At 71.5% G+C, this 106,009-nt stretch carries 97 protein-coding genes, 1 other RNA gene and 1 riboswitch; of the genes, 55 read left to right on the top strand and 43 right to left on the bottom strand.

Features of this window, described 5'->3' with window-relative positions; all coding sequences use genetic code 11:
* Positions 1-192: 192 nt before the first annotated feature.
* The 5 genes from npdG to ADL29_RS19315 all read right to left on the bottom strand — a co-directional run bounded on the left by npdG (position 193) and on the right by ADL29_RS19315 (position 5,381).
* Positions 193-924 carry an NADPH-dependent F420 reductase gene (gene npdG, locus ADL29_RS19335; protein ID WP_053924898.1) on the bottom strand — a complete coding sequence of 244 codons (732 nt, stop codon included), beginning with the start codon at positions 922-924 and terminating at the stop codon, positions 193-195.
* Positions 925-1,002: 78 nt separating this feature from the next.
* The gene (locus ADL29_RS19330) at positions 1,003-1,851 is read right to left on the bottom strand and encodes a carbohydrate ABC transporter permease (protein WP_053924897.1); all 849 of its coding nucleotides are present in this window, start codon (positions 1,849-1,851) and stop codon (positions 1,003-1,005) included.
* Positions 1,848-2,828 (bottom strand): carbohydrate ABC transporter permease, encoded by a 981-nt coding sequence (locus ADL29_RS19325; RefSeq protein ID WP_053924896.1) that lies wholly within the window; start codon positions 2,826-2,828, stop codon positions 1,848-1,850. The genes ADL29_RS19330 and ADL29_RS19325 overlap by 4 nt, the downstream gene beginning before the upstream one ends.
* A 100-nt stretch (positions 2,829-2,928) precedes the next feature.
* Positions 2,929-4,263, bottom strand: coding sequence for an ABC transporter substrate-binding protein (locus tag ADL29_RS19320; protein ID WP_053924895.1), 1,335 nt, complete (start codon positions 4,261-4,263; stop codon positions 2,929-2,931).
* On the bottom strand, positions 4,260-5,381 hold the full coding sequence (locus ADL29_RS19315; protein WP_245689522.1) for a sialidase family protein: 1,122 nt from the start codon (positions 5,379-5,381) through the stop codon (positions 4,260-4,262). The genes ADL29_RS19320 and ADL29_RS19315 overlap by 4 nt, the downstream gene beginning before the upstream one ends.
* Before the next feature lie 544 nt (positions 5,382-5,925).
* Between ADL29_RS19315 and ADL29_RS19310 the strand changes: the two genes are divergently transcribed.
* The 3 genes from ADL29_RS19310 (at position 5,926) to ADL29_RS19300 (ending at position 9,093) form a co-directional block, all read left to right on the top strand.
* Positions 5,926-6,909 (top strand): dihydrodipicolinate synthase family protein, encoded by a 984-nt coding sequence (locus tag ADL29_RS19310; RefSeq protein ID WP_053924894.1) that lies wholly within the window; start codon positions 5,926-5,928, stop codon positions 6,907-6,909.
* Between the two features lie 42 nt (positions 6,910-6,951).
* Entirely contained in the window at positions 6,952-7,578 is a 627-nt protein-coding gene (locus ADL29_RS19305) for a hypothetical protein (RefSeq protein ID WP_053924893.1), read from the top strand.
* A gap of 183 nt (positions 7,579-7,761) precedes the next feature.
* Positions 7,762-9,093, top strand: a complete 1,332-nt coding sequence (locus ADL29_RS19300; RefSeq protein ID WP_078971128.1) for an MFS transporter — start codon at positions 7,762-7,764, stop codon at positions 9,091-9,093.
* On the opposite strand, the gene ADL29_RS19295 is transcribed toward ADL29_RS19300, so the two are convergent.
* Positions 9,090-9,332 carry a hypothetical protein gene (locus ADL29_RS19295; RefSeq protein WP_053924892.1) on the bottom strand — a complete coding sequence of 81 codons (243 nt, stop codon included), beginning with the start codon at positions 9,330-9,332 and terminating at the stop codon, positions 9,090-9,092. The two genes, ADL29_RS19300 and ADL29_RS19295, sit on opposite strands and share 4 nt — an antisense overlap.
* A 67-nt stretch (positions 9,333-9,399) precedes the next feature.
* On the opposite strand from ADL29_RS19295, the gene map reads away from it, so the two are divergent.
* Together map and ADL29_RS19285 are read left to right on the top strand one after the other, a co-directional pair.
* On the top strand, positions 9,400-10,257 hold the full coding sequence (map, locus tag ADL29_RS19290) for a type I methionyl aminopeptidase (protein WP_046928344.1): 858 nt from the start codon (positions 9,400-9,402) through the stop codon (positions 10,255-10,257).
* Between the two features lie 181 nt (positions 10,258-10,438).
* Entirely contained in the window at positions 10,439-11,113 is a 675-nt protein-coding gene (locus tag ADL29_RS19285) for a biliverdin-producing heme oxygenase (protein WP_053924891.1), read from the top strand.
* Between the two features lie 31 nt (positions 11,114-11,144).
* On the opposite strand, the gene ADL29_RS19280 is transcribed toward ADL29_RS19285, so the two are convergent.
* Positions 11,145-11,876, bottom strand: a complete 732-nt coding sequence (locus tag ADL29_RS19280; protein ID WP_053924890.1) for a PhzF family phenazine biosynthesis protein — start codon at positions 11,874-11,876, stop codon at positions 11,145-11,147.
* Between the two features lie 333 nt (positions 11,877-12,209).
* Here ADL29_RS19280 and efeO point away from each other — a divergent pair, with 333 nt between their 5' ends.
* The 4 genes from efeO (at position 12,210) to ADL29_RS19260 (ending at position 16,604) form a co-directional block, all read left to right on the top strand.
* Positions 12,210-13,364, top strand: coding sequence for an iron uptake system protein EfeO (gene efeO, locus ADL29_RS19275; RefSeq protein WP_053924889.1), 1,155 nt, complete (start codon positions 12,210-12,212; stop codon positions 13,362-13,364).
* Between the two features lie 32 nt (positions 13,365-13,396).
* Positions 13,397-14,686: an iron uptake transporter deferrochelatase/peroxidase subunit gene (gene efeB / locus ADL29_RS19270; protein ID WP_046928341.1), complete on the top strand. Its 1,290-nt coding sequence runs from the start codon at positions 13,397-13,399 to the stop codon at positions 14,684-14,686.
* Positions 14,687-14,749: 63 nt separating this feature from the next.
* Entirely contained in the window at positions 14,750-15,742 is a 993-nt protein-coding gene (gene efeU, locus ADL29_RS19265) for an iron uptake transporter permease EfeU (protein WP_046928340.1), read from the top strand.
* On the top strand, positions 15,693-16,604 hold the full coding sequence (locus tag ADL29_RS19260) for an SCO2278 family lipoprotein (protein WP_053924888.1): 912 nt from the start codon (positions 15,693-15,695) through the stop codon (positions 16,602-16,604). The genes efeU and ADL29_RS19260 overlap by 50 nt, the downstream gene beginning before the upstream one ends.
* 100 nt (positions 16,605-16,704) lie before the next feature.
* Here the strand turns inward: ADL29_RS19260 and ADL29_RS19255 are convergent, their stop codons facing one another.
* Together ADL29_RS19255 and ADL29_RS19250 are read right to left on the bottom strand one after the other, a co-directional pair.
* A complete protein-coding gene (locus ADL29_RS19255; RefSeq protein WP_046928338.1) occupies positions 16,705-17,448 on the bottom strand; it encodes a bifunctional DNA primase/polymerase in 744 nt (247 codons plus the stop codon).
* A 152-nt stretch (positions 17,449-17,600) separates the two neighbouring features.
* Positions 17,601-18,200: a TetR/AcrR family transcriptional regulator gene (locus tag ADL29_RS19250; RefSeq protein WP_053924887.1), complete on the bottom strand. Its 600-nt coding sequence runs from the start codon at positions 18,198-18,200 to the stop codon at positions 17,601-17,603.
* A 133-nt stretch (positions 18,201-18,333) separates the two neighbouring features.
* Here ADL29_RS19250 and ADL29_RS44155 point away from each other — a divergent pair, with 133 nt between their 5' ends.
* Positions 18,334-18,510 (top strand): DUF6243 family protein, encoded by a 177-nt coding sequence (locus tag ADL29_RS44155; protein WP_169795245.1) that lies wholly within the window; start codon positions 18,334-18,336, stop codon positions 18,508-18,510.
* Between the two features lie 119 nt (positions 18,511-18,629).
* On the opposite strand, the gene ADL29_RS19245 is transcribed toward ADL29_RS44155, so the two are convergent.
* The 4 genes from ADL29_RS19245 to ADL29_RS19230 all read right to left on the bottom strand — a co-directional run bounded on the left by ADL29_RS19245 (position 18,630) and on the right by ADL29_RS19230 (position 24,132).
* Positions 18,630-19,580 carry a small ribosomal subunit Rsm22 family protein gene (locus ADL29_RS19245; RefSeq protein WP_046928336.1) on the bottom strand — a complete coding sequence of 317 codons (951 nt, stop codon included), beginning with the start codon at positions 19,578-19,580 and terminating at the stop codon, positions 18,630-18,632.
* Between the two features lie 70 nt (positions 19,581-19,650).
* Positions 19,651-20,700 carry a serine hydrolase domain-containing protein gene (locus ADL29_RS19240; RefSeq protein WP_053924911.1) on the bottom strand — a complete coding sequence of 350 codons (1,050 nt, stop codon included), beginning with the start codon at positions 20,698-20,700 and terminating at the stop codon, positions 19,651-19,653.
* Positions 20,701-20,777: 77 nt separating this feature from the next.
* The gene (locus ADL29_RS19235) at positions 20,778-22,202 is read right to left on the bottom strand and encodes a multidrug effflux MFS transporter (RefSeq protein ID WP_078971126.1); all 1,425 of its coding nucleotides are present in this window, start codon (positions 22,200-22,202) and stop codon (positions 20,778-20,780) included.
* Positions 22,203-22,464: 262 nt separating this feature from the next.
* Positions 22,465-24,132 (bottom strand): alkaline phosphatase D family protein, encoded by a 1,668-nt coding sequence (locus ADL29_RS19230; RefSeq protein WP_078971125.1) that lies wholly within the window; start codon positions 24,130-24,132, stop codon positions 22,465-22,467.
* Between the two features lie 339 nt (positions 24,133-24,471).
* Between ADL29_RS19230 and ADL29_RS19225 the strand changes: the two genes are divergently transcribed.
* From ADL29_RS19225 to ADL29_RS19210, 4 genes are all read left to right on the top strand, one after another.
* Positions 24,472-25,389, top strand: coding sequence for a DUF4429 domain-containing protein (locus ADL29_RS19225; protein ID WP_053924885.1), 918 nt, complete (start codon positions 24,472-24,474; stop codon positions 25,387-25,389).
* Between the two features lie 57 nt (positions 25,390-25,446).
* Entirely contained in the window at positions 25,447-26,211 is a 765-nt protein-coding gene (locus ADL29_RS19220) for an SDR family oxidoreductase (RefSeq protein ID WP_078971124.1), read from the top strand.
* A gap of 94 nt (positions 26,212-26,305) precedes the next feature.
* Positions 26,306-27,190, top strand: coding sequence for a PhzF family phenazine biosynthesis protein (locus ADL29_RS19215; protein ID WP_053924884.1), 885 nt, complete (start codon positions 26,306-26,308; stop codon positions 27,188-27,190).
* 246 nt (positions 27,191-27,436) lie between these two features.
* Entirely contained in the window at positions 27,437-28,429 is a 993-nt protein-coding gene (locus tag ADL29_RS19210) for a trypsin-like serine peptidase (protein WP_053924908.1), read from the top strand.
* Between the two features lie 64 nt (positions 28,430-28,493).
* Here ADL29_RS19210 and ADL29_RS19205 read toward each other — a convergent pair whose 3' ends face one another.
* The 4 genes from ADL29_RS19205 to ADL29_RS19190 all read right to left on the bottom strand — a co-directional run bounded on the left by ADL29_RS19205 (position 28,494) and on the right by ADL29_RS19190 (position 31,445).
* The gene (locus ADL29_RS19205) at positions 28,494-28,736 is read right to left on the bottom strand and encodes a hypothetical protein (RefSeq protein ID WP_053924883.1); all 243 of its coding nucleotides are present in this window, start codon (positions 28,734-28,736) and stop codon (positions 28,494-28,496) included.
* Between the two features lie 168 nt (positions 28,737-28,904).
* Positions 28,905-29,567, bottom strand: a complete 663-nt coding sequence (locus ADL29_RS46330; RefSeq protein ID WP_342671174.1) for a hypothetical protein — start codon at positions 29,565-29,567, stop codon at positions 28,905-28,907.
* A gap of 218 nt (positions 29,568-29,785) precedes the next feature.
* Positions 29,786-30,502, bottom strand: a complete 717-nt coding sequence (locus tag ADL29_RS19195; protein ID WP_053924882.1) for a DUF4328 domain-containing protein — start codon at positions 30,500-30,502, stop codon at positions 29,786-29,788.
* A gap of 127 nt (positions 30,503-30,629) precedes the next feature.
* Complete coding sequence (locus ADL29_RS19190; RefSeq protein ID WP_078971130.1) at positions 30,630-31,445, bottom strand: class I SAM-dependent methyltransferase; 816 nt, start codon at positions 31,443-31,445, stop codon at positions 30,630-30,632.
* Between the two features lie 171 nt (positions 31,446-31,616).
* Here ADL29_RS19190 and ADL29_RS19185 point away from each other — a divergent pair, with 171 nt between their 5' ends.
* The 4 genes from ADL29_RS19185 to ADL29_RS19170 all read left to right on the top strand — a co-directional run bounded on the left by ADL29_RS19185 (position 31,617) and on the right by ADL29_RS19170 (position 35,394).
* A complete protein-coding gene (locus tag ADL29_RS19185; RefSeq protein WP_053924881.1) occupies positions 31,617-32,390 on the top strand; it encodes a class I SAM-dependent methyltransferase in 774 nt (257 codons plus the stop codon).
* Between the two features lie 209 nt (positions 32,391-32,599).
* Positions 32,600-33,364, top strand: coding sequence for an ankyrin repeat domain-containing protein (locus ADL29_RS40205; RefSeq protein WP_063788500.1), 765 nt, complete (start codon positions 32,600-32,602; stop codon positions 33,362-33,364).
* A 230-nt stretch (positions 33,365-33,594) separates the two neighbouring features.
* Positions 33,595-34,113 (top strand): hypothetical protein, encoded by a 519-nt coding sequence (locus ADL29_RS19175; protein WP_157878540.1) that lies wholly within the window; start codon positions 33,595-33,597, stop codon positions 34,111-34,113.
* Between the two features lie 171 nt (positions 34,114-34,284).
* Complete coding sequence (locus tag ADL29_RS19170) at positions 34,285-35,394, top strand: L-type lectin family protein (RefSeq protein ID WP_053924879.1); 1,110 nt, start codon at positions 34,285-34,287, stop codon at positions 35,392-35,394.
* A gap of 120 nt (positions 35,395-35,514) precedes the next feature.
* Here ADL29_RS19170 and ADL29_RS19165 read toward each other — a convergent pair whose 3' ends face one another.
* Together ADL29_RS19165 and ADL29_RS19160 are read right to left on the bottom strand one after the other, a co-directional pair.
* Complete coding sequence (locus ADL29_RS19165) at positions 35,515-36,045, bottom strand: EF-hand domain-containing protein (protein ID WP_053924878.1); 531 nt, start codon at positions 36,043-36,045, stop codon at positions 35,515-35,517.
* A gap of 209 nt (positions 36,046-36,254) precedes the next feature.
* Positions 36,255-37,754, bottom strand: coding sequence for a lipase/acyltransferase domain-containing protein (locus ADL29_RS19160; protein WP_342671173.1), 1,500 nt, complete (start codon positions 37,752-37,754; stop codon positions 36,255-36,257).
* A 96-nt stretch (positions 37,755-37,850) separates the two neighbouring features.
* Between ADL29_RS19160 and ADL29_RS19155 the strand changes: the two genes are divergently transcribed.
* From ADL29_RS19155 to ADL29_RS19130, 6 genes are all read left to right on the top strand, one after another.
* Positions 37,851-39,860 (top strand): ATP-binding protein, encoded by a 2,010-nt coding sequence (locus tag ADL29_RS19155; RefSeq protein ID WP_245689520.1) that lies wholly within the window; start codon positions 37,851-37,853, stop codon positions 39,858-39,860.
* The gene (locus ADL29_RS19150) at positions 39,857-42,181 is read left to right on the top strand and encodes a WD40 repeat domain-containing protein (protein WP_053924876.1); all 2,325 of its coding nucleotides are present in this window, start codon (positions 39,857-39,859) and stop codon (positions 42,179-42,181) included. The genes ADL29_RS19155 and ADL29_RS19150 overlap by 4 nt, the downstream gene beginning before the upstream one ends.
* 335 nt (positions 42,182-42,516) lie before the next feature.
* Positions 42,517-43,206: an RES domain-containing protein gene (locus ADL29_RS19145; RefSeq protein WP_053924875.1), complete on the top strand. Its 690-nt coding sequence runs from the start codon at positions 42,517-42,519 to the stop codon at positions 43,204-43,206.
* Positions 43,207-43,737: 531 nt separating this feature from the next.
* The gene (locus ADL29_RS19140; RefSeq protein WP_046928323.1) at positions 43,738-44,121 is read left to right on the top strand and encodes a hypothetical protein; all 384 of its coding nucleotides are present in this window, start codon (positions 43,738-43,740) and stop codon (positions 44,119-44,121) included.
* A gap of 233 nt (positions 44,122-44,354) precedes the next feature.
* Positions 44,355-44,747 (top strand): VOC family protein, encoded by a 393-nt coding sequence (locus ADL29_RS19135; protein WP_245689519.1) that lies wholly within the window; start codon positions 44,355-44,357, stop codon positions 44,745-44,747.
* A 60-nt stretch (positions 44,748-44,807) separates the two neighbouring features.
* Positions 44,808-46,271, top strand: a complete 1,464-nt coding sequence (locus ADL29_RS19130; RefSeq protein ID WP_053924874.1) for a hypothetical protein — start codon at positions 44,808-44,810, stop codon at positions 46,269-46,271.
* 47 nt (positions 46,272-46,318) lie between these two features.
* Here the strand turns inward: ADL29_RS19130 and ADL29_RS19125 are convergent, their stop codons facing one another.
* Positions 46,319-47,338, bottom strand: coding sequence for an isopenicillin N synthase family dioxygenase (locus ADL29_RS19125; protein ID WP_053924873.1), 1,020 nt, complete (start codon positions 47,336-47,338; stop codon positions 46,319-46,321).
* 920 nt (positions 47,339-48,258) lie between these two features.
* Between ADL29_RS19125 and ADL29_RS19115 the strand changes: the two genes are divergently transcribed.
* The 3 genes from ADL29_RS19115 to ADL29_RS19105 all read left to right on the top strand — a co-directional run bounded on the left by ADL29_RS19115 (position 48,259) and on the right by ADL29_RS19105 (position 50,097).
* Positions 48,259-48,876, top strand: a complete 618-nt coding sequence (locus ADL29_RS19115; protein ID WP_053924871.1) for a TetR/AcrR family transcriptional regulator — start codon at positions 48,259-48,261, stop codon at positions 48,874-48,876.
* 54 nt (positions 48,877-48,930) lie between these two features.
* Complete coding sequence (locus ADL29_RS19110) at positions 48,931-49,503, top strand: SRPBCC family protein (protein WP_063788499.1); 573 nt, start codon at positions 48,931-48,933, stop codon at positions 49,501-49,503.
* 96 nt (positions 49,504-49,599) lie between these two features.
* The gene (locus ADL29_RS19105) at positions 49,600-50,097 is read left to right on the top strand and encodes a glycine-rich domain-containing protein (RefSeq protein WP_053924870.1); all 498 of its coding nucleotides are present in this window, start codon (positions 49,600-49,602) and stop codon (positions 50,095-50,097) included.
* A gap of 146 nt (positions 50,098-50,243) precedes the next feature.
* Here the strand turns inward: ADL29_RS19105 and rnpB are convergent.
* An RNA gene (gene rnpB, locus ADL29_RS19340) (RNase P RNA component class A) lies at positions 50,244-50,655 on the bottom strand.
* Between the two features lie 77 nt (positions 50,656-50,732).
* Here rnpB and ADL29_RS19100 point away from each other — a divergent pair.
* Together ADL29_RS19100 and ADL29_RS19095 are read left to right on the top strand one after the other, a co-directional pair.
* Positions 50,733-51,545 carry a MerR family transcriptional regulator gene (locus ADL29_RS19100; protein WP_053924869.1) on the top strand — a complete coding sequence of 271 codons (813 nt, stop codon included), beginning with the start codon at positions 50,733-50,735 and terminating at the stop codon, positions 51,543-51,545.
* Positions 51,542-52,150 (top strand): hypothetical protein, encoded by a 609-nt coding sequence (locus ADL29_RS19095; protein ID WP_053924868.1) that lies wholly within the window; start codon positions 51,542-51,544, stop codon positions 52,148-52,150. The genes ADL29_RS19100 and ADL29_RS19095 overlap by 4 nt, the downstream gene beginning before the upstream one ends.
* On the opposite strand, the gene ADL29_RS19090 is transcribed toward ADL29_RS19095, so the two are convergent.
* Complete coding sequence (locus ADL29_RS19090) at positions 52,137-53,621, bottom strand: RNB domain-containing ribonuclease (RefSeq protein WP_053924867.1); 1,485 nt, start codon at positions 53,619-53,621, stop codon at positions 52,137-52,139. The genes ADL29_RS19095 and ADL29_RS19090 overlap by 14 nt on opposite strands.
* Before the next feature lie 281 nt (positions 53,622-53,902).
* On the opposite strand from ADL29_RS19090, the gene yaaA reads away from it, so the two are divergent.
* Positions 53,903-54,700, top strand: a complete 798-nt coding sequence (yaaA, locus tag ADL29_RS19085) for a peroxide stress protein YaaA (protein WP_053924866.1) — start codon at positions 53,903-53,905, stop codon at positions 54,698-54,700.
* Positions 54,701-54,963: 263 nt separating this feature from the next.
* Positions 54,964-55,629 carry a bifunctional 4-hydroxy-2-oxoglutarate aldolase/2-dehydro-3-deoxy-phosphogluconate aldolase gene (eda, locus tag ADL29_RS19080; RefSeq protein ID WP_053924865.1) on the top strand — a complete coding sequence of 222 codons (666 nt, stop codon included), beginning with the start codon at positions 54,964-54,966 and terminating at the stop codon, positions 55,627-55,629.
* Between the two features lie 82 nt (positions 55,630-55,711).
* On the opposite strand, the gene ADL29_RS19075 is transcribed toward eda, so the two are convergent.
* From ADL29_RS19075 to ADL29_RS41225, 3 genes are read right to left on the bottom strand one after another with little or no spacing between them, the layout of a single operon-like run.
* Positions 55,712-56,902, bottom strand: a complete 1,191-nt coding sequence (locus ADL29_RS19075) for a bifunctional RNase H/acid phosphatase (protein ID WP_046928275.1) — start codon at positions 56,900-56,902, stop codon at positions 55,712-55,714.
* A 3-nt stretch (positions 56,903-56,905) separates the two neighbouring features.
* Entirely contained in the window at positions 56,906-57,649 is a 744-nt protein-coding gene (locus ADL29_RS19070) for a zinc ribbon domain-containing protein (RefSeq protein WP_211274352.1), read from the bottom strand.
* The gene (locus ADL29_RS41225; RefSeq protein ID WP_053924864.1) at positions 57,646-58,512 is read right to left on the bottom strand and encodes a Nif3-like dinuclear metal center hexameric protein; all 867 of its coding nucleotides are present in this window, start codon (positions 58,510-58,512) and stop codon (positions 57,646-57,648) included. The genes ADL29_RS19070 and ADL29_RS41225 overlap by 4 nt, the downstream gene beginning before the upstream one ends.
* Positions 58,513-58,731: 219 nt before the next feature.
* On the opposite strand from ADL29_RS41225, the gene ADL29_RS19060 reads away from it, so the two are divergent.
* On the top strand, positions 58,732-60,177 hold the full coding sequence (locus ADL29_RS19060) for a hypothetical protein (protein WP_053924863.1): 1,446 nt from the start codon (positions 58,732-58,734) through the stop codon (positions 60,175-60,177).
* Between the two features lie 8 nt (positions 60,178-60,185).
* Entirely contained in the window at positions 60,186-60,353 is a 168-nt protein-coding gene (locus ADL29_RS44150) for a hypothetical protein (protein ID WP_169795244.1), read from the top strand.
* A 124-nt stretch (positions 60,354-60,477) separates the two neighbouring features.
* On the opposite strand, the gene ADL29_RS19055 is transcribed toward ADL29_RS44150, so the two are convergent.
* The 3 genes from ADL29_RS19055 to ADL29_RS19045 all read right to left on the bottom strand — a co-directional run bounded on the left by ADL29_RS19055 (position 60,478) and on the right by ADL29_RS19045 (position 63,579).
* A complete protein-coding gene (locus ADL29_RS19055; RefSeq protein ID WP_053924862.1) occupies positions 60,478-61,440 on the bottom strand; it encodes a 3-oxoacyl-ACP reductase in 963 nt (320 codons plus the stop codon).
* 97 nt (positions 61,441-61,537) lie between these two features.
* Positions 61,538-62,635 carry a Zn-dependent alcohol dehydrogenase gene (locus ADL29_RS19050; protein ID WP_053924861.1) on the bottom strand — a complete coding sequence of 366 codons (1,098 nt, stop codon included), beginning with the start codon at positions 62,633-62,635 and terminating at the stop codon, positions 61,538-61,540.
* A 68-nt stretch (positions 62,636-62,703) separates the two neighbouring features.
* Positions 62,704-63,579: a MaoC/PaaZ C-terminal domain-containing protein gene (locus ADL29_RS19045; protein WP_053924860.1), complete on the bottom strand. Its 876-nt coding sequence runs from the start codon at positions 63,577-63,579 to the stop codon at positions 62,704-62,706.
* A 659-nt stretch (positions 63,580-64,238) separates the two neighbouring features.
* On the opposite strand from ADL29_RS19045, the gene ADL29_RS19040 reads away from it, so the two are divergent.
* From ADL29_RS19040 to ADL29_RS19015, 7 genes are all read left to right on the top strand, one after another.
* A complete protein-coding gene (locus tag ADL29_RS19040; RefSeq protein WP_107095025.1) occupies positions 64,239-65,168 on the top strand; it encodes an ABC transporter ATP-binding protein in 930 nt (309 codons plus the stop codon).
* Positions 65,168-65,896 carry an ABC transporter permease gene (locus tag ADL29_RS19035; RefSeq protein ID WP_046928269.1) on the top strand — a complete coding sequence of 243 codons (729 nt, stop codon included), beginning with the start codon at positions 65,168-65,170 and terminating at the stop codon, positions 65,894-65,896. The genes ADL29_RS19040 and ADL29_RS19035 overlap by 1 nt, the downstream gene beginning before the upstream one ends.
* Before the next feature lie 6 nt (positions 65,897-65,902).
* Positions 65,903-67,261, top strand: coding sequence for a sensor histidine kinase (locus ADL29_RS19030; RefSeq protein ID WP_053924859.1), 1,359 nt, complete (start codon positions 65,903-65,905; stop codon positions 67,259-67,261).
* Between the two features lie 127 nt (positions 67,262-67,388).
* Positions 67,389-68,984, top strand: coding sequence for a recombinase family protein (locus ADL29_RS41220; RefSeq protein WP_053924858.1), 1,596 nt, complete (start codon positions 67,389-67,391; stop codon positions 68,982-68,984).
* A gap of 537 nt (positions 68,985-69,521) precedes the next feature.
* Positions 69,522-69,773, top strand: coding sequence for a hypothetical protein (locus ADL29_RS19020; RefSeq protein ID WP_053924857.1), 252 nt, complete (start codon positions 69,522-69,524; stop codon positions 69,771-69,773).
* On the top strand, positions 69,760-70,236 hold the full coding sequence (locus ADL29_RS43550; protein WP_157878539.1) for an FtsB/FtsL family cell division protein: 477 nt from the start codon (positions 69,760-69,762) through the stop codon (positions 70,234-70,236). The genes ADL29_RS19020 and ADL29_RS43550 overlap by 14 nt, the downstream gene beginning before the upstream one ends.
* Positions 70,237-70,272: 36 nt before the next feature.
* Positions 70,273-71,106 carry a phage major capsid protein gene (locus ADL29_RS19015; protein ID WP_053924856.1) on the top strand — a complete coding sequence of 278 codons (834 nt, stop codon included), beginning with the start codon at positions 70,273-70,275 and terminating at the stop codon, positions 71,104-71,106.
* A gap of 129 nt (positions 71,107-71,235) precedes the next feature.
* On the opposite strand, the gene ADL29_RS19010 is transcribed toward ADL29_RS19015, so the two are convergent.
* On the bottom strand, positions 71,236-71,595 hold the full coding sequence (locus tag ADL29_RS19010; protein ID WP_157878538.1) for a hypothetical protein: 360 nt from the start codon (positions 71,593-71,595) through the stop codon (positions 71,236-71,238).
* Between the two features lie 443 nt (positions 71,596-72,038).
* On the opposite strand from ADL29_RS19010, the gene ADL29_RS19005 reads away from it, so the two are divergent.
* From ADL29_RS19005 to ADL29_RS18990, 3 genes are all read left to right on the top strand, one after another.
* Positions 72,039-73,280 carry a helix-turn-helix domain-containing protein gene (locus ADL29_RS19005; RefSeq protein ID WP_053924854.1) on the top strand — a complete coding sequence of 414 codons (1,242 nt, stop codon included), beginning with the start codon at positions 72,039-72,041 and terminating at the stop codon, positions 73,278-73,280.
* Positions 73,281-74,284: 1,004 nt separating this feature from the next.
* Positions 74,285-74,494, top strand: a complete 210-nt coding sequence (locus ADL29_RS18995; protein WP_053924852.1) for a DUF397 domain-containing protein — start codon at positions 74,285-74,287, stop codon at positions 74,492-74,494.
* Positions 74,495-74,757: 263 nt separating this feature from the next.
* The gene (locus tag ADL29_RS18990) at positions 74,758-75,396 is read left to right on the top strand and encodes a response regulator transcription factor (RefSeq protein ID WP_053924851.1); all 639 of its coding nucleotides are present in this window, start codon (positions 74,758-74,760) and stop codon (positions 75,394-75,396) included.
* A gap of 33 nt (positions 75,397-75,429) precedes the next feature.
* On the opposite strand, the gene ADL29_RS18985 is transcribed toward ADL29_RS18990, so the two are convergent.
* The 3 genes from ADL29_RS18985 to ADL29_RS18975 form a co-directional block, all read right to left on the bottom strand.
* Complete coding sequence (locus ADL29_RS18985; protein ID WP_053924850.1) at positions 75,430-76,875, bottom strand: MFS transporter; 1,446 nt, start codon at positions 76,873-76,875, stop codon at positions 75,430-75,432.
* A gap of 325 nt (positions 76,876-77,200) precedes the next feature.
* On the bottom strand, positions 77,201-78,394 hold the full coding sequence (locus ADL29_RS18980) for a lipid-transfer protein (protein WP_053924849.1): 1,194 nt from the start codon (positions 78,392-78,394) through the stop codon (positions 77,201-77,203).
* A 29-nt stretch (positions 78,395-78,423) separates the two neighbouring features.
* Complete coding sequence (locus ADL29_RS18975; RefSeq protein ID WP_053924848.1) at positions 78,424-80,625, bottom strand: acyl-CoA dehydrogenase family protein; 2,202 nt, start codon at positions 80,623-80,625, stop codon at positions 78,424-78,426.
* Between the two features lie 623 nt (positions 80,626-81,248).
* On the opposite strand from ADL29_RS18975, the gene ADL29_RS18970 reads away from it, so the two are divergent.
* From ADL29_RS18970 to ADL29_RS18955, 4 genes are all read left to right on the top strand, one after another.
* Positions 81,249-81,908 carry a class I SAM-dependent methyltransferase gene (locus ADL29_RS18970; RefSeq protein WP_053924847.1) on the top strand — a complete coding sequence of 220 codons (660 nt, stop codon included), beginning with the start codon at positions 81,249-81,251 and terminating at the stop codon, positions 81,906-81,908.
* Between the two features lie 67 nt (positions 81,909-81,975).
* Positions 81,976-82,911, top strand: a complete 936-nt coding sequence (locus tag ADL29_RS18965; RefSeq protein ID WP_053924846.1) for an N-acetylmuramoyl-L-alanine amidase — start codon at positions 81,976-81,978, stop codon at positions 82,909-82,911.
* Between the two features lie 209 nt (positions 82,912-83,120).
* Positions 83,121-84,041 (top strand): hypothetical protein, encoded by a 921-nt coding sequence (locus ADL29_RS18960; RefSeq protein WP_053924845.1) that lies wholly within the window; start codon positions 83,121-83,123, stop codon positions 84,039-84,041.
* Between the two features lie 165 nt (positions 84,042-84,206).
* Positions 84,207-85,217 carry an LLM class F420-dependent oxidoreductase gene (locus ADL29_RS18955; RefSeq protein ID WP_053924844.1) on the top strand — a complete coding sequence of 337 codons (1,011 nt, stop codon included), beginning with the start codon at positions 84,207-84,209 and terminating at the stop codon, positions 85,215-85,217.
* Between the two features lie 17 nt (positions 85,218-85,234).
* On the opposite strand, the gene ADL29_RS18950 is transcribed toward ADL29_RS18955, so the two are convergent.
* The 5 genes from ADL29_RS18950 to ADL29_RS18930 form a co-directional block, all read right to left on the bottom strand.
* A complete protein-coding gene (locus tag ADL29_RS18950; protein WP_053924843.1) occupies positions 85,235-86,032 on the bottom strand; it encodes a maleylpyruvate isomerase N-terminal domain-containing protein in 798 nt (265 codons plus the stop codon).
* Positions 86,033-86,061: 29 nt separating this feature from the next.
* Positions 86,062-86,640 (bottom strand): hypothetical protein, encoded by a 579-nt coding sequence (locus tag ADL29_RS18945; protein WP_053924842.1) that lies wholly within the window; start codon positions 86,638-86,640, stop codon positions 86,062-86,064.
* A gap of 115 nt (positions 86,641-86,755) precedes the next feature.
* Positions 86,756-87,826, bottom strand: a complete 1,071-nt coding sequence (locus tag ADL29_RS18940; protein WP_046928258.1) for a prenyltransferase/squalene oxidase repeat-containing protein — start codon at positions 87,824-87,826, stop codon at positions 86,756-86,758.
* On the bottom strand, positions 87,823-88,710 hold the full coding sequence (locus ADL29_RS18935; RefSeq protein WP_053924841.1) for a class I SAM-dependent methyltransferase: 888 nt from the start codon (positions 88,708-88,710) through the stop codon (positions 87,823-87,825). The genes ADL29_RS18940 and ADL29_RS18935 overlap by 4 nt, the downstream gene beginning before the upstream one ends.
* Before the next feature lie 49 nt (positions 88,711-88,759).
* A complete protein-coding gene (locus ADL29_RS18930; RefSeq protein WP_053924840.1) occupies positions 88,760-90,112 on the bottom strand; it encodes a glycosyltransferase family 4 protein in 1,353 nt (450 codons plus the stop codon).
* Between the two features lie 250 nt (positions 90,113-90,362).
* Between ADL29_RS18930 and ADL29_RS18925 the strand changes: the two genes are divergently transcribed.
* Positions 90,363-91,052, top strand: coding sequence for a TetR family transcriptional regulator (locus tag ADL29_RS18925; RefSeq protein ID WP_046928255.1), 690 nt, complete (start codon positions 90,363-90,365; stop codon positions 91,050-91,052).
* A 195-nt stretch (positions 91,053-91,247) separates the two neighbouring features.
* On the opposite strand, the gene ADL29_RS18920 is transcribed toward ADL29_RS18925, so the two are convergent.
* Both ADL29_RS18920 and ADL29_RS18915 read right to left on the bottom strand, forming a co-directional pair.
* On the bottom strand, positions 91,248-91,481 hold the full coding sequence (locus tag ADL29_RS18920) for a ferredoxin (protein WP_053924839.1): 234 nt from the start codon (positions 91,479-91,481) through the stop codon (positions 91,248-91,250).
* Entirely contained in the window at positions 91,481-92,935 is a 1,455-nt protein-coding gene (locus ADL29_RS18915) for an aldehyde dehydrogenase (RefSeq protein WP_053924838.1), read from the bottom strand. The genes ADL29_RS18920 and ADL29_RS18915 overlap by 1 nt, the downstream gene beginning before the upstream one ends.
* Before the next feature lie 287 nt (positions 92,936-93,222).
* Here ADL29_RS18915 and ADL29_RS18910 point away from each other — a divergent pair, with 287 nt between their 5' ends.
* The 6 genes from ADL29_RS18910 to ADL29_RS18885 all read left to right on the top strand — a co-directional run bounded on the left by ADL29_RS18910 (position 93,223) and on the right by ADL29_RS18885 (position 100,658).
* Positions 93,223-94,341 carry a Strvi_7410 family MBL fold metallo-hydrolase gene (locus tag ADL29_RS18910; protein ID WP_053924837.1) on the top strand — a complete coding sequence of 373 codons (1,119 nt, stop codon included), beginning with the start codon at positions 93,223-93,225 and terminating at the stop codon, positions 94,339-94,341.
* 88 nt (positions 94,342-94,429) lie between these two features.
* Positions 94,430-94,551, top strand: a riboswitch (cobalamin riboswitch).
* Positions 94,552-94,783: 232 nt separating this feature from the next.
* The gene (locus ADL29_RS18905; protein WP_053924903.1) at positions 94,784-96,061 is read left to right on the top strand and encodes an SCO2321 family membrane protein; all 1,278 of its coding nucleotides are present in this window, start codon (positions 94,784-94,786) and stop codon (positions 96,059-96,061) included.
* A gap of 94 nt (positions 96,062-96,155) precedes the next feature.
* Positions 96,156-96,881, top strand: a complete 726-nt coding sequence (locus tag ADL29_RS42750) for an SCO2322 family protein (protein ID WP_053924902.1) — start codon at positions 96,156-96,158, stop codon at positions 96,879-96,881.
* Complete coding sequence (locus ADL29_RS18895; protein ID WP_107095024.1) at positions 96,878-98,086, top strand: CbiQ family ECF transporter T component; 1,209 nt, start codon at positions 96,878-96,880, stop codon at positions 98,084-98,086. The genes ADL29_RS42750 and ADL29_RS18895 overlap by 4 nt, the downstream gene beginning before the upstream one ends.
* Positions 98,083-99,777 (top strand): ABC transporter ATP-binding protein, encoded by a 1,695-nt coding sequence (locus tag ADL29_RS18890; protein ID WP_053924836.1) that lies wholly within the window; start codon positions 98,083-98,085, stop codon positions 99,775-99,777. The genes ADL29_RS18895 and ADL29_RS18890 overlap by 4 nt, the downstream gene beginning before the upstream one ends.
* Positions 99,774-100,658, top strand: a complete 885-nt coding sequence (locus ADL29_RS18885) for an ECF transporter S component (protein WP_078971120.1) — start codon at positions 99,774-99,776, stop codon at positions 100,656-100,658. Before ADL29_RS18890 ends, ADL29_RS18885 begins: the two co-directional genes overlap by 4 nt.
* Positions 100,659-100,693: 35 nt before the next feature.
* Here ADL29_RS18885 and ADL29_RS18880 read toward each other — a convergent pair whose 3' ends face one another.
* Both ADL29_RS18880 and ADL29_RS18875 read right to left on the bottom strand, forming a co-directional pair.
* Positions 100,694-102,025 (bottom strand): alpha/beta hydrolase family protein, encoded by a 1,332-nt coding sequence (locus ADL29_RS18880; RefSeq protein WP_245689518.1) that lies wholly within the window; start codon positions 102,023-102,025, stop codon positions 100,694-100,696.
* A 115-nt stretch (positions 102,026-102,140) separates the two neighbouring features.
* Positions 102,141-103,310: a steroid 3-ketoacyl-CoA thiolase gene (locus tag ADL29_RS18875; protein WP_053924835.1), complete on the bottom strand. Its 1,170-nt coding sequence runs from the start codon at positions 103,308-103,310 to the stop codon at positions 102,141-102,143.
* A gap of 306 nt (positions 103,311-103,616) precedes the next feature.
* On the opposite strand from ADL29_RS18875, the gene ADL29_RS18870 reads away from it, so the two are divergent.
* Positions 103,617-104,849, top strand: coding sequence for a cytochrome P450 (locus tag ADL29_RS18870; protein WP_053924834.1), 1,233 nt, complete (start codon positions 103,617-103,619; stop codon positions 104,847-104,849).
* A gap of 32 nt (positions 104,850-104,881) precedes the next feature.
* On the opposite strand, the gene ADL29_RS18865 is transcribed toward ADL29_RS18870, so the two are convergent.
* Together ADL29_RS18865 and ADL29_RS18860 are read right to left on the bottom strand one after the other, a co-directional pair.
* Complete coding sequence (locus ADL29_RS18865) at positions 104,882-105,220, bottom strand: hypothetical protein (protein WP_053924899.1); 339 nt, start codon at positions 105,218-105,220, stop codon at positions 104,882-104,884.
* Between the two features lie 14 nt (positions 105,221-105,234).
* Positions 105,235-106,009: cytochrome c oxidase subunit I (locus tag ADL29_RS18860; RefSeq protein WP_078971119.1), on the bottom strand; the 775-nt coding region annotated here is incomplete at its 5' end.

The raw sequence follows: 106,009 nt of genomic DNA, 5'->3' as shown, positions 1-106,009 counted from the left end.
GGTGGACGTAAGCCCGTACGCACGCGCAGTGGGAGTGGGACGCTCGCCCCCACCGAGCCCCCTCACCCCCACCGTCGGGAGGGGACGGACCGCAGGACGAAGCCCGGAGGGCCGGCACCGCGGCCGACAAACAACCCCCGCCCACCGCCAGGCGCAACGGCGAACAACCCCCCACGGCGGGACAGCCGACAATCAGACGTCGGTGATCCGCAGACCGGCGTGGGCCTTGTACCGCACATTGGCCGAGATCAGGTTGGCGACCAGCGACTCGACCTGGTGGGCGTTGCGCAGCCGGCCGGCGTACACGCCCCGCATGCCGGGGATGCGGGCGGCCAGCGCCTGGACCAGGTCGGTGTCGGCGCGGGACTCGCCGAGCACCATCACATCGGTGTCGATCTGCTCGACGGCCGGGTCCTGGAGCAGCACCGCGGACAGGTGGTGGAAGGCGGCGGTGACCCGCGCGTCGGGCAGCAGGGCGGCGGCCTGCTCGGCCGCACTGCCCTCCTCCGGCTTGAGCGCGTAGGCGCCCTTCTTGTCGAAGCCGAGCGGGTTGACGCAGTCGATGACGAGCTTGCCGGCCAGTTCCCCGCGCAGCGCCTCGAGGGTCCTGCCGTGGCCCTCCCAGGGCACGGCGATGATCACCACATCGCTGCGCCGGGCGCATTCGGCGTTCTCCGCGCCCTCGATGCCGAGGCCCAGCTCGTCGGCGGCGGTCTGTGCGCGCTCCGCCGCCCGGGAGCCGATGATCACCTTCTGGCCGGCCTTGGCGAACCGGTAGGCCAGGCCGCGGCCCTGGTCGCCGGTGCCGCCGAGGACGCCGACGACCAGGCCGGATACGTCCGGGAGGTCCCAGGGGTCGCGCTTGAGAGCGGCCTTGGCGCGGGTCGCGGCGTTCGGGGAGCTGGCAGCGTCAGAAGTAGTCATGACAGCGATACTGTCACGCCGGTCCGGCCGCAGGGGGCGGGGTGACGGAGGCCGCGGGGGTGACGGAGGCCACGGCGGTCACGCCTTCACGCTGCCTTCCGTCAGCCCCGTACGCCAGTACCGCTGGAGCACCAGCATCAGCACCATCAGCGGCACCACGGACAGAAACGCACCGCCCACCGTGTACTGGTAGAGCACCGGTTTGCGGTCGGAGAAGCCGATCCAGGAGGTCAGTCCGAGCTGGATGGGGTAGAGGCGGGAGTCCGAGAGCATCACCAGCGGCAGGAAGTAGTTGTTCCAGATGTGGACGAACTGGAACAGGAAGACGGTGACCAGCGCCGGGGTCATCATCCGCAGGCCGAGGCGGCCGAAGATCCGGGCCTCGCCGGCGCCGTCGATCCGCGCCGCCTCCAGCAGCGAGTCGGGCACCGCGGCGGCGGCGTAGATCCGGCAGAGATAGACGCCGAACGGGCTGACCATGCTGGGGATCAGCACCGCCCAGTACGTGTTGGCCAGACCCATCGAGCTGAAGAGGAAGTAGAGCGGCAGGGCGAGCGCGGTGCCCGGGACGAGGACCCCGGCGAGCACCGTGTTGAAGACCGCCTCCCGGCCGCGGAACGGGAACTTGGCCAGCGCATAGCCGGCCGCGGCGGACAGCAGCGTCGCGCAGACCGCGCCGATCCCCGCGTAGAGCAGGGAGTTGGCGAACCAGCGGGCGTAGATGCCGTGGTCGTAGGCGAGGACGTCGGCGAGGTTGCCGAGGGGGCGGGGGTGGCCGGAGAACCAGAAGCCGAAGGTGCCGAAGAGGTCGGCGCTGGACTTGGTGGACGAGACGACCAGCCAGTAGACCGGCACCAGGAAGTAGAGCGCGGCGACGGTCAGCAGGGAGGCGGTGATGATCCGGTAGCGGACCGGGGGCCGGGTCATCCGCGCTCCTTATCGCGCCCGCCGACCAGCCGCAGGAAGCCGAAGGACAGCACGCACGCCACCAGGGCGAGCAGCACCGCCTCGGCCGCCGCCACATGCTGGTTGTTGCCGACGAACGCCTCGCTGTAGGCGTGCAGATTGGGGGTGAATCCGGTGTCGATGGAGGTCGCGAGCGGGCGCAGCACCTTGGGTTCAGCGAACAGCTGCAGGGTGCCGATGATGCTGAAGACGCAGGTCAGTACGAGCGCGGGGCGGATCAGCGGGAGTTTGATGTGGCGGGCGACCTGCCAGGCGTTGGCCCCGTCGATCCGCGCCGCCTCGTACAGCTCGCCGGGCACGGACTTGAGCTGGGCGATCAGTACCAGCATGTTGTAGCCGGTGAACTGCCAGGTGACGATGTTGGCGATGGACCACAGGACGGTGCCGCGGGCGAGGAAGTCCACGTCCCAGCCCGCGGACTGGGCGAGCTTCACCAGCGGGCTGATGCCGGGGACGTAGAGAAAGCCCCACAGGATCGAGGCGATCACCCCGGGGACGCCGTACGGGAGGAAGAAGGCGCTCCGGAAGAACGGGATGCCGCGGGCGCTCGCGCTCTCCAGGAGCAGTGCGAGGGCGGTGGCGAGGACGATCATCAGCGGCACCTGGACGGCGCCGAAGAGCAGCACCCGGCCGAAGCCGGCGAGGAACTGGTCGTCGGAGAGCGCGTGGGCGTAGTTGGCGAGGCCGGCGAACGCCTCGTGTTCCTGGCCGCCGAGGCCGAGCGGGCCGGTGCGCTCCGTCTTGTGCAGGCTCTGGTAGACGGCGTAGACGATCGGCGCGATGAAGCAGAGGGCGAAGAGGGCGAGGAAGGGCAGGACGAAGCCGGCCGCGGCGCGGGCGTTACGGGCCTCGGTGCGCGAGACCCGGGACGTCCGGCGTCGGACGTCCCTCCGCTGTGGAGCGACCGGCTCCGGGCGGCTGAGGGTGTCCCGGCTCATGCCGACACCTCGCTTCGCTCGGCCTCGCATGCGCGAGGCGCGCACCTCCTGATGGTTCTCCCCCAGCCTTCGGCCGGGGGGACCCCCTTGCTTCGCTCGCTCACGCGCCGCTCTCCACCTTCAGGCCCTTGCCCCTGAGGTCGGCGACGGTCTGGCCCTGGGCCTTCTTCAGGACGGAACGGAAGGAGGCGCCGGTGCCGAGCGCGTCGGTGAAGGCGTCGCCGAGGCGCTGGTAGAGGGTGTCGACGCCGGGGCCCCACTGCCAGCTGGTGTCGACGTGTGCCCCCGCGTCCGCGAAGATCTTGCTGTATTCCTGGCCGCCGAAGAACGGCTTGTCGACGTCGAGGTCGGCGGTGGCATAGCCCTTCTTGGCGCTGGGGAAGCCATAGCCGCCGTCGATGAGCAGGCCGATCGACTCGGGGTCGGTGTTGAGCCAGACCGCGAAGTCCAGGGCGTCCTTGGGGTAGTGCGCCTTGGCGAAGACGGCGGTGGTCGAGCCGCCCCAGTTGGCGAACGTCCTGCCGCCCTTCTCCCACTGCGGCAGCGGCGCGGCCCGCCATTTCCCCTTGGTGCCCGGCGCGTTGCCGACCAGCAGCGCATCGCCCCAGCTGGCGCCCACCCAGGCGGCGATGGCGCCGGTCTGCAGATCCTTGTACCAGGCGTTCTGCCGGTCGGGGATGGTCTTGATGAGCTTCTGTTTGACGAGCGCCTCCCAGTAGTCGGCCACCTTGCGGGTGGGCTCGTCGTCGATGCCGATGATCCAGGTGTCGCCCTTGGTGTCGTACCACTTGGCTCCCGCCTGCCAGGCGAGACCGGCCAGGCGGTTGCCGTTGGTGGCGGAGAACGTCTCGATCCAGGCGCCCTTCTTGCGGATCTTCTTGGCGGCTGCCTCGTACTCGTCCCAAGTCGTGGGAGGTTGGACGTCCCACCTCTCGAAGAGGTCCTGACGGATGAACAGACCCATCGGGCCGGACGCCTGGGGGATGGCGTAGATGCCCTTGCCGAACACCGACTGCTGCCACTGCCAGCCGAAGAACTTGTCCTTGTGGCGGGCGGCGCCGAGCGGGGCGAGGTCGAGCAGTCCGTTGTCGAGGAGGAAGCTGGGGATCACCGGGAACTCGATCTGGCCCAGGTCGGGCGGGTTGCCCGCCTTGATGGCGGCGTGCATCTTCGCGTACTGCTCGCCGTCGACGGCCGACACCTTCTCGACCGTGACCTGGACGTCGGGGTTCTTGCGGTTCCACAGGTCGACGGGCTTGTCGATGCCGGGCACCCAGGACCAGAAGGTCAGCTCGATCTTCTGGCCCTTCTTGCGTTCCCTGGGTGCGGGGTGGTCGTCGCCGCCGCTGTCGCCGCAGCCGGCGAGCGTGAAGCCGGCGGCGACGGCGGCCGCCCCGCCGAGGACCGATCTGCGATGCAGGTCATGGCTGGTCATGCGGGCTCCTCCACGGGGATGCGGCGGAAGGTGATCGTCGAGTAGGCGCTGAAGTCGCCGGTCTCGTAGAGCAGTCCGACGCTCGCCGGGTCCAGCCGTACGAGGTCGGAGTAGGCGGCCGGCAGCCCGGAGACGGTACGGGTGCACCGCCAGGTCAGGCCGCGGTCGCGGCTGGTGCGCAGGGTCAGCAGGGCGCGCGCGGAAGGGTGCGCGGGCCCGGCGAAGAGCAGCTCGTCGCGGTCGGCGAGGTGCAGCAGACTGCCCTGGCAGACCGGTCCGGCCAGACCCGCCTGCGGGCGGAAAGGGGCGAGGAGACGCTCGCCGCCGTCGCCCGAACGGGCGTCGGCCCGGTGCCAGGGCGCGGCGGTTTCGGTGCGGGTGTTCAGGTAGAGCGTGCCGTCGGGGAGTTCGGCGGCGGTGGTCTCGTTGGGCGCCACCGAAGGGTGGGTGTCGCCGTCGGTGTAGCCGATGCGCCAGGTGGCGCCGTCGTCGTCGCTGAGCAGGGCGTGGCCGCCGTTGTAGCGGGCCTCGGTGCCGGTGTCCCCGGGGGCCATGGGCGGGGTGGAGTGGTTGGCGGGGACGACGAGACGTCCGGCGTACGGGCCGTGGCGCAGCCGCAGCGCATGGCCGGGGCCGGTGGCGTACCACCGCCATTCGGGGCGCTTGGTCTGGTCGGTGATCTCGCGGGGCGGGCTCCAGGTGGCGCCGTCGTCGTCGCTGTGCTGGATCCACACCCGGCGGCCGTCGGCGGGCGGGACCTGGCCGCGGCGGATCCGGTCCTCGGTGGCGTCGGCGGCGTTGTGGACCATGAGGAGCAGCACCCGGCCGCCGGCGAGGACGACCGGGGCGGGATTGCCGGCGGTGCCGGTGCCGTTGCGGGCGAGGACCTGGAGCGGGCCCCAGGTGCGGCCGCCGTCCGTGGAGCGCTTGAGGACGACATCGATGTCGCCGGTGTCGGAGGCGGAGGTGACCCGGCCCTCGGCGAAGGCCAGTACGGCCCCGGAGCGCGCCCGCACCACCGCCGGAATCCGGAAGCTCGTGTACCCCTCGGTTCCGGCCCGGTACGGCACTGACAGTTCAGCGCCGTCGGCATCGGCGCGCACGTCGCTCTCGTCCACCACGGGTCACCCCCAACGGCCGGACGTAGGATGTCCCCTGTCCTGCGGCGACCATAAAGAGGGCCCAACTGACCGTCAAGGCACCCGACATCGGCCGATTTCGTGTCGGCAAAGGGGCGCCTGACACCGGGTGAAATCGCGGTGAACGGCCCGGCGGCGGGGCCCGGCCAGTTGGCCGGCCGTTGCGGAGGCCGCCGAAGCGCCGGTGCATGGCCGTCACCGCCCGCTCGCCGTCGCCCGCCTTCAGCGCCTCGTAGACCGCGAGGTGCTGACGGCAGGTCACCTTCGGGTGTCATGGTCACCCTCCCTGTCCCGCATCCGGACGTGCCCCCGCCCCGTTCGGCCCCTGGACCGCGCGCCCCTTGGCCGGCCGCCGGAGCACGCGTCTAGTGTGGCCAGACGCACGACATCCCACGTCCCACGTAACGTACGGCCGTTACCCCGTAACGGCGTCCGTCGGCGGACCTTGTTGACGGCCCCCGTTGACGCGGGAACGGGCACGGTGACCGATGTGGGAACCGATCCCGGAGCCACTGGAGCCCCCATGGCACTCCCCGCACCGCTGCGCGGCGTCATCCCGCCCGTCTGCACCCCGCTCGACCCGCACGGCGAGGTCGACACCGCCTCCCTCGCCCGCCTGGTGACCCACCTCCTCGACGGCGGTGTCCACGGGCTGTTCGCGCTCGGCTCCACCAGTGAGGTCGCCTACCTCACCGACGCCCAGCGCGCCACCGCCCTGGAAACCGTCGTCAAGACCGCGGACGGCCGGGTCCCGGTGCTCGCCGGGGTCATCGACACCACCACCCCACGCGTCCTCGACCACGCCGCGGCCGCCGCCGCGCTGGGCGCCGACGCCCTCGTCGCCACCGCGCCCTTCTACACCCGCACCCACCCGCGCGAGATCGCCGCCCACTTCCGCCGTCTGCGCGCCGAGGCCGGCCTGCCGGTCTTCGCGTACGACATCCCCATGGCGGTACACGGCAAGCTGCCGCTGTCCCTCGTGCACGAGCTGGCCGAGGACGGCACGCTCGCCGGGCTCAAGGACAGCAGCGGTGACGAGGGCGCGCTGCGCCGGCTGCTGGTCGGCCTCGGCGGCCGCACCGCCCGCGGCAGGGGCCCCGCGCCCGCCTTCTCGGTCCTCACCGGCTCCGAACTCACCGTGGACGCCGCCCTGCTGGCGGGCGCCGACGGCGTCGTGCCGGGCCTCGGGAATGTCGATCCGGCGGGCTATGTACGGCTCTACGAGGCCGCGCGGGCCGGCGACTGGGCGGGGGCGGCGGCCGAACAGGAGCGGCTGGTCGGGCTGTTCTCCATGACCGGCATCGGCCCGGAGGACGAAATGGGCCGCAGCTCCGCGGCGCTGGGCTCCTTCAAGGCGGCACTGTGGCTCCTCGGCGTGATCGGCCACCAGGCGACCGCGTTTCCGCAGATCCCGCTGGGCGAGGAGGCGGTGTCGGACGTGGGACGTCGGCTCACCGCCGCCGGGCTGCCGCCGGTGCGCCGGGCCCGTACGGGTGACGCCCGTTGAAACGGCAACGAAGCGCTGGTGGGCCGCGGCAGGATGCGGGCCATGGATGCCGTACGGGTCGCGCTGCTGCGTGAGGTCCTCGCCGGAACCGAGTGGATCCAGTCCACCCGCCGCTTCGCCGGATCGCTGCGGGCCTCGGTCGCCGCGCACGACGGCGGGCTGCTGCTGGTCGGCAGCGCCGCGTACGAGCCCTGGCATCTGGCCGCCCATCTGGACGACGAGGCCGCCTGGTCGGGGCTGCCGGAGCTGTCACCCACCCTCGTACGGCACCGCGTCCCCGGTGGCGCGCCGGCCCATCTGTCCGTGGGGCTGGGGCGGCTGGAGGCCGCCGGGCGCGGCGCGACGCTGCTGGTCGTCACGCCGGAGCAGCCCGGCGCCGGGCTGCTGGAGCGGGTGCACGACGCACGCCGCAACGGCGCGACGGTGCTGGCGCTGGACGGCGGTGACCGCGATCTGCACGCCCTGGCGCATGACGCACTGGCCGCCCCGGCGGGCGACGACGACCGGACCGAGGACCTCGGTCTCGACACCGTGCAGCACCTGGTCAGCGCCGCCGCCGGTGAGAACGGCCTGCCCGCCACGCTCGCCGGCTCCCCCCGGCGCCGCTTCCGCGACCGGCTGGCCCGGCTCGCCGACGGGCTGACCGCGCCGCCTCCGCCGCGGTGGTGAACGCCGCCTGAGCCGCGGCGGGGACGGACCGCCGCGGGCCCCTGACCAAGCTGCCTGTGCAACCGGTCCCTTGCGGATAAATCCTTTGCGGCGTCCTGCAAGGCCGCGCACGATGGTGGCCCGTGACCCCCGACCGCCCCCCCGTCCCGAGCCCGTCGCCGCGCGGCCGCCCTCCTCCCGGACCTGGCCCCCTGGCGCACATCCCGCGACTTCCGCCTCCTGTGGTGCGGCGGCGCGATCACCATCTTCGGCAGCTCGCTGACCCTCGTCGCCCTGCCGCTCCAGCTCAAGGAGCTGACCGGCTCCACGCTCGCGGTCGGCGCGCTGGGCGCCGTCGAACTCGTCCCGCTGATCGTCTTCGGCCTGTACGGCGGCGCGCTCGCCGATGCCCTGGACCGCCGTCGGCTGATCGTCCGTACCGAGGCCGCGCTCGGTCTGACGTCCGTCCTCCTGCTGCTCAACAGCCTGCTGCCGCACCCCCTGGTGTGGCCGCTGTACGTCATCGCGGCAGCCGCCGGCGCGTTGACCGCTCTGCAGCGCCCCGCGCTGGACGCGATCGTGCCGCGGATCGTCCCGCACGACCAGCTCGCCGCGGCCGCCGCCCTCAACTCGCTGCGCTGGCAGATCGGCAGCATCGCGGGCCCCGCGGTGGCCGGCTGGCTGCTGGCGTACGCCGGGCTCCGCTGGTCGTACGCCGCCGATGCGGCCACCTTCGCGGTCTCCGTACTGCTCGCCCGGAAGCTGGCCCCGTCGCCCGCCTCCCACGACGCCGCCGGGCCGTCGCTGCGCGGCATCGCGGAGGGCGCGCGCTACGCCTGGAGCCGTAAGGAACTGCTGGGCACCTATGCCATCGACCTGGCCGCGATGCTCTTCGCCTTCCCGCTGGCGATCTTCCCTTTCCTCGCCGACGAGCTGGACGCCCCCTGGGCGCTGGGACTGATGTACGCCGCGCTGCCCGCCGGATCCGCGGTCGTGAGCCTGACCAGCGGCTGGACCTCACGGATCCACCGCCAGGGGCGGGCGGTCGCGCTGGCGGCGGCCGGATGGGGCCTGGCGGTCGCCGCGGCCGGGCAGCTGCACGACGTCTGGCTGGTGCTGCTGTTGCTGACCCTGGCCGGTTCCTGCGACATGGTCAGCGGCATCTTCCGCTCGGCGATGTGGAACCAGACCATCCCCGACGAGCTGCGCGGCCGGCTGGCCGGGATCGAGCTGCTGTCGTACTCGGTGGGCCCCCAGCTGGGCCAGCTCCGGGCCGGCGGAATGGCGGCGCTGACGTCCGTACGCACGTCGGTCTGGGCCGGCGGGGTGCTGTGCTTCGGCGCGGTGGGGCTGCTGGCGCTCACCTTGCCGAAGCTGATGGCGTACGACGCGAGGACGGACGAGCATGCGCGGCGCAAGCGGCAGGCCAGCGCCGCCGTGCAGGAGAGCGGAACCGGCGGGGGGAGCGGATCCGATGTGGCGGACGGGTCCGCCGTGGGACGTCGGACGTCCCACGGCGTCCAGGACAGGTCCTAGGCGCGCTCGCCGTCCTCCCCCTCGCCCCGCTTCCCGCCGTCGTGCCACTTGGGGTCGGTCTCCCACTCCAGGTTGCGCTCCTGTGCCGTTTGCATGGCGTGGGCCGCTTCCTCCTGGCTGGCGTACGGGCCGAAGCGGTCGGCGGCCCGGCATTCGGGGCCCTCCTCGACCCGTGCGTGCTTGAGGCAGTAGTACCACTCGCCCGGCTTGCCTTCCGTACGCCTCTTGAACAGCGCCATTGCCGCCTCCTGTGGGTCTCTCCGGTGCCGCCATCCTGCCCGATGGCCCGCGGATACACTCGCTGGCATGTCTGGCCAGTCGCTTCTTGTCCCGGGGAAGATCTCCCCCACCCGCCCTGTCCCCGCCTCGATCCCGCGCCCCGAGTACGTCGGGAAGGACGCGCCCGCGCCGTACACCGGGCCCGAGGTGCAGGACGCCGAAACGATCGAGAAGATGCGGATCGCCGGCCGGATCGCCGCGCAGGCGATGGCGGAGGCCGCCACGCACATCGCGCCGGGTGTCACGACCGATGAACTGGACCGGGTCGCCCATGAGTTCATGTGCGACCACGGCGCCTACCCGTCCACGCTCGGCTACCGCGGCTTCCCCAAGTCCCTGTGCTCCTCGCTCAACGAGGTCATCTGCCACGGCATCCCGGACTCGACCGTCCTCAAGGACGGCGACATCGTGAACCTGGACGTCACCGCGTACATCAACGGTGTGCACGGCGACAACAACGCCACCTATCTGTGCGGCGAGGTGGACGAGGAGTCCCGGCTGCTGGTGGAGCGGACCCAGGAGGCGCTCAACCGCGCGATCAAGGCCGTCCGGCCGGGCCGGCAGATCAACATCATCGGCCGGGTCATCGAGTCGTACGCCAAGCGCTTCGGCTACGGAGTCGTCCGCGACTTCACCGGGCACGGCATCAACTCCGCCTTCCACTCCGGCCTGATCGTCCCGCACTACGACAGCCCGCACCACACCACCGACATCAAGCCCGGCATGACCTTCACCATCGAGCCGATGCTGACGCTGGGGACCCACGAGTACGACATGTGGGAGGACGGCTGGACCGTGGTCACCAAGGACCGCAAGCGGACGGCGCAGTTCGAGCACACCTTGGTGGTGACGGAGACGGGGACCGAGATCCTCACCCTGCCCTGACGCGGCCGGGGCCCAGGCGGGCCGGCGCACGGCTGGATCCGGACCGAAGGTGGGCCGAATTTTACCGACAGGGCGTCGGGAACGGGAGTAGGCTGGTTACCGACAGGTTGTCGGAAACAGGTCGCGGCAGCAGAACGGCCGCCCCCGTTCCCGCCCGCCCCCTTCGGCCCCGGAGGCCCCTTTGGCAGCGCCCAGCCCGACCCCGTCGCCCTCGCCCTTCTCGACGGTCATCCGCACCGCCTCACACGAGCAGCACGTCGAGGCCGAGAACTCCTCGTTCATGAGCGACCTCCTCGGCGGCAGGCTCGGGGTCGCGGCCTACCGGCGCTATACCGAGCAGCTGTGGTTCGTCTACCGCGCGCTGGAGGAGACCTCCCGGACGCTGGCCGGGGACCCGGTGGCGGGCCCCTTCATCCGCCCCGAGCTCGCCCGCACCGCCGCGCTGGAGCGCGACCTCGCCCACCTGGGCGGCCCCTCCTGGCACAGCGGCCTGGAGCCGCTGCCCGCCACCGCCGCCTACGCCGACCGCGTCCGCACCTGCGCCCGCGCATGGCCGGCCGGCTATGTGGCCCACCACTACACCCGCTATCTCGGCGACCTCTCCGGCGGCCAGATCATCCGCGGTACGGCCGAGAAGACCTGGGGCTTCGCGCGCAAGGGCGACGGCGTGCGGTTCTACGTCTTCGAGGACATAGACAACCCCGCCGCCTTCAAGCGCGAATACCGCGCGCTGCTGGACGCCCTGCCAGTGGACGACCTGGAGAAGCAGCGGGTGGTCGACGAGTGCAAGCGGGCGTTCGCGCTGAACAGCGCCGTCTTCCGGGAGCTGGGCGAGGAGTTCCCGCTGAGCGCCTGACCGGGTGCGGGGCGGGCGCGCCGGCGTCCGGTCACCCGGCCTCAGTGGCCTCTGCAGCCTCGACGAGCGCGACGCGGCCGCCGAGGTCGATGGCGCCGTCCGGCCGCGGCCGGGTCAGGATCTGCGAGCCCGCGCCCTGGCGGATGTCGAGGGCGCGGCCCAGCTGATGGGTGAGGGTGAGTGCGGCGGCGCCGGTGGCCTCGTCCTCCGTGATCCCGTCGCCGCGGCGCGGGAAGCCACGGGCCCGTACCGCGCCGGCCGCCCGGTCCCGCCAGGCCCAGGCGTAGAGCCAGCCCGCGCCCGGCGGCGGCGCGGGCAGCGCATCGACCTCGCCGGGGGACCCGTATTCCTCGGTCCGGCGCCCGGTCACCCACTCCGGCCGGCCGCGCACCCAGGTGAACTCCCCGTCGTGGGTGACCGCCACCTCACCCGCAGGCGGCCGCAGCACCGCCGCCGGGCGCCCGAAGCGGCGCAGCAGCCACGCCGTGCCGACGAGCGGATGGCCGGCGAACGGGAGCCGGGCGCTCGGGGTGTAGATGTCGACCACGCCCCGGTCCTCGTCGTCGATGAACACCGTCTCGCTGAAGCCGAGCCGGGCGGCCAGGGCCTGCCGGTCCGCCCCGGCCGGACACGCGGCGCCGTTGCGTACGACGCCCAGGGGGTTGCCGCCCCCACCGTCGCCGCCGCAGAACACACGGATCACCTGCAGTTCGATCTTCCCGGTATCGGCCGTTGCCGCATCGGTCGTCGCCGCATCGCTCATCCTCGTATTCAACGCCAACCGGGGCTTCCGCAGCAGTCGTTTCCCGCGTTTGTGATCATGTAGGGCCCGGCGGACCGGCGCGCCCGCCGCCCCTGTGGCCGAATAGCACCGGTCATGACCCGACGCAGACGACACCCCTTACCTTGACTCATCCATGACGATTCCGTGACCGGGGACGCCCCAATCCGTAATCAGGCCGTTGTCCGTGAGAGCGGGATCACTCGCCAGGGTGGGAAGAACCAGGTAAGCCTCAGATAACTTAGGGCTGCCTTAGTGACGCCCCCCACCGTCCGTCCCCGTCTGTGCACCGCCCGAGCCCGCCTGGAGTCCCGTATGCGAGCCCACCGCTCCTCCGTCGTCGCCGCCATTGCCGTGGCCACGACCCTGACCGCCGTCGCCGGCTGCGCCGAGAAGAGCGACGGCAAGAGCACGGGCGGCAAGGGCACGATCGAGGTGACCGCCACCGACAGCGAGTGCACGCTTTCGGCCAAGGAGTTCCCGGCCGGGCATGTGCAGTTCGCCGTGGAGAACAAGGGCTCCACGGTCACCGAGGTGTATGTCTACGCGCCCGGCGACCGGATCGTGACCGAGCGGGAGAACATCGGGCCGGGCACCAAGGTCGAGATCACCGCCGAGATCAAGCCCGGTGCGTACGAGGTGGCGTGCAAGCCCGGTATGAAGGGCCACGGCATCCGCCAGCAGGTGAAGGCGACCGGCAAGGGGGCGGCCGTCAAGCGGAGCCCGAAGCTGGACGCCGCGGTCGCCGCGTACCGCAAGTACGCCCAGGAGCAGGCCGATCAGACCATCCCGAAGGTGAAGAAGTTCGTCGACGCGGTGAAGGACGGGGACGTCGAGGCCGCGAAGAAGACCTATGCGCTGTCGCGGGTGGGCTGGGAGCGGACCGAGCCGGTGGCCGAGTCGTTCGGCAACATCGACCCCAAGGTCGACACCCGTGAGGACGGCCTGGCGGGCGGCCAGAAGTGGACCGGCTGGCACAAGCTGGAGAAGTCCCTGTGGGAGAAGAAGAAGATCTCCGGGGACGACAAGAAGCTCGCCGACCAGCTGATGACCGACCTCAAGGACTGGCAGGGACGGGTCGGCAAGGCCGTCATCAACCCGACCACCATGGCCAACGGCGCCAAGGAGCTGCTCGACGAGGTGGCCACCGGCAAGGTCACCGGCGAGGAAGAGCGTTACAGCCACACCGACCTGATCGACTTCCACGCGAATGTCGAGGGTGCCCAGAAGGCGTACGAACTGCTGAAGCCGGTCGCCAAGAAGAACGATCCGGCGCTGGTCAAGGAGCTGGACAAGCAGTTCGAGGCGATCCTCGGGCAGCTCGACAAGCACCGCGACAGCAAGTCCGCCGACGGTTTCGCCTCGTACGACACGGTCGGCAAGGGCGAGCGCAAGACGCTGTCCGACAACGTCAATGCGCTGGCCGAGCCGCTGTCGAAGCTGGCCGCCGCAGTGGCCGTCACCAAGTAAGTCCGGTACAGGCAGGGGAGGAAGGACGTCGGATGTCCCACGACGAGACGAACGACGGATCGGCCGGGCGCACGCCCTCGCGGCGGTCGCTGCTGGGCTGGGGCGGTGCAGGGCTGGCGCTGGGCGCGGTCGCGGCCGGCGGTACGGCGGCGGCGCTGCGCACGGGCAGCGACGCCCAGCCGGCCGCGGCGGATGCGACGGCGGGTGCCGCGGTCGCCTTCCACGGCAGGCACCAGGCCGGGATCGCCACCGCGGTCCAGGACCGGCTGCACTTCGCCGCCTTCGATGTCACGACGGATGACCGCGATGAGCTCATCGCGCTGCTGAAGGAGTGGACGAAGGCGGCGGCACGGATGACCGCAGGCAATGCGGTCGGCGACGGCGCGGTCGGCGGGCTCGCGGAGGCGCCGCCGGACGACACCGGCGAGGCACTGGGCCTGCCCCCGTCGCGGCTCACCCTCACCTTCGGCATCGGGCCGACGCTGTTCGAGAAGGACGGCAAGGACCGGTTCGGCATCAAGAAGCGGCGCCCCCAGGCGCTGATCGATCTGCCGAAGTTCCCCGGCGACAACCTCGACAAGGCGCGCAGCGGCGGCGATCTGTGCGTGCAGGCCTGCGCGGACGACCCGCAGGTGGCGGTGCATGCGATCCGCAACCTGGCGCGGATCGGCTTCGGGAAGATAGCGATCCGGTGGTCGCAGCTCGGCTTCGGCAAGACGTCGTCGACGACGCCGGACGCCCAGACCCCGCGCAACATGATGGGCTTCAAGGACGGCACCCGGAACATCGCGGGCACCGACACCGCGGCGCTGGACAAGCATGTGTGGGTCGGCGAGAAGGACGTCAAGGGTGACGAGAGCTGGATGGCCGGCGGCTCGTACCTCGTCGCGCGCCGGATCCGGATGCACATCGAGACCTGGGACCGCACCTCGCTCCAGGAGCAGGAGGACATCTTCGGCCGGGACAAGGGCGAGGGTGCGCCGGTCGGCAAGAAGCGCGAGCGGGACGAGCCGCATCTGAAGTCGATGCTGCCGACTGCGCACGTACGCCTCGCACACCCGGACGCCAACGGCGGGGCGCGGATCCTGCGCCGCGGCTACTCCTTCACCGACGGTACGGACGGCCTCGGGCGGCTGGACGCGGGGCTGTTCTTCCTCGCCTACCAGCGCGACGTCCGTCATGGTTTCGTCCCGGTGCAGCAGAAGCTGGCGGCCAACGACGCCCTCAACGAATACATCCAGCACGTGGGTTCGGCCGTTTTCGCGGTTCCTCCGGGTGTCCGGAACGCGGACGACTGGTGGGGCCGGGAGCTGTTCGCCTGACACGTCCGACGTCCGGCGTCCCACGTCCGGCGTCATCACCATGAAGAAAGGGAGGGAACCGGCGTGTTCGGCAACTACCTGATCGGTCTGCGCGAGGGCCTGGAAGCCAGCCTCGTCGTCTGCATCCTCATCGCCTATCTGGTCAAGACGGGCCGGCGGGAGGCGCTGCGGCCGGTCTGGATCGGCATCTCGCTCGCCGTGGTGCTGTCGTTCGCGTTCGGCGCGGCGCTCCAGTTCGGTTCGCAGACGCTGACGTTCCAGGCACAGGAGGCGCTGGGCGGCTCGCTGTCGGTCATCGCGGTGTGCCTGGTGACGTGGATGGTCTTCTGGATGCGGCGTACCGCGCGGCATCTGAAGAAGGAACTGCACGGCAAGCTGGACGCGGCGCTCCAGATGGGCACCGTGGCACTGGTGGTCACTGCCTTCCTGTCGGTGGGCCGGGAGGGCCTGGAGACCGCGCTGTTCGTCTGGACGGCCGCCCAGTCCGCCAACGACGGCGTACGGCCGCTGATCGGGGCGCTGCTGGGCCTGCTGACGGCCGTGGTGCTGGGCTGGCTGTTCTACCGCGGCGCGGTGCGGATCAACCTGGCAAAGTTCTTCACCTGGACCGGCGGGATGCTGGTGGTCGTCGCGGCGGGCGTGCTGGCGTACGGCTTCCACGATCTGCAGGAGGCGGACATCCTGCCGGGCCTGAGCGCCCAGGCGTTCGACATCAGCGCGCAGATCCCGGCCGACAGCTGGTACGGCACGCTGCTGAAGGGCATCTTCAACTTCCAGCCGGACCCGACCGTCCTTCAGGTCACGGTGTGGGCTCTGTATCTGGTCCCCACGCTCGGGTTCTTCCTCTCCCCCGGTAGGGTGGCGCCGAATCGTGCCACCCCGGCGGCCGCCCAGTCCGCCCCGGTCGCCCCGAAGGAGCCCGAGCCCCATGACACGCAGGTCGCCGTTCCGGGTGCCCGCAACACTGACGTCGGCAGCGGCGGCGATGCTGATACTGAGCGGGTGCATGACGGTGCACGGCGAGCGGGAGAAGCTGCCCGCGGTGACGAAGGCTGACGCCGGCAAGGCGCTGCAGCATTTCCTCGGCGGCTTCAACGAGCTCCGCCGCACGCTCGACCCCAAGCTGAACCCGTCGTACGAGGCCGGGCCGATGCTCGTCCTCGACCAGGCGAAGGTCAAGGCGGCGCACGGCGAGCAGCCGCAGGGCTCCCCGAACTACAAGCCGGTGACGTTCAAGGACGCGAACTTCACCATTCCGAAGCAGACGGGCTGGCCGCGGTCGTTCCTCGCGGACGTGGTCACCAACATCAGGTCCAAGAACGGCGACTTCATCCGCTGGTACCTGGTGTTCGGCCGGGACGGCATCGACGCGCCGTGGCGGGTGACGTACCAGGCGACGTTCGCGAACAACCAGGCGCCCGAGCTCGAGATCAAGGACGGCTTCGCGGAGTCGGTCCCGGTGGGCGGCGGGTCCGGTCTGACGGTGGACCCGGGCAAGCTGAGCAAGACCTACGCGGACTATCTCGGCAGCGGCAAGGGCGATGTCTTCGCTCCCGGCCCGGACACCGACCGTTGGCGGGCGCAGCGGCTCAGGGACGCCAACGGAGCGGGCACCCGGATCCAGTACGAGGACTCCGCGGCCGCGTTCCCGCCGGTGGCGCTGCGGACGAAGGACGGCGGGGCGCTGGTGTTCTTCGCGACGTACTACCACCAGCAGAAGACGGTGGCACCGGGGATGATCATCACTGTGCCGAAGGAGCTGCGGGGGATAGTGCAGGGCCCGATGAAGAAGCAGACCACCCAGATGGAGATCTCCAACATCTCGTCGCAGGCGGTCAAGGTGCCGGCGAAGAGCGCCGGCGGCAAGATCGATTTCCTCTACCGGGTGTTTGCGCAGACGTCGCTGAGGGCGAAGTAGCCCGCCGTCATCCGCCGTGGTGCCGGGCGGGAGCCGCCCGGCACGGGGCCGTCGGTGGTCCGGCGGCCCCTTTGCCGTACGCCGGGGGTTCGCGGCAGGCTCAGCGGCCGATCGGCCAGGCCGCCGACTCGTGGTCGGGTGCGCCCTCGAGGAACTGTGCGCAGGCGTCGGTGAGCGACTCCAGCAGGGTCAGCGGGTCGGGCAGCGGCAGCTCGGGACCGCGCAGCCAGGTCACCGCGGGCTGTTCGCCGGGGAGCGTCGAGGGGGGCAGGAGGACGTAGCTGCCGCGGCAGTGCCAGCGCAGGCCGGGGTGTTCGTCCAGGGTTTCGGGGTGGCAGTCCAGCTCGCAGGGCCACCACTCGTCCTCGTCGTCCGGGGTGCCGCGGGTGGCGGTGAAGAACAGCATCCGGCCGTCGCCGAAGCCGGCGCCGCTGAGGCTGACCGGGCCGACGTCGATGCCCGCCGCCTCCAGCCGGCCCAGGGCGCTGCGGCCCGCCTCGACCGGGACGTCGAGCACGTCGTGGGCGATGCCGGTGGCGGTGATGAAGTTGGCCTGCGGGAGGGTACGGACCCAGGCGGCGACCTTGTCGCGGTCGGTGGTGGCGACGGTCTGCCAGCCGAAGGAGACGGGATGCCGGCCGGGGGTGGGACAGCCGATGCGTTCACAGGAACAGCCGTAGCCGGAGGGGTGCGCCGCCGGGGCGACGGGGAAGCCCGCGTCGGCCGCCGCCAGCAGCAGGTCCTCACGGCCGCGCGCAGCCGTCGATCCCGTGTCCGTATCGCCGCCGTCCGATCCGCTCTTCGGGCGGCGCAGCCACTGGGAGAACCTGCTCTTGCGGTCCATCTATCCCCTCACTTCGAGCGGTGGTCTGGGATCAATGCTGCCACCATCCTGCGCCCCGGGTGACCGGTGCCCGGATCCGGGGTGAACGAATGACGGGTGAACGGGGGGTGAATCCCGGCAATTGCCACTATCGAGGCGATTCGCCGGGCCGGTCAGTCGCGTGGCCGCAGACCGCGCAACACCAGGTCGACCAGGGTGTCGACGTAGTCGTAGGTCAGTTCGCCGGTGCGCATCAGCCAGCGCTGTGAGAAGGGACTCAGCAGCATCTCGACGGCGACCCGCACATCGATACCGGCGGCCACCTCGCCCGCCTCCTGCGCCGCCCGAAGCCGCTCGACATAGACCAGGGTGCCGGGTTCCATCAGCCGCGCGACGAAGGTGCGGGAGAGCTCCTCGTCGTTGGCGCCGGCGGCTGCGAGGGCGCGGTAGGGGGCCTGGAACACCGGATCGTTGAACTCGTCGGCGGTCGCGCGCAGCACGGACTTCAGGTCCGCGGCCAGGTCGCCGGTGTCCGGCAGGCCCTGCGTGGAGTACTCGTCGACGCCGGCGGTGAAGGCGTCCAGCAGCACGGCGGCCTTGGAGGGCCACCAGCGGTAGATCGTCTGCTTGCCGACGCCCGCGCGGGAGGCGATGCCTTCGATCGTGAGCTTGTCGTAGCCGACCTCGCCGACGAGCGAAAGGGCGGCGTCGAAGATCGCGCGGCGGGAACGTTCGCTGCGGCGGGAGGCGTCGGGAGCTGCTTTGTTGGCCATGGATCAAGCCTATCCGGCGGGTAAGGCGAGACGTATCGTCTTAATGCCCCTTGACGAGACGGAGCGTCTTGCCTCATGCTCGATGTCGAGCGAGACGAACCGTCTCGCCTAACGGCCGGCGAAAGGACAGACCATGAGCAAGGGAAACGCAGGCGGCATGCTGGGGGTCGGCGGTACCCGCAACAAGCTCTCCCGCGGCGCACTGCGCGGCGGCGGGCAGCGCGGACACGCCACCGGAGGGCGCCCCGATCCGCAGGCGCAGCGGCGCGAGCTGCTGCGGAAACTACGGGAGGAGCGAGGGGCCCGGTAAGCGGGCCGGACGGGCCGGTCAGGCACAGCCGTCACCGGCACCCCGCGGCGGGGTGGCCCGAGGCAGGAGCCGTTGCCGGTTGCGGCACGTGGTGTGCCGGATGGGGTGGCGGCGGCGCGTCAGGCCCAGTCGTCACCCCAGGACGCGTCCCGGGCGGCACGGTAGTCGGCGCCGTGCCGCTTGGTGACGGTGGTCCGCCGCAGCCCCTCCTCCGCCGTGCAGAGGTCCAACAGCACCTGGCCCTTGCGGAGTTGGGGCTTGCGGACGATCCGGGAGGGAGCGGCGGGTGCGTCGAGGGTGGTCGCCGCGACATAGCTGAACTTCTCGTCCTCGTACGCGAGGGAACCGCCCTTGACCTGGCGGTGCAGCGAGGAGCGGCTGACCCGGGCCGAGAAGTGGCACCAGTCCTCGCCGACGGCGATCGGGCAGGTGTCGCTGTGCGGGCACGGCGCGACGACCCGCAGTCCCGCCGCGATGAGCTGGTCGCGGGCCTCGCGGATGCGGAGGTAGCCGTCGGGGGTGCCCGGTTCGATCAGGACGACGGAGGTGGCGGCGGCCGCCGCCTCGACCACGGCGCGGCGGGCGTCGGGGCGCAGCTCGCCCAGGACGTAGGAGACGGTGACCAGGTCCGTGCCCTCCGGCACGGTCAGGCCCTCCCCGATGACCTGCCGCTGCCACTGCGTGTCCGGCAGGACCCCGGCGGCCAGTTCGCGGCCCAGGTCGAGCGCGGGCTGCGCCCAGTCCAGGACCGTGCTGCGGTGGCCCTGCCAGGTGGCGGCCGCGGCCCAGGTGGCGGCGCCGGTGCCGCCGCCGATGTCGATGTGGGTGGCCGGGGACCAGTCCGGGACGCGGACGGCGAAGGCGGTCAGCGCGGCCCGTACGGCCTCGAAGGTGGCGGGCATGCGGTAGGCGGCGTACGCGGCGACATCGGCGCGGTCGCGCAGGACCGGGGCGTCGGTGGGGGTGGTGCCCCGGTAGTTGGCGATCAGCCGCTCGACGGCCTGCGCGGCCTGCTTGGGCGGCAGACCGTCGAGCAGGCCGGCCAGGGCGGCGCGCAGTTCGTCGTGCATTGGGCCAAGTTTACGGGGCGGCCGGCCGGCCGACTCCGGCCCCACCGTCCCGGTACCGGCCCCCGTCCGGTCAGCGCAGCACGGCACGCGCCAGGCAGGTCGCGGCGGCCGCGCGCGGGGCGCTGCCGCCGTTGCCCCGTCGGGGGTGGACGGTGTTGGCCAGGAGGACCAGGAACGTGTCGGTGGCCCGGTCGAGAACCAGGCTGGTGCCGGTGAAGCCGGTGTGCCCGGCCGCGCCCCGCCCCGCCAACTCGCCCATGAAATACGGCTGGTCCACGGCGAACCCGAGGCCGGGCGGATCGAGCAGCGCGGCCACCGCCCCGGGCCCAAGGATGCGGGCGGAGCCGTACGCGCCGCCGCCCAGCAGCGCCCGGCACAGCACGGCCAGGTCCTGGGCGGTGGCGAAGAGGCCCGCATGACCGGCGACGCCGCCCAGCGCCCAGGCGTTCTCGTCGTGCACCACACCGCGCAGCAGGCCCCGGTCCGCCTTGGCCCACGGCCGCCGCTGGTCCTCCGTCGCCGCCACACCCGGCGGCGCCAGCGGCCCGTAGGAGGTGCTGGCCATACCGAGCGGCCGGGTGATGCCCTCGCGTACCAGCACGTCCAGGCCGCGCCCGGTGAGCGACTCCAGGACCAGCTGGAGCGCGATGAGGTTGAGGTCGGAGTAGTGGTACGCGCCGCCGGGCGGGCCCGCCGGGGCGGCCGACTCCGCCCACAGCAGCGCCAGCTGCGCGGCGCGCCCCCGGCGCTCGTAGAACGGCAGCTCGGCGCGCAGTCCCGAGGTGTGGGTGAGCAGATTGCGGACGGTGCTGCCGGGGGCGAAGTCCGGCAGATGGGTGTGCACCTGGTCGTCGAGGCCCAGCCGGCCCCTCTCCACCTGCTGCAGGGTGACGACGGCGGTGAAGAGCTTGGTGAGCGAGGCGAGGTCGAAGACCGTACCGATGCGCATCGGCTCCCACAGGTCGCGGGGCAGGTCGAGGCCGCGGTCGCGTTCGGGGTCGTACGCGCGGTAGCGGACCGCCCAGCCCGTGGCGGCCTCGGCGGCGACGACCGGGCCACGCCCGGCCAGCACCACCGCGCCCGCGCACCAGGGCCGCCGCCCCTCGGGCAGCGCCCGCACACCGTCCACCAGCCGTTCGGTCCAGGCGGCGTCGAGGCCCGCCTGGGCCGGTGTGCCGTATCTGAGTCCCGGTGCGTTCAGAGCCTGTTCCTCTCGCCCGCCGTGCCGCCGATGCTCTCCCCCCTACGCTGCCACGGGCGGCACAGCACCAGGAAGCACACCAGCGCCAAAACGGTGCACGAAAGCTGCACCAGGGCCATCGGTACGGCGGTCCGCTCGCCCGCGATGCCCACGAGCGGGGACGCGACGGAGCCGAGGAGGAACGTCGAGGTGCCCATCAGGGCCGAGGCGGAGCCTGCGGCGTGCGGGGTGCGCTGCATGGCCAGGGCGTTGGTGCTCGGCGCGACCAGGCCCATCGCGGCCATCATCACGAAGAGCCCGACGGCCACCGGCGCCAGCCCCACCGTGTCGAACGCCCCCGACGACATCAGCAGCAGGCCCGCCGCGGCGACGGTCATCAGCGCCAGACCGGTGCCCAGCACCTTGTCCAGGCCGACCCGGCCGACCAGCACCTTGCCGTTGATCTGGCCGACCAGCACCAGCCCGACGGAGTTGACGCCGAAGAGCAGGCCGAAGACCTGCGGGGAGGCGCCGTAGATCTCCTGGACGACGAACGGCGAGGCGGAGATGTAGGCGAACATCGCGGTGAAGGCGAAGGCGCCGGCCAGGAGGTAACCGGAGAAGACGCGGTCGGCGAGCAGCCCGCCCATGGTGCGCACGGTCTGGCCGAGGCCGCCGGAGTGGCGCCGGGCGGGCGGCAGGGACTCGGGCAGTGCGCGCCACACCAGGAGGGTGAGCAGGACGCCGACGACGGTCAGGACGGCGAAGACGCCGCGCCAGTCGGTGATCCGCAGGATCTGGCCGCCGATCAGCGGCGCCACCACCGGGGCGACGCCGGCGACCAGCATCAGCGTGGAGAAGAAGCGGGCCATCGCCACACCGTCGTACAGGTCGCGTACCACGGCCCGGGCGATGACGATGCCGGCCGCGCCCGCCAGGCCCTGCAACAGGCGGAAGGCGATGAGGAGTTCGGCGCCCGGGGCGAAGGCGCACAGGGCGGTGGCCAGGACGTAGATCACCATGCCGGCCAGCAGCGGGCGGCGGCGTCCCCACTTGTCGCTCATCGGGCCGACGGCCATCTGACCCAGGGCCATGCCGGCCAGGCAGGTGGTGAGGGTCAGCTGGACGGTGGCGGCCGGGCTGTGCAGGGCGCCGGTGACCTGCGGCAGGGCCGGCAGATACATGTCCATGGAGAGCGGCGCGAGGGCGGTGAGGCCGCCGAGGACGAGGGTGACGAGGAGGCCGGTGCGGCGCCCCGCGGCGGGGTCGGCCGGGGCAGGAGCCGTGGGTGGTACCGCTTGGTGCGCGAGGTGACCTCGGTGACGCCGGCGGGCCGCGGACGGGGTGGGTGCCGCGCCCCGCCCGGGTATCGCGGGCGGGTCCTGGGTTCCGGCCGGGGATATGGCCGGGGATCCGGGCGTGCTGGGGCCAGGCTCCGTCATGAGCGTCTCCATGGGTGAGTGATGGCCGCACCATGGTGGCACGCACACGGCGGCGCCCGGCCGGTATTCCGGGCCCTCCATTGGTCCTACGCCTGGTCCTACGTCGGACGTCCGACGTGGGACGTCCGACAGGGAGGTACGCGGGCCCTGCCGCCCGAGGTACGACGCAGGACGTCGGACGGGCAGGTACGCGAGGCCCGCCGCCCGGGGTCCGGCGCAGGACGTCAGACCCCGGCCCCCGGGCGTCCTCCTCCGCCGGCCGTCAGGCAGGCTTCAGCCCCGGATCGCCCGCCTCCGAGACGAACGATGCGGCGGTCCGCACCGGAGCCCCGGGGACGGTGACGGCGGACACCGTCCGGTAGTCGCCACGGGCGCTGTCCTGACCGAGGGTGACGGTCACATAGCCGCGCCGCCCGTTGTAGAACTTCAGATGCGGGTTGGCGGCCATATAGGCGGCCCAGTTGGCGGGCTTGTCCGCGCCGTCCTTGCCGCTGGCGATGGAGGTGGTCACGAACTCCACCCCCGCGGTGCGCGAGCCCGGGTCCCCGAAGTCCTTCTTGATGTCGAAGGCGTAGTGGACATGCACATCCCCGGTGAGGACGACGAGGTTGTCCACCCCCGCCGACTCCGCACCCGCCAGCACCCGCTCCCGGGAGGCCGTATAGCCGTCCCAGGCATCCATGCTGACCTGGTAGGCGTCACCCGCGGCATTGCGCCGCTCGGAGAAGGTGACCTGCTGGGGCACCACGTTCCACCGTGCGGTGGACTGCCGCCACCCGTCGATCAGCCAGCGCTCCTGGGCCGCACCGGTCAGGGTCCGCCCCGGGTCCTGCGACTGGGGGCCCGGCGCATGCCAGCCGTCGCCGTACGCCTGGTCCGAGCGGTACTGCCGGGTGTCGAGGATGTCGAACTGGGCGAGCTGTCCGTAGTGGACGCGGCGGTAGAGCCGGGCGTCGGAGCCCTTGGGCAGCTGGGGGCGGCGCAGCGGCTGGTTCTCCCAGTAGGCGCGGTAGGCGGCGGCCCGGCGGACCAGGAACTCCGCGGGCGGGAGGTTGTCCTCGCTGATGTCGGAGGCGTAGTTGTTCTCCACCTCGTGGTCGTCCCAGGTGACGATGAAGGGGTGCGCGGCGTGGGCGGCCTGGAGGTCCGGGTCCGACTTGTACAGGGCGTAGCGCAGCCGGTAGTCCTCCAGCGTGACGGTCTCGCGGTTGAAGAGCGCGGGCAGCGTGCGGTCGGTGTAGTTGCGGACGCCGCCCGCCGCGCCGACCGGGTACTCGTACAGGTAGTCGCCCAGGTGGAAGACGACGTCGAGGTCCTCGTCCGCCAGGTGCCGGTAGGCCGTGTAGTAGCCGTCGTGGTACGCCTGGCAGGAGACCGCGGCGAGCTTGAGCCGGGAGTTGCGGGCGCCGCGGGCGGGCGCGGTGCGGGTGCGGCCGACGGGGCTGATCCAGCTGCCGGCGCGGAAGCGGTAGTAGTAGACCCGGTCCGGGGCGAGGCCGGTGGGCTCGATGTGGACGGAGTGGTTGAACTCCGGGTGCGCGTAGGCGCTGCCCTTGCCCGCGAGCCGGGTGAACCGCTCGTCGTAGGCGACCTCCCAGCGGACTGTCACTCTGGCGTCCGGCATCCCGTTCCCCGGCTCGTACGGGCGCGGGGCGAGCCGGGTCCACAGCACCACGGAACCCGGCAGGGGGTCGCCGGAGGCCACGCCGAGGGTGAACGGGTTCTCGCTGATCTTCCGGGCGTCGGCCTCGGCGGCATGGGCGGCACCGGCGCCCGGCAGGTTGGTCGCGAAGGCGAGTGCGGCGGCGGCGCCGGTGACGGTGAGAAAGCGGCGGCGGCCGAGGTGGGCGGCGGCGGCCCGGATCTCCTGCTCGTGCGCCGGGGTCTGCCGGTGCGCGGCGTGCCCGTGCGCGGGCGCGTGCTGGGTCATCTGCCCCTCCCCTGACGGTGGTTGTCATCAGTGATTGGAGGGGTGGGGGCTGGCGGCCCGCTGTCGGGGGTCCGACGCATACATGACAGGTGGGTGACGGTTCACCCGTCCGCTGCGCTTTGCCCGGGCCCCACGTTTTCGGCTTCCCCGCCGTGGGGGTCTCTCGCCGTTGCGCCTGCGGCCGGTCCGCTGCGCGGGGCTGTTCGGCAGCGGTACCGGGCCTACACGGCTCCGCCGCTACAGCCCGGCACCTCCCCGAGTGGGGTGGGAAGAATCCGGGGTGCACCTCGGCGGGTCAGGTGGCGGCCGGTTCTCGTACGCCCTTCGTAGGGTTGGGTCATGGCTGAACTGATGGTGCGCGACGGCACCTGGAGCTTCGAGGGCGATGCCCTGCGCATCGTGCCGGGGCGCGAGCGCGGGGTGCACCGGCTGCGGCAGGACCTCGGCGAGGTCACCGTGCCGCTGGCCGCCATGGCCTCCCTCGCCTACGAACCGGCGCGCAAGGGCGGCCGGCTGCGGCTGCGCCTGCGGGACGGCGCGGACCCGCTGCTCCAGGTGACCGGCGGCGGCCTGCCCGAGGGCGCCAACCCGTATCAGCTGACCGTGGATGCCGCGCGGGCCGATGTCGCCGCGTATCTGGTGGACGCCGTACGGCAGGCCCTGATGCTGGAGCAGATCCCCGACGGGCCCACCGACCGCTACCTGCTGCCGGGGCCCTCCGTACCGCTGTCGGCCGCCGGGGTGGACGGCATCGCCAGCTTCGACGGTGAACGGGTGCGCCTCGAGTGGCGCTGGGACACCCGGGAGGCCAAGCGGCAGGCCGGCCCGCGGGACTATGCGCTGGCCGACCTGGAGGCGGTGGAGTGGCGGGACGCCATGGGCCTGGAGTCCGGGTATCTGCGTTTCCGCCCGCGCGGTGCGGCCGCACCCGGCAAACCGGAGCACGACCCCAACTCCCTTGAACTGTGGGGTTTCAAGAAGGAGATCGGCACCACGGCCCTGCTGGCGGCAGCGGTGGCGGTCCGGCTGCCGCACCCCTCCGCGCCGGCCGGGGCCGGGACACCCCCGTCGCTCGCCCCGTCCCCTTCTCCGGCCGCCGCACCGCCCGGCTCTCCCGGCTCTCCCGGCGACGACCACGACGCCCTGCTCCGCCGGCTGCGCGAACTGGGCGAGCTGCGCCGCGACGGCATCCTCACCGACGAGGAGTTCAGCGCCGCCAAGGCGGCGGTGCTGCGGCGCTTCCACACGGACGGCTGAGCCGGACCGGCCGGTCCCCGGCCGCCCCGCCGCCCGCACGCCGTCTACCCTGCCGCCATGGCACAGAACACGAACGACCGGGTGGCCGTGGTCACCGGCGCCGGTTCCGGCATCGGCCGGGCGGTCGCCCAGGAGCTGACCGCAGCCGGCTGGCATGTCGTCCTGGCCGGACGGCGCCCGGAGGCCCTGGAGGCAACGGCCCGGCAGTCCCGCACCGACGGCCCCGCCGTCGTGCCGGTGCCCACCGACGTCACCCGACCCGGCCAGGTGGACGCCCTCTTCGCCACCGTCCGCGACCGCTTCGGACGCCTGGACCTGCTCTTCAACAATGCAGGCACGTTCGGCAGGTCCGGCCCCCTGGAGGAGCTGTCGTACGACGACTGGCGCACGGTCGTCGACGTCAACCTCACCGGCTCCTTCCTCTGCGCCCAGGCCGCGTTCCGCGCCATGAAGGAGCAGGACCCGCAGGGCGGCCGGATCATCAACAACGGCTCCATCTCCGCCCATGTGCCGCGCCCGCACTCGATCGCCTACACCGCCACCAAGCACGCCATGACGGGCCTGACCAAGTCCCTCTCCCTGGACGGCCGTCCGTACCGGATCGCCTGCGGCCAGATCGACATCGGCAACGCCGCCACCGAGATGACCGGCCGGATGCAGACCGGCATCCTCCAGGCCGACGGCCGGACGGCGGTCGAGCCCGTGATGGACGCGGCGGATGTCGCCCGCACGGTCGTCCATATGGCGTCACTGCCGCTGGAGGCCAATGTGCAATTCGCGACGGTGATGGCGACGAACATGCCGTACATCGGGCGGGGTTAGCCGGGAGCCCGGGCGGCCGTCCCCGCCCTCCCCGCCGTACGAAACGCCCCTGGCCGTACGGGAATAGCCGACCGGAGCGCCGCGTTCCCCCGGCATGACTCGCCACGACACCCTGACCTCCGAGGTCCTGCGCTACACCGCCTTCTCGCCCGACCCCCGGGGCGGCAACCCGGCCGGCGTCGTCCTGGACGCCACCGGCCTGGACGACGCCGCCCAGCTCGCCATCGCGGCCGAACTGGGCTATTCGGAGACGGCATTCCTCACCGCCCCGCCCGAGGACCTCGGCGGCGAGCCGGGCCGCGCCTTCACCGTCCGCTTCTTCAGCCCGCTCGCCGAGGTGGCGTTCTGCGGCCATGCGACGGTCGCCACCGCCGTCGCCCTCGCCGAGCGGATCGGCCCCGGCGACCTGCTCTTCGCCACCCAGGCGGGCCCGGTGCCGGTCACCGTACGGGAGGCGGACGGCACCCTCCAGGCCACCCTCACCAGCGTCGCACCGCACGTGTCGGACGTGGCCGAAGCCGACCTCGCCGAGGCCCTGGCCGCCCTGGACTGGCCCGCCGCCGACCTGGACCCGGACCTCCCGCCCCGGATCGCCTTCGCCGGCAACAACCACCTGGTCCTCGCCGCCGCCACCCGCGACCGCCTCGCGGCCCTCGACTACGACTTCGACCGCCTGGCCGCCCTGATGCGCCGCCTCGACCTCACCACCCTCCAGCTGGTCTGGCGCGCGTCGGATGCGGTGTTCCACGTCCGCGACCCCTTCCCGGTGGGCGGCGTGGTCGAGGACCCGGCGACCGGGGCCGCGGCGGCCGCCTTCGGGGCGTACGCGAGGGAGCTGGGCCTGGTGAAGGACGGCGCCACACTGACGCTGCATCAGGGGGAGGACCTGGGGCGGCCGGGCCTGCTGACGGTGGAGCTGCGGGAGGGGGATGCGCGGGTGCAGGTGAGCGGGACGGCGACGGTGATCGGCGAAGGGTGACGGCGAAGCCCCCGTCCGGCCCGGTATCCCGCCCCGCAAGCCGCCCGGCAACCCGCCTGGCGGCCTGCGGGTCCGGCTGTCCCGTTCCGGCCCCCTCCCCTCCCCCGGGTAAAACGGCCTGACCCGCCCCCTTACCCGGCGCGCTCCGCGGTGCCACCCTTCTCCCTGACATGTCTCCATGCGCATGCCATTCCTGGGAAGGAGTCACGCGTGAACCGCGCCCCCAGAACGGTCCACAGCCCCCACATGTCCCGCCCCGCCACAGGTGCCCTGATAGCCATCGGCATCCTCTTCGCCTCGGCCCTCCAGACCGGCGCCGCGGACGCCGCTCCCCAGCCCGCCCCCAGCAGCTCCCCGTCCCGACTCGCATCCTTCTGGACGCCGGAACGGATGCGCTCCGCAACCCCGCTGGACCTGCTGCCGGTCAAGCCGGGCGCGCTGAGCAAGGCCGCCGTACGCAGCGGTGCCGAGCACCTGGTGAAGCCCACCAAGGCCGCCGCCCCCGCCGCGCTGCCCGGACTGCCCGGCCTGACGGGCCTCGGCGGGCTCAAGGGCGTCCTCCCCCAGGCCGGCGGACCCTGGACCGGCGGCGGCGCACATGTCAAGACCACCGGCCGGGTGTTCTTCACCTACCAGGGCCGCCAGGCCTCCTGCTCCGGCGACGCCGTGACCAGCGCCAACAAGAGCACCGTGCTCACCGCCGGGCACTGTGTGAAGCTGAAGGGCGCCTGGCACACCAACTGGGTCTTCGTCCCCGGCTACCACGACGGCCAGGCCCCGTACGGCAAATGGGCCGCCTCCAAGACGCTCTCCACCCCCCAGTGGACGGCGAGCGAGGACATCAACTACGACGTCGGCGCCGCGGTCGTCGCCCCGCTGGACGGCAAGAAGCTCACCGATGTCGTCGGCGGCCAGGGACTCGCGTTCAACTCCGGCTACAACAAGCAGATGTACGCGTTCGGCTTCCCGGCGGCCGCACCGTACGACGGCAGCAAGCTCATCTACTGCAGCGGCACCACCATCAAGGATCCGCTGCTGTCCAAGGACCACGGCCTGTCCTGCAACATGACCGGCGGCTCCAGCGGCGGCCCCTGGTTCACCTCGTTCAACGAGTCCACCGGCACCGGTCTGCAGTCCTCGGTGAACAGCTTCGGCTACCAGTTCCTGCCGAACACCATGTTCGGCCCGTACTTCGGCGACGACGCCAAGAACCTCTACACCACGGCCCAGTCGTCCTGACCCTCACCCCCAGCGCACGGGGCCGTACGACGAACCGGATGCCGTACGGCCCCGCGCACCCCGCTCACACCCATGGCCCCTGCGCCCAGGCGAACATCGCCGACAGCGCGACGGCGATCGCCACCAGCACCCCGAACACCAGCAACGGCCGTGCGCGGTGGACGAATTCACGCCCGAAGGAACGCCCCCGCCCCCGCCGCGGACCCCGGCCGCCGGTACGCCACCCCGCGGCCCGCGCGATCCGCCGTCTCCAATGCACCAGCCGGTAGTAGAACTTGAGCACCGCCGCCCCACCCCGCACGTTCATTCGAATGAATTCCGCACGAGGGTACTGCCCGGCCCCGCGACTCCAACCCCAACCCCAACCACGATCACGACGCAATATCCAATATCGCAATATCGCGACGAGCCGAAGCCCGCCGACCGCCGCTACGGCAGTCAACGGGCTTCGGCTCGGACGGGCAGCCGCCTGCGGTCAGCGAACGGTGACCTTGAAGACGGGCGAGTAGGTCGTGCCCGCCACCATGCGCAGCTCGTTGGTGCCCTTGAGGCCCAGCTTGGCCCACAGGCTGTAGGAACCGGACGTGTTGACGGGGGCCGCAGCGGGCAGCGACTTCCAGACCCCGCGCTGCTTCTGCTGCAGGGTCACCTTGCTGCCGGCCTTGATGCCGGTCGCCTTGCCCGTGATGGTGAACTTCTGCCAGGCACGCACGGACGCGGTCGATGCCTTGGCGGTGAGAGAAGCCTTGGCCGCAGTAGGGCTGTTCTTCTGGGTGCCCAGGCTCTTGCCGGTCTTGGCGTTCCAGATGGCGTAAGGGGTGCCGCCGCCCTGCGTCTTGCTGTAGAGACGCTGCCCATCGGCGCTCAGGTACAGGTATATGCCGTCGTTGATGACCTGGCCGGGCTTGAGGGCCTTGCCGGCGTAGTAGAGCTTGCCGCCCTTGAGGACGACCGACGTCCCAGCACCGATGTCGATGGTGACCGGCTTCGTCGCACCGTGGGCCGCCGCAGCCGACGGGGCCGCGAGGGGAGACTCTTGCGCCATCGCGGCGGCGGCCGGCGCAAGAAGCGCCGCAGCGACGACGACCGAGAGGCTTGCGGCCCGCGTAACTCCGCGACGGCAGTGCATACGGCTCATATCAGCAGTTCCCTTCAACCTTCATGGATTGCCCTCCTCCCCTCGGACGAGGCGATATGAATCTATTGGCCCGATATTGCAGTCCCTGCTCCTCTATGTAACAGATGGCCATAGATGGCATTGCCATCACGTTCGTTGAATTCCGTACATCCGGCGTTCCCGTGGTCAGCGTGCCGGCCGCCGGGGGTGAGGTCCCGGCTCCGAAGGCCCCGCCGCCGTCAGACCGCCGGCCCCCGCAGCGCCTTCTCATGCTGCATGCGCGTGAGACGGCGCACGAAGAGGACGGCGAGGACGGCGGCCGCGATGTTGAAGCCATCGCTCGCCATGAGTCCGGCGATCGCCCCCTTGATCTCTTCCGGCGTCTCGGCCGCCACGTACCGGCGACTGGCCAGGCGCCCGAAGAGCAGGTCCACGATCCACAGCGCCCACCACCAGTTGAGCAGCGCCCTGGACCGGGAGTTGCCGTCGGCGCTGGCATTCCAGATGTCGGCGGCGATCCGCCGGGGAAACCACAGGTTGATCACCGGCACGATCCAGCCCCAGATCGTCCAGGCGCGCTTCTTCGCGTGGCACTCGGGGGCGAACACCTCTGCGTTGACGCGGGTTCGGTGGAACCAGACGAGGAAGACCACGGCAGTCGCCAGAGTGAAGGCGACCTGCACGTACCCGGACACCCTGTACAGCGCGTCCGCCCGGTCGATCTCCCCCGAGGTCACGGAGCCGACGTTGGCGATGATGCGGCCGGCCAGCTCGTACGACCGAGCGCCCTGCCACAGCGCGAACACGTCGGCGACGGCGACGAGACCGAGCAGGAGCATGACAGCCTGCGAGAGCCCGACAGGCGAGCGGAGTACGGCCGACGGGCCGGCCGGAACGGCCCAGCCGGGCGACGACGGCGACGGCGGTGGCGGTGGCGCCACGGGCATATGGGACATGCGAAACCCCCCACGGGTTCTGAATCACGGTGTCTGCGAGCGCAGTCGGCCGTCTCCCCGAAACGGCCCGAGCTCACGCGGAACATACGTGCGACACACGCCCCTTGTCCACTCAAAAGGGACAGCCCTATCCCTCCTGCACGTTCGCCCCCACCGCCACGCAAGCCCCGCCGCGAGCAGCACCATCGGTCTCGAGCCCAGGACGGCGGCCCCACACGGAAAGGGTCACTTGCGGGATGTCGACGAACGCCGGGTCCTTCAGCATCTCGGAGAACTGCGCGAGGTCGGCTTCGGCGATGAGGCCGTCGGCGAGCAGGGACGGGGCGGCCTGCGTGATGAGCGGAAGCCAGCGGTCCTTGTCGAGTCCGCCCATGCAGCCGAGGTTCCCGACGTACGACACCTCACCGAGCCCACTGCGGGCCAGCAGAGCGGGAAGGCCCCGCGCCCATGTCATATCGGATCCGTGCTCGCGGTAATGGCGCTGGTAGGCGGCGAGGATGCGCTGGACCACAGGGAAGGGCGAGGTGTCCGCCGGGAGGTGGTAGGGCTCTTCGACGACCAGCCAGCCACCGGGGGTGAGCCAGCGGGCGGCCCGCTCGATCAGCTCGTCACGCGCGGAGAGGTGGCAGAAGACATAGCGGGCGTGAATGAGGTCGAAAGCGCCGGGTGCGAAATCCTCGCGCGTGATGTCGGCTCGCCGGACCTGCAGGTTCGCGGCCCGGTCCGCATCGAGATGGCGGGTGTCGAGGTCAACGGCGACCACACGCCCGTCCGGGCACCGTTCGGCGAGCCAGTAGGCGATGGATCCCGCACCCGCGCCCAACTCCAGGCAGTTCCAGGAACCTTCGACGGGAAGGGCGTCGATGACCCCGGTCGAAAAGGCGTCCACGCTGCGCTGAATCGACTCCAGACGGTCGCGTTCCTGCGGGGCTTCGTTACTCATGGAGGTCACCTGTTTCGTGGGCGTGGCCGGGGCATGGTGAGGTAATCGCGTCCGTCCGGCGTGGCGCTACCGGATTCCCGCTGTCGGATACGAAGGACCGTGCCGCTACTTCGGGGGTTGCGACCTCATGGGACCATTCCGGCATTTGGCGGGGATCTTTGAGGGGGAGTCATGAAGCCGAACGGACTCGGCGGAGGACGGCAGCGACGCCGGCGGCGGCAAGGGGCATACGGCTTCGACGCCCCGTACGCATTGTTCGGCCTCGCCTGCGGAGCCGTGGGGTCGACGGTGGCGGGGATCGCCGCTCTCTCGGGGCCTGGGCCGCGAGTGGCCTGGGTGCCGTTTCTGTGCGCGCTGGTGACGGCTGTGGCTTTCGTGCTGTACGTGCATGCCACCCGGCGCGGCAAGTTCGCGGTATGGGACGAACTGCTGGACGAGTTGGCGCTGCAGGGGGACGAGCAGCTGCTGGATCTCGGGTGCGGCCGCGGCGCCGTACTACTGGCCGGCGCCCGGCGGCTGCCGGAGGGCCGGGCCGTGGGCGTGGACCTGTGGCGCAGTGTCGACCAGTCGGGCAACGCCCGGAGCACCACCTCGCACAACGCCCAGGCCGAGGGCGTCCATGAACGGGTGCAGCTTCGCACCGGTGACCTGCGAGAACTGCCCTTCGGCGACGGCGAGTTCGATGTCGTGCTCTCCAGCCTGGCCATCCACAACATCAAGGAAGCCGAAGGACGGCGCCGGGCGGTGGCCGAGGCGGTACGCGTACTGCGGCCCGGCGGGCGGCTGGTGATCGCAGACATCGGCCGTTCCGTGTCCCTTTACGGGGACATCCTGGGGGCGTTGCCGGTCAGCGGGCTCGGTGTCCGTTCGTTGGGCTGGCGCATGTGGTGGGGCGGCCCGTGGATGCGGACCCGAGTGGTCACCGCATCGCGGACGGCCGGCTGACCGGTCACGCACTGGCTGGTGCCGAGGGGGCCACCCCGTACTCCCTGAGCCGGATGCCGGTGTGTCCTTCGGTCTGACGAACGGGCCCCGGAGCGGTGGCAGACTCGGACCGAGGAGACAGCGGGGACATGCAGCTTTGGCCCGTCGGCGGCGGCATCGCCCGACCAGCACCCGAGCGGCATGCACAAAGAGCAAAGAGGGGGACCAGGGTGACCGAAGCACTGACTGAGCGGCTCGTCCGCGCCATCTACGAAGAGCGGACGGAGCGGGTGGAAGAGCTGCTGCGCCAAGGTGCCTCCCCGTCCGCGGCGAGTGCCGACGGCGAGACCCCGGTGTACCTGGCCGCGGTGTCGGGAGCGGCGGACATCCTGCGGCTGCTCCTGGACGCAGGCGCCTCACCCGACGCGGAGAGCCGGGGCGAGCCCGGGAGTCAAGGGCTGCCGCTGTGTGCTGCGGCCTGCTGGGGCCACAGCGCGGCGGTGCGTGAACTGCTCTCGTACGGTGCGGATCCCGATCTCAGGGAGGACGACGGCACCGGCTGGACCGCTCTGCTGTGGGCGGCCAACGGCGGTCACCACGAGACCGTCCGGCTTCTGCTGGACGCGGACGCCGATCCCGACGCCGGCAGCCCAGGCCGCACGCCGCTGATGGCCGCGGCCGAGTTCGGAGCGGCAGACATCGTGCGGAGCCTGTTGCGCCACGGCGCCGACGTCCGCCGCACCGACGGCCAGGGCCGCACGGCGCTGGACCTGGCCCGCGCGTGGTCCGGGAAGGACATCGGGACGCAGCTGCACAAGCAGGCGGAAACCGGCCCGGACGATACGTACGAGGTCTCCCGCAGCACCCGGCCCGACGGCACCGAGGTGATCGTGCTCAGCGTGAGCTCGCCAGGTGGAGGCGGGGGCTACTGGGAGAAGGGGACGGGTCACGCTGTCATCGTGGACCTGCTGAGGGAACAGGTGACCACCCGCTGAGGGAGCAGGTGACCCGCTGAGGCCTGCGTGGGTGCTCCGAGGCGACCGCCGAACGCGGCTCGGCCTGCGGATCACCGACCCGTCTGGTGCTGCGCTCCGCCTCGAGGAACGTCACCGCCGGGCGTCACCCCGAGCCGATGGCGCGCAGCTGCGCGCCGTACGTACCTCGTCCGCGTGGCTGTCCCGCGTGGGGGTTGTACGGAGCGCCTCGCCTTCGGCACGGTGATGCGGTGCGCCCTCCGCTTGTGTTCCTCGCCGTGGCGGCCGTCCTGGTCGCGGTCCCCGGATGTGTCTCGGTCCCCGGCCGCCACTCAGCGGTGACGGAGCCGGTCTCCACCGGGCGGACGGTGGTGCCCGGCCGGCTGGAGGGTCCGGTGCGCCGGCCACCGTCCCATGAAGACATGGTGACCGTGCCGAGGGCCCGCGTGGCGAAGAAGCGGACCCGGCCGGACCTGGTGTCCACGCGCGAGCACCGGGTTCACCGGACTTCCCCGACGCCGGCGGCGCCCGGCTGGACGCCGCCGCCGGTACGGAGGGAGACCGCGCGGCGGCATCCGGGCGTGGCCGCCGCGACGCCCGCTGCCGGGCGGACGCTCCGCCCGGCCCGACGCCCGGCGGCCGTCCCCCGGCGGCATGCGGCGGCTCCGCGCCCTCGGGCGACGGCCGACGGGCGGGTGGTGTGCCGTATGGCGTCCGGGAACGTCCGGGCCGGCTTTCTGCAGCTGTGCCGGCAGCTTTTCGGCCGCTGACGGCCGGGAGCGCGGGGCCCCCTGGGCGCTCCTCTGCTGAACCGGGGACGCGGACGCATCACCGCTCCCTCGAAGGGGTGAGACTCCGTCGCGGCGGGTGGGCGGATCGTCGGCATCGGGCAGACGTTCGTCCGGCGCCCCTGCTCGGGCCACGGACGGAAGGATCCGCGCGTGACACTGGAATTCCCCATCAAGGCAGACTTCTCCGGCAGTTCCCTCCCCGCCGGCTGGAAGAAACACGGCGACGCCGCGCTGACCGGCGACGGCTGGCTACGGCTCGTACCGGCCAGGACGTTCCAGGCGGGTACGGTCCTGCTCGACGAGGACTTCTCCAGCGCGTACGGCATCTCGGTCGATTTCGACCTCGCGGCCCACGGCGGTACCGCGCACGCCGGGAGCGTCGGCGACGGTATCTCCTTCTACCTGATCGACGGCTCGACGACGACCCAAGTCGGCGGCCCTGGCGGGGCATTGGGCTACGCCTGCTACCACAAGGGCAGGAACGAGCAGAAGCCCGGCGTGACCAAGGGGTACGCGGGGATCGCCCTGGACCAGTGGGGCGCCTTCTCGGACGGCAACGAGGCGGGGTCCGACGGGCCCGGCCGGCGTCCGCACCACTTCGTCATCCGCGGCTCGGGCAACGCCTACGACGGCTACCGGCATCTCAAGGCCGAGAAGCTGCCCCAGCTCACCCTCACCCCCCAGGCCACCGCCCGGGTGCACCTGACGCTGCTGGACGGCAAGGCGACCGTCGGCGTACGCCTGCACAACGGCCTGTACAAGGTCGTCGAGGACTTCGACCTCGCCGCGGCGACCGGCCAGGCCGCCCTGCCCAAGACGTTCAAGCTGGGGCTCTCCGCCTCCACGGGCTCGGCCACCAACAACTTCGACGTGCGCAGGCTCCGGATCGGACTCCCGCTGTCGGTCGTCCCGACGCTGCGTCAGGAGCCGTACCCGTTGTCGTGGCCGGAGGAGTACAAGGACATGTTCGCCTACCCGTACTCCTTCGAGCTCAAGGCCCGGAAGGCCGATGTCAGGAACTGGCGGATCGCCTTCACGGTGCCGCCCGGTGCCAAGGTCTACAAGGACTCCGGGGCCTGGTGGGACGTCGTGGAGGACGGCTCCAAGGGCGTCATCGAAATCCGTTCGCCGAAGAAGGAGGGCCACGGGCACGTCGTCCCGGCGGGCAAGTCCCTCACGGTGGATGTCACCGCCGCCTACAAGGAGAAGAAGGACGAGTACCGCAAGCCGGCGAACGTCTACGCGGAGCAGATCGACTGACGGCGTCACGCGCCGGCGCCATGCCCCGGCGCCGCCCGGGCATCGGGCGGCGCCGGGACCGCCGAGCGACGAGAGGCCGGCGGGCCGCCTGGTGGTGCGTCACCGGCGGGGCCTGCCCGTTCACTCCCGTCCGCTGGTCTCCAGTGTCTCCGGGCTGTACAGCACCGCACCCGCAGGTGAGTGCTCCCCGGCGATGTGGGTGCGGATCGACATCAGGTAGTCGTGGCGGCTGACGCGTCCGTCACCGTCGGCATCGAGTGCGTCGAAGGCCGCCTCGGCGTTGCCGGGCGGGTTGCCCAGCGCCGTGCGCAGCACGATGAACTCCGGCCGGTCGAGAACGCCGTCCGCGTCGGTGTCGACAAGGTCGAACAGTGCGCCGAGTGCGGGTGAGCAGATGGTGTCGAACGCCTCGACGCCGACCCATGCCAGGTACTCGTCGAGGGTCATCTTTCCGTCGCCGTCCGCGTCCATCGCCGCCCAGGCCCGTTCGCCGGCCGCGCGTGCGTGGACGACCATGGGGTCTTCGTCCCCGCGTCCTGTCGCCACGGTCACCCGGTCGATCCTTGTGAAGTAGTCGTCCCTGGAGATGACCCCGTCTCCGTCCGTGTCCAGCACGGCGAAGACGAGCCGCTTGGCAACGATTCCGTTCACTGAGAAACCCTTTCGTCAGGTTCGCCCGGCGGTGCCGCCGTGCTCACGCCCGCCGGTCCTACCCGGGGCGCCGGATCCCCAAGGCACCCGGGCGGGTGACGCCGGGCTACGCGCGGTTCACAGGGCGCGGAGCCCGCGCGCGGCCCCGCCCCCGGCCCGCATGGGCTGCAGGCCGGGGGCGAGGCACTGCCTGTTCAGCGGCGCAGCGGTCACTCCTCGTCCGAGTCGTCCTCCTCCGGCCCGGCAAGGACGAGCTGGGTGAGCGGCGTGGGGCCGTCGGCTTCGACGGTGACCCGGTACAGGCCGGCGTCGGGGACCTGAATGCGCGCGGTGAGGGCGTCGTCCTCGTCGGCGTACAGGCGTGCGGGCTTGGTGAAGCCGCCGTCGGTGCCGGTGACCGTGCAGGTGATGCCGGCCGGGTCGTCGGTGCCGGTGACCTGGATTTCCCAGGTGGTGCCGGGGGTGACGAAATCGGGGACGGTCAGGCCCAGGCCGGAGGCGGCCTGGTCGGGCCCGAGGTGCTCGTCCTCCTCGAGGAAGGAGGTGACGGCTTCCATGGCCGCGTCGCCGGTGGCGAGCGCGCCGTGCTGGAGAGCCAGGGGGATGACCGTACGGGTGCGGGCCGCGGACTCCTTGTGGACGGTGCCGTCGCCGCCGACCGGGAAGCGCCGGGGGACGCCGTGGGCGTCACGCATCAGCTCGCCGTCGGTGTGCTCGCGGAAGGCGTGCTCGAAGCCGGTCACCACACCGTCCTCGAGCGTCATGGACTGCAGGGTGCGCTGGCTGACGCCGACCACGGCCCGGTGGCCCGGCAGGGCGTGGCCGCGGAGCCGGTCGTGGAAGGCCTGTGACTGAACAGCCAGGTCCTTGTCGCCGCCCAGGTCCGCGACGTCGGCGGGGGCCAGCCGCCGTACCGTGAGGCCTTCGTCCAGGCAGGGGAAGCGGGGCAGCAGGTCGTGGACGCCCGGCATGGTGGAGGCCAGTGTCCTGAGCTTGCCGTGCGGCAGCGGCAGCGGCGCTCCCTGGCCGGTGTTGAGGATGGCGGCGGCCATCACCGCGCCCTGGAAGGGCGTGCCGAGGGTCATCACGCCGCGGGTGTCGGCCGCCAGGTCCCCGTCCGGTCCGAGGGCGAGGGCGGCCTGGGTGAGGAGTCCGCCCATGGAGTGGGCGATGAACACGAGGCGGCCTTCGCGTTCGTCGACACGGTGCTTGCGGGCGGCGGCGTGGGCGGGGTGCCGGCGCCACTGCTCCAGGTGATCGCGGGCCGCGGTGGCCAGTTCCAGGGCGTTGGTGGCGACCGGCAGCCGCCAGTCGTAGGCGAAGGGGAGGATCGCGTCCTGGTGCGCCACGCTGTGCCTGATGGTGGTCAGGAGTTCGTGGTACGGCTCGATGCCGCGCAGGAACGGACTCCACGCCGGGGTGCGCAGCAGTCGCCGGGCCTTGACGCGGCCGGTCTTGCCGGACCTTTCGTCCTCGGTCAGGTGCAGGGGCCGGAGGCCTTTGCGGGTCGTCCAGGCCTTGCCCAGCCAGCCCGGGTTCGCCAGGCCCCATAAGACGGTGCCGGTGGTGGTGTCGTACAGCTCGCTTCCCATGATGCCGGGGACGACGACGACCGCGTCCTGCGTGGTGTTGGGCGACAGGCCCGGCAGGCCGAACGGCTGCTCGCCGGGGCCGCCGCCTGGGGCGTTCGACTGCGGAGGCTGGTTCATGGCTGGAACAATAAAGAGATGCCGAACAGTGCGGGCGAGATTGAACGAACTGGGGCCAATGAGGCGGAAGTTGACGGTCAGCGCACTCTGTTCACCGTGGCGGTACGGGACTACCCGGACAGCGAGGAGGGGTTCGCCGAGGGCATCGACGACCAGCTGTCGGTGGTGCGCGAGTGGTGGTCCCCCTTCCGGCACATCGCCGCGCCCGAACTGCAGAGCCGCCATGACGTCGAGCGGTTCCTCGAACAGGAGAACGTGCGCGAGACCACCGGCGAGGCGCTCGTGCTGTTCGTCACCGGACACGGTATGGCCGGCAAATCGCAGTCCCACTTCCTGCAGTTGCCGCAAACCGACGAACTGCGCAAGCTGGCCACCGCCGTCCGCACCTCCGACATCGTCACCGCGGCCCTCGACTCCCATGCCGAGAACGTCCTGGTCATCGTCAACACCTGCTACGCCGGCGGACTGCAGAGCGAACTGGCCGCTCTGTACAAGGAGATACAGAAGAGCCGCCGCACCAAGTGCAAGCTGGATGTGCTGGCCACCTGCGAACACGATGCGCCGGTCCAGGTCCTGCGGTTCTCCACCGTGCTGCGCGGTGTCTGGAACCGGCTGCGCACCAACGCCGGCATCACCACCCCGCACCTGAGCGTGGCGACCCTGATGGCGGAGTTCGAGAACGAGCTGCGCACCGATGCGGCAAAGGCCAAGCACCGGCTGCACCGGGTCATCGACGGCAGCGGGCAGACGAGAACGACTCCGTGCATTCCCAATCCCGGCTTCCGCCTCGTGCGCGAGCTGGTCGGCATCCCGCGTCAGCAGGTGGCCACCCCGGCCGACGACTACTGGCTCGACCGCGCCACCGGGCGCGCTCAGGAGCACGATTCCGGCTGGTACTTCCGCGGCCGCGAACGCCTCAACCGCCGGCTCGCGGCGTTCCTCCAGCCGTCCCAGGCACGCGGCGTGCTGCTGGTCACCGGGGTGGCCGGCAGCGGGAAGTCGGCCGTTCTGGCGCGGGCCGTGACCCTCAGCGACCCGCTGTTCAGGGAGAACCCCCTCTACAAAGCCGCCCTCGACCAGGCGGAGCCGGACACCGTCCCGCCCGAGGGGTCGGTGACCACGGCCGTCCTGGCCCGCCACCGCATGGCCGCCGATGTCGTCGCCGACATCCTGCACGGCCTCCAGCTGACCCCCGAGTCCCCGGGTTCGGCCCAGGACGCCGTGGCGGTGTGGTCGGCCCAGCTCGGGCACCACCTCCGCACCGTCCAGGGCCCTGTGACGATCGTCGTCGACGGCATGGACGAGGCCCTCGAACCCCACCGCATCATCGACGACGTCCTCGCCCCCCTCAGCGCGTTCTGCACCCCCCTGCCGGCGGCCCCCGCCGTGCCCGGTCAGCGCCGGGGCGCACACCAGCCGGCGGCGCTGCGCCTGCTCGTCGGGGTCCGCAGCAGCATGCCCGTCATCCAGGGCGCCGCCCCCGCGGAGGAGGAGCACGGTCTTCTCGACGCCCTGTGCAGCGCCTTTCCCACGGCGGTCGTCGAGCGGACCGACGACCCGCTGAGCGGTGATGACATCGTCGCGTACGTACATGCCCTGATCTGCGGCGACGGCCGGCACCGCAACACGGCCCTGGAGGCCGCCCAGGAGGTCTCCAAGTTGGTGTGGCCGTCGTTCCTCGATGCCCGGCTGGCCGGCGAACAGCTGCGCAGCAGCGACGATCCGGCCGCCGTGGTGAAGGAGCCGCAGTGGCGGCGGATGCTGCAGGACGGCACCACCGGCCTGCTGCAGCGCGACCTGATACTCGTGGCGGACGAAGGCCTCCCGTCGGACGTCGCCCTCGCGCTGCTGCGTGCCAGCGCCTATGCGCTGGGCGCCGGAGTTCCCTGGTCGACGATCTGGCCGACCATGGCCGGCCCGTTCCTCGGACGCCCCTTGGAGAACCCCGACGAGATGATCGAAAAACTCCTCCGCAGCAGACTCAACGGCTACCTCGCCCATGACCACGAAGACGAACGGCGCGTCTACCGGCCCGCCCACGAAAGGCTTGCGGAGAAGCTCCGCGACATGAACCTGGATCTGCTGGGCCGCAAGGAGCCGGTATGAGCGGCCGGCACCCGGGTCCCCACAACGGAGACATCCACCGCCAGATCGCCGACGCACTGGCCGCGCTCGTCACCGACGACGCCACCATCCCGCCCCACCCCTATCTCAGCCGGCACCTCGCCCAGCACGCCGCCTACGGCAACGTCCTCGACGACGCGCACGTCCCGCCCGCCCTCCTGCCCTGGGAGTCCAGCGCCACCGTCCGGCGCCTCTTACACCGCCAGGACACTCCCCGTACCGAGCAGTCCTGGCTTCATGCCTGGGCGGCCCTCGAACCGTTCCTCAACGGCGCCGATGCCACCTCCCGGCTCGCCAGTCTGCATCTGGCCCACCACGCCGCCGCCTTCCGCCGCACACCGCCGTCGCAACTGCCCGACGCCACCCGCCTGGCGGGATCCCGCGTCAGCCCCCTGTGGAGCGACTGCGCTCCGCCCGACAGCATCTGGGCCGTCACCGACACCCGTATCGAAGCCCTCGCCCTCGTCACCGCGCCGCCCGGCCGCCCCGTTCTCATCAGCGGCGACGAGCACGGAACCGTCCGCTTCTGGCGCCTCGACGGCGCCCCCGCCGCCACCCCCGTGCACACCGACGGCGGCGCCATCCAGCATCTGCTCCCCCTCCACGACGGCCTGCTCGCCGCCGGCAGCACCGACGGCACCATCCGCATCCTCGACGGCGCCCGCGGCCGCCTGGTCACCGAAGCCCACCACCGCCCGCACACCTGGGTCAGCTCCCTGGTCCGCTACACCCCGGCAGGCCACCCGCCCGTCCTGCTCGCCGCCCACAGCGACGGCCACCTCACCGCCCTCGACACCGAAACCCACCGCCTCACCGACCTCGATCTCCCCACGCTCCAGTCCGCACCGGCTCTCCTGGCCGGTGTGCAACGGCCGGACGCCGACGGCATGCTCCTGGTCATCGCCCAGCACCGCACCGTCAGCCACTGGGACGGCCGGACCCTCACCGCCACCGCGCAATGCGACGGCCGGCTGCGCGGCATGCTCGCCCTGCCCCAGCCGGGCCGCTACGCGACATGCGACGAGTCCGGGGACCTCAGCATCTGGGACGCCACCGCCCCCCGCACTCCCGTCGCGCAGGCCTCCAGGCTGCACACCGGCGCCCTGACCGTCCTGGCCACCGCCACCGTCGACGGCCGTCCCGCCCTCGCCTCCGCAGGGACCGACGGCACCGTTCGCCTGTGGCACACAGCCAGCGCACGCCCCCTCGGCGACGCCTTCCAGGGCCACACCGCCCCCGTCACCGCCCTGACCGGCTTCACCGCCGACGGGCAGGCCCGCATCGTCACCACCAGCGCCGATCACACCGTCCGCAGCTGGCCCCTGCACGGCCTCCCGCCCCGCCGGCCCCGCCCGGTATGGCGCCGTATCAACGCCGCGGCCATGCCCGCCACCTGCACCCACACCCGCCAGCCGCTGCTCGCCGTCGCATCCGAAGAAGGCGTTCGCGTGTGGAACATCCACACCGGCCGCCATCGCACCATCGCCGACGGCGAGACACCCACCGCCCTGACGTGGGCGCGCGTCGAACACACCCTGCTGCTCGCCGCCGCCCGCAGCGACGCGGGCATCACCCTCCACCCTCTGGGAATGGACACGGCCGCGTCCGCGCCCCTCCCCGCCCTGACGGGCCATGCCCTGCCCGTCACCGTCATGGCCGCCCTCACCCACCGTTCCACGGCCCTGCTGGCCACAGGCAGCACGGACGGCACCGTCCGGCTGTGGAACCTGCACACACACGAACAGCTGGCCGTCTTCCCCGACCACAACCTCAGCGTCCGCGCCCTCACCACCCTCGACACCGCCGACGGCCCCCTGCTCGCCTCAGCCGGAACGGACGGCACCGTCCGGCTGTGGAACCCCGGCACCCGGCAACAACACGGCACCACCCTCCGGTGCGGTCAGCACACCATCAACGCCCTGGCCGCCGCCCCGGCCGGCCTCTGCACCGCCCCCACGATCGCCACGGCCGGCCAGGACGGCACCGTACGCCTGTGGAACCTCGACGCCGGCCGCCTCACGGCACACCCCCTGCACCTCAGCCCCGACGACGGCCCCCTCACCGCCCTCACCTGCCTTCGTACGCCCGCCCAGCGCACCGTCCTGGCCGCGGCCGGCCGCAGCCGTATCCACCTGTGGGACGCCGCCACCGGAAGCCCCCTGCTGCAGATCATCACCGGCCGGCCCACCACCAGCCTCGCCGCCCGCCACCCCTCGCTGGGCACCACACCGGCTTCCCCCTGCCTGCTGGCCACCGGCGAAGCAGGAGTCCGGGTGTTCCGTCTCCACCTGGACCAGACCTGACGACGGCCGTGCGCCGCACGTACGCCGCAGCGCTCCCGGTGTGCGCCCCCGACCTCAAGCCGAAATCGGCACATGCCAGCGGCTCCTCCGGGAAAATGATCCGCCACAGGCACCGGCGCGCACCGCGCACACGGCCTGCACGGCCCGGCAACAGCCGTCCGACTCCGCCAGCTGCCAGCACATCCCCAGCGAGGTCCCATGAACGCAGCCTTAGCGGCCCAGCCCTCCCCTGCCGCCTTACCGGCACACACCACAACCCGGATACCGGCCGTCCCTCCCCCGCCACACCATCCCTTCGCTCCCCCGGCACCCACGGCAGGAAGGCGGCCTCATCGATGACCACGTACGACGAGCCGCCGGTCACCCTGATCGCCGCCCCGCCTCGCGGCGTATGGCGACTGGGCAGGGCAGAGGACCCGCTGCAGTACAACCGGCTCGAACTCGAGACCAGCCTGGGCTCCTCGGCCGGCCGCTTCAGCCTCCCCAACTTCGGGATGCTCTACTGCTGCAGCGAACTCACCGGCTGCTATGCGGAGGGCCTGGCGCCCTTCCGCGTACAGCCCGTCATCCGGGCCCTCCTGGACGACGAATCGGCCGCCCCCGCCCTCATGAAACCCGGCCACCTCCCCTCCAGCTGGCGCGAACACCGCATCCTGGTGCGGCTGCTCCCCCACAAGGAAGCCCGTTTCCTCGATGTCGACTGCGAGGCGACGCGGGCGGTCCTCGCCAAGGAACTCCACAGCGAACTCGCCGCCTGGGGCCTCAGCGGGCCGCTGACGGACGATCACATCCACGGCCGTGACCGGCGGATCGCCCGGCAGATCGCGGCCTGGACCGTTGCCCAGCGCAATGCGGCCGGCCACATGCTGGCGCAGGGCATCACCTACCACTCCGGGTACGGCGGACGCAGGTGCTGGGCGATCCTGAACGGCACCGACCTCGAGGAAGCCGAGCGCAGGCCGGTCCTCGCCGAGTCGGTGGAACTGCAGGAGGTCGCGAAGGAGTACGGGCTCACCGTGTGGTGAGCCTGCTGCGGGTGGGCGTAAACGTCGCTCGAAGGGGCGCATTCGCCGTGTCATGACTCAGTTCACTCCCACGACTTCCCCCGGCCGCGCAGACGGCAAGACCCCAGCTCAGAACACTACTCTCCAGTAGATGGTGGACTTTGAGGGTGTTTTGAAGGGGGAAAACGGTGGAGTAGGCAGCGTGTAAACGGGTAGCCTTACCTCAACACCAAACAGGAGAACCCATGTTGGAACACAGACTGATCCACTTACCTCCCGGCCAGCCGCCACCCCCCGACCGAGCAGCGTGTGCCCTCGCACGGACGCACCACCCTCCCCATCTCCTCCAGGCTGCCACCATGCGTTCCGCCGCAGCGAACCACCGCACGGCCACGCCCATACGGCGCCACACCGCCCACCGCGGCTGACCACCTGGCCGGGCACACAAGCCGGCCAGGAATTGTGCAGCGCCTATCAGCCTTTACCGGCGCCCCGCGCCCATCCTCCGCTCACGCACCCCCAGGGACGCCAGCGACGAGGAACGAGGAGACCATGCAAACCCAGCGAGAGATCACCGCTGAAGAAGCCGCCCACCGCGAGACTGCACGACAGACCATTGCCGAGATCGCACGGTTCCTGCAGGACACCTTCAGCCAACGGCTCACGGCCCACATCGCCGGCATCGAAGACCCCAAGCAGGTCGGCAAATGGTGCACCGCGCACAACACCCCGCGCATCGATTCGGAACTCCGTCTGCGCGCCGCCTTCCAGGTCTTCCAAACCATCGAGCACGCCGAGAACTGCCACACGGCGCGCGCATGGATGATCGGCATGAACCCACAGCTCGACGACGATTCGCCCCTCCAGGCGATCGCCGCCGACCGCTTCAAGGACGTCATGGCTGCAGCACGCTCCTACATCAAGGGCGACCTGTAGATCCCATCGCGCCTCAGCAGCACCGCAGGCATTCGGTCGCGCGCCCCAGCCCCTCCGGCACCTTCCAGGCCGCTCTCCTCACCAAAACGGCGAGAGGCCGGATCCCCGACGAGGTCATACACAGTGGCCCCACGGCATGCAGAGGAGGCGGCTGGGGCGCACCGATACGCGGAGGACGGTGGGCCGGAGCACGGCCTGGCAGCGCCTGGCAGGGCCTTGTCGATCATGCTTCTATGGTCGGCATGCATGACAAGGACGAGGCACCCGCCCGCTTCAAGGACCTTGCGGTGGACGCTGTCGATCACCAGGCGCTGGCCGACTGGTGGTGTGCGGCGATCGGCTATGTGCGCAGGCCGGCCGCAGACGGGGGTCAGCGTCCGGTGCAGTGGCCGGTCCCGATCAGCGATCCGGCCGGAGCCGGCCCGTTGATCTGGGTCAATCCGGTGCCGGAGCACAAGACGGTCAAGAACCGCATGCACCTCGACGTGTGGGGAGACCCGGACCGGCTCGTCGCCCTGGGGGCGACCGTGATCCGTGAGCGTGACCACGAGATCGACTGGCATGTGATGGGGGACCCCGAGGGGAATGAGTTCTGCGTGTTCACTCCCCCGGACACCGCCGCCTGAGCCGGGCCGGGCAGCTCAGGAAGTTGACAGCGTCCGGGCGCGGCGCCAGAGTCCCGGCTGGTGGACATAAACGATCTTATGCCTGCGGAGCTGCGGGTGTGGCAGGCCTTTCCCCGGGGCACGTCCGTGGATCTCCGTACGGCGGACGACGAGGACACGGCGCAGGGGGCGGACTGGGGACCCGAACGGACCGTCCGGGCCGCCGTGTTGCGGGCCCTGCTCCTCAACAGCCCGCTGGAGGACGGAGAGATACCCGCCCTCAGACTGGCGGGCGCGCGGATCACCGGGGCCCTCGATCTGCAGCACGGCACGATCGACCATGCCATCCGGCTGAGCGACTGCTTCTTCGAGGACGTACCCCTGCTGTACGCCTCCCGGCTGCGCCAGCTGGACCTGACCGGCTCCGTACTGCCGGGGCTGGCCGCCGCCACCGTACGCGTGGACGGCATGGTGCATCTGACCGGCTGCCGGTTCCTCGGGCCGGTGCGGTGGGACGGGGCGCAGATCGCCGGGGCGCTGTTCATGGACGGCTGCGAGATCACTCCGCCGGACGCCGTAGGGCCTGCCCTCCGGCTCGGCTATACGGCCATCGGGGACAATCTGTGGGCGCCCGGACTGCGCACACACGGAGAGGTGCGGCTCAGCGGCGCCTCGATCGGCGGGTCGGCCAGCCTCGACGATGCACGGCTCAGCCACCCGGGCAGCGTCGCCCTCGACGGGCAGACTCTCGCCGTGGGAGGCGACTTCCACATGCGGCGCATCCACACGCAAGGCTGGATCGGCCTGCGGGGCGCCCGCATCAGCGGGCGGCTCGACCTGTCGTACGCACGCCTGTCGAACCCCGGCGACGCGGCGCTGCGCGCAAGCAGCTGCACCATCGGGGAACTCTGGCTGCGCAAGAGTCCGCCCATGGAAGGCACGCTGAACCTGCGCCGCGCCCAGGTCGACGCCCTGCTCCTGGAACCGGAGGCGGTTCCGGACGAGGTGCTCCTCAACGGCCTCGTCTACACCACCCTCACCCCGCACGAGCCCGCAGAGCGCCGCCTGGCGATGCTGAACAAGGACCGCGAGGGCTATCTCCCCCATGGCTACGAGCAGCTGACCGCGTCCTACCTGCGCGTCGGGGACGACCACGCCGCCCGCGTCGTCCAGCTCGCCAAGCTCCGCAGGCACCGCCGGACCCTCCCCTGGTACGGCCGTGTGTGGGGGCACCTCCAAGAGATCACGGTCGGCTACGGCTTCCGCCCCATGCTCGCCTGTGTCTGGCTGGCGTCCCTGCTCGCCGTCGGATCGGCCGCCTACAGCCTGCACCACCCCCGCCCGCTCAAGGCGTCCGAGGCCCCCGACTTCAACCCGGTGTTCTTCACGCTCGACCTGCTGCTGCCGGTGATCTCCTTCGGCCAGGAAGGGGCGTTCGCCCCGCAGGGCTGGTACCAGACGCTTTCCTACGCCCTTGTCATCGCCGGGTGGATTCTGGCCACGACGGTCTTCGCCGGCGTGACCCGCACCGTCAGCCGCCAGTGACCGCCCGCACTGGCCTCGGGTCAGCGTCGAGCCCGGACCCGTCCGGTCTACTCGGCCGCGCTCAGCTCCTGGGTGAGAAGGGCCGTGTGATGGCGGCGGGCGACCTGCGGATGGGCACGCAGCCAGCCCTTCAGCTCATTGAGCCCGTATTCGGCGAACAGAGGGTTGGCCGGGTCCTGGGTGACACCGGGGGCGTGCCGGGCGTGCGGGAACGGCAGCGGGGCGATACGCGCATCCAGGCGCGGGTTGTAGAAGAACGGCACGGAGTACCGCTCCACGGCCCCGGGCGGGCTGACCACACGGTGGTTGGTCGCCTTGAGGTAGCCGTTCGTGGCCACCTCAAGCAGTTCCCCGAGGTTGACCACGAACGCCCCCGGCAGCGGCGGAACGTCGTGGAACTCCCCGTCGGTGCGCTGCACTTGGAGCCCGCCGACCTCGTCCTGCAACAGCAGAGTGAGAAAGCCGTAGTCCTTGTGGGCGCCGACGCCCTGCCCGGTGCCGTCGGCGGCGCTGCCGGGGTAGCGGACCAGCTTCAGGTGCAGGTGCGGGTCGGTGGCGAAGACGTTGTCGTAGAAGTCGGCGGGCGCGCCGATCGAGGCGAGCAGCTCGTGCAGCAGCCGGTTGCCCACCTCGGTGAGCCGGTCCACCCAGGCAAGGGCCGCGGTACGCAGCTCCGGCAGGGCGGCCGGCCACTGGTTGGGGCCCTCCAGCCACAGGTAGGCGGGCTCGCCCGGGCCGGGGGTGCGGGCGGGGCGCTCGGCGCCTATGTCGAGCTGGTCGCGCCAGTCACGGCCGCCGCCGGTGCGCTCGTCACCGATCCGGGTGTAGCCGCGGAAGTGCGGGGACTCGAGATTGCTCACGGCGAGGCGGTCCGCCTCCGGAAGCGCGAAGAAGCGACGCATGGCGCCGAGGAGCGCATCGGTCTGGGCCGGGGTGACCCCGTGGCCGGTGAGCTGGAAGAAGCCGACGTCCCGGGCGGCGGTGTGGAGCTGCGCGTGCAGGTGGGCACGCTCCTCGGGACCACGGGAGGCGGCTGACAGGTCAATCACGGGAAGCTGCTGCGACATGGTGTTTTCCGCGGGGTGAGGGCCGGGCCGTACTCGGTGATGACCGAGCGTGCCGCGGCAGACCCGGGTAGGGCGGGCCGCGAGGCCGGGCAGAGGTGAAGAGAGAAACCCGCCTGCGCGGAAAGGGCCGGCAGGGGGAAGCGGAGTCAGCCGGAGCGTCGACAGGACATGCTCGTGACGCGGAGGAGATCCACGTGGCGGCGTCGAACGAGCAGGAGCATGGCAGGAAGGATACTGCGCCGACCGGCGACCAAAGTGTGGCGCGCGTCACGCGGGGCCTTTCCCCGCCGCACCGGTTCTCCGCTTCCCCCACCCGTCAGGAATTTCCCGAGCGCATTCCGGCGAGTGGACGGTAAATCGTTTCGTCGCCACCCACAAGGAGGACCCTTTGCGTAGTCGGCACAAGGGCCGGGAAAGTCATCGCATGAAATACCAACCGCCTTACATCAAGGGGTAGTTCATGCGTCGCATCGCCGCTGTCGTCCTGGGAACCGCCGCACTCCTCGGGGTCATCGCCACCCCGGCCCAAGCGTCCGGCGGAGGCGTCGCCGACTCCGCTATCGCCGTCGTCGGTCAGGCGTGGGGCGCCACCATGCCGGCAAGCCTCACGCAAAACGCCGCGGACGCCGCCCTCACAGCCAGTAGGTAATGACGAGAACAAGGCGGTGGGGAGGACGCGTACACGCTCCCCACCGCCGGTTCATATACAGCCGGCTCACACACAACCGCCGGCTCATTTCCCACCGCCCGCCTCAGCAATCGTCTGAGCGGCGCTTTTCCATGAACCGAGATGCTCTGCACAAGGCCGCACCCGCCGAAACGATCGGCCTACGGGGAATGGCTGGAGGCCCCTCAGGGAAACCGGCTGCGGCTCAGGCGCACCGGCCGCCCGCATTCCCGCGTGTGGTAGCACTGCCTGCATGAAGGGCAAGCCCACCGAACGCGCCGGCTATCACCATGGCGGCCTCCCCGCCGCCCTCACCGCGGCGGCCATCGAGCTCCTGGACGAGCGCGGGATGGAGCATGTGACCGTACGGGAAGTCGCGCGACGGGCAGGGGTGTCACCGGGAGCGCCGTTCCGGCATTTCGCCGACCGCCAGGCGCTGCTGACAGCGGTTGCCGACCGCATCCTCGCGGATTTCGGAGAGTGGCAGCTCGGCATGGTCGCAGACGCCGAGGGTTCCGTGATGCGCGCTTTCGGCCTGGGCTTCGTCCGTTTCGCGATCCGCTACCCGCGCCGTTTCGAGCTGATCAAGACCAGGGTGTTCGGCGACAGTCAGCCCCCCGAACTGCGCCGGCGCCTCTCCGACATCGAGCGGGTTCTCACCGGCATCATCCTCACCGACCAGAAGGCCGGTGTGCTGCGTCCCGGCGATCCCGCGATCGTGGGCCTGGCGGGACAGGCAATCGTCTACGGCCTGTCGCAGATGATCGTCGACGGATATCTGCCGCCGGACCGGGCGGAGCAGCTGGCCGAGGAGGTCCTGGACACCTTCGGCCTCGGCATCGCCAACTCCCCTGGCCGCACGGGACCTTGACCGCCCCTTCACCCGCTGATGTAATCACTGATTACATCAGCCGAGGAGGCTCCGATGCCCGTACCGCGTCTGAGGCGCATACCGCGATTCCCGGAACCCGCGGCCACCGGCACGGTGACCATCAGGGCAACCCCGGCCGATGCCTACCGCGTGGTCAGCGACCCGCCCGTCATGATCCGTCTCGCCGAAGAGGCCCACCGTGCCCGCTGGCTGGGCGGCGCCACGGCGGCGGCGGTCGGCGCCCGCTTCCGCGGCCACAACCGCAACGGCCTGCGCCGCTGGGTCACCACCTGCCGTATCACGGATGCCGAACCGGGCCGGCGCTTCGCCTACGAGGTGACGGCGGCGCTCGGAGTCCCCATCTCCCGCTGGCAGTACGACATCGCCCCCACGACCGAGGGCTGCACCGTCACCGAGACCAACTGGCTGCGGGTGCCGCTGTGGTTCATCCCCTTCGCCGTCCTGATCACCGGCGTCTCCGACCGCATCGGCATCAACAACGCCAACATCGGCACCACGCTCCAGCGCCTCACACAGCATCTGGAGTCACCCGTGCCCGGTTCCGCGGACAGCGCGGCGGACATCGCGGCGGACAGCCCGGAGCACGGTGGTCGACGGGTGGGGTGACCGAACGAAGAGACTCCCGCCGGGCCGGATCGTTCCTGGCAGGTCGAACGGCCGGGGCGGGCGCCCGAGGAAGCACACCAGGAAGGAAGCACGCACATGCACGATGTACGCGGTTTGCTCGCTCCTGACGCGTTCAGGGGTGTCGTCGCAACCGTCATGGACAACAACCCCGGCATGGACGAGCCCACGGCCAGGCGCGTCGTGGCAGAAGCCCTGAAATTCCTCGTGGCCGCCGCGAAGTTCCCGGCGGCGACCGTCCGGCCTTCGCGCATCGTCGACGAGGGGTGGCACGCCCTCATCCTGCACACGGCGCTGTACGCCACGCTGTGCGCCCGGCTCGGACACTTCATCCACCACTACCCCGACGGGCCGGACCACACCGATCACACTCCGGACGAGCACCTGCGGACCGTGGCCCTGATCGAAGAGGCGGGGCTCAGCGCGGACAAGGAACTGTGGACGGTGCCGACCGACGCACCGGTTCCGGTGGGGGCGAACTGCAGACGGCGCCCCGGCCATCCGGGCGGCGGCTGTTCCACCTCTTCCTGTGGCTCCTCTTGCGGCTCTTCCTGCGGTGGGGGTGGGGGCGACTAGGGGCCGTGAGCCAGGCCCGCCGCCTACGGGACGGGCCGGACGGTGAGTTCGTAGGCGGCTTGGTGGCGAGGCCTTCGGCCGTGCGGTCCGATTCGGCCCGGTCTGCGTATTCCGCCCCCGCCCTCGCAGGTGAGGGGCGCAGGCGGCGGACGAGTCGGCCTGTACGCCGGGTTCTGTCTCCCCCGGTCCTTGCGGGCCGAGGGGAGGCGGCCATCCATCTAGGGCTGCCGTTGCCGACAGCCTCGTGCGGTCTACCCGCGGACTCGGGCGGGCAGCCCTCGGTCGTCCGCGCAGAGCCATCATCCCAGTCGGAATGGCAGCTCCTCTTGACCTTGCTCCGGGTGGGGTTTACCTAGCCCTCCGAGTCACCTCGGAGGCTGGTGGTCTCTTACACCACCGTTTCACCCTTACCGAGGCCTTGCGGCCCCGGCGGTCTGTTTTCTGTGGCACTGTCCCGCGGGTCACCCCGGGTGGGCGTTACCCACCACCCTGCCCTGTGGAGCCCGGACGTTCCTCGGGGAGACCGGAAGGTCTCCACGCGGCCGCCCGGCCGGCTCGTCCGCCGTGCCGACCATGCTACCTGGCGCGCGGCGGCGGCTTGACCTTGTCGCAGCGGCAACGTTTCTACTGGCCGCATGAGGATCGGAGAACTCGCAGGTCTGGTCGGCGTGAGCACCCGCGCCGTGCGCCACTACCACCATCTCGGGCTGCTGCCCGAGCCCGAGCGCCGGGCCAACGGCTACCGGGAGTACGGGCTGCGGGACGCGGTCGCGCTGGCGCGCGTGCGGCGGCTGACGGAGCTGGGGCTCGGGCTGGAGGAGGTGCGGGACGTGCTCGCCGACGACTCCGGGCGCGAGCTGCACGAGGTACTGGCCGAGCTGGACGCGGACCTGGCCCGCCAGGAGGAGGAGATCCGGGCGCGACGGGCCCGGCTGACCGCGCTGCGGCGGCAGGCGGAGGAGCACGGCGGGCTGCCCGCGGAGGGGCCCGTATCCGATGAACTGGCCGCGCTCTTCGGGGAGATGGCCCGCGCCTCGGCGGCGCGTCCCGGTCCGGAACCCGCGATGGCGGCGACGGAGCGGGAGGTTCTGGCGCTGCTCGAGTCCACGGGGGGAGAAGAGGCGGGCAAGCGGATGGTGGAGCTGCTCGGGGAGGCGGCCTCGGCGCCGGGGGCGATGGAGCGGACGTACGAGGTGTACGGGCTGCTCGACGCGCTCGCCGAGGCCGCACCGGACGACCCCAGGGTGGCACAGGCAGCACAGGCGCTCGCCGGCTGTATTCCGGACGCGGCGGTTGCCGGGGCGGGCGCGGAGAACTGGGCGCGGGCGGCCGGAGGGGGTGCGGAGGCGGACGGCGGATTTCTGGCGGCGTACTACGCGCAGTTCGCGCCCGCGCAGGCCGAGGCCGTGCGCCGGGCGATCCGGCTGGTTGCGGAGCGTGTCCGGTGAGCCGGGTCGGTGCGCTGCGCCGGCTGGCCGCCCATGAGGCCCGGTGGCTGGCCGGCCTGGTGTGGTGGGTGGCGCGGCGGCGGATCGGGGTGGCGGCGGACGAGCGTCCCCTGGCGTACGCGGCGGGACAGGCGGCGAACATCTACGGGCTGACGTTCGTGTGCCTGGTGGAGACCGTCGCGGTGGGCGTGCTGCTCGCGGATCATCCGGTGCCGCATGCGGTGACGCTGGTCCTCGACGTGTACACGGTGCTGATGATGCTGGGGTTCCAGGCGGCGGCGGTCACCCGGCCGCATGTGCTCGGGGCGGAGAGCCTGCTGTTGCGGGACGGAGCCCGGATGGAGATACGCATACCGCTGGAGCGGATCGCCTCCGTACGGCACGACCTCCGGTTCTCCGAGAAGCGGGAGGAAGAGACCCTCGTCATGGCGGTGGGCGGGCAGACGTCCGTGACCGTCGTGCTGGCCGAACCGGTCGTTGCCGTACGGCTGTTGGGGCGGCGGGAGGTGGTGCGTACGGTGCGGTTCCATGCCGACGACGCGCGGGGCGCGGTGGCGGCCGTACGGGCGGCGGCCGGGGAATCCGCGGCGGTCAGGCAGGGGTGAAGCGGACCGGGGCGCTGCCCGGTTCGGCGGCGGTGAGGCGGACGCGGATGCGGTGGCCGAGGGGGAGGGCCGGGCCGTCGGCGGCGGACTCGATGTGGCCGACGACGGCGGGGTCGTAGAGGTGGACGGTGCCCTGGGTGGGGTCGTCCTCCTCCCTCTCGACCACCAGGGCGTCGAAGACCTCGCCCACCCGGTCGCGCAGCAGCGCCGCCTCCACCAGGTCGACGCAGGCCCGCTCCACCTGGTTGGCGCGCTGGGTGCCGGTCTCCATCTCGTCCGGCAGTGCGGCCAGCGCGCCGCGGACCCAGTCGGCGGGTGCGGCGCCTGCCGAGGCGGCCAGGCACAGCTCGGAGGTGTAGCGGTCGACCAGCCGCCGCAGCGGCGCGGTGGCGTGCGCGTACGGGGCGGCGACGGCGGCGTGCTGTGCGGCGGAGGCGTCCGGCGGGGTGCCGTCGAAGGCGGTGTAGCCCGCGCCGCGCAGCAGGGTGGTGCACTCCTGGAGGAAGGCCGCATGGGCCTCGCGGCGCGGGTCGAGGGTGCGGATCAGGGCGGCGTACGAGGTGTGGTGCGGCCAGTCGACGCCGAGCGCGCGGGCGGTCAGCCTCAGGCGGGCCACGGAGCCGTCGCGGGCGATCGGCAGCGTACGGAGGATGCCGGTGCCGGAGGCGAGCATCAGCTCGGCCGCGGCCATGCCGGTGAGCAGGGAGATCTGGGCGTTCCAGCCGTCGGCCGGGAGCGGGGCGCGGTAGGCCAGGGTGTAGCGGCCGTCGTGCTCGATGATCTGCTGCTCGGGGACGTGGAGGGAGATCGCGCCCCGGGCGACCTCCTGTTCCTCCCGGAGCAGGCCGATCTCGCGGAGCAGGGCGAGCGGCTCCTCGGCGGTTCCGTCGTCGATGACCCGCTGGACGCCCGCGTAGTCGAGCCGGGCACGGGAGCGGACCAGGGCGCGGCGGACGGAGGCGTTGGTCAGGGCGCCGTGCGCGTCGAGGTCGAGCTGCCACAGGACGGCCGGGCGGTCCTGGTCGGGGAGCAGGCTGGCGGCGCCCTCGCTGAGGGTGTGCGGGTGCAGCGGGATGCGTTCGTCGGGGAAGTAGAGGGTGGCCACGCGGTGGTGCGCCTCGGCGTCGAGGGCGCCGCCGGGGGTGACGAAGGAGGCCACATCGGCGATGGCGTAGTGGATGCGGAAGCCGCCGCCGTGCCGCCGGGACAGGAACATCGCCTGGTCGAGGTCGAGGGCACCGGGCGGGTCGATGGTGAAGAGGGGGAGGTTGGTGGCGTCCTCGAGGGTGTGCTCGGTCACCACCGCCCCGTCGCCGGCCGGGATACGCGGGGCACGGGCGGCGCTCTCCGCCTCGGCCTGGGCCGTGGGCGGGAAGTGGTCCGGGATCTCCAGTTGTCCGCGCAGGTCGTGCAGCGCGGCACGCAGCGGGGCCTCGGCAGCGTCGGTCACATGCATATGGCGACGGGGCATGAAACCGAGCGTATGGCGGACCGGCGGTTGCGGCTCGGTGTGATCGTCCAGCCCGGCGCACCGGGCGCCGGCGGCCCGGTGCGCTCCCCCGCGGCCGGGGCATCGGGCGCCCGTGGTGCGGTGCCGGCCGCCCGCCCCTGCGGGTCCGGCGCCGCCGCAGCGAGGTGACCGCCCCGGCGCCCGCGCCGGGGCGGAATTCCCCTGTGACGGCGTGCCGCGGCGCAGGCCATACGCTTTCTTGGGGCCGCACCCCCACCCGTACCGCCGTGAAGGAGATCACCGTGCTCGTGCTGTTGCCGCCGTCCGAGGGGAAGGCCACGGGAGATGGGGGTCCGACGTTGGACGTGGGATCACTGTCGCTGCCAGGGCTGAACCCGGCGCGCGAGGCGGTGCTGGAGGAGCTCGTCGAGCTGTGCGCGGGGGACACGGTCAAGGCCCAGGAGGTGCTCGGGCTCAGCCAGGGGCTGCGGGGCGAGATCGGCAAGAACGCCGGGCTGCGCAGCGCGGGGACCCGGCCGGCCGGCGAGATCTACACCGGAGTGCTGTACGACGCCCTGGGGCTGGCCTCCCTGGACGCGCGGGCGCGGCGGCTGGCCGAGGAGTCGCTGCTGGTGTTCTCGGGGCTGTGGGGCGCCGTACGGATCGGCGACCGGATTCCGTCCTACCGCTGCTCGATGGGCGTGAAGCTGCCCGCGCTGGGGGCGCTGGGCGCGTACTGGCGGGCGCCGATGGCCGAGGTGCTGCCGGAGGCCGCCGGGGCGGGGCTGGTGCTGGATCTGCGGTCGGCGGCGTATGCGACGGCGTGGAAGCCCAAGGGCGAGGTGGCGGGGCGCACCGCCACGGTGCGGGTGCTGCAGTCGAAGATCGTGGGCGGGGTGGAGAAGCGGTCGGTGGTCAGCCACTTCAACAAGGCGACCAAGGGGCGGCTGGTCCGCGACCTGCTGACGGCGGGGCTGCGGCCGGAGGGCCCGGCGGAGCTGGTGGAGGCGCTGCGCGGGCTCGGTTACGTGGTGGAGGCCGAGGCCCCGGCCAAGGGTGGGAAGGCGTGGGCCATCGATGTGATCGTGACGGAGCTGTAGGACGTCCGACGTCCAAGGTGCTGTGTGCCGGGCCGGACGCCCGATCCGACGTCCGACGCCCAACCCGACGCCTGACGCCCGACGCCCCACGTCCGACATCCGACATCCGACGTCCAACGTCCTGCGTCCTGCGTCCCGCACCCTTCTGCCCCGCCGGCTCTGGGACGTGGGACCGGGACTCAGGTGCCCGGCACCCGGCACCCGGCGCGCACGATTGCACCATACGCAACAGTCGTTGCGAGGCATGGAAAGCCGAGCGCACCATGGGCGGCGTGACCAGCGCCTCCTCCCCCGCGCCCGCCTCCCCCGCCCCCTCGGTCCTCGGACTCGCCCCCGTCATCCCGGTCGTCGTGGTGCAGGACGCCGCCGATGCCGTACCGCTCGCCCGTGCGCTCGTCGCGGGCGGGCTGCCGGCGATCGAGGTGACGCTGCGGACACCCGCCGCTCTGGACGCCATCCGGGCCATCGCCGCCGAGGTCCCGGACGCGGTGGTCGGCGCCGGGACGCTGCTGGCCCCGGAGCATGTCGCGGCGGCCCGCGCGGCCGGTTCCCGCTTCCTGGTCAGCCCGGGCTGGTCGCCGCGGCTGCTGGGGGCGATGAGGGACTCCGGAGTGCCGTTCCTGCCGGGCGTCTCGACGGCGTCGGAGGTGGTCACACTCCTCGACGAGGGCATCACCGAGCTGAAGTTCTTCCCGGCGGAGGCGGCAGGTGGGACGTCCTACCTCACCTCACTGGCCGCCCCGCTCCCCCGGGCCCGGTTCTGCCCGACCGGCGGGATCGGCCTGGCCTCGGCACCCTCGTATCTGGCGCTGCCGAACGTGGGCTGCGTCGGCGGCACCTGGATGCTCCCGGCGGACGCGCTGGCCGCGAAGGACTGGCGCCGGGTACGCCAACTCGCCCGGGAGGCAGCACAGTTGGCGGCGCCCTGACGCTCACTCACACGAACGGGGTCGGACGTGGGACGCCCCACGTCCCACGTCCGACCCCGCATCCGTACGCGTGCCGGACCCGCTACCGCAGATGCGCCGTCTCGTTCAGCAGCCGCAGTGACGCATTCCCGTCCGCGTAGTACGCCACCGCCGACAGCGACGCCGCGGACAGCTCCATCCGGAACAGCGCCTCGGGCGGGGCGCCCAGTGCCAGCCGGACCAGGGTCTTGATCGGCGTGACATGCGTGACCAGCAGGACGGTCTTGCCCGCGTAACGGGCGACCAGCTTGTCGCGGGCGACCGCGACCCGGCGGGCGACCGTGGCGAAGGACTCGCCGCCGCCCGTGGGCGCCGCCTTGGCGGAGGCGAGCCAGGCGTCGAGGTCCTCGGGGTAGCGCTCGCGCGCCTCGGCGAAGGTCAGCCCCTCCCAGGCCCCGAAGTCCGCCTCGCGCAGCCCGTCTTCGATCCGGACCTCGAGGCCGAGCCGGTCGGCGACCGTCTGCGCCGTCTCCCGGCAGCGCCGCAGCGGTGAGCTGACGACGGCCTGGATCGTGCCGCGGGCGGCCAGCGCGGCGGCGGTGGCCTCGGCCTGGCGGCGGCCGGCGGCGGAGAGCTCGGGGTCGCTGCCGCCGCCGCTGCCGGAGAAGCGCTTCTGGGGCGTCAGCGCGGTCTCGCCGTGCCGCAGCAGGACGAACGTCGCGGGCGCACCGAGGTCGGGAGCGCCCCAGCCGCGCGTCTGCGACGAGGCCTCCGCCGCCTCGGCCGCCTCGTCGGCGGCGCGGGCGGCGGCGCTGCGCGCCGGCTCCCCGGAAGCGCCCGCGGCCAGCGCCGCCCTGGAGCCGCCCGGCTCCCACTGCTTGCCGCTCTTGCCCGCGTCCATCGCCTCGTTGGCGAGCCGGTCGGCGTGCTTGTTCTTCTCGCGCGGGATCCACTCGTAGGTGACCCGGCCGGGCGGGAAGACCTTCGCGGCCTCGGCGGCCAGCGGCTTCATGTCCGGGTGCTTGATCTTCCAGCGGCCCGACATCTGCTCGACGACCAGCTTGGAGTCCATCCGTACGCGGACGGTGGCCTCGGGGTCCAGGGCGTGCGCGGCGCGCAGCCCGGCCACCAGGCCCTTGTACTCGGCGACGTTGTTGGTCGCGGTGCCGATGTACTCGGCGGCCTCGGCCAGCGCCTCGCCGGACGCCGGGTCGAGGACCACCGCGCCGTAGCCGGCGGGCCCCGGGTTGCCCCGGGAGCCGCCGTCCGCCTCGACGATGAACGTCCGCGCCATGACCTACAGGCCCGAGTCGGGCGTGCGGACGAGGATGCGGGTGCAGTTCTCGCAGCGCACAACGGTGTCCGCGGCGGCCGCCCGGACGTCGTTGAGCTCGGTGATGTTCAGCTCCAGGCGGCAGCCCTCGCAGCGGCGCTGGTAGAGGCGGGCCGCGCCGATGCCGCCCTCCTTGGCGCGGATCTTGTCGTAGAGCTTGAGGAGATCGGCCGGGATGTCGGCGACGGTCAGCTCGCGCTCCTTGGTGGCGGTGGCGGCCTCGGCGTCGATCTCGGCGTGGGCGGCGTCCCGGCGCGCGGCGGCGTCGTCGACCTTGGCCTGGATGGCCTCGACCCGGCCGGTGAGCTCGGTGACCCGCTCCTGGGCGGCCTCCCGGCGCTCCATGACCTCCAGGACGACGTCCTCCAGGTCGCCCTGCCGCTTGGCCAGCGAGGTCAGTTCGTGCTGGAGGTTCTCCAGGTCCTTGGGGGAGGTGACGGCGCCGGAGTCCAGGCGCTTCTGGTCGCGGGCGGCGCGCTGGCGCACCTGGTCCACGTCCTGTTCGGCCTTGGTCTGCTCGCGGCTGGTGTCGCTCTCCTCGGTCTGCGCGGCGACCAGGAGGTCGCGCTGCTGGGTGAGGTCGGCCTCCAGGGTCGCCAGTTCGGCGAGCTCGGGCAGGTTCTTGCGCCGGTGCGCGAGCTGGGTGAGCCTCACGTCCAGGGCCTGGACGTCGAGGAGGCGGATCTGGTCGGCGGGCGCGGCGTTCAGCGGGGGGCTCCTGTGGTGTGTGTCGGGGTGGTGAGCGGGGCGGACGCCGCGTGGGCGGTCCAGGGGTCGGTGACCGTACGGGAGACATGCGTGCGCAGGCCCCAGCCGTGCCGGTCGGAGACCGCGTCCAGCTGGGCCGCGGCCTGCTCGCACCACGGCCATTCGGTGGCCCAGTGGGCGGCGTCGAGCAGCGCGAGCGGGGTCTGCTGGGTGGCCTCGGAGGCCGGGTGGTGACGCAGGTCGGCGGTGAGGAAGGCGTCCACACCGGCGGCCCGGACGTCGTCGAAGAGGCTGTCGCCGGAGCCGCCGGAGACGGCGATCCGGCGGATCTCGCGGTCCGGTTCGCCGGCCGCCCGGATGCCCTGCGCGGTGGCGGGCAGCCGTGCGGCGGCGTACGAGGCGAAGTCGGCCAGCGTCATCGGGTGTGGGAGCTCGCAGATCCGGCCCAGGCCCCGGCGGCCGGCCGGGTCGCCCGGGTCCGGTACCAGGGGGCCGAGGATGCGCAGATCCAGGGCGCCGGCCAGGGCGTCGGAGACTCCGGGGTCGGCGGTGTCGGCGTTGGTGTGCGCGACGTGCAGCGCGATGTCGTGCTTGATCAGGGTGTGCACGACCTTGCCCTTGAAGGTCGAGGCCGCAACCGTCGTCGTACCGCGCAGATAGAGCGGGTGGTGGGTGACCAGGAGATCGGCGCCGAGCTGCACCGCCTCGTCGACGATTTCCTGGACCGGGTCGACGGCGAACAGCACACGGCGGACCTCGGCTCCGGGGTCACCGCAGACCGTGCCGACGGCGTCCCACCCTTCGGCCCGCTCGGGGGGCCAGAGGGCGTCGAGCGCGGCGAGGACTTCAGACAGTACGGGCACGGGTGGAAGGTTACCTCCCGGCTGTGACAGGGCGCGGGCCGTCGTGCCCGGCGACCGCCTGCGGCACCGGCACCGCAGGGCGGCGACGGAGCACACCCACCCCGCCCATGCCCGACGAACCGGACAACCACCATCCTTATGCGTGAAGTGCGGCAACCCTCGTTGATCGGCCGGAAGTGCGAAAACTACCGTCACTTCCTGACTGGAGGTGACCACTCGATGACGATCTGTGCCCCTGAGGACACCACGGCGCTCGGCAGCCCGCACCGCGCGGCGCTGACGATCGCCGCCGACGGTTCGTACGCCGCCCGGCTCGCCCGTCACGACGACGCCGCCGGGAGCCGGTTTCCGGAGCGCTGGACGCTGAGCGGCCCCGAGCCGTACGCCGTACCGCTGGCCGGCAGCCAGCCCGAGGAGCCGGACAGCGAACTGCTGCCGCTCGCCGACGGCCGGGTGCTGATCCTGCGCCGGGTCGCCGACCGCTTCGCACTCTTTCTCCTTTACCCGACGGGCCCGGGAACTGGCGAACTCCTGCTGGGTGCCGTGGAAGCGCCCGAGCTGACGCTGCTGCCGCCCACACCCGGCGGCACGCTCGGCTACGCCCTGGCACCCGGCGCGGACAGCACCGTGCTGTGGCTGGTGCACGGCGGCGCGCACGGTCCCGAGCGGGTCACCGAGATCCCGGGGCGCTGCAGGGGCGGCGTCTGGCTGGATCGCGACGGTCGGCTGCTGGCACTGGACCGGGAGCTGGCGGGGCGCACGAAGACCGTGGTAGTCGACCTGGAGCGGGGCGGCGAGGCCAGCCCGCTGCTGCAGATCACCGAGGAGAGCAACGACCGTCTGCTGCTGGCCGATCCGGACAGCGGGCTGCTGCTGCTCCGGTCGGACGCCCCCGGGCACGACCGGCTGGGCTGGGGCGTCCTGGGCAGCAGCCTGCCGGTGCGCTTCCCGGAATGCCTGCGTCCGGCCGACGGGTTCGCGACGCCGTTCGCCGTGCAGCCGGGCCAGATGCTGATGCCGGAGAGCTGCGCGGTGGCCTTCCGGATCGATACGGCGGACGGTATGCGGCTGGGCGTATGGCGGCCGTCGGGGCGGCAGTTGCGACAGCTCCCGGTGCCGGAGGGGTGGCTGGCGGGGACGGGGCTGTGGACCGCGGGCGGGGAGCTGCTGCTGCCGTACGCGACGGATGCGGTGCCGTGCGGGGTGGCGCGGATGGCCGTACCGCTGGGGCCGGGGGCGGGGGCTGGGGCCGGGGCTGAGACCGGGATGGGGACTGGGGCGAGGCCGGTGGCGAGGGTCGCGACTCCGGCGGCGGAGACGGCGGCGCACGCGGCAGAAACGGCAGCACCGGAGATCAAGGGCGGGATTGTCCCGGATGCAGCGGATGCCGACAACGGCTCCACATCATCTGCACAACTTCCGGACGCCGACGCGGAACCGCAGGAGGTCCCCGCGCATCCCCAAATGTGCAGGCCAGTGCCCCTCCAGCAGGCACCTCTGGCGGCCCCGGAGGCCCGGTGGAGCGCTATTTCCCGCCAAGTTAGAATTCCGACGGGGGCTACGCAGCCGGTTGACCCGGCCACCGACGGTTCCGCTGGGGGGCACCCCCGGCGGTTGCTGGGGGAGGTCCCGACGCGTACAGCAGTAAGCGATCTGACGGAGTGACTGTTTCCATGTCCGAAGCCCGAACCGACACGACCGAGGCGCGCCCCCAGGAGGCGACCGCCCAGGCCGCCGAGGCGGCAAGCTCCGGCAGGCACCGTGGCCCGGCTGCCACGGAGGAGGTCCAGGCCGATGTGCACGGCCGGCACCGCCGGGTGAAGCAGACCCAGGGCGCCTAACGCGTCCGGCTGTCGGCCGTGGCCGCCTCCCGCTTCACCCGGGACGGCGGCCACGGCCGTTGTGTGCACCACTCGTACCGCCACCGGCACTGCCACCCGGACTGCCGCCCGACTGCCGTCCGTCTCAGCCGCCGTGCCGGAGGCTCAGCACCTCGGCCGCTCCGAAGGTCTCGTTCGGCGGCCGTTCCGCGTAGTACGGCGTGAGCAGGCCGTCCAGCTCCTCGAAGCTGAACACGTCCTTCGCCGTGTCGAACTTGGCGGCGATCCTGGGGCGTTCGGCGACGGCGACCATACCGCCGTGGACGACGAGCAGCTGGCCGTTGACCTTGGCCGCGGCGGGTGAGGCCAGATAGCCGACGAGCGGGGAGACATGCTCGGGCGCCAGCGCGTCCAGCTCGCCCTCCGCCGGTACCCCGAAGCCCGCGAAGACGTCCTCGGTCATCCGGGTGCGGGCGCGCGGGCAGATGACATTGGCGGTCACGCCGTACTTGGCCAGCGCCAGCGCCGTGGACGTGGTCAGGCCGACGATGCCGCCCTTGGCCGCGGCGTAGTTGGGCTGCCCCGCCGAGCCCGCGAGGAACGCCTCGGACGAGGTGTTGACGATCCGTCCGTAGACCGGGCCGCCGGCCTCCTTGGAGCGGGCGCGCCAGTGGACCGCGGCGAAGTGGGTGGTGTTGAAGTGGCCCTTGAGGTGGACGCGGATCACCGAGTCCCATTCGTCCTCGCTCATGGAGAACACCATCCGGTCGCGGAGGATGCCCGCGTTGTTGACCAGGATGTCGAGTCTTCCGTAGCTGTCGACGGCCAGTTGGACCAGCGCACGGGCCTGCGCGAAGTCGGCGACATCGCCCAGGTGGGCGATGGCCCGGCCGCCCGCCGCCCGGATCTCGGCGACCACCTCGGCGGCGGGGGCGGCGGAGGCCTCGCCGGTGCCGTCCCGGCCCGGCTGTCCGAAGTCGTTGACGACGACAGCGGCGCCCAGACGGGCGAGTTCGAGGGCCTCGGCGCGCCCGAGGCCGCGGCCGGCACCGGTGACGATCGCGGTCAGTCCCTCAAGTGGCAGTGGCTGTGGCTGTGGCTGTGCCATTGCTGTCCTCTCCTCGGCGAAGGGGGTTGGCCTTGGCGAACGGGGTCCCTGACGAACCGGGTCCGTGACGAACGGGGTTCTCGGTGGAGGGCGTGCGTCAGATCTCTATGCACGTCCGCAGTGCCGTACCGGAGCGCATCTGATCGAGCGCCTCATTGATCTCGGCGAGCCGGACACGATGGGTGATCAGCCCCTCGAGGTCGATCCGGCCGGCCCGCCACAGGGCGATGGCCCGGTCGTAGGAGCGCAGCACGTCCCCGCCCCCGTAGAGCGACGGCAGAATCCGCTTCTCGTCGAAGAACAGCTCGAACATATTGACCTGGAAGATGTCGTCCAGCGCGCCCGCGCCGACCACGCACAGGGTGCCGCCGCGCCGGGTCGTCTCGTAGGCGGTGCGGGCGGTGGCGGACTTGCCGACCACCTCGAAGACGTAGTCGAAGCCCTCCCCCGCGGTGATCCGCTGTCTGGCGTCGGCGAGTTCGCCGGGGGCGACCGCCTCGGTGGCACCGAAGCGGAGCGCGGCCTCACGGCGGGCGGCCACCGGGTCGACGGCGATGATCTGGGCGGCGCCGCAGGCCCGGGCACCCTGGATGACGGAGATGCCGACGCCGCCGCAGCCGATCACCGCGACGGAGGACGCGGCCTCCACCTCGGCGGTGTTGAGGGCCGCACCGAGCCCGGTGGTGACGCCGCAGCCGATCAGCGCGGCGATCTCGTACGGGACGTCGTCGGGGATCGGGACCGCGCAGTTGGCGGGGACCACCACCTCCTCGGCGAAGGTGCCGGTTCCGGCGAAGCCGAACAGGTCGGTGGGGGCCGCGGAGGGACCGCCGCCGGGGCGCCTGAAGTTGGGGGTGCCGGCGTTCATGAATCCGGCCAGGCAGAGATGGGTCTGGCCGCGTGTGCAGGACGGACAGCTGCCGCAGGCGGGCAGCCAGCACATCAGGACGCGGTCACCCTGGCTCAGCCCGGTGACGCCGTCGCCGACGTCCAGGATCTCGCCGGCGCCCTCGTGCCCGGGGACGAAGGGCGCGGGCTGCGGCAGCACCCCGCTCATCGCGGACAGGTCGGAGTGGCACAGCCCGGTGGCCCGCATCCGCACCCTGACCTTGCCGGGCCCGAACCCCACCGCTTCGACGTCGTCGAGGACCTCGAGTTTGTCCTGTCCTGTCTCGTGCTGTACGGCTGCGCGCATGTGACGGCTCCTCTCGGGTTGGTGGGTCCCTGGGCGGTGCCCGGGGCGCCTGGCTGCGCCCGGTGCCTCTAGCTGTGCTCGACCACGGTGTCCGCCAGGACCGGCGCGTCGTCGCGGTCGGCCGCCGTGACCGACACCTGCGTCCGGCCTTCCCCCTCCCAGATCCGGATCCGCAGCGTCTCTCCGGGGAAGACGACGCCGGCGAAGCGCGTGGTGTACGAGCGGACGCGCGCGACGTCGCCGCCGAGCACCGTGTCGACGACGGCCTTGAGCGTGACGCCGTACGAGCACAGGCCGTGCAGAATCGGCCGGTCGAAGCCGGCGAGCTTGGCGAACTCCGGGTCGGCGTGCAACGGGTTCCAGTCGCCGGAGAGGCGGTAGAGGAGCGCCTGGTCCTCGCGGATGAGACGTCCGGTGATGCGGTCGGGGGCGCGGTCGGGCAGTTCGAGGCGGGCGGAGGGGCCGCGTTCGCCGCCGAAGCCGCCCTCGCCGCGGACGAAGATCTGGGTGTCGCAGGTCCACAACGGGCCGTCGTCGTCCGCCACTTCGGAGCGCAGCACGATGACCGCCGCCTTCTGTTTGTCGTAGACCGCGGGGACGGTGGAGGTCTGGACGGCGCGGCCCCGGACGGGTATGGGGCGGTGGACGGTGACGGTCTGGCCGCCGTGCAGGACGGCGGCGAGGTCGACGTCGATGCCGGGGGCGGACAGTCCGCCGGCCACCGCCATGCCGCCGCCGGCGACGGTGGCGAAGCTGGGCAGGACGTGCAGCGCGCTCTCGAGGGTGTAGCGCAGTTCGTCGGGGTCGGTGGCGGGGTGCGGCTTCTCCGGGGTGGCGGCGCCGGCGCCGATGCCGAGGTGGTAGAGCTGGATGTCCTTGTGGTCCCAGGCGAGTTCGGTGGTCCGCGGTTCGGCGGAGAGGGCCTTGGCGGCGTCGATGGGCATGGGGCGGTCGCTCCTTCACCACGGGGGTGCTCGGTGTGAAGACCCCGGCCCGGTCGTCCGCACCGTCGGCCGGGCCGGGGTCGTTTCGGGTCGGCGGGGCGGCGTTCCGGTGGGCGGGGCGGGGGCGGGGGCGCCGACGGGGGTCCGTCGGGTGGCCGGGCGGCTGGCCCTTCCGTGTGACGTGACGTCCGCCGGTCGCCCGTCGGGTGCTCGCCGGGCTTCCGTACCTCCGTATGCCGTACGTCTGCCGTCTGCCGCCCGCCGTCCGCTGCCGGACGCCGACGTCCGACGTCCGACGTCCAACGTTCGGCACCCGACGCCCAACGTCCGGCCATCCGCCCAGCACCCATTCAGCACCCGCCGACGCACCGCACTTCTAGAACGCGTTCTAGCCGATGGGTCCCATGTATAGCCGATCCGCCGGGCACTCGGAAGCCCTCTGACTCGTTGTCAGGATCCGGGGGGCGAGGGGTACGTGCCCCTGACACCCATTCCTGGACCCATGACATTTGTCAGTGGCGTTCACAGACATTCGCATCTGCCGCCCCGTCACCACGCTCCGTAATGTCGCAGACAGGAAAACGACGGGGAGGTCGGGCAAGACGATGAGCATCACGACAGGCATCGCGACAGGCGGAACGCCGGACAGGGCTGAGGCGATGGGGGCGGTGACTCCGGCCCGGGCGGCGGGCGGCGCCGCGGCGGTGGGTTTCTCCGGGGTGACCAGGAGTTACGGCGCGGTGCGGGTCGTACACGGCTTGGATCTGGAGATCGCCGCGGGCGAGACGGTGGCGCTCCTCGGGCGCAACGGCGCCGGGAAGTCCACCACGATCAATATGCTGCTGGGCCTGCTGCCGCCCAGCTCCGGGACGGTCCGGCTGTTCGGCGGCGAGCCCGAAGCAGCGGTACGGGCGGGCAAAGTGGGCGCCATGCTCCAGGACGGGCAGCCCATACCGAGAGTCACCGTCCGCGAGCTGATCACCTTCGTCGCCGCGACCTACCCGCGCCCCATGGACGCCGACGAGGCCCTGGAGCTGGCGGGCCTGGGCGAATTCGCCGGGCGGCGGGTGGACCGGCTGTCCGGCGGGCAGGCGCAGCGGGTCCGCTTCGCGGTGGCGCTGGCCGGCAATCCCGAACTGCTGGTGCTCGACGAGCCGACCGCCGCACTGGACGTCGAGGCGCGCCGCGCCTTCTGGCGCTCGATGCGGGCGTATGCCCGGCGCGGCAACACCATCCTGTTCTCCACCCACTATCTGGAGGAGGCGGACGACCACGCCGACCGGATCGTGGTGATCGACGGCGGCCGGGTGGTGGCCGACGGCAGCGGCGAGGCGATAAAGCGGCGGGCCGGCGGCTCGCTGGTCTCCTTCGACCTCGCCGGTGCGCCGACCGAGCCGCTGCCCGGGCTGCCCGGTGTGAGTTCCGTCGAGATACGGGGCGACCGTGCCCTGCTGCGGACGGCGGACTCCGACGCCACGGTCCTGGCGCTGGCCGGGCTGGGTCTCGTACGACGCTTGGAGGTCGCCCCCGCCGGCCTGGAGGACGCCTTCCTCGCACTCACCGCTTCGTCCACGAAGGAGATCGCGTAATGCTGGACTACATCCGCCTCGAAGTCCGCCGCACGCTGCGCGACAAGGGCTTCGTCATCTTCGGTATCGGGATGCCGGTGCTGATGTACGTGCTGATGACCAACATCGGGACGGGCGCCGGCGGCGCGGGTATGGAGTGGAAGATCGCCTCGATGGTCGGCATGGCCGCGTACGGCGCTCTGGGCGCGGCGATCGGCACGGGCACCGGCGTCGCCGAGGACAAACAGCTGGGCTGGCTGCGCCAGTTGCGCATCACCCCGCTGAGCCCGATACGGGTGGTGGTGGCCCGCGGGCTGACCGGCACGGTGACGGTGCTGCCCGCCATAGCGTCCGTACTGCTGGTGGGCGCGCTGGTCAACGGCGTACGGATGCCCGGCTGGCAGTGGGCCGCGCTGGCCGTACTGCTGTGGGTGGGCACCGCGCCCTTCACCCTGCTCGGCCTCGGCAACGGCTATCGCCTCTCCTCGCAGTCCACCGGCGTGGTCAACACCGGCTGCATGCTGCTGATCTCGATCATCGGCGGGCTGTGGTTCCCGGCCGAGCTGTTCCCCGGCTGGCTGCGCTCGCTGTCCGCCTGGACGCCCGGCAACCGCTTCGCCGAGCTCGGCCAGAGCGTGACGCAGGGCGGCGCACCGGGCCTGGGCGCAGTGGCGGTGCTGGCCGCCTGGCTGGCACTCTTCGGCGGTTACGCGGTGTACGCGTACCGTCGGGCCGCACGGACAGTCTGATCGACGATGGCAGGGACCCGGGAAACGACAGTGCGAGACAAGAAGCGGGAGAACCGCGAGGGTGACGGCCCCGGCGACAACGCCACGGCCGATGCCGCCTGCACCATGAAGGTGGGGGGCAAGAAGCAGGACAAGGGGCCCACCAAGTACGCCTTCCTGCCCTGGCTGCTGATGGGCCTGGGCGCCTTCTCCAACATCATCCAGGGCAAGACGAGCAACCCCTGGCTGGCCGGCCTGGGCCTGCTCGCCTTCAACTCCCTTTACATCAGCGTCGTCTGGTCGTCCTTCAACCCCAGGCTGCGCGACTCCCGCCGTCCGCTGATCGCCCTGGGGCTGCTGACCGCCGTCACCTTCGCCATCGCGCTCGGGTTCCGCGGCAACTGGTTCCTGTTCTTCCCGCTGCTGTCGCTGGCCTCCGGCACGGTGCGCGCGCTGCGCGGCAAGAAGCTCGCCGTCTGGCTGATCGCGCTGAGCGGCGCGGCCGGGTACTTCTCCGGCTGGCACGAAGGCAGCGGTCCCGGAGGCGCCTTCGGCGTCGGCTATGGCACGTTCCTGTCCGGCACGGTGACGGCCACGGTCCTCAGCCTCTTCGACACCATCCAGGAGCTGAACGCCACCCGCCAGGAGCTGGCCCGCTCGGCCGTGGAGAAGGAGCGGCTGCGCTTCTCCCGCGATCTGCACGATCTGCTCGGGCACACCCTGTCGGTCGTGGTGGTCAAGGCGGAGGCGGTCCGCCGCCTGGCGCCGCGGAATCTGGAGGCGGCGCTCGGCCAGGCCGCCGATATCGAGGCGGTCGGCCGCCAGGCACTGACCGAGATCCGCGAGGCGGTCACCGGCTACCGCGAGGGCAGTCTGACCACCGAGCTGGACAAGGCCCGCTCGGTGCTGGAGGCGGCCGGCATCGAACCCGTCGTACGGCAGGCGGGACCGCCACTGCCCACCCAGGCCGAAGCACTGCTGGGCTGGGTGGTCCGCGAAAGCGTCACCAACGCCGTCCGGCACAGCCGCGCCACCCGCTGCGAGATCGACGTCAACACCGGCACGGACCGGGTACGGCTGACGATCACGGACGACGGCCGCGGTCCCGTAAGCTCCGGTGCTGCCGCCCCACATGGCCTGGCCCGACTACGGGACCGGGTCCCTGTGCACGGCGGCGCTACGAGCGGCACGGAGCGTCCCGGAGCCATGGATTCCGGCCGTTGCGGTCCCGTGGGCGGCACCGGCCTGAAGGGCCTGGCCGAGCGGCTGGCCGCGGCGGGCGGCACCCTGCACAGCGGCCCGGACGGCCGGCGCGGGTTCCGGGTGACGGCCGAACTGCCGGTCGGCACGGGTGATATGGCGGATGCGGAGGAGTTGACCAGGTGATCAAGGTCCTGCTGGCCGAGGAGGAGTAGCCCCTTAGACACCTCGCGCTGACCAGCAGCTTCCCGGTTCGGGAAACCGTTGCGCTCCAGGTGCTCCGAGGGGTAACGCCTACCGGGAGCGCCTGATCATGGCAGTTGAGTACGCCTGCATCATCTGCGGGAAGACCGAGCCGAACGCCATAGACCTCTACACGCGGAAGTCAAAGCGGCTCAGCAAGGACGACCACCGTCGGGAGCAGAGCACCGACGCACAGCGGGAACAGGGGCACCGCTGGGGACACCGCCACGGGTATGCCGTACGGAAGGTCTGGAAGGACATCGCGAGCGGCTTCAAGGACGTGAAGCGCTCCGACTTCGACCGTGCCCTGCGGGCCTTGGCAGACGAGGAGACGCCCGCCCTCTGGGCGTATGCGATCGACCGCTTCAGCCGAAAGGGCGCAGAAGACCTCTTGAAGGTCATCGGCAAGGCGCGCGTCATCTTCGACATGGACGGCCTGGACTCCAACGAGCCGCGCGACCGGCGCTGGATCATCAACCGGGCCGAGGAAGCTCGTGAGTACAGCGAGGGGCTGTCCAAGCGGGTACGGGACACCAAGGAAGAGCAGCGGGACAACGGTCTCTGGGTAGCCGGTCGCGCCCCGTGGGGCTACACAGCGTCGCGGGATCGCATCCTGTCGCCGGACAACGAGCCGTTCGTCTGCCACATAGCGACACACAAGGAGTGGAGCCGCGCCGCTCTGGTACGCGAGGTGTTCCGCAAGATCGCTCAAGACGGGGCATCGACGCGGGATATCTGCCGCTGGCTGGATGGCATGGGTGTGCCGTCGCCGGGCGGTAAGAAGTGGCGACACACCTACGTTCACCGCGTGACCCACAACCCCGCCTACTCGGGGTGGCAGGTGATCCAGATTCGGCCGGGGCACGCGGAGGCATACCGCAACAGCAAGGGCCAGCGGGTCCGCCTCAAAGGCACTTCGCTGATCGCACCCGAGCTCCAGCGCGGAGCACAAGAGGCGCTGACTGGACAGAACTTGGTTCCAGTCGAGCGCACCTATGACACGCGCCCCAAGCACCCTCTTACGGGCCTGCTGCGCTGCGAGGGCTGCGGGCGCTCCATGCCGATGGGCGGCCGGGGCTACAAGTGCCAGGCAGCGTTGGGCGGCCGAGCCTGCCAGGCAATCGCCTCAGCCCGCGCAGATGCCATAGAGCGGTACGTGTTCGAGCGCTGGCTGGACCGGTTGACGGCCGCCGAGGACGACGACCCGATCTTGGTCGCCGCCTCGGAGCGCTGGACGGCCCGCGAGAAGCCGGAGGAGACGGAGGAGGAGCAAGCAGTGCGGGCGGCACTGAGAGCCGCTGAGGCAGGCTTGAAGCGACTCTTGGACGACCGTCAGGCGGGGGTCTACGACGGGGCAGCGGCACGGTACTTCGGTCCGCTGCTGCGTGACGCTACCGGTGCCGTTGACGCTGCCCGTGCCGAGGTCAGCAAGTACGAAGGTGGGGGCAAGGTCAGGCTGCCGTTCCTGTCGGTGGACACGGAGACACTGACGGACGCTTGGGAGTCGGCGGACCTGCCCCTGAAGCGTGACCTTCTGCGTCTAGCTATCGATCGGATCACGGTTCGCAAGGCACCGCGTCAGGGTGTGCGGTTCAACGGTCGTGAGCGCGTCACGATCGAATGGGCCACCCCCTCAGATCAGGAGGACATGACGCGAGCTGCCTAGCCCCGTCGTAGCGCCCTCAGCCCCCGTCCGGAGCGATCCGGGCGGGGGCTTTGCTGTGCGATCCGCCAGGCATTGCCGAGCATTGGCGCTTCGCGCGTACCTGGCATGGCCTTCTGTGATGAAGGTGCACAGCATGGGTACGGCTCGAAGCACCCCTGACCTGTGGGAACTGACGGAATGACGATTTTCCGTCACTTCGCGATTCCCTATAGAGACTCTAAAGGGATACCGAGAACCGCGTTTGTTTCGTCATTCGTCATTGGGGATGCCCACAGCTGGGCCGCCAGCCGGCGCAGGGCGGGAACCCCTTGCGCTCTAGGTAGTGATGAGGCGGGAATCCTCGCGTCTTCGTTCACCTTGCTGGAGTGCACGCAGAGCACCCCGCCCCCATAGCGCTCCCGGTTTTTGGTAGTGCCCCCTGTTCTGGCTCCCGCGCTGCGGGTGTTGCTCACGCTGGTATCTGCGGCCAGCGCTGACGCGCACCCCGGCGCGGGGCCTTTTGCATGTGTGCCCACGGATATCCCTTGGAGGAATGTAGTGACCGAGACACGCGACCGAATCAACCTGCTGCGACGCCTAATTGGCGCCCTGTCGGATCTGGTCTGGATGGCCGTCGAATCAGGAGATGACGCCCGGCGAGCGCATTACCGGACTCTGCGCGAAGAGGCGACGACGGAGCTGGCCGCCCTGGTCCGCGCGGCTCACACTGGCGGTCGGCTGGCGGACGCCGAAGCAGAGCAGGCCCTGTCCCCGATCGCCAGTGTGGGGAGCGCCCATGCCTTCCGCTGACATGGCAAACATCCCACAGGCCGCCGAGGCCGCCCCTCACGCGCCAAGCGGGAGCCAGGAGGTCATCACAGACGCACCGGAGCCCGCAACGGGCGCTGAGACCATTGCCGCTCTGGAAGCGCGCATTGCTGAACTCACCGCACGCATTGCGGAGCTGGAGCAGGAGAAGGCCGACCGGGCCCGCGAGGACGCCATCACAGCACTGGCCGAGCGGTACCGCCTCCCCGCGCCAGTCCTGCGCAGTCTGGGCGACGTTCCTGCGGCAGAGCTAGAAGAGCGGGCACGCATTCTCAATGCGGCTATTCAGGAGCGAGATAGGCCACGAAACCCTCTCGGCCGTGGCGGGCTAGACCCCAACAACGCGAATGAGCGAAATGCGACGTGGGCGGGCGCATTCCAGCAGGCACGCGAAAACCGGAGCAAAGGAAACGGCAGCGCCACATTCACCGGCAACGTTCGATAATTCAGCGAACTCCAGGGAAAGAATCCTAACTTGAGCATGTTCACCACGTCGCCCGGCGTGACTGGGGTCACTCCCGACCATTACGCCGGGCTCATCATCCAGCCCGTGCAGGGCGAATCGGTGGCCTTTCAGGTCACTACCCAACTCACCACAGACGCCACCCGCACTCACCTCCCAATCGTGCAAGAGGATGCGGGGGCCGCCTGGACTCGTGAAGGCGATGACATCCCCGTGGAGGACGCCACGCTGGGTGAAGAGGTCGTGATCCCGGCCAAGGTTGCCGGACTCACAGTTGTCTCGTCGGAGCTAGCAGAGGACTCCAACCCGCAGGCTCAGCAGATCGTTGGTGACGGTCTGGCTCGCTCGATCGCCAGGAAGGTGGACGCCGCCTTCTACGGCAGTCTGCCGCACCCTGCACCACGTGGGCTGGAGGCTGTACCTGGCATCCATGCGGTGACGGCCGGGAAGAAGTGGACCAACCTAGACGCCTTTCTGGAAGCCATCGCGGCGGCGGAGACCGTGGGCGCCACACTCACCAGCTTCACTGCCCACCCCACCGATGCCCTGGCCCTGGCCCAGCTCAAGGAACAGACCGGCAGCAACAGGCCGTTGCTCGCCCCCGACCCGACCATGCCAACCCGGCGCGTCATCGCTGGCGTTCCCCTGTACGTCTCCCCGGCCGTCACGCCAGGCACTGTATGGGGCCTGCCCAAGGACCGCGTGTTCGTCGTACTACGACGTGACGTGAAGGTGGACGTGAGCGCGGACGCCTACTTCCAGTCGGACCAGGTGGCCGTACGCGGCACCATGCGCGTCGGCTTCGGTTACCCGCACCGGGCAGCGATCACGAAGGTGACGCTCACTCCATAGAGCGCGAGAGGGTCCTCACAATGTGAGGACCCTCTCCTCCGACCTGGGGGGTATACCCCTTCAGTCCATCACGCCGGACCGCAAGCGTATAGCGGCTCGGATTCTGTACGGGTTTCTAGGTTCCCGGTCTCAGACATGTCGCCGTGCCTCCCGCTGAACAGCGCTGACGGCAGTGTCAAGATCGGCGAGCATCTGGTTGGCGTCCCGAGTCTCTGCCGGTGAAAGCTGCCCACGCTGCACGTCAATTAGCCACTCATACAGTTGGTCCTTCAGTGCCATGGCGTGTGCCATGGCAAGGGTGGCGTCGATGACGAACCGCTCCGGACCCTCCAAGGCAACGGTGACGAGATGCTGATCCAACGAGTCGAATAGGGTCCCGACGTCACTCAAGCGGTCCAGCATGGTTGAGCCCTGTGCCGCCACTCCTGCGGGGCCGCGCACGATGATTGCTTCTGTGCAGGTGGCGAGGTGGCGCCGGAGCGCATGCATGTCCGCGAGAAATCCTGCGTATGCCTGTCTTCGGGCCTGTTTCTTGTGTATTCGCTCCGAGGATCTGGCTGTAAGGAACGAGCCTCCCCACGTCCCCAGTGCGCCCACCAGTGCGCCCAGTAGGGCCGCAACTCCCTGATCCATTAAGCCCCCGATAGTGATCGGATCATCACGGCCACCTTATGGGAGGTGACACCATGCCGGGCCCATCTCGAAGCGCAGTGACCAGCGCCGCAACAAGAGCGACGGCCCGGACCCAGTGAAGACCCCCAGCGGCGCAGCCCCGTCCCGCGCGCCCTATGGCGTGGGACGGGGCTTTCGCATGCCCATTCCTGGGATCGCTTGCTCAGCCGGCGGGAGCATGGCCGCCGGGCCGGATTGACGGACTCGCGTCGTACGGGTATGGGACGGGCATACGCTGGACGTGAGGGGACGGTGATCTCATGTCAACAGGGTTGGCTGACAACGTCAGGAAGTACCGCCGCACCGCAGGTCTGAGCCAAGAGGGACTGGCCGAAGCGTCTGACCTCTCGCTGAGCACGGTTCGCAAGGTGGAGCAAGGCGGACACGTGAGCATGGAGACTCTTCACGCCCTTGCGCGCGCGCTGAATGTCTCCACATCGGCGCTGTTTGCCACTGAGGCACCAAAGTCCGTGCTCAGTACGCAGGATGAGGCGAACCGTCGTTACCTGGTGGAGCTTCGACGGGCCCTCATGCCTCCTATCGCGCTCTCTGCGCCCCTCTCAGAACCTGTAGAAGCCGGAGAGCTGTCCAGCATCCGGCAAGGCGTACAGGACGGCCACGCGCTCTATCAGGCCGACCGGTACGGCGCGGTCGCAAAGCGGCTTCCCTCGCTACTCCGCACCTCTGAGGCTGCCGCGTCCGCCCTTGACGGCGAAGAGGGGCAACACGCCGTGATCGCGCGGGCTCATGCTCTATTGCTCACGGGTAAATATCTCACGCAGGTCCGGCAGTACGACATGGCCTATTACGCACTCGCTGAGGCGATCCGGCTTGCACGCGAGACGGGACAAACTCAGTTGGCAGCAACTGGAGTTGTGGGGCTGTGCTGGCTGTTGCTACGGCAGGACCGGTTTGACGAGAGTGAACAACTTGCGGCGCAGACGGCCGTGGAGATCGAACCGCGCATGTCGGAGGCAACGCCCGCACAGCTTGCTGTCTGGGGCGAGCTGTGGCTCAGGGTTGCCGCTGCTGCACGGAGGAACAACCGGCCAGATGTGGCGAACCACTCTCGTCGGATGGCGGCTGCTGCTGGAGGCGCGCTGGCGCGGGAACACGCGGACTTTCCTTCGCATTGGAGCGCATTTGGCCCTGTGACCGCTGAGGCAAAGGCCGTTGAGGACCTTGCCCTTGTGGGTGATGCGCGCGGCATTCTCCGTCGAGCCGATGAAGGACCGCTGAGTGCCAAAGCCGTGAAGAACTTTGGGAGGTTGAGCGCCAACAACTGGGGGCGCCACCGGCTCGACATTGCTAGGGCTCACGTCTTGCTGGGGTCTCATCAGGACGCCATGGACGAGCTGACCAACCTTCGTGACACCGCTGATGTGTGGTTGACCCATCAGCCCATGGCACGCCGCGTGATGACTGACATCCTCAAGACCCGTAAGCGGACGCTGACGGAAGACATGCGCAGCATGGCGGCTCATCTTGGGGTCGCCGGGTAGGTACTGCGAAGCGTGATACTTCGGCGGTATGCGCCAATGAACTACCGTTTACTGGACATGGGTTGGCCCTGTCAGTGCTCTTACGGTCGCTGTATCAAATCCAGCGGACCGAGGGGCCGAGGTGACGCAGAGAACTGAGGGTGACCGGAAGCGACGGCGCGGCATTGCCGACGCAGCGTCGGGCATGCCGCCCCGGTTGCTTCCATGGACCAGGGACGGCAAGGCGTGCTACCTGAGCACGGACGGTGGATCGGACAGCGTCCTGTCCCGCCTCGCTGACGACATGGAAGACGTTCAGCTTGCGATGGCCGGGGAAGTTCAGGAGGCGGCGGCAAAGGTCCTGGGCGACCCCATGTCACCTCACGTTGAGGTGAGGTACGCGGCGCTTCGCTTGTCCGAGTGCCTGCGCGAGGTTCGCAGAGTCGCGGAGAGTCGGGGAGCGCGTATCCCCGTACCGGATGACGAGGCCACCGACGATGGGCCCTCGCTGCCCGCTGAGGCGTTCGGATGATCACGCGAGCCGACGTGGGGCACAGGGTGCAAGACCATGCTGGACGAGTCGGCATCCTGCGGGACCTGATTCCGGACTACGTGGCCCCGGCAGACCCGCCCGGAGAGCGCCGTGAGCGGCCTGCGGCCTTCCTCCGCCCCGAAGGCGGGGGCGCTGAGTGGTTGGTCCCGCCAGACATCGTGAACCGCACATAGAAGCCCCTGGCGCTCCGTCATCCCGTGGCGGACGTTCGGGTAAGTCCCCCGACCGGATCAGCCTTGAGTAGGGACAGGTCGTGTCCCGTCTGAGCTGACGTGCTCAGGCTCTCGCCCCGGTCCGCCCCTTCGCTGGGGTGCTGCCCTGGGCAGTGAGGGCAACCGCTTCGGACCTAGGGAAGCCGGAGTACCCAAGCTCCCACCGGCTGTCTACACAGCGGTCGGCAGCCGGATGGGTGTTCCACCGCAATACGGCGCGGGGACCGTATCCCCGTACGTGCAGCGAAGGGATAGGCACCGTGAACGGAGTTCCCGAATTCGAGTTCCGCACGTCCAGCGCGTGCAAGTACGACCCGAACGACCGCCGTTGTGTCGAGGTGGCGACCAATGTTCCCGGCAGGGTGGCCGTCCGTAGCACCGTGACTGGCCGAACGGTCGAGTTCATGGCCGTTGAGTGGACCGACTTCCTGTCGGGTGCCAAGCTGGGTGAGTTCGACTTGTCGGCATAGGGAGACACCGTGCAGGAGTGTCCACGCTGCGGCGGCGACGCGGTACCGGACCCGGAACATGGGCGGGTGATCTGCTGCCTGTCGTGCTGGCACACCTGGGCGCTCCCGAGGGACACACGCTGTCCGGGCTTCCTGCCCCGTCTCATGCCCTCACTGCGGGTACTGAACGAATACCGGGACCTGAACCGCTGAATCCCACCACGGCCCCGGTCGGCGCGCTTCCCGTGCGCTGGCCGGGGCTTTCTGCTGCGTAGTCTGGCCGTATGACTGAGTCCTCCGGCGAGCCGCCCGTAAGGTGTACAAGAGTCCTCCTCGCCGAGGATCAGGGAATGATGCGGGGCGCGCTGGCGCTGCTGCTCGGCCTGGAGGAGGACATGGAGGTCGTGGCCCAGGTGGCGGCGGGCGATCAGATCGTCTCCGCCGCCCTGGACGCCCGGCCCGACATCGCGCTCCTGGACATCGAACTCCCCGGCTGCAGCGGCCTGGACGCCGCGGCCGACCTGCGCGAACAGCTGCCGTCCTGCAAGGTGCTGATCGTGACGACCTTCGGCCGCCCCGGCTATCTGCGCCGCGCCATGGAGGCCGGGGCGTCCGGTTTTCTGGTCAAGGACGGTCCCGTGGAGGAGCTGGCGGCGGCGATCCGGCGCGTGCTGGCCGGGGAACGGGTCATCGACCCCGCTCTCGCCGCGGCCGCCCTGAGCGCCGGCCCCAGTCCGCTCACCCCGCGCGAACGCGATGTCCTCACCGCGGCCGTGGACGGCGCCACGGTCGCCGACATCGCCGGCAAACTCCATCTGTCCCAGGCCACGGTCCGCAACTACCTCTCGGCGGCCATCGGGAAGACCGGGACCCGCAACCGCATGGAGGCGGTACGGGCGGCGCGGCGCAACGGCTGGCTGTAGGGCGGGGCCGCCGGCCGGGCCGGGGACCCGCGCTCAGTTCTGCGCGACGTCCGCCTGACGGCGAGGCAGGGCGAGGATCATCAGCAGGATGCTGCCGAGCAGCACCACCGACCCGACGTGGAAGGCCAGGCCGTAGCCGTCCGCCAGCGCCGCACGGCCGTGGCCGCCGGCGATCCGGGAGGCGGCGATCGTGGAGAGGACCGAGAGACCGAGCGCGCCGCCCATCTGGCGGGAGGTGTTGATCAGACCGGCGACCAGTCCCTGGTCGGCGGGATCGGCGCCGGAGGTAGCGATGGAGGCGACCGGCGTGGCGGTCAGGCCCGCGCCGAGCGCCATCAGGATGCCGGGGCCCAGGATGGTGCCGAGATAGGTGCCGTCGGCGTCCATCGTCCCCTGCCAGACCATGCCGCACGCGGAGATCACCGCGCCCCCGACGGCCAGGCTCTTGGCGTCCATCCGGTTCATCAGCCGTGGGGCGATCTTCGAGCCCAGGACGATGGACAGCGAGTGCGGAATGAAGGAGAGCCCCGCCTCAAGTGGTGTGTAGGCCAGCACGTTCTGCGCGTAGAGGGACAGGAAGTACCACATCGAGAACATCGCGGCGCCGGCCAGCATCATCGCCGCGTTCGCGGAGGAGACCGAGCGCAGCCGGAAGAGTCCCAGCGGCATCAGCGGGGCCTTGGCGCGCGCCTCGACGGCGATGAAAGCGGCGAGCACGACGAGCCCGGCGGCCAGCGGCACCAGCGCGGCCGCCGAGGTCCAGCCGTCCGTCTCGGTCTGCACGATGCCGTACGCCACCAGTCCGAGGCCGGCGGTCACCAGGAGCGCGCCGGGCACGTCGAGGCGCCGCCCGGTGTCCTGCCGGCTCTCGGTGAGCCACAGCACCGCGCCGATCAGCACCAGCGCCCCGACCGGCACATTGATGAGCAGCACCCAGCGCCACGACAGATACTCGGTGAGCACCCCGCCGACCAGACCGCCCACCGCGCCGCCGCCCGCGCCGACCGCCGTCCAGGTGGCTATCGCCTTCGTACGGGCCGGGCCCGCCGGGAACGACGTCGTCAGGATGGTGAGGGTGGCCGGGGAGAGCACCGCGGCGCCGACGCCCTGGATCGTACGGGCCGCGATCAGCTGCCAGGGCTCCTGGGCCAGTCCGCCGGCCAGGCTGGCGATGGTGAAGAGCGCCAGCCCCAGGACGAAGATCCGCTTACGGCCGAAGAGGTCGGCGGCCCGGCCGCCGAGGAGCATGAAGCCCGCGAAGGTGATGACGTAGGCGTTGACGATCCACTGCAGGCCCAGTTCGCTCAGGCCGAGGCCGGTCCGCATGGCGGGCAGCGCCACATTCACGACGGAGACGTCCAGGATGACGATGAACTGTCCGGCGCAGACCAGCAGCATCACCAGCCAGGGCGGTGCGGCCTTGCGACGTTCGGTCGTGGACAGCGTGGCGGGGGTGGCTATCGGGGGCATGCGGACCATGCTCGCATTCGTCGCTTGCGCCCTGCATCGACTTATCGGCGCATCCCGCCGCTGCCGGGAGACCTAGGCCTTATGACGTAGCCGGGGCGGGCGGCGGGGAGGCTGCGGGATGGGGGGCGGGCGACCCTTAGGGGATGTCCCCTAAGGGATATCCCCTAAGGGTAGGGAGGCCCCCTTGCGGGCCAACTACCCAAAGCGGAGCCGGAGTTAACGCGGCCGACGGAGGCCGCGGCAGGGTCGGCGGAGGCCGGGCGAGAGCTGGCTGAGGCCGCGCCAGGGCCCGGCGGAGGCGGCACCGGAGCTCGCGGAGGCGATGCCGGGACCCTCACCTCCGCAGCATCGTCACCACCGCCGCACCCCCCAGCCCGATGTTGTGTGCCAGCCCCACCCGGGCGCCCGGCACCTGGCGCTCGCCCGCGGTGCCCCGTAGCTGCCACACCAGTTCGGCGGTCTGGGCGAGCCCGGTCGCGCCCAGTGGGTGGCCCTTGGAGATCAGCCCTCCGGACGGGTTGACGACCCAGCGGCCGCCGTATGTCGTCGCCCCGTCGGCGATCAGCTTGCCCGCCTCGCCGTCGGCGCACATGCCCAGCGCCTCGTACGTCAGCAGCTCGTTGACCGAGAAGCAGTCGTGGAGTTCGATGACGTCCACATCCTCGATGCCGAGCCCGCTCGCCGCGTAGACCCGGCGGGCGGCGGCCCGCGACATCGGCTTGCCGACGACGTCGATGCAGGAGCCGGAGGCGAAGCTGTCGTCGGTGTCCGTCGTCATGGCCTGGGCGGCGATCTCCACCGCCCGGTCGGCCAGGCCGTGTTCGCGGACGAACCGCTCGGAGGCGATGACGGCCGCGGCCGCGCCGTCCGAGGTCGGTGAGCACTGGAGCTTGGTCAGCGGCCGGTGGACGGTCCTGGCGGCGAGGATCTCCTCGACCGTGTAGACGTCCTGGAACTGGGCGTGGGGGTTGTGCGCGGAGTGCCGGTGGTTCTTGGCGCCGACCGCGGCGAGCTGTTCGGCGGTGGTGCCGTAGCGCTCCATGTGCTCGCGTGCCGCGTTGCCGAAGATCTGGGCGGTGGGCGGGGTCATCTCGAAGCCGTGGGCGGCGGCCATCACGCCGTAGTGGCGGGCCACCGGCGACGTCGCGAAGTCGCTCTCACCGCCGCCCCCGCCCAGCGCGCCGCGTTTCATCTGCTCGAAGCCGAGCGCCAGCACACAGTCGTTGATGCCCGCCTCGACGAACTGGCGCGCCATCATCAGCGCCGTCGAACCGGTCGCGCAGTTGTTGTTGACGTTGTAGACGGGGACACCGGTCAGCCCGAGTTCGTACGCGGCGCGCTGGCCGGCCGTCGAGGCCTGGTAGCAGTAGCCGACCGGCACCTGCTCGACGGACTCGTATCCCACGCCGGCGTCGGCGAGCGCCTTGCCGCCCGCCTCCTTCGCCATGTCCCAGTACTGCCAGTCGCGCGTCTCGGGCTTCTCGAATTTCGTCATCCCGACGCCGGCGATGTACGCCTTGCCAGCCATGCGTGTCCTCCTGGAGAGGTAGCGGTGCGTCAGATCAGGGGGCGGGGCTCGGGATCGCGGGGCAGGCCCAGCAGCCGTTCCGCGACGACATTCAGCTGCACCTGGGTGGTGCCGCCCGCGATGGTCAGACAGCGGGACATCAGGAACCCGTGGAGGGCCCGTTCGCCCGCGCCCTCGCGGACCGCGCCGGCCGGTCCGAGCAGTTCCAGCGCCAGCTCGGCGACCTTCTGCTGGTGCGGGGTCTGCACCAGCTTGCGGATGGAGGCGCCGGCGCCCGGCTCGAGGCCCGACACCTGCTGGAGGGTGGTCCGCAGCCCGATGCACCCCAGCGCATGTGCCTCGGCGGCCAGCGCGCCCACCCGCGCGCGTACGGATCCGTCCAGCTCCGCCGAGCGGTCGATGAGCGCCGCCAGCCCCGTGTCGAAGGTCAACTGGTCGGCCATATGGACGCGTTCGTTGTCCAGGGTGGTGCGGGCGACCCGCCAGCCGTTGTCGACCTCGCCGATCACCGCATCGGCAGGCAGCAGCACATCGTCGAAGTAGACCTCGCTGAAGAGCGCGTCGCCGGTGATCTCCTTCAGCGGGCGGACGTCGATCCCCGGAGTCTTCATGTCGACGACGAAGAACGTCAGGCCCTTGCGCTTGGGCGCGTCCGGGTTCGTCCGGGCGAGGAGGATGCCGTGGCCGGCCGACCGGGCCGCCGAGGTCCACACCTTCTGGCCGTTGATGCGCCAGCCGCCGTCCGGACCGTCCACCCGCTCGGCGCGGGTCCGCAGCGAGGCCAGATCCGATCCCGCCTCCGGCTCGGAGAACAGCTGGCACCAGAGCAGCTCACCGCGCAGCGAGGGCAGCAGATACCGCTCCTTCTGCTCCTCGGTGCCATAGGCGATGAGGGAGGGGACGACCCACGTGGCGATGCCCAGGTCGCTGACCTTGACCCCGGCCTCCGCCAGCTCCTCCTGGATGACGAGCTGCTGGACGGGGCCGGCGCCGAGACCGTAGGGCCTGGGGAGGTGCGGGGCGGCGTACCCGGTGGGGGCGAGTTCGCGGCGTACGGCCGCCGGGTCGAGGCCGCGTACGGCGTCGATGACCGTCCGGGCCTCCGCCCGGTGTGCCGCCGCCTCCGCCGGGAGTTCCAGGCGCAGCTCGCGGCGGGCGCCGTCCGCGGCGTGGCGGGCGGCCCGCAGCCGGTGGCTGTCGCCGCCGCCGAGCAGCTGGCGGGCGACGGTGGCCCGGCGCAGATGGAGATGGGCGTCGTGTTCCCAGGTGAAGCCGATGCCGCCGAGGATCTGGATGCAGTCCTTGGCGCAGGTGAACGCGGCGTCCAGGGCGGTGGCGGTGGCGAGCGCGGCGACCAGGCCGCGGACCTCCGGCGTCCCGCCCAGGGCGCGGGCGGCGTCCCAGACCAGGGCGCGGGCCTGTTCGCCGCGCACGAGCATGTCGGCGCAGAGGTGTTTGACCGCCTGGAACTGGCCGATCGGACGGCCGAACTGCTCGCGTACGGCGGCGTGTTCGGCTGCGGTGTGCAGGGCCCAGGCGGCCGTCCCGCAGCCCTCGGCGGCGAACAGGACCCCGGCCAGATCGCGGACGAGGGCGCTGTCGACGGCCAGGAGGCGGTCGGCGGGCACCAGGACGCCGTTCGCGGCGACCTCGGCGGTCGGCCGGGTGGGGTCGGCGCTCTCCTGGACGCGTACGGACAGCGCCGCGGCGTCGACGGCCAGCCACAGCGTGCCCCCGGAGGCCTCCGCCGCCAGCACGACCAGGTCCGCGTCGCCACCGGCCAGGACCGGCGGTGCGGTCCCGTCCAGGACATAGCCGTCCGTTTCCTCGACGGCGGTGAGCGTGCCCGGACCGAGGGCGACGGCGCCGAGGAGTTCGCCGGCCGCCAGGGCCCGTACGAGATCCCGTACGCGGCCCCGCCGTCCGCCGCGGCGGAGCAGCTCGGCGGCGAGGGTGGTGGGCAGATACGGGCCCGGGAGCGCGGCGCGGCCCATCTCCTCCAGGACGACGGCGAGGTCGAGCAGTTCGCCGCCGCCCCCGCCGTCGGCCTCGGGCAGATGCAGTCCGAGCAGGCCCTGCGCGGCGAGCGCATCCCAGTGGGCGGGCCTGCCGTGCCGCCCGGGCGGGGCGTCGAGCAGCTTGCGGATCTCCTCGGGCGGTACGGCCCGGGCGGCCCAGCCACGTGCGGCCTCGGCCAGGTCACGATGGTCTTGCGTGATTCCGATGCCCATACCAGGCAGACTAGAACACGTTCCATTCTGATGGAAGGTCAGGATGGACAGGGAGCCAGGAGGGACAGGAGGAGCAGGAAGGGCAGGAAGGGCAGGAAGGCCGCGAGGATCCGGGAAGAACCGGGGAACGCACAGAGAGGCCGCGACGGCTCCGGAGCGGGCCGAAGCGGCAAGGGTGGCGCGAAGCGGCCCCCGCGGATCCGGCGGGGCCGGTTCCATTCGGCAGGAAACAGTCCGGATCCGAAAAGGAAACGGTTCGGTGAATTTCCGTCGCAGGCCGCCAATATCCGTCCCGGCCCACTTGCCTCTCCCCGGCACAGCCGATCCCGCCCGCCCCGAATTCCCCGCACTCCCGCATTCGGACATCGGGTAATCGGACGGCGGAAAATGCGAACCCACACGGTGAACCCACACGGTGAACCCCCACGGTGAAGCGGCGTCGTGTACCGGCGCGATGAACCGGTGTGCCGATATCCGGAATCGGAATATGTGATTCCGGGAGGGCGCCGGCCGGGATTCGGCTCGCGGCGGATACCGCCGCCGGGTACCCGCACGCCGCCCGCTCCGCCCCGTACGGCAGCATGAGCCGACCAGCCCCGACCCGCACCATCAGGAGGAAGCCCATGGCCGCTCCCACGGCTCCGACCGCGCCCCAGCCGGAGATTCTCGCCGCGTTCGAGGCGGCGAAGGGCTTCATGCCCGCGGACGAGGGACTCGCCCTGTACGGCGCGGCGGTCGAGGCGGCGGGGCTCGGGCTGCCGCTGGTGGAGGTCGGCACGTACTGCGGCCGGTCCACCATCCTGCTCGCGGACGCCGCGCGGGCCGCGGGCGTGATGGCCGTCACCGTCGACCACCACCGGGGCAGCGAGGAGCAGCAGCCGGGCTGGGAGTACCACGACCCGACGGTCGTCGACCCGGAGGTCGGCCGGATGGACACGCTGCCCGCCTTCCGCCGCACCCTGCACGCGGCCGGCCTGGAGGAGCATGTGATCGCCATGGTGGGCCGGTCCCCGCAGGCCGCGGCCGTCTGGCAGGCGCCGGTCGGCCTGGTGTTCATCGACGGCGGGCACACCGACGAGCACGCCACCGCCGACTACGAGGGCTGGGCGCCGCATATCGCACCCGGCGGCCTGCTGGTCATCCACGACGTCTTCGCGGACCCGGCGGACGGCGGCCAGGCGCCGTACCGCATCTACCGGCGGGCCCTGGAGTCCGGCGCCTTCACCGAGGCCGCGGCGCACCGGTCGCTGCACGTCCTGCGGCGCACCGGCTCCGGCATCTGACCCGCCGGCCGCGGCAGCCGGACGGGCCGGACGGGGGCTTCCGGCCGCGCGGGCTACGATCGCGGGCGTGTCGAACGGCAGTACCTTCCCCCCGCCCCGCCGCCTGCGCGGTACCACCGTCCTCGTCGTCCTGGCCGCCGTCCTGGTGGCCGCCGGCGCGGGTTATCTGGTCCTCCGGTGGCTGAGAGGCGACGGCGGGGAGCCGCCACGGGCCGCGCACCCCGCGCCGTCCGGGACCCGGCACGAGCCGGACAAAAAAGACGGCAAGGGGGGCACGGGCGACGGCTCCCATGACTCCGGCCCCGGCTCCCACAAGGGGAACCCGCACGGCAGCCTCAAAGGAAAGACCGTGGTCCTCGACCCGGGCCACAATCCGCGCAACCGCGATCACACCCGGGAGATCGCCCGGCTGGTGGACATCGGCAATGAGCGCAAGGAGTGCGACACCACCGGCACCTCCACCAACACCGGTTACGCCGAGGCGTCGTTCACCCTGGACGTCGCCCACCGGGCCCGTAAGCTCCTCGAGCGCCAGGGCGCCAGGGTCGTCCTCACCCAGGACGGCGACCACCCGTACGGCCCGTGCGTGGACGAGCGCGCCGCCACCGGGAACAAGAAGCGCGCGGACGCCGCGGTCTCCATCCACGCGGACGGCTCGGCGGCCGGCAACCGCGGTTTCCATGTCATCCTGCCGGCGCGCGTGACGGCGGGCGCGGCCGACACCTCCGCGATCGTCGCGCCGTCCCGCCAGTTGGGCGAGCGGCTGGCGGGCCGGTTCCTGGCGGTCACCGAAAGCGCGCCGTCCAATTACATCGGCGACGGCACGGGTCTTGACGTACGCTCCGATCTCGGCGGTCTCAACCTCTCCACGGTGCCGAAGGTGTTCATCGAGTGCGGCAATATGCGCGATCCGAAGGACGCCGCGCATTTGACCGACGCCGAGTGGCGGCAAAAGGCGGCGCGCGGGATCACCGAGGGCATTACGGACTTCTTGACGAGCTGACCCAGCCCGGGTACGGCATCCGGTCGGCCCTTGATACGACACCGCATACCGCACTCCGTACGGCATTCCGTACAGGAACCGATACCAAGAAGACGGCCCGGCGGATTCGGCGACGGGTTCCCCTTTACGATGGGTCCCTGCCGTGCCTCGCACCGCGCGCGCCAGCGACAGCGTCGACCAGATCCACGAAAACGACAAAGGACCCTTACGTGAACATCCGCTCCCTCACTCGAGGCGACGGCGTGGTGATCGGAGCAGCGGTGTTGCTGTTCATCGCCTCGTTCCTCAACTTCATCTCTCAGAGCTGCACCGGCACGTGCCCGAGCAGGGAAATGCCCAACGGCTGGGATTCCGAACTCTTCCCGGTGCTGCCGTCGGTCTTCCTCGCCGGCATCTTCGCCGCGGCGCTGATCGTGGCCGGCCGCGCGCTGGGCGAGCGCAAGTTCTTCGGCCTGGAGCTCAGCCAGCTCGGCATCGGGTTCAGCGTGTTCGCCACCTGGTCCTCGCTGTGGACGCTGTTCGACGGCCCCGGCCGCGGCTTCACCTTGGACGGCTCCAAGCAGACCATCGGTATCGGCGCCATCCTCGCCTTCATCGCCCTCCTGGCCATGGCCGGTGCGGCGGTGGCCACCAGCCAGGTGCCCGCCCTCAAGGCCGCACTGGTCCCGGACAAGCCGGCCGGCGCCCCGTCCCCGTACGGCGCGGCCCCCAACGCCGGCTACGGCTACCCCGGCGCCCAGCAGCAGGCCCAGCCCGGCCAGGGCTACGGCTACCCGGGCGGCCAGCAGCAGCCGCAGCCCGGCCAGCCCCAGCCCGGCCAGCCCCAGCCGGGCCAGCCGTACGGCCAGCAGCCCCCGGCCGACGCGACGGCCGGCGGCCCGCAGGGTGCGGCGGCCCCGGCGGGTGCCACCCCGGCGGGCGGCACTCCGGGCGACTTCGCTCCGTTCTGGTTCGCGGTGCCCGTCGCCCGTCCGCTCTACGGCGAGGACGGTTCCCCGGCGCCGATCGCCGAGCTGGCGCCCGGCACCTGGTACCTGGCGGTCGAGCAGCGCGGCCAGGCCCTGATCGCGCAGACGCAGGACGGCCGGCGCGGCGTTCTTCAGGACACCACCGGCATCCAGCGCGGCTGACCCGGACGTCGCCGAACGCGCAGCGGTCCTTTCCGCGGCCCCTCGCCCCTCACGGGCGGGGGGCCGTTGCCTTGTCCGCGGCCCGGCCGTACAGTTCGCCCGAACGGCAGTCCTGACGACCCGTCAGAAGCCGGCGTGAGCGTGAACCCGTGAGGGAGCGGCCGTATGCGACTCGGTCTGGCACTGGGCTACTGGGGCCGCAGCCCCGACCCCCGGCACCTCGAACTCGCCCGCGAGGCCGAACGCCTGGGCTATGACTCGGTGTGGACCGCGGAGGCCTGGGGTTCGGACGCCTTCACCGCGCTGACCTGGATCGCCGCCCACACCTCCCGTATCAAACTCGGCACCGGCATCGCCCAGATGGCCGCCCGTACCCCCACCGCCACCGCCATGCACGCGCTCACCCTCGACCATCTCTCCGGGGGCCGGGTGCTGCTGGGGCTGGGGCTGTCCGGGCCGCAGGTCGTGGAGGGGTGGTACGGGCGGCCGTTCCCCAAGAGCCCGCTGACCGCCACCCGCGAATACGTGGACGTGATCCGCCAAGTGCTGCGGAGGGAGGGGCCGGTGGCGGTGGACGGGCTGTTCCACCCGCACCCCTACCGCGGCCCGGACGGCACCGGCCTCGGCAAACCGCTCCGGCCCATCACCCACCCGCTGCGCGCGGAGCTGCCCGTCCTCCTGGGCGCGGAGGGCCCCAAGAACATCGCCCAGACGACCCGGATCGCGGACGGCTGGCTGCCGCTGTACTGGTCGCCGCTGCGTACGGATGTCTACCGGGCCTCGCTGGCGGAGGCACCGGACGGCTTCCTCGTCGCCCCCATGGTGCGCGCCGTGGTCTGCGACGACGTGGCCGAGGGGCTGCTGCCGGTCAAGGCGATGCTCGGCTTCTACATCGGCGGCATGGGGCATGCGGCGAAGAACTTCCACGCCGATCTGATGGCCCGGATGGGGTACGAGGCCGAGGCGCGGCGGATCCAGGAGCTGTTCCTCCAGGGCCGCAAGGAGGAGGCGGTACTGGCCGTGCCGGATGCCTTCGCGGATGAGATCTCGCTGGTCGGCCCCCGTGAACGGATCGCGGAGCGGCTGGAGTTGTGGCGCCGGGGCCCGGTCACCGACCTGCTGGTGACGGCCCCGGACCCGCGGACGCTACGGATTCTGGCGGAGCTGAACTCCTGACCGCGCGGGTGGGCGCCTCAGAAGGTCGCCCAGTTCAGCCACCGGTCGAGCAGGCCCCGGTCGCCCAGCACCTCGACCCGGTCGCTGTCGGCGGGCAGCCGGCGGTAGATGACGCGGAGAATGTCGGTGAGCGGGCCGCGCAGGGCGGTCGTCGCCTTCTCGTGTGTGCGGCGGTGGACGAGGGCGTCGCCGGTGAGGTCGAGGAACCATTCGGCGTTGAGGGCGGGCGGGGTGTCGGTGGCGTGGAGATGGATGCTGCGGCCGGGTCCGAACAGCTCCGCGGCCTGCTCGGCGCGGCGCTCGGCGAGCACCGGCAGGGCGCACAGCTGGAGCCACTCCTCCAGGCAGTCGGCGGCGACGTCCTGGGGGACCTCGAAGCCGGCGCCCGCGGTCAGCGCGGCGTCCGCCCGGTGGATCACCGTCTCATGGGTCATTCGGCGGGCCCAGAAGCCCGACCGCTGCACCGGCGACCAGGTCCACACCTCGACGTCGGGACCGGCCTCGCGCAGCGCCGCCACGGTCTGCTCGGCGCCCTCGGCGAGCCAGGCGTCCAGGGCTTTGCCGTCGGTGCCCTCGGGCCCTGTCAGCACCTGGGACTTGAGGCTGACGAACTCGGTGGAGCGGCTGGCGACGATGGTGCCGGCCCAGCGGTGGGCACCGCCGACATGCCGGGCGAGATCGGCCAGGGTCCAGTCAGGACAGGTGGGCACGGTCGCGGAGAGATCGGCGTCGCGCAGCAGGGACCGGAACTGGTCGCTTTCGGCGAGGAGTTGGTCGCAGTAACGGTCGTGGCTGAGTGATCCTTGCAGAGTCATGACCGCACGCTAACGCGCAGGCCGCCTCCTCAGCCCTTCACTTTCAACTGTGCGGCGGACGGGACCTTGTCGGTCAGCATGGCGCCCACGCTCCAGCCCGCCCCCTTGACCTCGTTGATGACGTTCTGGAACGAGCCGATGTCGCCGGCGTTCACCTCCCCCTTGCTCAGCCTGCCGCCCAGGTTCTTGAGGGACTCGATGCGGTGGGAGAGCGGGGCGACGGCCTTGGCCAGCTCCGGGTCGCCCTGGGCGTTGTGTACCGCGGCCTTGAGCCTGTTGTACGTGAACACCCCCGCCAGCCCCGCCTTGACCAGCGCCAGCGTCCGCCCGCTCGCGTCCTTGTCGAACTTTCCGGCCTGGTACGGCTCGATGATCCACTGGTAGGAGGCGCCCGCCGCCAGTCCCGCGTTGGTGACGAACCGGACCTTGGCGAGGTTCTGGTGCTGCGCGGCGCCGGTCCCGTCGGGCGCCGTCGTACCGGAGCCGCCGTTCATCGCCGAGGGCTCGCAGGCCACGGCGCCCAGCGTCAGGGTGCAGACCAGCAGCGGCGCGACGGCGGCCCGGCGCAGCGGCAGCCGGGGGTGCGGGCGGGTCGGGGGGTGGGGCACGGCGCGCCTCCGGCGGGTCGGGTCGTCTGCGGACGTACGTCCGCAGCCTGACCCGGTCGCGGGGGACCCGCCACCTGGAGACCGCCGAACGGGTAGCCAAGCCCCCCGGAAGGGACTAGCGGCAGCAGTCGGGGTCCAGGCCGGTGGGCAGCCGCTCCCCGCCGAACACCGTCGTGGTCGCCTCGTCGCCGCCCAGCGCGGCCACCGCGAGCAGCAGCGAGCCGGCCGTCCAGGAGGTGAGCTCCCGTGGCCAGATCGCATCGTCCTCGAAGACGTACCCCGTCCAGTACATGCCGTCCTCGGCGCGCAGATGCTGGATCCAGGTGAGGATCTGCACCGCCCGCTCCGACTCCCCCATCGCCCACAGCGCAAGCGCCAGTTCGGCGCTCTCGCCGCCGGTGACCCAGGGGTTGGGCAGCACACAGCGCACTCCCAGGCCGGGTACGACGAAGCGGTCCCAGTCCGCGTCGATCCGGGCGCGGGCGTCCGCGCCGCGCACCGCGCCGCCCAGGACCGGGTAGTACCAGTCCATGGAGTAGCGGGACTTGTCCAGGAACCGTTCGGGGTGGCGGCGTATCGCATGGCCCAGGCGGCCGACGGCCAGCTCCCAGTCGGGCTGCGGCTCCTCGCGCTGCTCGGCGAGGGCGAGGGCGCAGCGCAGCGCCTGGTAGACGGAGGACGAGCCGGTCAGCAGGGCGTCGGTCACCGGCGTCCCGTCGTCCTCGCGTTTCCAGCCGATCTCGCCGCCGGGCTGCTGGAGCTCCAGGACGTACTCGATGGCCGCGTAGACCGCCGGCCACATGCGGTCGAGGAAGGTCTCGTCGCCGGTGGACAGGAAGTGGTGCCAGACGCCGACCGCGATATAGGCGCAGAAGTTGGTCTCCCGGCCGCGGTCGGTGGGCTCCTCGGCGTCACCGTCGGCATAGGCGGCGTACCAGGAGCCGTCCGGATTCTGATGCCGCACCAGCCAGTCGTACGCCGCCTCGGCGCGCTCGTGCTCACCGGCCGCGTCCAGGGCCATGGCGGCCTCGGTGTGGTCCCACGGGTCGAGGTGATGACCGCGGAACCAGGGGATCGCGCCGTCCTCGCGCTGGGTGGCCAGGATGCCCGCGACCGTGCGCGCCGCCTGTTCGGCGGTGAGCACCCCCGGCAGCACCAGCCGTTCGGTACGCCCGGGACTCGTCACTTGGCGGCTCCGGAGGCGCGCTTGGCGGGGGACTTCGCGGCGGTCTTGGACGCCTGCTTGGCGGTCGGCTTGGCAGCCGGCTCGGCGGCCTTGGCGGCACGCTTGGCGGCGGGCCGGGCGGGCTCGGCGGCCGCGGGTTCGGCCGCCTCCTCGGCGGACGGCGCCTCCGGCAGATGCGGCTTGGTGGCGTAGGCGACGAAGCTCTTGCCGATGAGGGGGTTGAGCGCCTGCTCGGCAAGTCTCGTGGCCAGCGGCTTCTTCATGATGTCCCAGACCAGCAGCTTGTGGTACGCCTTCACCGGCAGCGCCTTGTCGTTGTCCACCCCGAACGCGCACTTGAGCCACCAGTAGGGGCTGTGCAGGCCGTGCGCGTGATGGGTCCCGTACGGCTCGAGGCCCGCCTCCCGCATCTTGCCGAGCAGTTCGTCCGCGCGGTAGATGCGGATATGGCCGCCCTCGACCTCGTGGTAGGCGTCGCTGAGCGCCCAGCAGATCTTCTCCGGTCCGTAGCGGGGCACGGTGACGGCGATCCGCCCACCGGGGCGCAGGACGCGGACCATCTCGGCGAGCACGCCCTTGTCGTCCGGGATGTGCTCCATGACCTCGGAGATGATGACGACGTCGAAGCTCTCGTCGGGGAAGGGCAGGGCCAGCGCATCGCCCTCCATGGCGGTGGCGGAGGCGCCGGCCGGGGCCTCGCCGGCCTCCTTCATCGCGGCGAACCACTTGGCGACCTCGCGGATCTCCTCGCCGTTCTGGTCGAGGGCGACGACCTGCGCGCCGCGCCGGTAGCACTCGAAGGCGTGCCGGCCGGCACCACAGCCCAGGTCGAGCACGCGGTCGCCCGGGGCGAGCGGGAAGCGGGAAAAGTCGACGGTCAGCACGGCGTTCTGCTTTCGTCCGGCGGTTGGTGGCGGGTTGCTAGGTCGGGTGCTAGGTGCGGCGGGCGGCGGCGGTGCGGGCGCCCTGGAGGGCGATGGCCTCGCGGTAGCGCTCGGCGGTGCCGATGGCGGCCTGCCGCCAGGTGAAGCGGGCCAGAACGCGTTCCCGGCCGGCCGCGCCGAGGCGGCGGCGGAGCGCATCGTCGCCCAGGAGGCGGAGCAGTCCGGCGGCGAGCGCACCCGCGTCCCCCGGGGGCACCGCCAGGCAGGTCTCGCCATCGGGCCCGGCGACCTCGGGAATGGCTCCGCCGGTGGTGGCCAGCAGCGGCGTCCCGGTGGCCATCGCCTCGGCGGCCGGCAGCGAGAACCCCTCGTAGAGGGAGGGCACACAGGCGATCTGGGCGCTGCGCACGAGATCGACGAGCTCCGCGTCCGTGATCCCCTTGACGAACTCGATGGCGCCGGACAGGCCGAGCCGTTCGATGGCGGCGGCGACCGGTCCGTCGTCGGCGCGCTTGCCGACGACCACCAGATGCGCTTCGGGGTTCTCCGTACGGACCTTGGCGAGCGCCTCGACGAGGTGGATCAGGCCCTTGAGGGGGACGTCGGCGCTGGAGGTGGTGACGATCCGGCCCGGCACCTCGGGGACGGAGGGGCCGGGCGAGAAGAGGTCGGTGTCGGCGCCGATGGGGACGACGTGGATCCGGCCGGGGTGGACGCCGAGATCGTCGACGATCTCCTGGCGGGAGGAGCCGGAGACGGTCAGGACGGACGGCAGGCGGCGGGCGACGCGCTTCTGCATCCGGGTGAATCCGTACCAGCGGCGGACGGAGGCGCGGCGTTTCCAGTCGGCGGCGGCGTTCAGGTCGAGGCGGCGGTCGACGGTGATGGGGTGGTGGATGGTGGTGACCAGCGGCGCACCGAGCGCGCCGGGGCCGCCGAGCAGGCCGTATCCGAGGGTCTGGTTGTCGTGGACGACGTCGAACTGTCCGCGGCGGGCGGCGAGATGACGCCGGGCGCGCAGGGAGAAGGTCAGCGGTTCGGGGAAGCCGCCGGTCCACATCGTGCCGACCTCGAGGGCGTCGATCCAGTCGCGGTACTCGCCGCGCTTGGGTGTGCGGAACGGGTCGGGCTGGCGGTAGAGGTCGAGGCTGGGCAGCTCGGTCAGCGTCACACCGTCGTCGAGGACGGGATAGGGCTGGGCGCCGACGACCTCGACGGTGTGGCCCAGCCGTGCCAGCTCGCGCGAGAGGTGCCGTACATAGACGCCCTGACCGCCGCAGAACGGGTTCCCCTTATAGGTGAGCATCGCGATGCGCAGGGGGCGGTCGCCGTCGGTCGGGGCGGCGGCCGAGGGGGCCTCCACCGGGCGGGGCGCGGCTGCCTGGACGGCCTCTGCGGTCACGCTCGGCCCCCTTCTCACTGGACTTTCGCCGGAGCGTAACCGCTGGCGGTAATCTAGAACAAGTTTCAGAACTGATCGGCGGACGATCGGCTACTGATCAGTTCGGAAGGCTTCGAATCTACCGGCCGGACGGAAGGGGAACAGAGGCGCACCAGGTGATTCGCGCCACGACCCGAGCCCCTGCCATGCTGTGCCGATCACACCACCGGCACTCACCGCATCGCGGACGGAAAGCCACGGAATGGGACATATGACTACGGAATCCAAGGCGGCCCGGGCGGCCGGGCCGACGCTTCCCTCGAGTCCTCCCCTGACCGAGCGTCAGGAGGCCCGGCGCCGCCGCATCCTGCACACCAGCGCCAAGCTGGCCAGCCGTGGCGGCTTCGACGCCGTACAGATGCGGGAGGTGGCGGAGTCCTCGGGCGTCGCGCTCGGCACCCTCTACCGCTACTTCCCCTCCAAGGTGCATCTGCTGGTCGCCACCATGCAGGACCAGCTCCAGCACATGCACGAGACGCTGCGCAAACGGCCGCCCACGGAGGAGGACCCCGGCGCCCGGGTCGCCCAGACCCTGATGCGGGCGTTCCGGGCGCTGCAGCGGGAGCCGCATCTCGCGGACGCGATGGTGCGCGCGCTCACCTTCGCCGACCGTTCGGTCAGCCCCGAGGTGGACACCGTCTCCCGGCTGACCACCGCGATCATCCTGGACGCGATGGGGCTGGAGGGGCCCGCCACCCCGGAGCAGCTGTCCGCGGTCCGGGTCATCGAGCACACCTGGCACTCCGCGCTGATCACCTGGCTTTCGGGGCGGGCGTCGATCGCCCAGGTGAAGATCGACATCGAGACGGTGTGCCGACTGATCGAGGTCACGGCACCGGGGGCCGACACGGCACCCGGAGCGGGGAGGCGAGGGAAGCCGGGGGCCGGGGCGGGGCGTTGACTCGCGGCTTGTTGGCCCGCGGGGCATTGGCCCGCGGGGCGTTGACTCTTGCGTCGGCACGGGTAGTCGGCCGGCCGACACAGGTAGCCGAGTGACTGCACGGGTAGCCGCCCAGCCGCACGGGTAGATGGTCAATCGGGGGCCCACCGAACCCTTAGGGGAAAACCCCGAGAGGCTCCCCGCCCCGCCCGCCCCTCACTCCTCCGGCGGGAACACCGCCTCCCCGCTCTCCGCGACGGTGATCCTGATCGCCTCCACGGGACACCCCTCGGCCGCCGCCAGGACGTCCTCGGCGCCGTCCGCCTCCGGTGCCACCGGGTGCGACTGCCGCGCCGAGTCCAGCCGGAAGCCGTCCGGTGACGCGCCCACGCACATCCCGGACCCGATGCAGACGCTCCGGTCCACCTCCACCCGCCAGCGGTCCCCCATCACGCCCCCGCCGGCAGGTGGATCATCTTGTGCTCCAGATACTCGCCGAAGCCCTCCGGCCCGAATTCCCGCCCGATCCCGGAGTTCTTGTAGCCGCCGAACGGGCCGAGCATGTCGATGCTGAAGGTGTTCACCGAGTACGTACCGGTGCGCACCCGCCGCGCGATCTCGATGCCGTGGCCGACGTCTGCCGTCCATACGGAACCCGAGAGCCCGTAGTCGGAGTCGTTGGCGATCCGTACCGCCTCCGCCTCGTCGTCGTACGGCAGCAGGCAGATGACCGGGCCGAAGATCTCCTCGCGGGCGATCCGCATGGAGTTGGCGACCTCACCGAAGAGGGTCGGCTCGACGTACCAGCCGGTGGCCTGGTCCTTCGGGCGGCCGCCGCCGGTCAGGAGCTTGGCGCCCTCCTGCTGGCCGAGCGCGATGTAGTCGAGCGAGCGCTGCTGCTGGCGGCGGGCGACCAGCGGGCCGAGTTCGGTGGCCGGATCCAGCGGGTCGCCGACCTTCAGGGCGGACGCCGCCGCGGTGAACCGTTCGGCGATCTCGTCGTAGCGGCTGCGGGGTGCGAGGATCCGGGTCTGGGCCACGCAGGCCTGGCCGTTGATCATCCAGGCGAACGGGACGATGCCGGCCACCGCCGCGTCGAGATCCGCGTCCGGCAGGATCACCGCCGCGGACTTGCCGCCGAGTTCGAGGGTCACCCGGCTCAGATTGCGGGCCGCGACCTCCATGACCCGCTTGCCCGCCGCCACCGATCCGGTGAACGACACCTTGTCGACGCCCGGGTGCCCCACCAGGTACTCGCTCACCTCGCGGTCCGCGGGCAGGATCGACAGCACCCTCTCCGGCAGCCCGGCCTCGGTGGCGATCTCCGCCAGGAGGTACGCGTCGAGCGGGGTCTCCGGCGACACCTTCAGCACCGCCGAACAGCCCGCCAGCAGCGCCGGTGCGAGCTTGGCCGCGGCGGTGAACTGCGGAACGTTCCACGGCACCACGGCCGCGACCACTCCGGCCGGCTCCCGCCGTACGAGAATCGGTCCCAGCGCACCGGCCCGCCGCTCCTCGAAGGGGAAGTCCCGGGCCACCGTCAGCGCCGCGTCCCACGCCATCATCGCGGCCAGCGACTGCACCATCACGCCGGAGGTGAACGGGGTGCCGTTCTCCGCGCTGATGACCTTGGCGATCTCCTCACTGCGTACCGCGATGGCGTCCTTGATCCGGGTCACCACCGCGATCCGGTCCTCCAGGGGGGCATCGGCCCAGATCCCGGACTCGAAGGACGTACGGGCCGCGGCCACCGCACGGTCGACGTCGGCCCGCGAGGCGTGCGGGACGCGGCCGATGACCTGTTCGGTGTGCGGTGAGACGACCTCGATCGTGTCGCTGCCGGCCGGGTCGACCAGCTCACCGCCAATGTAGAGCTTTCCGTGCTCGACGAGGTCGTCGCTCATCGCTGCCGCCTCCCGACGGTTCGGACGGATTTCGGCGCCGGCGTCCGGCTGTTGGCTGTTGGCTGTTGGCTGTTCGCTTCGGTCTGCTGGCTTCCGGGCTCTTGCGATGCCCACTTCTGACGCAGCATCAGAAGATAGTCACCGCACAGGAACTGATACCAGTTCCAGTTGAAGGAGTCCACGGTGCGTCGCGGATCCCAACCACCTTCATTGCGGGCCCACTTCGGCCGCTTTGAAACCAGTTCTAGTTATAGTGAAGGGGCAGGGCACGCCGAGAGGGGAACGGGATGACGGTGCAGACGACCGACCACCGGGGCGGGGTGTGGAGCATCGCCGTCCCCATCCCGGACAACCCGCTCGGCCACACCCTCGTACACCTTCTGGAGACCGACCGGGGACCGGTGCTGATCGATACCGGCTGGGACGATCCGGACTCCTGGGACACCCTCGTCGCGGGGGTCACGGCGTGCGGCTTCGCCATCGCCGACATCCACGGCGTGCTGATCACCCATCACCACCCCGACCACCACGGGCTGTCGGGCAAGGTGCACGAGGCGTCCGGTGCCTGGATCGCGATGCATGCGGCCGATACGGCGGTGGTCCGGCGCACCCGGGAGGCCGTACCTGGGCAGTGGCTGGACTATCTGCTCGCCAAGCTGACGACGGCGGGTGCGCCGGAGGATCATCTGGCGCCGCTGCGGGAGGCGCGCGCCGAAGGGCGCGGCCGGAAGCTGCCCGGCCGGCGGGCGGCGCTGCCGGACCGGGAGATCGTTCCCGGTGAACTGCTCGATCTGCCGGGGCGGCGGGTACGCGCCATCTGGACGCCGGGGCACACTCCGGGCCATGTGTGTCTGCATCTGGAGGAGGAGCATCCGGCTGCGGCGTCCTCGGCCTCGGGGGGCGCGGGGCGCCCGGGGCGGGCCGGCGGCTTCGGCCGACTCTTCTCCGGTGATCATCTGCTGCCCGGGATCACCCCGCACATCGGGCTGTACGAGGACCCGGACGACTCCACGGTGACCGGCCCTCCCCCAAGCTCTCCACTCCGTTCGAGCAGTGGGGACCCCCTCGGCGACTATCTCGACTCCCTGGAGCGGATCGGGCGACTGGCGCCGGCCGAGGTGCTGCCCGCGCATCAGCATGCGTTCGCCGATGCGGAGGGACGCGTACGCGAGCTCATCGCTCACCATGAGGAGCGGCTGTCCGGATTGAGAGCACTGCTCCGCGAACCGCTGACCGCCTGGCAGCTGGCGGAGTCGATGGAGTGGAACCGTCCCTGGGACCAGATCCCCTACCCGTCCCGCAACATCGCCGTCTCGGAGGCGGAGGCGCATCTGCGGCGCCTGCTGAAGCTGGGGCACGCCGAGATGGTGGCGGGGTCGGATCCGGCGAGGTACATCGCGGTGTGAGGACGTGGGGCGGCGCACCGGGAAGCCATCGGGAGGCGTCATACGGCGGGGCGGCAAGCGGAGCGGCCCCGTAGGGGAGGGCGGGTCCGGTTCGGCCGCCGGTTAGGGTGTGCGGGACAACTTCATCCGTGCCCGATCGGGGGAAGCCGGTGGAAATCCGGCGCTGACCCGCAACCGTGAGGACGGCCCGGCCGCACACCGCGCACCGCCGCGGGGCGTTCGGCCGTCCGAGCCGGAGCACCCGTTGGGGCACGGCCAAGGCTCCCGCCACCAAGCCGCCGCAAACGGCCGGTGTGCGGCACCGTCGAGGTTTACGGAGCTGAGCCCGGTGCCACCGCATGCGATCCGGCGATCGTCGCGCGGACGGCCGGCCGAGCGCGGCTGCGTACCCCCGCTGCGACCCGACCCGAGAGGCACCGACCCGATGGCCACCATGGCTCCCATGGCGCATTCCCTCGCCGTCCTGGCACGCCGCGCCGCCCCGGCGCTGGCCACCGCGGCCCTGCTGGGCGCGGCCGCTGCCCCCGCCGCGTACGCCGACGCCGCCGCCCCGTCCGCGTCGCCGAAGAAGCTGCCGGACGGGCTCTACGGAACCAAGGACCCGCAGTACGACGGTGTCTGGCGGCAGTCGCTGGCCCTGCTGGCGCAGCACACGGCGGGCGTGCGGCCCGCGGCGTCCGGTATCGGCTGGCTGACCGGGCAGCAGTGCGCCGACGGCTCGTTCACCGCCTTCCGGGCCGACCCGGGCAAGGCCTGTGATGCCAAGACGATGCGGGACACCAACCAGACGAGCGCCGCGGTGCAGGCGCTGACCGCGCTCGGCGGGCACGACCGGGCCGCGAAGAAGGCCGTGAGCTGGCTGAAGTCCGTACAGAACAAGGACGGCGGCTGGAGCTCGATGCCCGGTTCGCCCAGCGACGCCAACTCCACCTCGGTGGTCATCGGGGCGTTGACGGCGGCCGGTGAGAAGCCCGCGTCCGTCACCAAGGGGGGCAAGAGCCCTTACGAGGCGCTGTCGGCGTTCCAGCTGGGGTGCGACGCCGAGGAGGGCGAGCGCGGTGCGTTCGCCTTCCAGCCCAAGGACGGCAAGCTCGCCCCGAACGTCGACGCCACCGCGGCCGCCGCGCTGGGCGCCCTGGGCAAGGGCTTTGCCGTGGCGCCCGCGGGCAACGGCGTGAACGTGCCGGTCAAGGCGCTGACCTGCAAGGACGGCAAGTCCGATGCGAAGGGCGACCCCAAGCGGGCCGCGCAGGCCGCGGACGCCTATCTCGTGGCGCAGCTCGACCGGAACGGGCAGCATCTGCTGTCCGCGATGCCGGGCGCGGAGCAGCAGCCAGACGTCGGCAACACGGCCGATGCGGTGGTCGCCCTGGCGGCCGGTTCGCACGGCGCCGCCGCGCAGAAGCCGCTGAAGTGGCTGGAGAAGAACTCGGCGGACTGGGCCAAGCAGAACGGCCCGGCCGCGTACGCCCAGTTGGTGCTGGCCGCGCATGCCACCGGCACCGACCCGCGCTCCTTCGGCGGGACCGACCTGCTGGCCGCGCTGAACGCCACCGGGCCCGAGCCGGCCGGGACCGCGGCGCCGTCGGCCGCCCCGGACAAGGACGCCAAGGACAACGACGACAGCGGCATCCCCTGGTGGATCATCGGTGTCGGACTGGCCTTCGGCGCCGGGATCGGCTTCCTGATCAGCGGGCGCAAGAAGAAGGACCAGCTGTGAGGAAGCGGGGCGGCCGGCTGTGAGGCGGCTTACGAGTCCCTGGCGGCCCATACGTCCCCTGCGGCACACGAGTCCCGTGTGGCGTGTGGGGCCCCTGCGGTGCCGCCGGGCTGTCGGCGCGCTGCTGCTGGCCGGTGCGGTCACCGGGCTGGCGGCCGCACCGGTGCAGGCGCAGGCGCAGGCGCAGGCAGAGACACTGTCGCAGGCACGGGCCCAGGCCCAGGAGTACCGCTACTGGTCCTTCTGGGACAGCAAGGGCGGTTCCTGGTCGTACGCCTCCGAGGGACCCGCCACCGCGCGGCCGGCCGACGGCAGCGTCCAGGGCTTCCGGTTCACCGTCAGCGCCGACTCCGCCGCGGCCGGCAAGCCGCGGGCCGCCGCCGACTTCGACGCGCTGTGCCAGGGCACGCCCGCCCGGGAAGGCAGCAAACGGATCGGCGTCGTCATCGACTTCGGCACCGCGGCCGACGCGCCCGACGGCGAGACCCCGCCCAAGGCCCGTACGGAATGTGCCCGGGTGCCGGAGGACGCCTCGGCGGGCGATGCGCTGGCCGCCGTCGCCCGGCGGCTGCGCTATGACTCCAACGCGCTGTTGTGCGCCATCGCCGGCTATCCGAAGTCGGGGTGTGCGGAGCAGGTGAGCGGATCGGGCGGGGCGGGCGGATCGGGCGGGGCGAGGAAAGCCCCCTCGTCGCCGTCCGCCAAGGCCGCGGACGGCGACGGGGACGGCGGTCCCTCCGCCGGGCTGCTCGGCGGCATTGCGGCCGTCGTCGTACTGGGGGCGGCCGCCGTGTGGCAAGCGCGCCGCCGGCGCGGATGAGCGCCCCGCAGGCGACCCGTAGCAACGCGCTGCACGCCGGAGCGTGGTGGCTGTGGGCGCTCGGCCTGGCGGCCGCGGCCTCGCGTACCACCAATCCGCTGCTGCTCGGCCTGCTGGTCGCGGTGGCCGGGTATGTCGTCGCCGCCCGGCGTACGGACGCGCCCTGGGCCCGCTCGTACGGCGCGTTCGTCAGGCTCGGCCTGCTGGTGATCGCCATCCGGCTCGTCTTCGCCTTCGTCCTGGGCTCCCCCGTTCCCGGTACGCACACCCTGCTCACTCTCCCCGAAGTGCCGCTTCCCGACTGGGCGAAGGGGGTACGGATCGGCGGCCGGGTCACCGCGGAAGGCATGCTCTTCGCCCTCTACGACGGGCTGAAACTGGCCACTCTCCTGATCTGCGTGGGCGCCGCCAACGCCCTCGCCAACCCGGCCCGGCTGCTGAAGTCCCTGCCCGGCGCGCTGTACGAGGCGGGCGTGGCGGTCGTCGTCGCGATGACCTTCGCGCCGAATCTGGTCGCCGACGTCCAGCGGCTGCGGGCGGCACGGCGGCTGCGCGGCCGGCCCGACCGCGGGTTCAAGGCGCTGCTTCAGGTGGGGCTGCCGGTGCTGGAGGGTGCCCTGGAACGGTCGGTCGCGCTGGCCGCCTCGATGGACGCGCGCGGTTACGGGCGCACCGCCCAGGTGCCGCCCGCGGTACGGCACACCACCTCCGCCCTCACCCTCGGCGGGCTGCTCGGCGTCTGCGCGGGCACCTATGGGCTGCTGTCGGACGCCGGCGGCGGTTACGGGCTGCCGCTGCTGCTCGCCGGACTGGCGGCCGCGCTCGGCGGGCTGTGGCTCGGCGGCCGCCGCTCCGTACGCACCCGCTACCGGCCCGAACGCTGGGGCCTTCGCGCCTGTCTGGTCGCCGCCTCCGGTATCGCGGTGGCGGCCCTGATGATCTGGGCGAATGCGTACGCCCCCGCCGCCCTCCATCCGTCCGCCGTCCCCCTCACCGCCCCCGACCTGCCCCTCTGGCCCGCCGCGTCCGTTCTTCTGGGGCTGCTGCCGGCGTTCGTCGCTCCGGTCCCGGGCGTTACGGGGAATGCGGGGGGCCTGCAGAGGCGGGCCGAAGGTCCGCGGGGCGAGGGGGTCGGACCCGTCGCCGGGGCCCGTCCGTCCTCCCGCCCGTCCTCGCGCCCGTTCAAGAAGGAGCCCACCCAGTGATCCGGTTCGAGCAGGTCTCGGTCACCTACGGGGACGCCGCCGCGCCCGCCGTCCAGGGCATCGACCTGACCGTCCCCGAGGGCGAACTCTGCCTGCTGGTCGGCCCCTCCGGCGTCGGCAAGTCCACCGTCCTGAACGCCGTCTGCGGGCTCGTACCGCATTTCACCGGCGGCACCCTGCGCGGCCGCGTCACCGTCGACGGCCGCGACACCCGCACCCACAAGCCGCGCGAACTGGCCGATGTCGTCGGCACCGTGGGCCAGGACCCGCTGTCCCACTTCGTCACCGACACCGTCGAGGACGAGCTCGCCTACGGCATGGAATCGCTTGGCCTCGCCCCGGACGTGATGCGCCGCCGCGTCGAGGAGACCCTGGATCTGCTGGGCCTGGCCGATCTGCGCGACCGCGCCATCGCCACGCTCTCCGGGGGCCAGATGCAGCGGGTGGCGATCGGCTCGGTCCTCACCACGCACCCCAAGGTCCTGGTCCTGGACGAGCCGACCTCGGCCCTCGACCCGGCCGCCGCCGAAGAGGTCCTCGCCGTACTCCAGCGCCTGGTCCACGACCTCGGCACGACGGTCCTGCTGGCCGAACACCGCCTGGAACGCGTGGTCCAGTACGCCGACCAGGTCATCCTCCTCCCCTCCCCTGGCACGGCCCCCCTCATGGGCGACCCCGCCGACATCATGGCCGTCTCCCCCGTCCACCCGCCGGTCGTGGCCCTCGGCCGCCTCGCCGGCTGGTCGCCGCTGCCCCTGTCCGTACGCGACGCCCGACGCAAGGCGGGACCCCTCCGGGAGCGACTGGCGGGGGTGACCCCTGGAGCCGCCACACGCCCTGAGCCCGGGGCCGACGCCGACGGGGCGGGCGCCGGGGGTGGCGGCCGGGCACGTGGTGGGTCAGGCATGGCACCCGGCCAAGTTGCCTCAGGACCCCCCGTGGTGGTCTCGGGGCTCGGTGTGCGGCGTGGGCGGGTCGATGCGCTGCACGGCGTGGACCTCACCGTTCGGCCGGGCGAGACCCTCGCCCTGATGGGCCGTAACGGTGCGGGCAAGTCCACCCTGCTCACCACCCTCGTCGGCATGCACGAGCCGTCCTCCGGCACGGTCCGCGTCGGCGGCACCGCCCCGCACCGCACCAGCCCCCGCACCCTGCTGAAGCATGTCGGCCTCGTCCCCCAGGAACCCCGCGACCTCCTCTACTCCGATACCGTCGCCGCCGAATGCACCGCCGCCGACCATGACGCGGACGCGCCCGCCGGCACCTGCCGCGCTCTCGTCACGCGGCTGCTGCCCGACGTGCCGGACTCCGTCCACCCGCGCGACCTGTCCGAGGGCCAACGCCTCGCCCTCGCCCTGGCGGTCGTCCTCACCGCCCGTCCGCCGCTCCTCCTTCTCGACGAGCCCACCCGCGGCCTGGACTATGCCGCGAAGGCCCGCCTGATCGACGTGCTCCGCTCCCTGGCCGCCGAAGGGCACGCCATCATCCTGGCCACCCATGACGTCGAACTCGCCGCCGAACTCTCCGACCGCGTCGTCATCCTCGCCGACGGCGAGATCGTCGCCGACGGCCCCACCGGCGAGGTGGTGGTCTCCTCCCCCTCCTTCGCCCCTCAGGTCTCCAAGGTCCTCGCTCCTCTCCCCTGGCTGACCGTCCCCCAGGTCGCCCGCGCCCTGGAGGCCACCCCATGACTCCGGCCCGCCCCGACGCCCCCGCCGGCCCCGGGCCCCGGACCGGCCCGCCGGGCCACCCGCCGCAGCGGGCCTCCGGCCGTCAGGCCCGGGTCGTGCGCCTCGGTCCCCGGTCCATCGCCGCCCTGGCCCTCATCTCGGCCATCGGCGTGATGGCGTTCGGCTGGCCGCTGCTCGCCGACTCCGCCTCCGGGCTCGCCCACTCCAAGGACGCGCCGTGGCTGTTCGCCGCGCTGCTGCCGATGCTGCTCGCCGTGGTCGTGGCGACCATCGCCGACACCGGTCTGGATGCGAAGGCCATCGCCATGCTCGGCGTGCTGGCCGCGGCGGGAGCCGCCATGCGCCCCCTGGGTGCGGGTACTGCCGGCATCGAGCCGATGTTCTTCCTGATGGTGTTGTCGGGCCGGGTGCTCGGGCCCGGTTTCGGCTTCGTCCTGGGGTCCGTGGCGATGTTCGCGTCGGCACTGCTGACCGGCGGTGTCGGCCCCTGGATGCCGTTCCAGATGCTGACCATGGGCTGGGTGTCCATGGGCGCCGGCCTGCTGCCAGGCCCCGGCCGGCTGCGCGGCCGCCGCGAACTCGCCCTGCTCTCCGCCTACGGAGCCCTCGCCGCCGTCCTCTACGGCCTGGTCATGAACCTCCAGGGCTGGCCCTATATCGCCGGGATGACGTCAGGGGTCTCCTTCGTCCCCGGCAACCCGCTGAACGAAAACCTCGCCCGTTTCCTCGCCTACTGTCTCGCCACCTCCCTCGGCTGGGACCTCCCCCGGGCCCTGGTCACCGTGATCCTGACCTTCACCCTCGGCGGCCCCATCCTCAAGGCCCTGCGCCGCGCCACCCGCCGCGCCGCCTTCGACACCCCGGTGTCCTTCACCTCCTGACGTCCGCTCCGGGGCCCGGCTCTGCCCGAACCGGGCTAGCGGCGGGCGACGGGGAGAGCGCGGGCTATGGACGGTTCCGAGCGGAGGAACGAGGTGTAGTGGTCGGCGTCGCGGCCCTGGTCGACGACCGTGACCTTGGCGCCGTGCCCCGACAGCTCATCCGCACAGCTGCGGGTGTTGGCTATCGGAACGTCCCGGTCGCCCGTCGCGGTGTAGAGGGTGATGCGTACCTCTCGGTCCGGTGTCCAGTCGCAGGTGCGGTCATTGGCACGTAGCGCCTCGAGCAGGGCGCCGGAGGGGTGCTGGAGTTTCCTGTACCAGGTGTCGGTCAGCAGGTCCTCGAGGCGGCCGGGCAGCTTGCCCGCGATGTCTTCGGCCGGGTGGTCGCCGTCGAAGAGCTCCTCCACGCGGTCGGCATACGGGGCGCGGAACACCTCGCCCGGGTGGGTGTAGAGCGGGTGCAGGCGGTTCTGGGCAGTGAGGAAGAAGGCGATGTAGAACACGGCGGACCGGGTGTCGACACGGCCGTCGAACATGGCGGGGAGCTCGCTGCCGTCAAGGTCGTAGGGGCCGCCGACGGGTGCCAGCATGCCCAGCCGGAAGTGGGGATCGGCGCCGCGGTCCAGTGCGCGGCCGAGCTCCATGGTGACCTGCCCGCCCTGCGAGAAGCCGGTGACGGAGACCTCGTGGGCGAGGGCGGCACCCAGCCGCGGGGCGGCGGACCGGGCCGCGCGGAGCATGTCGAGGGAAGCCGATGCCGCGGACCGGGCGTCCATATAGGGGTGCCGGCCGGGGCTCATGCCGAGGCCCAGGTAGTCGGGGGCGATGGCGGCGCGGCCGGCCGAGGCGTACAGCGCCGTGACGGCCCGGTCGGGGCCCTCGGAGACGGAAGGGGCGTAGCCGCGGTAGGCGAGGGTGCCGTGGGTGTGGACGACGGGCGGCAGTTGGCGGCCGCCGCCGCGGGGGAGGGCGAGCAGGCCGGACGCGGTGGTGGGGCGGCCGTCGGGGGTGATCGTGCGGTAGGTGAGGCGGTAGGCGGCGACGCCGTACCGCGCGGTGCCGGCGTCGAGGCCCGCTTTCTGTGCCCGAGCGACGACTTCGTCACGGCGCCGGCTGCCGAGCGGGGTGAGGGAGAGCAGCGTCCCGCGCCCCTGACCGGCCTGTGCGACGTCGGCCGGGGCCTGCCCCGCGCCGGCCGGCGGCGCGGCGAGGGCCGGGGCCGCGGTGAGCGCCGCGAGCAGAAGGGCGGCGCCCGCGGCCAGTCCTCGCGATAAGCGTCGTGGCGATGCGGATCGGGTGACCGCGGTCCGGGCCTCGCTCTGCCGCTTTCCGTCCGCTGTCTGTGATGTCTGCTGAGTTTTCGTCATGCTTCGACGGTACGAAGATCACGCGTGGCGGGGTATGTGGTTTTCCACCCAACTCGACTGTGGTTTTCCGCAGGTAGGCAGGCAGGTAGGCAGCTACGCAGGCAGGGATGTTTCCCTAAAGCCGCTGAATGATCGTCCCCGTGGCCAGTGCACCGCCCGCACACATCGTGATCAGGGCGAATTCCTTGTCCGTGCGCTCGAGTTCATGCAGTGCGGTGGTGATGAGACGGGCGCCGGTGGCGCCCACCGGGTGGCCTAGGGCGATGGCGCCGCCGTTCACGTTCACCTTCTCCAGGTCCTGTCCGAAGACCTGGGCCCACGAGAGCACGACCGACGCGAAGGCCTCGTTGATCTCGACGAGGTCGATGTCCTTGAGGGACATACCGGCCTTGCCGAGCACGGCGCGGGTCGCGTCGATGGGCCCGTCGAGATGGAAGTGCGGGTCGGCGCCGACCAGTGCCTGGGCCACGATGCGGGCGCGTGGCTTGAGTCTGAGGGCGCGGGCCATACGCTTGGAGGCCCACATCACCGCGCTCGCGCCGTCGGAGATCTGCGAGGAGTTGCCCGCGGTGTGCACGGCGGTCGGCATCACCGGCTTGAGTCCGCCGAGCGCCTCCATGCTGGTGTCGCGCAGCCCCTCGTCGCGGTCGACCAGCCGCCACATGCCCTGTCCCGCGGCCTGTTCCTCCTCGGTGGTGGGAACCTGGACGGCGAAGGTTTCCCTTTTGAAGCGTTCCTCGGACCAGGCGGCGGCCGCCCGCTCCTGTGAGATCAGGCCGAGCGAGTCGACGTTCTCGCGGGTCAGGCCGCGGTGGCGGGCGATGCGTTCGGCGGCCTCGAACTGGTTGGGCAGGTCGACGTTCCACTCGTCGGGCCAGGGTTTGCCGGGGCCGTGCTTGGAGCCGCTGCCGAGCGGGACCCGGGACATGGCCTCGACGCCGCAGCCGATGCCGATGTCGATGACGCCGCTCGCGATCATGTTGGCGACCATGTGGTTGGCCTGCTGGGAGGAGCCGCACTGGCAGTCCACGGTGGTGGCCGCGGTCTCGTACGGAAGACCCATCGTGAGCCAGGCGTTGCGGGCGGGGTTCATGGACTGTTCGCCGGCGTGGGTGACGGTGCCGCCGACGATCTGCTCGATGCAGTCGGGCTGGATGGCCGTACGGGCGAGGAGTTCGCGGTAGGTCTCGCCCAGGAGGTAGGCGGGGTGGAGGTTGGCGAGCGCGCCGCCGCGCTTGCCGATGGGGGTGCGTACGGCTTCGACGATGACGGGTTCCGCGGCCATGACTGACTCGTCCTCTCCTCGCGTCCGCGGGGCGTCCCGGCACCCACGGAAGAAGAACTAGTACGCGTTCTACTTCTTTGCACAGTCTCATGAGCCCCGTCCTGCGGCGCAAGGGGCGTGCACACCCTTGTCCGCAACAGGTCCGGCCACGACCCTTGCCACTTGCAGAACTCGTTATTACCTTCACCGCACCCATATCTGATGCAGCGTCAGGATTGCTGCGGATACGCCTCCGCGGCTCGACACCCGGTATCACCCCGCCCCAAGGCCAGAGCTCTCGGATGCCCGACGGACCAGGAGTCGCCCATGCCATGCCCCGCGTTGCCCGAAGGGTTCGACTTCACCGACCCCGACGTCTACCGAACCCGCGTCCCGCTGCCCGAGTTCGCCCAGCTGCGGAAGACCGCGCCCGTGTGGTGGAACGCCCAGCCGCACGGCATCGCGGGCTTCGGCGACGACGGCTACTGGGTGGTCACCCGCCATGAGGACGTCAAGGAGGTGTCCACCAAGCCGGATATCTTCTCGGCCAACCTCAACACCTCGATCATCCGCTTCAACGCGTCGATGACCCGCGACCAGATCGACGTACAGAAGCTGATCATGCTGAACATGGACCCGCCGGAGCACACCCGGGTCCGTCAGATCGTGCAGCGCGGCTTCACCCCGCGCGCCATCCGCGCCCTGGAGGACGCCCTGCGCCACCGGGCGACGCGGATCCTCGAGGAGGCGCGCCGGAAGGGGTCCGGGGATTTCGTCACGGACATCGCCTGTGAACTCCCCCTCCAGGCGATCGCCGAACTCATCGGCATTCCCCAGGACGACCGGGCCCGCATCTTCGACTGGTCGAACAAGATGGTCGCGTACGACGATCCCGAGCTGGCCATCACCGAAGAGGTCGGCACCAACGCCGCCATGGAGCTGATCTCGTACGCGATGAATCTCGCCGCGGCGCGGAAGGAATGTCCGGCCGAGGACATCGTCAGCCGGCTGGTGGCGGCGGAGGACGAGGGGAATCTCGGGTCCGACGAATTCGGCTTCTTCGTCCTGCTGTTGGCGGTCGCGGGCAATGAGACGACCCGGAACGCCATCACGCACGGCATGCACGCTTTCCTCACCCACCCCGATCAGTGGGAGCTCTACAAACGCGAGCGGCCCGCGACGGCGGCCGAGGAAATAGTGCGGTGGGCGACTCCGGTGGTCTCCTTCCAGCGCACCGCCACCCAGGACACGGAACTGGGCGGCGCGAAGATCAAACAGGGTCAGCGGGTCGGGCTCTTCTATTCCTCCGCCAACAACGACCCGGAGGTCTTCGACCGGCCGGAGGTCTTCGACATCACCCGTGATCCCAATCCCCATCTGGGGTTCGGGGGCGGCGGGCCCCATTTCTGCCTCGGCAAATCCCTCGCGGTCCTGGAGATCAACCTGATCTTCAATGCCATTGCGGACGCCGTGCCCGGCATTTCACTGGCGGGCGACCCGCGCCGGCTCCGGTCGGCCTGGCTGAACGGCGTCAAGGAGCTGCAGGTGCAGTACGGCTGACGGGGCGGGCGCGGATCGTGCGACCGTCCGCCTCAGCGCACGGCGACGCCCACGGCCGCCAGGGCCACCAGCATCGCCGCGGCCGCCGCTCCTCCCAGGCAGGCCGCGACCAGCCGCCGCCGCAGGGCCCGGTATGCGCCGTCGTATTCGGCCCGCAGCGAGGCGCTGCGGGCGGCGATGCGTTCCAGGTAGTCCCGGGTGGTGGCGTGCTGTTCCTGGCAGTAGCGCAGTTCCACCTCCCTGCGCTGGGTGCCGGTGAGCCACGGGAGGGCGTCGCAGAATGCGTCCGCCCGGCTGCGGGCCTGTTCCTTCTCCGCCTCCCAGAGCAGGTGTCCCTCGATGTCGTTGAGGGTTTTGCCGATATCGGGCATGCGCAGTTCCTCGCTCATCGGACACGGACCCCGCTTTCCACCTCGCGTGCGATCTCCGGATGGTGCAGGTCGAATGCCGGGGATTCGGACCGGATACGGGGCAGGGTGCGGAAGTTGTGCCGCGGCGGCGGGCAGGAGGTCGCCCACTCCAGCGAGCGGCCGTAGCCCCACGGATCGGCGGTCTCGACCTTCTTGCCGTACTTGGCGGTCTTCCAGACGTTGTAGAAGAACGGCAGGATCGACATTCCCAGAAGGAAGGAGAAGATGCTGGAGACGGTGTTGAGTGTGGTGAAACCGTCGGCGGCCAGATAGTCGGGGATACGGCGCAGCATTCCGTTCGCACCGAGCCAGTGCTGGACGAGGAAGGTGCCGTGGAAGCCGGTGAACAGGGTCCAGAAGGTGATCTTGCCGAGGCGTTCGTCCAGCATCTTGCCGGTGAATTTGGGCCACCAGAAGTGGAAGCCGGCGAACATCGCGAAGACGACCGTGCCGAAGACGACGTAGTGGAAGTGCGCCACGACGAAGTACGAGTCGGAGACGTGGAAGTCCATCGGCGGCGAGGCCAGGATGACACCGGTCAGGCCGCCGAAGACGAAGGTGATCAGGAAGCCGACGGTCCACAGCATCGGCGTCTCGAAGGAGAGCGAGCCCTTCCACATGGTGCCGATCCAGTTGAAGAACTTGACGCCCGTCGGGACCGCGATCAGGAACGTCATGAAGGAGAAGAACGGCAACAGCACGCCGCCCGTCACATACATGTGGTGCGCCCACACCGTGACCGAAAGACCG

Origin of the sequence: Streptomyces chattanoogensis (assembly GCF_001294335.1) — a bacterium.
Lineage (GTDB): Bacteria > Actinomycetota > Actinomycetes > Streptomycetales > Streptomycetaceae > Streptomyces > Streptomyces chattanoogensis.
The sequence above is the reverse complement of the archived record's forward strand: the minus strand, read 5'-3'. Positions and strand labels throughout refer to the sequence as shown.

What these genes read in the sequence shown, in the direction of transcription:
- npdG (WP_053924898.1), bottom strand. Translation starts at nt 924, where the DNA reads ATGACTACTTCTGACGCTGCCAGCTCCCCGAACGCCGCGACCCGCGCC.
- ADL29_RS19330 (WP_053924897.1), bottom strand. Translation starts at nt 1,851, where the DNA reads ATGACCCGGCCCCCGGTCCGCTACCGGATCATCACCGCCTCCCTGCTG.
- ADL29_RS19325 (WP_053924896.1), bottom strand. Translation starts at nt 2,828, where the DNA reads ATGAGCCGGGACACCCTCAGCCGCCCGGAGCCGGTCGCTCCACAGCGG.
- ADL29_RS19320 (WP_053924895.1), bottom strand. Translation starts at nt 4,263, where the DNA reads ATGACCAGCCATGACCTGCATCGCAGATCGGTCCTCGGCGGGGCGGCC.
- ADL29_RS19310 (WP_053924894.1), top strand. Translation starts at nt 5,926, where the DNA reads ATGGCACTCCCCGCACCGCTGCGCGGCGTCATCCCGCCCGTCTGCACC.
- ADL29_RS19305 (WP_053924893.1), top strand. Translation starts at nt 6,952, where the DNA reads ATGGATGCCGTACGGGTCGCGCTGCTGCGTGAGGTCCTCGCCGGAACC.
- ADL29_RS19295 (WP_053924892.1), bottom strand. Translation starts at nt 9,332, where the DNA reads ATGGCGCTGTTCAAGAGGCGTACGGAAGGCAAGCCGGGCGAGTGGTAC.
- map (WP_046928344.1), top strand. Translation starts at nt 9,400, where the DNA reads ATGTCTGGCCAGTCGCTTCTTGTCCCGGGGAAGATCTCCCCCACCCGC.
- ADL29_RS19280 (WP_053924890.1), bottom strand. Translation starts at nt 11,876, where the DNA reads ATGAGCGATGCGGCGACGACCGATGCGGCAACGGCCGATACCGGGAAG.
- efeO (WP_053924889.1), top strand. Translation starts at nt 12,210, where the DNA reads ATGCGAGCCCACCGCTCCTCCGTCGTCGCCGCCATTGCCGTGGCCACG.
- efeB (WP_046928341.1), top strand. Translation starts at nt 13,397, where the DNA reads ATGTCCCACGACGAGACGAACGACGGATCGGCCGGGCGCACGCCCTCG.
- ADL29_RS19260 (WP_053924888.1), top strand. Translation starts at nt 15,693, where the DNA reads ATGACGGTGCACGGCGAGCGGGAGAAGCTGCCCGCGGTGACGAAGGCT.
- ADL29_RS19255 (WP_046928338.1), bottom strand. Translation starts at nt 17,448, where the DNA reads ATGGACCGCAAGAGCAGGTTCTCCCAGTGGCTGCGCCGCCCGAAGAGC.
- ADL29_RS19250 (WP_053924887.1), bottom strand. Translation starts at nt 18,200, where the DNA reads ATGGCCAACAAAGCAGCTCCCGACGCCTCCCGCCGCAGCGAACGTTCC.
- ADL29_RS44155 (WP_169795245.1), top strand. Translation starts at nt 18,334, where the DNA reads ATGAGCAAGGGAAACGCAGGCGGCATGCTGGGGGTCGGCGGTACCCGC.
- ADL29_RS19245 (WP_046928336.1), bottom strand. Translation starts at nt 19,580, where the DNA reads ATGCACGACGAACTGCGCGCCGCCCTGGCCGGCCTGCTCGACGGTCTG.
- ADL29_RS19235 (WP_078971126.1), bottom strand. Translation starts at nt 22,202, where the DNA reads ATGACGGAGCCTGGCCCCAGCACGCCCGGATCCCCGGCCATATCCCCG.
- ADL29_RS19230 (WP_078971125.1), bottom strand. Translation starts at nt 24,132, where the DNA reads ATGACCCAGCACGCGCCCGCGCACGGGCACGCCGCGCACCGGCAGACC.
- ADL29_RS19225 (WP_053924885.1), top strand. Translation starts at nt 24,472, where the DNA reads ATGGCTGAACTGATGGTGCGCGACGGCACCTGGAGCTTCGAGGGCGAT.
- ADL29_RS19220 (WP_078971124.1), top strand. Translation starts at nt 25,447, where the DNA reads ATGGCACAGAACACGAACGACCGGGTGGCCGTGGTCACCGGCGCCGGT.
- ADL29_RS19215 (WP_053924884.1), top strand. Translation starts at nt 26,306, where the DNA reads ATGACTCGCCACGACACCCTGACCTCCGAGGTCCTGCGCTACACCGCC.
- ADL29_RS19210 (WP_053924908.1), top strand. Translation starts at nt 27,437, where the DNA reads ATGTCCCGCCCCGCCACAGGTGCCCTGATAGCCATCGGCATCCTCTTC.
- ADL29_RS19205 (WP_053924883.1), bottom strand. Translation starts at nt 28,736, where the DNA reads ATGAACGTGCGGGGTGGGGCGGCGGTGCTCAAGTTCTACTACCGGCTG.
- ADL29_RS46330 (WP_342671174.1), bottom strand. Translation starts at nt 29,567, where the DNA reads ATGAGCCGTATGCACTGCCGTCGCGGAGTTACGCGGGCCGCAAGCCTC.
- ADL29_RS19195 (WP_053924882.1), bottom strand. Translation starts at nt 30,502, where the DNA reads ATGTCCCATATGCCCGTGGCGCCACCGCCACCGCCGTCGCCGTCGTCG.
- ADL29_RS19190 (WP_078971130.1), bottom strand. Translation starts at nt 31,445, where the DNA reads ATGAGTAACGAAGCCCCGCAGGAACGCGACCGTCTGGAGTCGATTCAG.
- ADL29_RS19185 (WP_053924881.1), top strand. Translation starts at nt 31,617, where the DNA reads ATGAAGCCGAACGGACTCGGCGGAGGACGGCAGCGACGCCGGCGGCGG.
- ADL29_RS19160 (WP_342671173.1), bottom strand. Translation starts at nt 37,754, where the DNA reads ATGAACCAGCCTCCGCAGTCGAACGCCCCAGGCGGCGGCCCCGGCGAG.
- ADL29_RS19150 (WP_053924876.1), top strand. Translation starts at nt 39,857, where the DNA reads ATGAGCGGCCGGCACCCGGGTCCCCACAACGGAGACATCCACCGCCAG.
- ADL29_RS19145 (WP_053924875.1), top strand. Translation starts at nt 42,517, where the DNA reads ATGACCACGTACGACGAGCCGCCGGTCACCCTGATCGCCGCCCCGCCT.
- ADL29_RS19140 (WP_046928323.1), top strand. Translation starts at nt 43,738, where the DNA reads ATGCAAACCCAGCGAGAGATCACCGCTGAAGAAGCCGCCCACCGCGAG.
- ADL29_RS19135 (WP_245689519.1), top strand. Translation starts at nt 44,355, where the DNA reads ATGGTCGGCATGCATGACAAGGACGAGGCACCCGCCCGCTTCAAGGAC.
- ADL29_RS19125 (WP_053924873.1), bottom strand. Translation starts at nt 47,338, where the DNA reads ATGTCGCAGCAGCTTCCCGTGATTGACCTGTCAGCCGCCTCCCGTGGT.
- ADL29_RS19115 (WP_053924871.1), top strand. Translation starts at nt 48,259, where the DNA reads ATGAAGGGCAAGCCCACCGAACGCGCCGGCTATCACCATGGCGGCCTC.
- ADL29_RS19110 (WP_063788499.1), top strand. Translation starts at nt 48,931, where the DNA reads ATGCCCGTACCGCGTCTGAGGCGCATACCGCGATTCCCGGAACCCGCG.
- ADL29_RS19105 (WP_053924870.1), top strand. Translation starts at nt 49,600, where the DNA reads ATGCACGATGTACGCGGTTTGCTCGCTCCTGACGCGTTCAGGGGTGTC.
- ADL29_RS19100 (WP_053924869.1), top strand. Translation starts at nt 50,733, where the DNA reads ATGAGGATCGGAGAACTCGCAGGTCTGGTCGGCGTGAGCACCCGCGCC.
- ADL29_RS19090 (WP_053924867.1), bottom strand. Translation starts at nt 53,621, where the DNA reads ATGCCCCGTCGCCATATGCATGTGACCGACGCTGCCGAGGCCCCGCTG.
- eda (WP_053924865.1), top strand. Translation starts at nt 54,964, where the DNA reads ATGGGCGGCGTGACCAGCGCCTCCTCCCCCGCGCCCGCCTCCCCCGCC.
- ADL29_RS19075 (WP_046928275.1), bottom strand. Translation starts at nt 56,902, where the DNA reads ATGGCGCGGACGTTCATCGTCGAGGCGGACGGCGGCTCCCGGGGCAAC.
- ADL29_RS19060 (WP_053924863.1), top strand. Translation starts at nt 58,732, where the DNA reads ATGACGATCTGTGCCCCTGAGGACACCACGGCGCTCGGCAGCCCGCAC.
- ADL29_RS44150 (WP_169795244.1), top strand. Translation starts at nt 60,186, where the DNA reads ATGTCCGAAGCCCGAACCGACACGACCGAGGCGCGCCCCCAGGAGGCG.
- ADL29_RS19055 (WP_053924862.1), bottom strand. Translation starts at nt 61,440, where the DNA reads ATGGCACAGCCACAGCCACAGCCACTGCCACTTGAGGGACTGACCGCG.
- ADL29_RS19050 (WP_053924861.1), bottom strand. Translation starts at nt 62,635, where the DNA reads ATGCGCGCAGCCGTACAGCACGAGACAGGACAGGACAAACTCGAGGTC.
- ADL29_RS19045 (WP_053924860.1), bottom strand. Translation starts at nt 63,579, where the DNA reads ATGCCCATCGACGCCGCCAAGGCCCTCTCCGCCGAACCGCGGACCACC.
- ADL29_RS19040 (WP_107095025.1), top strand. Translation starts at nt 64,239, where the DNA reads ATGGGGGCGGTGACTCCGGCCCGGGCGGCGGGCGGCGCCGCGGCGGTG.
- ADL29_RS19035 (WP_046928269.1), top strand. Translation starts at nt 65,168, where the DNA reads ATGCTGGACTACATCCGCCTCGAAGTCCGCCGCACGCTGCGCGACAAG.
- ADL29_RS19030 (WP_053924859.1), top strand. Translation starts at nt 65,903, where the DNA reads ATGGCAGGGACCCGGGAAACGACAGTGCGAGACAAGAAGCGGGAGAAC.
- ADL29_RS41220 (WP_053924858.1), top strand. Translation starts at nt 67,389, where the DNA reads ATGGCAGTTGAGTACGCCTGCATCATCTGCGGGAAGACCGAGCCGAAC.
- ADL29_RS43550 (WP_157878539.1), top strand. Translation starts at nt 69,760, where the DNA reads ATGCCTTCCGCTGACATGGCAAACATCCCACAGGCCGCCGAGGCCGCC.
- ADL29_RS19015 (WP_053924856.1), top strand. Translation starts at nt 70,273, where the DNA reads ATGTTCACCACGTCGCCCGGCGTGACTGGGGTCACTCCCGACCATTAC.
- ADL29_RS19010 (WP_157878538.1), bottom strand. Translation starts at nt 71,595, where the DNA reads ATGCATGCGCTCCGGCGCCACCTCGCCACCTGCACAGAAGCAATCATC.
- ADL29_RS19005 (WP_053924854.1), top strand. Translation starts at nt 72,039, where the DNA reads ATGTCAACAGGGTTGGCTGACAACGTCAGGAAGTACCGCCGCACCGCA.
- ADL29_RS18990 (WP_053924851.1), top strand. Translation starts at nt 74,758, where the DNA reads ATGACTGAGTCCTCCGGCGAGCCGCCCGTAAGGTGTACAAGAGTCCTC.
- ADL29_RS18985 (WP_053924850.1), bottom strand. Translation starts at nt 76,875, where the DNA reads ATGGTCCGCATGCCCCCGATAGCCACCCCCGCCACGCTGTCCACGACC.
- ADL29_RS18980 (WP_053924849.1), bottom strand. Translation starts at nt 78,394, where the DNA reads ATGGCTGGCAAGGCGTACATCGCCGGCGTCGGGATGACGAAATTCGAG.
- ADL29_RS18975 (WP_053924848.1), bottom strand. Translation starts at nt 80,625, where the DNA reads ATGGGCATCGGAATCACGCAAGACCATCGTGACCTGGCCGAGGCCGCA.
- ADL29_RS18970 (WP_053924847.1), top strand. Translation starts at nt 81,249, where the DNA reads ATGGCCGCTCCCACGGCTCCGACCGCGCCCCAGCCGGAGATTCTCGCC.
- ADL29_RS18955 (WP_053924844.1), top strand. Translation starts at nt 84,207, where the DNA reads ATGCGACTCGGTCTGGCACTGGGCTACTGGGGCCGCAGCCCCGACCCC.
- ADL29_RS18950 (WP_053924843.1), bottom strand. Translation starts at nt 86,032, where the DNA reads ATGACTCTGCAAGGATCACTCAGCCACGACCGTTACTGCGACCAACTC.
- ADL29_RS18925 (WP_046928255.1), top strand. Translation starts at nt 90,363, where the DNA reads ATGACTACGGAATCCAAGGCGGCCCGGGCGGCCGGGCCGACGCTTCCC.
- ADL29_RS18920 (WP_053924839.1), bottom strand. Translation starts at nt 91,481, where the DNA reads ATGGGGGACCGCTGGCGGGTGGAGGTGGACCGGAGCGTCTGCATCGGG.
- ADL29_RS18915 (WP_053924838.1), bottom strand. Translation starts at nt 92,935, where the DNA reads ATGAGCGACGACCTCGTCGAGCACGGAAAGCTCTACATTGGCGGTGAG.
- ADL29_RS18910 (WP_053924837.1), top strand. Translation starts at nt 93,223, where the DNA reads ATGACGGTGCAGACGACCGACCACCGGGGCGGGGTGTGGAGCATCGCC.
- ADL29_RS18905 (WP_053924903.1), top strand. Translation starts at nt 94,784, where the DNA reads ATGGCGCATTCCCTCGCCGTCCTGGCACGCCGCGCCGCCCCGGCGCTG.
- ADL29_RS18895 (WP_107095024.1), top strand. Translation starts at nt 96,878, where the DNA reads ATGAGCGCCCCGCAGGCGACCCGTAGCAACGCGCTGCACGCCGGAGCG.
- ADL29_RS18885 (WP_078971120.1), top strand. Translation starts at nt 99,774, where the DNA reads ATGACTCCGGCCCGCCCCGACGCCCCCGCCGGCCCCGGGCCCCGGACC.
- ADL29_RS18880 (WP_245689518.1), bottom strand. Translation starts at nt 102,025, where the DNA reads ATGACGAAAACTCAGCAGACATCACAGACAGCGGACGGAAAGCGGCAG.
- ADL29_RS18875 (WP_053924835.1), bottom strand. Translation starts at nt 103,310, where the DNA reads ATGGCCGCGGAACCCGTCATCGTCGAAGCCGTACGCACCCCCATCGGC.
- ADL29_RS18870 (WP_053924834.1), top strand. Translation starts at nt 103,617, where the DNA reads ATGCCATGCCCCGCGTTGCCCGAAGGGTTCGACTTCACCGACCCCGAC.
- ADL29_RS18865 (WP_053924899.1), bottom strand. Translation starts at nt 105,220, where the DNA reads ATGCCCGATATCGGCAAAACCCTCAACGACATCGAGGGACACCTGCTC.